This is a genomic window from Acetanaerobacterium sp. MSJ-12 (assembly GCF_018917875.1).
Lineage (GTDB): Bacteria > Bacillota > Clostridia > Oscillospirales > Ruminococcaceae > Bittarella > Bittarella massiliensis.
In genome coordinates, this window is sequence record NZ_JAHLPK010000002.1 from 230,687 (window position 1) to 342,903 (window position 112,217).

Annotated in this window: 116 protein-coding genes (1 of these 116 cut by a window edge); 89 read left to right on the top strand and 27 right to left on the bottom strand. The window is 63.5% G+C overall.

Annotated features, from left to right (window positions below; translation table 11 throughout):
• Window positions 1–109 precede the first annotated feature (109 nt).
• From KQI11_RS03085 to KQI11_RS03105, 5 genes are all read left to right on the top strand, one after another.
• Window positions 110–934 carry a tyrosine-type recombinase/integrase gene (locus tag KQI11_RS03085; protein WP_216401052.1) on the top strand — a complete coding sequence of 275 codons (825 nt, stop codon included), beginning with the start codon at window positions 110–112 and terminating at the stop codon, window positions 932–934.
• Between the two features lie 352 nt (window positions 935–1,286).
• On the top strand, window positions 1,287–3,032 hold the full coding sequence (locus tag KQI11_RS03090; protein WP_216401053.1) for a hypothetical protein: 1,746 nt from the start codon (window positions 1,287–1,289) through the stop codon (window positions 3,030–3,032).
• 251 nt (window positions 3,033–3,283) lie between these two features.
• Window positions 3,284–4,231: a diguanylate cyclase domain-containing protein gene (locus KQI11_RS03095; RefSeq protein ID WP_216401054.1), complete on the top strand. Its 948-nt coding sequence runs from the start codon at window positions 3,284–3,286 to the stop codon at window positions 4,229–4,231.
• A gap of 156 nt (window positions 4,232–4,387) precedes the next feature.
• Window positions 4,388–5,680: a sensor histidine kinase gene (locus KQI11_RS13420; RefSeq protein ID WP_216401055.1), complete on the top strand. Its 1,293-nt coding sequence runs from the start codon at window positions 4,388–4,390 to the stop codon at window positions 5,678–5,680.
• A gap of 90 nt (window positions 5,681–5,770) precedes the next feature.
• Window positions 5,771–6,544 (top strand): LytR/AlgR family response regulator transcription factor, encoded by a 774-nt coding sequence (locus KQI11_RS03105; protein ID WP_216401056.1) that lies wholly within the window; start codon window positions 5,771–5,773, stop codon window positions 6,542–6,544.
• A gap of 115 nt (window positions 6,545–6,659) precedes the next feature.
• Here the strand turns inward: KQI11_RS03105 and KQI11_RS03110 are convergent, their stop codons facing one another.
• On the bottom strand, window positions 6,660–8,021 hold the full coding sequence (locus KQI11_RS03110) for a hypothetical protein (RefSeq protein WP_216401057.1): 1,362 nt from the start codon (window positions 8,019–8,021) through the stop codon (window positions 6,660–6,662).
• Between the two features lie 278 nt (window positions 8,022–8,299).
• Between KQI11_RS03110 and KQI11_RS03115 the strand changes: the two genes are divergently transcribed.
• The 14 genes from KQI11_RS03115 (at window position 8,300) to hflX (ending at window position 24,997) form a co-directional block, all read left to right on the top strand.
• Window positions 8,300–9,679: a glycine--tRNA ligase gene (locus KQI11_RS03115; protein WP_185915827.1), complete on the top strand. Its 1,380-nt coding sequence runs from the start codon at window positions 8,300–8,302 to the stop codon at window positions 9,677–9,679.
• A 417-nt stretch (window positions 9,680–10,096) separates the two neighbouring features.
• Complete coding sequence (locus KQI11_RS03120) at window positions 10,097–12,337, top strand: bifunctional metallophosphatase/5'-nucleotidase (protein ID WP_216401058.1); 2,241 nt, start codon at window positions 10,097–10,099, stop codon at window positions 12,335–12,337.
• A 258-nt stretch (window positions 12,338–12,595) separates the two neighbouring features.
• The gene (locus tag KQI11_RS03125; RefSeq protein ID WP_216401059.1) at window positions 12,596–14,059 is read left to right on the top strand and encodes an amidohydrolase; all 1,464 of its coding nucleotides are present in this window, start codon (window positions 12,596–12,598) and stop codon (window positions 14,057–14,059) included.
• A 388-nt stretch (window positions 14,060–14,447) separates the two neighbouring features.
• Complete coding sequence (rsxC, locus tag KQI11_RS03130) at window positions 14,448–15,797, top strand: electron transport complex subunit RsxC (RefSeq protein ID WP_216401060.1); 1,350 nt, start codon at window positions 14,448–14,450, stop codon at window positions 15,795–15,797.
• A gap of 18 nt (window positions 15,798–15,815) precedes the next feature.
• The gene (locus KQI11_RS03135) at window positions 15,816–16,781 is read left to right on the top strand and encodes an RnfABCDGE type electron transport complex subunit D (RefSeq protein ID WP_207721287.1); all 966 of its coding nucleotides are present in this window, start codon (window positions 15,816–15,818) and stop codon (window positions 16,779–16,781) included.
• Between the two features lie 2 nt (window positions 16,782–16,783).
• Entirely contained in the window at window positions 16,784–17,326 is a 543-nt protein-coding gene (locus KQI11_RS03140; protein ID WP_021658090.1) for an RnfABCDGE type electron transport complex subunit G, read from the top strand.
• The gene (rsxE, locus tag KQI11_RS03145) at window positions 17,326–18,039 is read left to right on the top strand and encodes an electron transport complex subunit RsxE (RefSeq protein WP_185915822.1); all 714 of its coding nucleotides are present in this window, start codon (window positions 17,326–17,328) and stop codon (window positions 18,037–18,039) included. Before KQI11_RS03140 ends, rsxE begins: the two co-directional genes overlap by 1 nt.
• Window positions 18,039–18,629: an electron transport complex subunit RsxA gene (gene rsxA / locus KQI11_RS03150; RefSeq protein ID WP_185915821.1), complete on the top strand. Its 591-nt coding sequence runs from the start codon at window positions 18,039–18,041 to the stop codon at window positions 18,627–18,629. Before rsxE ends, rsxA begins: the two co-directional genes overlap by 1 nt.
• A 14-nt stretch (window positions 18,630–18,643) precedes the next feature.
• Entirely contained in the window at window positions 18,644–19,444 is an 801-nt protein-coding gene (locus tag KQI11_RS03155) for an RnfABCDGE type electron transport complex subunit B (RefSeq protein WP_185915820.1), read from the top strand.
• 156 nt (window positions 19,445–19,600) lie between these two features.
• Window positions 19,601–20,329: a helix-turn-helix domain-containing protein gene (locus KQI11_RS03160; RefSeq protein WP_286172480.1), complete on the top strand. Its 729-nt coding sequence runs from the start codon at window positions 19,601–19,603 to the stop codon at window positions 20,327–20,329.
• A 157-nt stretch (window positions 20,330–20,486) separates the two neighbouring features.
• On the top strand, window positions 20,487–21,134 hold the full coding sequence (locus tag KQI11_RS03165; RefSeq protein WP_216401062.1) for a hypothetical protein: 648 nt from the start codon (window positions 20,487–20,489) through the stop codon (window positions 21,132–21,134).
• Between the two features lie 160 nt (window positions 21,135–21,294).
• Window positions 21,295–22,455, top strand: coding sequence for an alanine racemase (gene alr, locus KQI11_RS03170; protein WP_353653899.1), 1,161 nt, complete (start codon window positions 21,295–21,297; stop codon window positions 22,453–22,455).
• Window positions 22,456–22,506: 51 nt separating this feature from the next.
• A complete protein-coding gene (locus KQI11_RS03175) occupies window positions 22,507–23,700 on the top strand; it encodes a M20 metallopeptidase family protein (protein WP_216401064.1) in 1,194 nt (397 codons plus the stop codon).
• 31 nt (window positions 23,701–23,731) lie between these two features.
• Window positions 23,732–24,997, top strand: a complete 1,266-nt coding sequence (gene hflX, locus KQI11_RS03180) for a GTPase HflX (RefSeq protein ID WP_073261201.1) — start codon at window positions 23,732–23,734, stop codon at window positions 24,995–24,997.
• A gap of 153 nt (window positions 24,998–25,150) precedes the next feature.
• Here hflX and KQI11_RS03185 read toward each other — a convergent pair whose 3' ends face one another.
• Window positions 25,151–25,546, bottom strand: a complete 396-nt coding sequence (locus tag KQI11_RS03185; RefSeq protein ID WP_216401065.1) for a DUF2127 domain-containing protein — start codon at window positions 25,544–25,546, stop codon at window positions 25,151–25,153.
• Between the two features lie 266 nt (window positions 25,547–25,812).
• Between KQI11_RS03185 and KQI11_RS03190 the strand changes: the two genes are divergently transcribed.
• The 4 genes from KQI11_RS03190 (at window position 25,813) to KQI11_RS03205 (ending at window position 33,140) form a co-directional block, all read left to right on the top strand.
• Window positions 25,813–26,958 (top strand): cysteine desulfurase family protein, encoded by a 1,146-nt coding sequence (locus KQI11_RS03190; protein ID WP_216401066.1) that lies wholly within the window; start codon window positions 25,813–25,815, stop codon window positions 26,956–26,958.
• 3 nt (window positions 26,959–26,961) lie between these two features.
• Window positions 26,962–28,134, top strand: a complete 1,173-nt coding sequence (thiI, locus tag KQI11_RS03195) for a tRNA uracil 4-sulfurtransferase ThiI (protein ID WP_216401067.1) — start codon at window positions 26,962–26,964, stop codon at window positions 28,132–28,134.
• Window positions 28,135–28,167: 33 nt separating this feature from the next.
• Window positions 28,168–31,038: a competence/damage-inducible protein A gene (locus tag KQI11_RS03200; RefSeq protein ID WP_216401068.1), complete on the top strand. Its 2,871-nt coding sequence runs from the start codon at window positions 28,168–28,170 to the stop codon at window positions 31,036–31,038.
• 755 nt (window positions 31,039–31,793) lie between these two features.
• Window positions 31,794–33,140: an amidohydrolase family protein gene (locus KQI11_RS03205; RefSeq protein WP_021660259.1), complete on the top strand. Its 1,347-nt coding sequence runs from the start codon at window positions 31,794–31,796 to the stop codon at window positions 33,138–33,140.
• A 71-nt stretch (window positions 33,141–33,211) separates the two neighbouring features.
• On the opposite strand, the gene KQI11_RS03210 is transcribed toward KQI11_RS03205, so the two are convergent.
• Together KQI11_RS03210 and KQI11_RS03215 are read right to left on the bottom strand one after the other, a co-directional pair.
• Entirely contained in the window at window positions 33,212–33,829 is a 618-nt protein-coding gene (locus tag KQI11_RS03210; protein WP_256136048.1) for an HD domain-containing protein, read from the bottom strand.
• Window positions 33,826–34,371, bottom strand: coding sequence for a DUF1836 domain-containing protein (locus tag KQI11_RS03215; RefSeq protein ID WP_216401069.1), 546 nt, complete (start codon window positions 34,369–34,371; stop codon window positions 33,826–33,828). The genes KQI11_RS03210 and KQI11_RS03215 overlap by 4 nt, the downstream gene beginning before the upstream one ends.
• 144 nt (window positions 34,372–34,515) lie before the next feature.
• Here KQI11_RS03215 and trhA point away from each other — a divergent pair, with 144 nt between their 5' ends.
• The 4 genes from trhA (at window position 34,516) to KQI11_RS03235 (ending at window position 38,479) form a co-directional block, all read left to right on the top strand.
• A complete protein-coding gene (trhA, locus tag KQI11_RS03220; protein ID WP_216401070.1) occupies window positions 34,516–35,169 on the top strand; it encodes a PAQR family membrane homeostasis protein TrhA in 654 nt (217 codons plus the stop codon).
• A 225-nt stretch (window positions 35,170–35,394) separates the two neighbouring features.
• The gene (locus KQI11_RS03225) at window positions 35,395–36,222 is read left to right on the top strand and encodes an undecaprenyl-diphosphate phosphatase (RefSeq protein ID WP_216401071.1); all 828 of its coding nucleotides are present in this window, start codon (window positions 35,395–35,397) and stop codon (window positions 36,220–36,222) included.
• A 123-nt stretch (window positions 36,223–36,345) separates the two neighbouring features.
• Window positions 36,346–37,038: an L-2-amino-thiazoline-4-carboxylic acid hydrolase gene (locus KQI11_RS03230; protein WP_216401072.1), complete on the top strand. Its 693-nt coding sequence runs from the start codon at window positions 36,346–36,348 to the stop codon at window positions 37,036–37,038.
• Between the two features lie 103 nt (window positions 37,039–37,141).
• Window positions 37,142–38,479, top strand: coding sequence for an amidohydrolase family protein (locus KQI11_RS03235; RefSeq protein ID WP_216401073.1), 1,338 nt, complete (start codon window positions 37,142–37,144; stop codon window positions 38,477–38,479).
• Between the two features lie 67 nt (window positions 38,480–38,546).
• Here the strand turns inward: KQI11_RS03235 and KQI11_RS03240 are convergent, their stop codons facing one another.
• The 3 genes from KQI11_RS03240 to secA form a co-directional block, all read right to left on the bottom strand.
• Window positions 38,547–38,810 carry a metal-sensing transcriptional repressor gene (locus tag KQI11_RS03240; RefSeq protein ID WP_185915805.1) on the bottom strand — a complete coding sequence of 88 codons (264 nt, stop codon included), beginning with the start codon at window positions 38,808–38,810 and terminating at the stop codon, window positions 38,547–38,549.
• A 4-nt stretch (window positions 38,811–38,814) separates the two neighbouring features.
• Window positions 38,815–41,421 carry a heavy metal translocating P-type ATPase gene (locus KQI11_RS03245; protein ID WP_216401074.1) on the bottom strand — a complete coding sequence of 869 codons (2,607 nt, stop codon included), beginning with the start codon at window positions 41,419–41,421 and terminating at the stop codon, window positions 38,815–38,817.
• Between the two features lie 234 nt (window positions 41,422–41,655).
• On the bottom strand, window positions 41,656–44,391 hold the full coding sequence (gene secA / locus KQI11_RS03250) for a preprotein translocase subunit SecA (RefSeq protein ID WP_185915803.1): 2,736 nt from the start codon (window positions 44,389–44,391) through the stop codon (window positions 41,656–41,658).
• Window positions 44,392–45,451: 1,060 nt separating this feature from the next.
• Here secA and KQI11_RS03255 point away from each other — a divergent pair.
• The 7 genes from KQI11_RS03255 (at window position 45,452) to KQI11_RS03285 (ending at window position 52,253) form a co-directional block, all read left to right on the top strand.
• The gene (locus KQI11_RS03255; RefSeq protein ID WP_021660272.1) at window positions 45,452–46,144 is read left to right on the top strand and encodes an iron-sulfur cluster assembly scaffold protein; all 693 of its coding nucleotides are present in this window, start codon (window positions 45,452–45,454) and stop codon (window positions 46,142–46,144) included.
• Window positions 46,145–46,174: 30 nt separating this feature from the next.
• Window positions 46,175–47,173: a GGGtGRT protein gene (locus KQI11_RS03260; RefSeq protein WP_185915802.1), complete on the top strand. Its 999-nt coding sequence runs from the start codon at window positions 46,175–46,177 to the stop codon at window positions 47,171–47,173.
• 526 nt (window positions 47,174–47,699) lie between these two features.
• Window positions 47,700–48,542, top strand: coding sequence for a hydroxyethylthiazole kinase (gene thiM / locus KQI11_RS03265; RefSeq protein ID WP_216401075.1), 843 nt, complete (start codon window positions 47,700–47,702; stop codon window positions 48,540–48,542).
• A complete protein-coding gene (thiE, locus tag KQI11_RS03270; RefSeq protein WP_286172481.1) occupies window positions 48,517–49,167 on the top strand; it encodes a thiamine phosphate synthase in 651 nt (216 codons plus the stop codon). The genes thiM and thiE overlap by 26 nt, the downstream gene beginning before the upstream one ends.
• Window positions 49,158–49,802, top strand: coding sequence for an HAD family hydrolase (locus tag KQI11_RS03275; protein ID WP_216401076.1), 645 nt, complete (start codon window positions 49,158–49,160; stop codon window positions 49,800–49,802). Before thiE ends, KQI11_RS03275 begins: the two co-directional genes overlap by 10 nt.
• A 446-nt stretch (window positions 49,803–50,248) precedes the next feature.
• Window positions 50,249–51,415, top strand: coding sequence for a P-loop NTPase family protein (locus tag KQI11_RS03280; RefSeq protein WP_216401077.1), 1,167 nt, complete (start codon window positions 50,249–50,251; stop codon window positions 51,413–51,415).
• On the top strand, window positions 51,408–52,253 hold the full coding sequence (locus KQI11_RS03285; protein ID WP_216401078.1) for an ABC transporter substrate-binding protein: 846 nt from the start codon (window positions 51,408–51,410) through the stop codon (window positions 52,251–52,253). Before KQI11_RS03280 ends, KQI11_RS03285 begins: the two co-directional genes overlap by 8 nt.
• A 71-nt stretch (window positions 52,254–52,324) precedes the next feature.
• On the opposite strand, the gene KQI11_RS03290 is transcribed toward KQI11_RS03285, so the two are convergent.
• Window positions 52,325–52,993 (bottom strand): Crp/Fnr family transcriptional regulator, encoded by a 669-nt coding sequence (locus KQI11_RS03290; protein WP_216401079.1) that lies wholly within the window; start codon window positions 52,991–52,993, stop codon window positions 52,325–52,327.
• A gap of 39 nt (window positions 52,994–53,032) precedes the next feature.
• Window positions 53,033–53,470, bottom strand: a complete 438-nt coding sequence (locus KQI11_RS03295; protein ID WP_216401080.1) for a GNAT family N-acetyltransferase — start codon at window positions 53,468–53,470, stop codon at window positions 53,033–53,035.
• 129 nt (window positions 53,471–53,599) lie between these two features.
• Here KQI11_RS03295 and KQI11_RS03300 point away from each other — a divergent pair, with 129 nt between their 5' ends.
• Window positions 53,600–54,781, top strand: coding sequence for an adenosylhomocysteinase (locus tag KQI11_RS03300; protein ID WP_216401081.1), 1,182 nt, complete (start codon window positions 53,600–53,602; stop codon window positions 54,779–54,781).
• A gap of 57 nt (window positions 54,782–54,838) precedes the next feature.
• Here KQI11_RS03300 and KQI11_RS03305 read toward each other — a convergent pair whose 3' ends face one another.
• Together KQI11_RS03305 and KQI11_RS03310 are read right to left on the bottom strand one after the other, a co-directional pair.
• Window positions 54,839–56,362: a phosphohexomutase domain-containing protein gene (locus tag KQI11_RS03305; RefSeq protein WP_216401082.1), complete on the bottom strand. Its 1,524-nt coding sequence runs from the start codon at window positions 56,360–56,362 to the stop codon at window positions 54,839–54,841.
• A 157-nt stretch (window positions 56,363–56,519) separates the two neighbouring features.
• Entirely contained in the window at window positions 56,520–58,889 is a 2,370-nt protein-coding gene (locus KQI11_RS03310) for a YfhO family protein (RefSeq protein ID WP_286172516.1), read from the bottom strand.
• Between the two features lie 256 nt (window positions 58,890–59,145).
• Between KQI11_RS03310 and yfbR the strand changes: the two genes are divergently transcribed.
• The 3 genes from yfbR to KQI11_RS03325 are packed head-to-tail and all read left to right on the top strand — an operon-like array spanning window position 59,146 to window position 61,044.
• Window positions 59,146–59,730 carry a 5'-deoxynucleotidase gene (gene yfbR, locus KQI11_RS03315; RefSeq protein WP_185915791.1) on the top strand — a complete coding sequence of 195 codons (585 nt, stop codon included), beginning with the start codon at window positions 59,146–59,148 and terminating at the stop codon, window positions 59,728–59,730.
• 11 nt (window positions 59,731–59,741) lie between these two features.
• The gene (locus KQI11_RS03320) at window positions 59,742–60,218 is read left to right on the top strand and encodes a VOC family protein (protein ID WP_216401127.1); all 477 of its coding nucleotides are present in this window, start codon (window positions 59,742–59,744) and stop codon (window positions 60,216–60,218) included.
• 31 nt (window positions 60,219–60,249) lie between these two features.
• Window positions 60,250–61,044, top strand: coding sequence for a class I SAM-dependent methyltransferase (locus KQI11_RS03325; protein ID WP_216401084.1), 795 nt, complete (start codon window positions 60,250–60,252; stop codon window positions 61,042–61,044).
• Window positions 61,045–61,389: 345 nt separating this feature from the next.
• On the opposite strand, the gene KQI11_RS13425 is transcribed toward KQI11_RS03325, so the two are convergent.
• A complete protein-coding gene (locus tag KQI11_RS13425) occupies window positions 61,390–61,668 on the bottom strand; it encodes a helix-turn-helix domain-containing protein (protein WP_353653905.1) in 279 nt (92 codons plus the stop codon).
• A 280-nt stretch (window positions 61,669–61,948) separates the two neighbouring features.
• Window positions 61,949–62,929: a tRNA dihydrouridine synthase DusB gene (gene dusB / locus KQI11_RS03335; RefSeq protein ID WP_353653902.1), complete on the bottom strand. Its 981-nt coding sequence runs from the start codon at window positions 62,927–62,929 to the stop codon at window positions 61,949–61,951.
• A 191-nt stretch (window positions 62,930–63,120) separates the two neighbouring features.
• On the opposite strand from dusB, the gene polA reads away from it, so the two are divergent.
• From polA to KQI11_RS03380, 9 genes are all read left to right on the top strand, one after another.
• Window positions 63,121–65,652, top strand: coding sequence for a DNA polymerase I (gene polA / locus KQI11_RS03340; protein WP_216401086.1), 2,532 nt, complete (start codon window positions 63,121–63,123; stop codon window positions 65,650–65,652).
• Window positions 65,653–65,686: 34 nt separating this feature from the next.
• Complete coding sequence (locus KQI11_RS03345; RefSeq protein WP_185915788.1) at window positions 65,687–66,118, top strand: arsenate reductase/protein-tyrosine-phosphatase family protein; 432 nt, start codon at window positions 65,687–65,689, stop codon at window positions 66,116–66,118.
• Complete coding sequence (gene rimI, locus KQI11_RS03350) at window positions 66,108–66,605, top strand: ribosomal protein S18-alanine N-acetyltransferase (protein WP_216401087.1); 498 nt, start codon at window positions 66,108–66,110, stop codon at window positions 66,603–66,605. Before KQI11_RS03345 ends, rimI begins: the two co-directional genes overlap by 11 nt.
• On the top strand, window positions 66,586–67,596 hold the full coding sequence (gene tsaD, locus KQI11_RS03355) for a tRNA (adenosine(37)-N6)-threonylcarbamoyltransferase complex transferase subunit TsaD (protein WP_216401088.1): 1,011 nt from the start codon (window positions 66,586–66,588) through the stop codon (window positions 67,594–67,596). The genes rimI and tsaD overlap by 20 nt, the downstream gene beginning before the upstream one ends.
• A gap of 170 nt (window positions 67,597–67,766) precedes the next feature.
• Window positions 67,767–68,750: a nucleoside hydrolase gene (locus KQI11_RS03360; RefSeq protein ID WP_256136027.1), complete on the top strand. Its 984-nt coding sequence runs from the start codon at window positions 67,767–67,769 to the stop codon at window positions 68,748–68,750.
• 153 nt (window positions 68,751–68,903) lie between these two features.
• Window positions 68,904–69,476, top strand: coding sequence for a TetR/AcrR family transcriptional regulator (locus KQI11_RS03365; protein ID WP_216401089.1), 573 nt, complete (start codon window positions 68,904–68,906; stop codon window positions 69,474–69,476).
• A gap of 75 nt (window positions 69,477–69,551) precedes the next feature.
• The gene (locus KQI11_RS03370) at window positions 69,552–71,051 is read left to right on the top strand and encodes a phytoene desaturase family protein (protein ID WP_216401090.1); all 1,500 of its coding nucleotides are present in this window, start codon (window positions 69,552–69,554) and stop codon (window positions 71,049–71,051) included.
• Between the two features lie 132 nt (window positions 71,052–71,183).
• Window positions 71,184–72,113 carry a nucleoside hydrolase gene (locus KQI11_RS03375; protein ID WP_216401091.1) on the top strand — a complete coding sequence of 310 codons (930 nt, stop codon included), beginning with the start codon at window positions 71,184–71,186 and terminating at the stop codon, window positions 72,111–72,113.
• Between the two features lie 15 nt (window positions 72,114–72,128).
• A complete protein-coding gene (locus KQI11_RS03380) occupies window positions 72,129–73,088 on the top strand; it encodes a nucleoside hydrolase (RefSeq protein ID WP_185915782.1) in 960 nt (319 codons plus the stop codon).
• A 96-nt stretch (window positions 73,089–73,184) separates the two neighbouring features.
• Here the strand turns inward: KQI11_RS03380 and KQI11_RS03385 are convergent, their stop codons facing one another.
• On the bottom strand, window positions 73,185–74,360 hold the full coding sequence (locus KQI11_RS03385; protein ID WP_286172519.1) for an SDR family NAD(P)-dependent oxidoreductase: 1,176 nt from the start codon (window positions 74,358–74,360) through the stop codon (window positions 73,185–73,187).
• The gene (locus KQI11_RS03390) at window positions 74,360–74,812 is read right to left on the bottom strand and encodes a MarR family winged helix-turn-helix transcriptional regulator (protein ID WP_216401093.1); all 453 of its coding nucleotides are present in this window, start codon (window positions 74,810–74,812) and stop codon (window positions 74,360–74,362) included. Before KQI11_RS03390 ends, KQI11_RS03385 begins: the two co-directional genes overlap by 1 nt.
• A 276-nt stretch (window positions 74,813–75,088) precedes the next feature.
• Here KQI11_RS03390 and pepD point away from each other — a divergent pair, with 276 nt between their 5' ends.
• Window positions 75,089–76,540 carry a beta-Ala-His dipeptidase gene (pepD, locus tag KQI11_RS03395; protein WP_216401094.1) on the top strand — a complete coding sequence of 484 codons (1,452 nt, stop codon included), beginning with the start codon at window positions 75,089–75,091 and terminating at the stop codon, window positions 76,538–76,540.
• Between the two features lie 104 nt (window positions 76,541–76,644).
• Here the strand turns inward: pepD and KQI11_RS03400 are convergent, their stop codons facing one another.
• The 4 genes from KQI11_RS03400 to KQI11_RS03415 are packed head-to-tail and all read right to left on the bottom strand — an operon-like array spanning window position 76,645 to window position 79,329.
• Window positions 76,645–77,181 carry a hypothetical protein gene (locus KQI11_RS03400; RefSeq protein ID WP_216401095.1) on the bottom strand — a complete coding sequence of 179 codons (537 nt, stop codon included), beginning with the start codon at window positions 77,179–77,181 and terminating at the stop codon, window positions 76,645–76,647.
• 27 nt (window positions 77,182–77,208) lie between these two features.
• Window positions 77,209–77,979, bottom strand: a complete 771-nt coding sequence (locus KQI11_RS13430) for a class I SAM-dependent methyltransferase (RefSeq protein WP_216401096.1) — start codon at window positions 77,977–77,979, stop codon at window positions 77,209–77,211.
• A 29-nt stretch (window positions 77,980–78,008) separates the two neighbouring features.
• Window positions 78,009–78,512, bottom strand: a complete 504-nt coding sequence (locus KQI11_RS03410) for a shikimate kinase (RefSeq protein WP_216401097.1) — start codon at window positions 78,510–78,512, stop codon at window positions 78,009–78,011.
• Entirely contained in the window at window positions 78,502–79,329 is an 828-nt protein-coding gene (locus KQI11_RS03415; RefSeq protein WP_216401098.1) for a shikimate dehydrogenase family protein, read from the bottom strand. The genes KQI11_RS03410 and KQI11_RS03415 overlap by 11 nt, the downstream gene beginning before the upstream one ends.
• Window positions 79,330–79,681: 352 nt before the next feature.
• On the opposite strand from KQI11_RS03415, the gene acpP reads away from it, so the two are divergent.
• The 39 genes from acpP (at window position 79,682) to KQI11_RS03610 (ending at window position 103,423) form a co-directional block, all read left to right on the top strand.
• Entirely contained in the window at window positions 79,682–79,909 is a 228-nt protein-coding gene (gene acpP / locus KQI11_RS03420; protein WP_021659671.1) for an acyl carrier protein, read from the top strand.
• A 170-nt stretch (window positions 79,910–80,079) separates the two neighbouring features.
• Entirely contained in the window at window positions 80,080–81,210 is a 1,131-nt protein-coding gene (locus KQI11_RS03425) for an RCC1 domain-containing protein (RefSeq protein WP_216401099.1), read from the top strand.
• Window positions 81,211–81,618: 408 nt separating this feature from the next.
• Entirely contained in the window at window positions 81,619–81,957 is a 339-nt protein-coding gene (gene rpsJ, locus KQI11_RS03430) for a 30S ribosomal protein S10 (protein ID WP_021659674.1), read from the top strand.
• A gap of 69 nt (window positions 81,958–82,026) precedes the next feature.
• Window positions 82,027–82,656, top strand: coding sequence for a 50S ribosomal protein L3 (gene rplC / locus KQI11_RS03435; protein WP_021659675.1), 630 nt, complete (start codon window positions 82,027–82,029; stop codon window positions 82,654–82,656).
• Between the two features lie 18 nt (window positions 82,657–82,674).
• Entirely contained in the window at window positions 82,675–83,298 is a 624-nt protein-coding gene (gene rplD, locus KQI11_RS03440) for a 50S ribosomal protein L4 (protein ID WP_185915774.1), read from the top strand.
• The gene (rplW, locus tag KQI11_RS03445) at window positions 83,298–83,591 is read left to right on the top strand and encodes a 50S ribosomal protein L23 (protein ID WP_021659677.1); all 294 of its coding nucleotides are present in this window, start codon (window positions 83,298–83,300) and stop codon (window positions 83,589–83,591) included. Before rplD ends, rplW begins: the two co-directional genes overlap by 1 nt.
• An 87-nt stretch (window positions 83,592–83,678) precedes the next feature.
• The gene (gene rplB / locus KQI11_RS03450) at window positions 83,679–84,512 is read left to right on the top strand and encodes a 50S ribosomal protein L2 (RefSeq protein ID WP_185915773.1); all 834 of its coding nucleotides are present in this window, start codon (window positions 83,679–83,681) and stop codon (window positions 84,510–84,512) included.
• A gap of 31 nt (window positions 84,513–84,543) precedes the next feature.
• The gene (gene rpsS / locus KQI11_RS03455) at window positions 84,544–84,822 is read left to right on the top strand and encodes a 30S ribosomal protein S19 (protein ID WP_021659679.1); all 279 of its coding nucleotides are present in this window, start codon (window positions 84,544–84,546) and stop codon (window positions 84,820–84,822) included.
• A 20-nt stretch (window positions 84,823–84,842) separates the two neighbouring features.
• Window positions 84,843–85,178 (top strand): 50S ribosomal protein L22, encoded by a 336-nt coding sequence (rplV, locus tag KQI11_RS03460; RefSeq protein WP_021659680.1) that lies wholly within the window; start codon window positions 84,843–84,845, stop codon window positions 85,176–85,178.
• 20 nt (window positions 85,179–85,198) lie between these two features.
• On the top strand, window positions 85,199–85,867 hold the full coding sequence (rpsC, locus tag KQI11_RS03465; RefSeq protein WP_021659681.1) for a 30S ribosomal protein S3: 669 nt from the start codon (window positions 85,199–85,201) through the stop codon (window positions 85,865–85,867).
• Entirely contained in the window at window positions 85,867–86,292 is a 426-nt protein-coding gene (gene rplP / locus KQI11_RS03470; RefSeq protein WP_021659682.1) for a 50S ribosomal protein L16, read from the top strand. The genes rpsC and rplP overlap by 1 nt, the downstream gene beginning before the upstream one ends.
• The gene (gene rpmC / locus KQI11_RS03475) at window positions 86,292–86,495 is read left to right on the top strand and encodes a 50S ribosomal protein L29 (RefSeq protein ID WP_021659683.1); all 204 of its coding nucleotides are present in this window, start codon (window positions 86,292–86,294) and stop codon (window positions 86,493–86,495) included. The genes rplP and rpmC overlap by 1 nt, the downstream gene beginning before the upstream one ends.
• 21 nt (window positions 86,496–86,516) lie before the next feature.
• Complete coding sequence (gene rpsQ, locus KQI11_RS03480; RefSeq protein ID WP_059004310.1) at window positions 86,517–86,774, top strand: 30S ribosomal protein S17; 258 nt, start codon at window positions 86,517–86,519, stop codon at window positions 86,772–86,774.
• Window positions 86,775–86,814: 40 nt separating this feature from the next.
• Window positions 86,815–87,174 carry a 50S ribosomal protein L14 gene (gene rplN / locus KQI11_RS03485; RefSeq protein WP_021659685.1) on the top strand — a complete coding sequence of 120 codons (360 nt, stop codon included), beginning with the start codon at window positions 86,815–86,817 and terminating at the stop codon, window positions 87,172–87,174.
• A 15-nt stretch (window positions 87,175–87,189) separates the two neighbouring features.
• Window positions 87,190–87,504 carry a 50S ribosomal protein L24 gene (gene rplX, locus KQI11_RS03490; protein WP_021659686.1) on the top strand — a complete coding sequence of 105 codons (315 nt, stop codon included), beginning with the start codon at window positions 87,190–87,192 and terminating at the stop codon, window positions 87,502–87,504.
• 17 nt (window positions 87,505–87,521) lie between these two features.
• Window positions 87,522–88,061, top strand: a complete 540-nt coding sequence (gene rplE, locus KQI11_RS03495; protein WP_185915772.1) for a 50S ribosomal protein L5 — start codon at window positions 87,522–87,524, stop codon at window positions 88,059–88,061.
• 14 nt (window positions 88,062–88,075) lie between these two features.
• Window positions 88,076–88,261, top strand: coding sequence for a type Z 30S ribosomal protein S14 (locus KQI11_RS03500; RefSeq protein WP_044992686.1), 186 nt, complete (start codon window positions 88,076–88,078; stop codon window positions 88,259–88,261).
• A gap of 25 nt (window positions 88,262–88,286) precedes the next feature.
• The gene (rpsH, locus tag KQI11_RS03505) at window positions 88,287–88,685 is read left to right on the top strand and encodes a 30S ribosomal protein S8 (protein ID WP_021659689.1); all 399 of its coding nucleotides are present in this window, start codon (window positions 88,287–88,289) and stop codon (window positions 88,683–88,685) included.
• Window positions 88,686–88,700: 15 nt separating this feature from the next.
• The gene (gene rplF, locus KQI11_RS03510) at window positions 88,701–89,243 is read left to right on the top strand and encodes a 50S ribosomal protein L6 (RefSeq protein WP_021659690.1); all 543 of its coding nucleotides are present in this window, start codon (window positions 88,701–88,703) and stop codon (window positions 89,241–89,243) included.
• A 20-nt stretch (window positions 89,244–89,263) separates the two neighbouring features.
• A complete protein-coding gene (rplR, locus tag KQI11_RS03515; protein ID WP_021659691.1) occupies window positions 89,264–89,623 on the top strand; it encodes a 50S ribosomal protein L18 in 360 nt (119 codons plus the stop codon).
• Between the two features lie 15 nt (window positions 89,624–89,638).
• Complete coding sequence (rpsE, locus tag KQI11_RS03520; RefSeq protein WP_021659692.1) at window positions 89,639–90,139, top strand: 30S ribosomal protein S5; 501 nt, start codon at window positions 89,639–89,641, stop codon at window positions 90,137–90,139.
• Between the two features lie 15 nt (window positions 90,140–90,154).
• Window positions 90,155–90,334 carry a 50S ribosomal protein L30 gene (gene rpmD / locus KQI11_RS03525; RefSeq protein ID WP_021659693.1) on the top strand — a complete coding sequence of 60 codons (180 nt, stop codon included), beginning with the start codon at window positions 90,155–90,157 and terminating at the stop codon, window positions 90,332–90,334.
• Window positions 90,335–90,353: 19 nt separating this feature from the next.
• Window positions 90,354–90,797 carry a 50S ribosomal protein L15 gene (gene rplO, locus KQI11_RS03530; protein WP_021659694.1) on the top strand — a complete coding sequence of 148 codons (444 nt, stop codon included), beginning with the start codon at window positions 90,354–90,356 and terminating at the stop codon, window positions 90,795–90,797.
• A gap of 1 nt (window position 90,798) precedes the next feature.
• Complete coding sequence (secY, locus tag KQI11_RS03535; protein ID WP_185915771.1) at window positions 90,799–92,097, top strand: preprotein translocase subunit SecY; 1,299 nt, start codon at window positions 90,799–90,801, stop codon at window positions 92,095–92,097.
• 25 nt (window positions 92,098–92,122) lie between these two features.
• A complete protein-coding gene (locus KQI11_RS03540) occupies window positions 92,123–92,755 on the top strand; it encodes an adenylate kinase (protein ID WP_021659696.1) in 633 nt (210 codons plus the stop codon).
• Window positions 92,756–92,758: 3 nt separating this feature from the next.
• Window positions 92,759–93,505, top strand: coding sequence for a type I methionyl aminopeptidase (map, locus tag KQI11_RS03545; RefSeq protein ID WP_185915770.1), 747 nt, complete (start codon window positions 92,759–92,761; stop codon window positions 93,503–93,505).
• A 12-nt stretch (window positions 93,506–93,517) separates the two neighbouring features.
• A complete protein-coding gene (locus KQI11_RS03550) occupies window positions 93,518–93,784 on the top strand; it encodes a KOW domain-containing RNA-binding protein (protein WP_185915769.1) in 267 nt (88 codons plus the stop codon).
• A gap of 12 nt (window positions 93,785–93,796) precedes the next feature.
• On the top strand, window positions 93,797–94,015 hold the full coding sequence (gene infA / locus KQI11_RS03555) for a translation initiation factor IF-1 (protein WP_021659699.1): 219 nt from the start codon (window positions 93,797–93,799) through the stop codon (window positions 94,013–94,015).
• Between the two features lie 37 nt (window positions 94,016–94,052).
• Window positions 94,053–94,166: a 50S ribosomal protein L36 gene (rpmJ, locus tag KQI11_RS03560; protein ID WP_073261210.1), complete on the top strand. Its 114-nt coding sequence runs from the start codon at window positions 94,053–94,055 to the stop codon at window positions 94,164–94,166.
• 39 nt (window positions 94,167–94,205) lie between these two features.
• Window positions 94,206–94,574: a 30S ribosomal protein S13 gene (gene rpsM, locus KQI11_RS03565; RefSeq protein ID WP_021659701.1), complete on the top strand. Its 369-nt coding sequence runs from the start codon at window positions 94,206–94,208 to the stop codon at window positions 94,572–94,574.
• A gap of 16 nt (window positions 94,575–94,590) precedes the next feature.
• Window positions 94,591–94,986 carry a 30S ribosomal protein S11 gene (gene rpsK / locus KQI11_RS03570; RefSeq protein WP_216401100.1) on the top strand — a complete coding sequence of 132 codons (396 nt, stop codon included), beginning with the start codon at window positions 94,591–94,593 and terminating at the stop codon, window positions 94,984–94,986.
• Between the two features lie 22 nt (window positions 94,987–95,008).
• Entirely contained in the window at window positions 95,009–95,638 is a 630-nt protein-coding gene (gene rpsD / locus KQI11_RS03575; protein ID WP_021659703.1) for a 30S ribosomal protein S4, read from the top strand.
• Between the two features lie 71 nt (window positions 95,639–95,709).
• A complete protein-coding gene (locus KQI11_RS03580; RefSeq protein ID WP_021659704.1) occupies window positions 95,710–96,660 on the top strand; it encodes a DNA-directed RNA polymerase subunit alpha in 951 nt (316 codons plus the stop codon).
• Between the two features lie 43 nt (window positions 96,661–96,703).
• Entirely contained in the window at window positions 96,704–97,039 is a 336-nt protein-coding gene (gene rplQ / locus KQI11_RS03585) for a 50S ribosomal protein L17 (RefSeq protein ID WP_185915768.1), read from the top strand.
• 394 nt (window positions 97,040–97,433) lie between these two features.
• Complete coding sequence (locus KQI11_RS03590) at window positions 97,434–97,793, top strand: hypothetical protein (protein WP_216401101.1); 360 nt, start codon at window positions 97,434–97,436, stop codon at window positions 97,791–97,793.
• 79 nt (window positions 97,794–97,872) lie between these two features.
• Complete coding sequence (locus KQI11_RS03595; protein ID WP_216401102.1) at window positions 97,873–99,855, top strand: ABC transporter permease; 1,983 nt, start codon at window positions 97,873–97,875, stop codon at window positions 99,853–99,855.
• Window positions 99,852–100,709, top strand: a complete 858-nt coding sequence (locus tag KQI11_RS03600; protein ID WP_216401103.1) for an ABC transporter ATP-binding protein — start codon at window positions 99,852–99,854, stop codon at window positions 100,707–100,709. Before KQI11_RS03595 ends, KQI11_RS03600 begins: the two co-directional genes overlap by 4 nt.
• Window positions 100,706–102,295 (top strand): hypothetical protein, encoded by a 1,590-nt coding sequence (locus KQI11_RS03605; protein ID WP_216401104.1) that lies wholly within the window; start codon window positions 100,706–100,708, stop codon window positions 102,293–102,295. Before KQI11_RS03600 ends, KQI11_RS03605 begins: the two co-directional genes overlap by 4 nt.
• A gap of 72 nt (window positions 102,296–102,367) precedes the next feature.
• Window positions 102,368–103,423, top strand: a complete 1,056-nt coding sequence (locus KQI11_RS03610; protein WP_216401105.1) for an NADH:flavin oxidoreductase — start codon at window positions 102,368–102,370, stop codon at window positions 103,421–103,423.
• An 89-nt stretch (window positions 103,424–103,512) separates the two neighbouring features.
• Here KQI11_RS03610 and KQI11_RS03615 read toward each other — a convergent pair whose 3' ends face one another.
• Window positions 103,513–104,247, bottom strand: coding sequence for a DeoR/GlpR family DNA-binding transcription regulator (locus KQI11_RS03615; protein WP_216401106.1), 735 nt, complete (start codon window positions 104,245–104,247; stop codon window positions 103,513–103,515).
• 258 nt (window positions 104,248–104,505) lie between these two features.
• Between KQI11_RS03615 and deoD the strand changes: the two genes are divergently transcribed.
• Window positions 104,506–105,222 carry a purine-nucleoside phosphorylase gene (gene deoD, locus KQI11_RS03620; protein ID WP_216401107.1) on the top strand — a complete coding sequence of 239 codons (717 nt, stop codon included), beginning with the start codon at window positions 104,506–104,508 and terminating at the stop codon, window positions 105,220–105,222.
• A 1,188-nt stretch (window positions 105,223–106,410) separates the two neighbouring features.
• Window positions 106,411–106,578: a hypothetical protein gene (locus KQI11_RS03625; RefSeq protein WP_216401108.1), complete on the top strand. Its 168-nt coding sequence runs from the start codon at window positions 106,411–106,413 to the stop codon at window positions 106,576–106,578.
• Between the two features lie 64 nt (window positions 106,579–106,642).
• On the opposite strand, the gene KQI11_RS03630 is transcribed toward KQI11_RS03625, so the two are convergent.
• The 7 genes from KQI11_RS03630 to KQI11_RS03660 all read right to left on the bottom strand — a co-directional run.
• A complete protein-coding gene (locus KQI11_RS03630; protein ID WP_216401109.1) occupies window positions 106,643–107,404 on the bottom strand; it encodes a helix-turn-helix domain-containing protein in 762 nt (253 codons plus the stop codon).
• Between the two features lie 402 nt (window positions 107,405–107,806).
• Entirely contained in the window at window positions 107,807–108,277 is a 471-nt protein-coding gene (locus KQI11_RS03635; RefSeq protein WP_216401110.1) for a hypothetical protein, read from the bottom strand.
• Between the two features lie 31 nt (window positions 108,278–108,308).
• Window positions 108,309–109,070: a hypothetical protein gene (locus KQI11_RS03640; protein ID WP_216401111.1), complete on the bottom strand. Its 762-nt coding sequence runs from the start codon at window positions 109,068–109,070 to the stop codon at window positions 108,309–108,311.
• Window positions 109,070–109,939 carry an ABC transporter ATP-binding protein gene (locus KQI11_RS03645; RefSeq protein ID WP_216401112.1) on the bottom strand — a complete coding sequence of 290 codons (870 nt, stop codon included), beginning with the start codon at window positions 109,937–109,939 and terminating at the stop codon, window positions 109,070–109,072. The genes KQI11_RS03640 and KQI11_RS03645 overlap by 1 nt, the downstream gene beginning before the upstream one ends.
• 23 nt (window positions 109,940–109,962) lie before the next feature.
• Entirely contained in the window at window positions 109,963–110,337 is a 375-nt protein-coding gene (locus KQI11_RS03650) for a GntR family transcriptional regulator (protein ID WP_021658427.1), read from the bottom strand.
• Between the two features lie 161 nt (window positions 110,338–110,498).
• Window positions 110,499–111,134, bottom strand: a complete 636-nt coding sequence (locus KQI11_RS03655) for a flavin reductase (RefSeq protein WP_216401113.1) — start codon at window positions 111,132–111,134, stop codon at window positions 110,499–110,501.
• 213 nt (window positions 111,135–111,347) lie between these two features.
• On the bottom strand, window positions 111,348–112,217 hold the 3' portion of the coding sequence (locus tag KQI11_RS03660; protein WP_216401114.1) for a peptide ABC transporter substrate-binding protein. The gene runs 735 nt beyond the window's last position; the window shows 870 of its 1,605 coding nt (coding positions 736–1,605); its start codon lies off the right edge, out of view; the stop codon is at window positions 111,348–111,350.

The window sequence follows — 112,217 nt, forward strand, 5'->3', positions numbered from 1 at the left end:
ACTTTCCATCATTTACCTGTGCGCAAAATTCGACAAAATCCTCTACAATCAAACAGGTGGCCAGACAGTGAGAGGGAAGGAATTTGCAGAGAGGTAGGGGAAGGTCGATATGGGAAGAACGGTCAAGGAGTATATAGCGCATCTGGAGAGGGAGGAGAGAAGTCCCGCCACCCTCGGTCAGTATCGCCGGGACATCGAGGCGTTTCTCCGCTGGATGTCGGGGCGGGAGCTCACCAAGGAGCGGGTGATCGGCTACAAGGGGCACCTGCAGGAGGTGTATCGGCCGGTCAGCGTCAACGCAAAGCTGGCGGCGCTCAACGGCTTTTTTTCGTTTTTGGGCCGGCACGACCTGCGGGTGAAACAGTTGAAGATCCAGAGGCAGGCGTTCTGTCCCAGGGAGCGGGAGCTGTCCAAAGCCGAATACCTGCGCCTGGTCCGCGCGGCAGAGACCCGGCGCGGCGACAGGCTCTCGCTGCTGATGCAGACGATCTGCGCCACGGGCATTCGCGTGTCGGAACTGCACAGCATCACCGCCGAGGCGGTGGAGAGGGGGGAGGCGGTTCTCCAGCTCAAGGGGAAGACCCGGGTGATCTTGCTGACGGGAAAGCTGCGGAAAAAGCTGCAGCGCTATCTGCGCCGGCAGGGGATCAGCAGCGGCCCGGTGTTCATCACCCGCACCGGGCGGCCGCTGGGCCGCTCGAGCATCTGGCGGATGATGAAGTCGCTCTGTACAGAGGCCGGGGTGGAGCGCAGCAAGGTCTTTCCGCACAACCTGCGGCACCTGTTTGCGCGCTGCTTCTACTCTGCCGACCGGGACCTGGCGAAGCTGGCCGACATTTTGGGCCACTCCAACATCAACACCACCCGCATCTACATCGTCTCTTCCGGCAGGGAACACCGCCAGCGGATGGACGCCTTGAAACTGGTGCTCTAAAAATAAAAAAACTACATAATCTGCATTATGTAGCGGGTGTCAGCTGAAACGATCTTAACTTTTTATCTATATTACCATTCTCTTCCTGTAACCGTCAAGGGCCCCAATGGATGTTTTACAAATACAGGCACTAGAAAGAGACCTCCCGACTCTCTTTTTTCGGGAGGCCTGACTTGCTGTGCGCATTTGTCTGCCCGGCGGCTGCAAATGTCCATTTTGCGGGGCAGGGCGGCTGCTCCTTTTGCCCCTGTTTTGCCCAGGTGTGCACATAATGCAGATTATGTGGCAATTTGGGGGAATTCAAGGGGAACTGCCAACGGGTTCTCTTGAAGAATAAAAAGGAGGCATACATATGGGCAAAGTAAAGATGTCGAAGAAACTCTTGTCCCTGGCGCTGTGCGCGGCAATGGCCATATCCATGGGCAGTGTCACCGCCTTTGCGGCAGAGGCGACGGTTTCCACGGCGGACGAGCTGACCAGCGCTGTCCAGAGCGGCGGCACAGTCAAACTCGGGGCGGATATCGAGCAGAGCGTCGTCGTTCCGGCGGGGGTCGCCGTCACCCTGGACCTCAACGGCAAGACCCTGACCGCCAAGGACAAGGACGCCATCTGCGTGAGCGCCGGCGCCACCCTCGAGGTGATCGACTCGGTGGGCGGCGGCAAGGTGCAGGCAGCGGTGAAGGGCTATGCCGCGGTGTTCAACAGCGGCAAGACCACCCTGTCCGGCGGGTACTACACCCGCAGCGCCAACCAGTGGTACACCATCTGCAACCACGGCGAGATGACCATCAACAAGGGCGTCACCGTAAAGACCACCGTCGACACCGTCTCCAGCTTGATTGAGAACGGCTACTCCTCTTATGCTGCGGCCAGGCCCAACGAGCGCAACAACTACGTGGAGGGCGCCAACAGCGCCAGCCCGACGCTGACCATCAACGGCGGCTCCTTCACCAGCGCCGGCTACAACCCCGTCAAAAACGACGAGGGCGGCGTTCTGAACATCTACGACGGCACCTTCAGCTGCCCGACCTACGAGGGCGCTGTGGTGCAAAACTGGAACATCGCCAACATCTACGGCGGCACCTTCACCGCCAGCGGCGACGTGGCCTGCGTCGTCTCCAACGGCAGCTGGGGCGACCACGCCAAAGGGCAGCTGGCCATTGAGGGCGGCACCTTTGTGGTGGACGACCAGGCCGCCAACGCCAAGCTGTTCTCCAACGGCCAGGGCTCTGGAACGGGGGGCTCGGTCGCCATCAAGGGCGGCGACTACACCGGCGAGTTTGACAGCGCCCTCATGGACGCCTACTACGACACCAGCATCTCCGCCGGCACCTTCACCTCTCCCGACGCGGCGGACTACGCCGTGCAGAGCGCCGTTGCCGCCTCTCTGAACTCCACCGGCAAGACCTATATCGGCACCGCCGCCGAAATCAACGAGACCCTCAACGAAAAGGCCGCCAAGGGCGACAAGGTGACCGTCCTGTGCGGCGATGTGGACCTGACCGGCCTGGACCAGGTCGCCGTCACCAACACCGGCAGCGGCAATGTCACCGTCAACGATGTGCCGGTCGCCGACACCCCTGTCACCACCCACGGGGCCGTCACCGCCGTTGCGGAAAAAGCGCCCACCTGCACCGAGGACGGCAACATCGCCTACTGGTACTGCGCTGACTGCGGGAAGTACTTTGGCGACAAAGAGCTGACCAAAGAGATCGCCCAGGCGGACACTGTGGTGAAGGCCACCGGCCACTCCACCGGCGCCGAGTGGGTCTCCGACGGCAGCCAGCACTGGCATGCGTGCACCGTCTGCGGCGAAAAGGTCGAGGAGGCCGAGCACACCTTCAAATGGGTGATTGAAAAGGAGGCCACCGCCACCGAGAAGGGGAGCAAGTACGAGGCGTGCGCCGTCTGCGGCTTCAAGAAGGCAGCTGTGGAGATCCCGGCCACCGGTGAAGCGGACGCCGACGGCGAAAAGTCCGACACGGCGCAGACCGGCGACTTCGGCGGCATGGGGCTGTGGGTTGCCCTTCTGCTGGTTTCCACCGCGGGGCTGACCGGCGCTGCCCTCTGCGGCAAGAAGAGAAAGTACAACAAATAGCGCCTTTTGAAAGGAGCGCCCTGCGGGCAGACCGCGGGGCGCTCTTTTTGTCTGGACAGGCGCCCTTTGGCGGCAGAGAGGGAAGGGCGGAAGAGGGGGTGGCGGCCGCCCAAAAGGTCTGCCGCTGGGTGGTTTTTCCCCTGAAAAGCGGGCGGCAAATTTGCACGCCCCCTTTTAAACAGAGCGATTTCCTGATAAAATGGAGCAAATGGCGGATGCGTCCGCAGTGGCAGTGGAAAGGAGGGCGGAAGATGAACGGTCCCCAAACGCCGGAGGAGTTTTGTCGGTTCCTCTGGCACCAGTACCTAGTGGAGCGCCGCTACGATTTCTTGGCGGAGGTCGTCGACCCCGCGCTCAGCGTCATCGGCACCGGCGCGCACGAGGTCAGCCGCAATGTCGAGGCATTTGAGGCGGCCATGGCGCGGGAGAGCGGGGAGTGGAACGGCAGCTTCCTCATCAAAGACCAGTGGTATCAGACGACCGCCCTCTCGGACGGGTGCTGCCTGGTGATGGGGGAACTGGTGGTGCGGGAGAGCGCCGCCGACGGCCTTCCCTACGACTTGCACTTTCGCTTTACCGTGGTGCTGCGCAAGGGGGACGGGGGCTGGAAGCTCGTCCACGTCCACCAGTCGGTCCCCGACCCCAACCAGACCCAGGATGAATTTTTTCCCCACCGGATGTTGGAGCAGACCGGCCAGCAGATCATCTACAATCTGCGCCACGACTCGCTGACAGGGCTGCTCAACCGCCTGTATTTGACCGAGACGGCCAGCCGGCTCATCGGCAACGGCCCCCAGGGCTGGCTGCTGGTGCTGGACATCGACCGCTTCAAAGACATCAACGACAACTTTGGTCACCCCTTTGGGGACAAGGTGCTGGTTTCGCTGGCGCAGAGCATCAAGAGCGCCTTTTCACAGGCGGTGGCGGGCCGGGTGGGGGGAGATGAATTTGTCGTCTACCTGCCGGGCGAGATGTCGCAGGCGGCGCTCGAGCGGCTGTTGGCCCGCTTCAAAGGGGATTGGGCAGAGGGCCAGCAGGCGCTGCGGGCGGGCCGCCCCATCACCGTCAGCATCGGCGTCTCCCAGTGCCCGCGAGACGGCGCGGATTACGAGACCCTCTGGCAGCGGGCGGACGAGGCCCTCTATACGGCCAAGAAAGGCGGCCGAGACCAGGTCTGCTTTCGCCGGGGCGGGAAGTGACGCCCCCGCGCACAACGGAACAAACGGCCTGCACGCGGCGCAGGTCGTTTTTTTCGCCGGGCGGGGGAGGGCCGCGGCGGACGGACGCGCAGTCCCTTCCTTCGACCAAGAATCAGTGCCCCACAGCGCCGTGAGCGGGGGAAAAGGAGGTCTTTTGTGAACCAGACAGAACAGCTCTCCAACTGGCTGAACTACCTCATCATCGCCTTTTACATCCATCTGCTCGTGCCCAGCCGCTTTTCGGGAAAGCGGGCGGCGGCGGTGCTGACGGCGGGGAGTTTGGCGACCTTTTTGTTCAGCCTCTTTTGGTTTCTCTACAAGGGGCGCGCCTTTGTCATGACTTTCAGCGCGCTGATCATCGTGTTGCCGGTGCTTCTGCTGTCCCTGTTTTACGCCAAGTACCGGGACGCGCGAACGATTTTTACGGTGGTGACCATCTGCTCGATCATGATGGGGGTGGGCATCGTCGGGGAGATATGGAAGCACTTTTTGAGTCCCTGGGCGGAGATCCCGCTGGAGATGGCCCTGCACCTGGCGCTGCTGACAGCCATCGCCCGGGTGTTTCAGGAGCAGTTTTTCTTGATCCAGGAGCGGTTTCGCCGCCTCTGGCTCCTCCTCACCGCCATCCCCCTTCTCTACTGCGAGATCTTTGACCTGTTGGCGGAGTCGGCGCGCCTCTCCCCCTACCGCGGAGAGGGCACGGCCGTCGTGCTGATGGCGGTCTGCGCCATGATGGCCACCTATGTGCTGCTGCTCCTCTTTTTCCGCCAGCTGCGAATGCAGCTGGAACAGGAGCGGGCCAACCAGATCTTGATGGCTCAAGTCGAGATGATGAAGGCCCAGGAACAGGCCATCTTGCGCAGTGAAGACCGCATCCGCATCTACCGGCACGACCTGCGCCACTACCTGCAGATCGCCGACGAGCACCTGCGCGGCGGGCGCTACCAGGAGGCGCAGAAGGTTGTAAAAGACCTGGACGAGCAGGTGTCAAAGAGCACGGCCGTGCGCTGCTACTGCAAAAACCTCACCGTCAACGCCGCCCTCTCGGGGTACCTGCGGCGGGCCGAGGAGGAGGGGATCGCCGTCCGCTCGGCGCTGGAATTCCCCGACCCCCTGCCCGCGGAGGAGTTGGAGTTGGCGGTGGTGCTGGCCAACGCGGTGGAAAACGCCCTGCACGCCTGCCAGAAGATGCCCGAGGGCGCCCCGCGCAGCATCGTGCTCAGCGGCCAGGTGGTGGGCTCCAGCTTTTTGCTGGAGATCGCCAACACCTACCGGGGGGAGATCGCCATCGACCCCAAGACGGACCTCCCCCTCCCCGAGGGGGAGGAGCACGGCGTCGGCACCAAGAGCATAATCGCCTTTGCCCACAAGTACGGCGTCCTGCTCGACTGCAGCGCCGAGGGGGGCTGGTTTGTGCTGCGGCTGCTCTTTCAGATGGAGGGGCGCTAAAGGGAGACATTTGTGCCGGTGCCCCGGTTGTGGTACAATGGCTGCAACCACCCGCGCGCTGGCGCGGGAGAAAAAGAGGGGGGTGACGGGGTGAAGATCGCCATCTGCGACGACGATAACGAGCAGTTGTGCGCGCTGGAAGAGAGCCTCTCCCAGTACCGATGGGAGCGCGACTGCGAGATGAAGCTGTGCCAGTACAGCTCCTCCGCCCAGCTGCTGGGTGAAATTCAGGGCGGCACGCGCTACGACCTCTACCTCCTGGACGTGTTGATGCCGGAGGTGAACGGCATCCGCCTGGGGGAGGAGATCCGCCGGACCGACTGGGAGGCGGCGCTGGTCTACCTGACCTCCTCCCGCGACTTTGCGCTGGAGGCCTACGGGGTGAGCGCCTTTCAGTACCTGCTCAAGCCGGTGGAGAGGCAGACCCTCTTTGCCCTGCTGGACGCCCTTCGCACCTGGCGGCAGACCGGCAGCGCCCCCCAGTTTGCCTTTAAGAGCAAGGCGGGGCTCACAGTGGTCTACCAGAGCGAGATCCTCTATGTGGAGTACCGCAACCACATCCTCTATTTTCACCTGGAAAGCGGCGAGACGCTGCCCTCTCTGCACATCCGCGTCCCCTTTGAACAGGCGGTGGCCGGCCTCTTGGAAAACGAGGACTTCCTCCACCCCCACAAGTCCTATGTGGTGAATATGAGCTGGGTGCGCCAGCTCACCTCCAACGCCTTTGTGATGGGGGACGGCTCGCTCATCCCCATCCCCAGAAAGAATTTCAGCGCGGTCAAGAGCAGCTATATCCGCTTTCTCGCGCAGAGGGGTCGCCGCCGGGGCCCCTTTGCAGTGCCGCCCAGCGACGGGACGGTGTGAGGAGATGAAAAGGCCCGCGGGCGCAGCTGCGCCCGCGGGCCTTTTTTGCCTTTCGGTGGCGAAGGGGGAGGCGGGGAAGACCAGCTCTCTGCCCGCCGGCTTTGCGGGCCGCCCCTCACCGATAGAGGAGGCGGGCGCCGGTGTTGACGTGGATCATCTCCGGCGCGCTCCAGCCGCTGAAGCAGTAGATCCCCGCCCGGCGGCCGTTGTACCAGCTGCCGCCGAAGATGACCGCCCGCAGCCCTGGCCGCTGCCAGTAGAAGTCGCCGCAGTAGCGCTCCGGGCCGCCGTCTTCCCCCGAGCGGGTGGGGAAGCGGGCAAAGGGGAGGCGGGGGTCCTCCCCCCAGGCGACGATGGGGGACTCGTCGGTGGGGCTGTTGCAGTAGCTCACCATCCGGTAGGCGCCGGTGATGGAGCAGTCGCTGTAGGCGCCCGGGTCGGTGCAGACATAGGGGCGCAGGTCGAGGATATTGATCCCGTCGATCCACTCCCAGGTGTTGCCGTAGGGGTTTTCGATCCCCCGCCAGAGGATGGGGGCTTGCCCCTGCGGGTCGGCAAAGGCCGCGCCAGAGGAGGCGGCTACCCCGTCGGCGCCCCCGTTTACCCAGAGGGAGGAGTAGAGGAGCATCCCCGCCTCCAAGTCGGCGGGCGGGCCGTCAAAGGAGACGGCGGCCCGCCCCCCGCCCAGGGGGGTGACGCCGGTAACCGCGGCGTGGGGGACCACCCGGTTGTCCCCCAGCTCCCAGCCCAGGGCGATCCCCTGGCCGGGGCGAAACTGCCGGGCATACCCCTCCGCCACCACGGCGCGGTTGGTCGCCTGCTCGGACAGGAGCAGGGGGGATTCGGCGCTGTAGGGCAGGTCGGTCAGCCCGGTCATCACCGACTGGGAGTTGAGGGTGGCAAACTCCACGGTGAAGAGCAGTTGCAGCACGTCGCAGAGGAAGACCGCGTCCATCATCCCCCAGCGGGGGCCCAGGTTGCAGCAGAGGCCCCGCCAGGTGGGGCGGTCGGTGCGGATGCGGCCGTACCGGCCCGCGGCGCTGACCACCCCGCCCCGCCCGTCGGGGGCGCAGAGATAGGCGCCGATGTAGATGTGCTCCAGCGGCTGTCCCCGCGCGTCGAGAAAGGCCGGCGAGAGGCGAAACCCCTCCTGCCGGCAGGGGCTGACCAGCCAGTACTCCCAGCCCTCCCTCTCCAGGTGGAGCTGGTAGAAGCGGGGGATCTCCACCATCACCTGGCCCCCCTCGCCGTCGCTTCGGTAGCCGGGCTCGCCGAAATAGGCGCGCACCCGGCCATCGGGCCCCAGGTTGCAGCGGCGAAAGCCGCCCCAGGGGAAGATCTGGTCAAAGTCGTTTTGCACCCGCTGTCCGCCGACGCCCACCCGGGCTGTGAGCCCGGCGCTGTCGCAGACGCGCTCCAGGGCGGGGGAGGGGTCGCCCACCCGCCGCCGAACGCCGTAAATGCCGCTGTTTTTCAAGAGGATCGCCTGCCCTTTCCACTGGGATTTTTCTCTACTCTACCACGGAAACGGCGGCGGCGCAATCGGGGCCTTCAAACTTTGGGGAAAGGGCCTCGGCGGCGGGCTTTCCGCCTTGACTTCTGCGCGGCCAGACTTTACAATAGGAAGCGTACTGCCCCCGCTTCGCCGGGGGCTTTGTCGGATGGGCGCACCGCCGCCTGCGAGACCGACCGCGGCCGCAGGGCCGGCGAAACAAGAAGTCTGGCCCCAGGGGCTGGAAAATGGGAGGATTTGCAATGCTGCAAAACAGTGAAAAGAGCATGGACAAGGTGGTCTCTCTCTGCAAGAGCAGGGGCTTTGTCTACCCCGGGTCGGAGATCTACGGCGGCCTGGCCAACGCCTGGGACTACGGCCCCCTGGGGGTGGAGTTCAAAAACAACCTGAAGCGGGCCTGGTGGAAGAAGTTCGTGCAGGAGAGCCCCTACAACGTGGGGCTGGACTCGGCCATCCTCATGAACCCCGAGACCTGGGTCGCCTCCGGCCATGTGGGGGGCTTTTCTGACCCCCTGATGGACTGCAAGGACTGCAAGAGCCGCCACCGGGCGGACAAGCTCATCGAGGACTTCACCGGCGAGTCGGCCGACGGCTGGTCGGAGGAGAAGATGCTGCAGTTCATCGCCGACAACCACATCAAGTGCCCCAACTGCGGGGGGGAGAACTTCACCGACATCCGCAAGTTCAACCTGATGTACAAGACCTACCAGGGGGTCACCGAGGACTCGAAAAACGAGATCTACCTCCGTCCCGAGACCGCCCAGGGCATCTTCGTCAACTTCGCCAACATCGCCAGGACCACCCGCAAAAAGCTGCCCTTCGGCGTCTGCCAGGTGGGCAAGAGCTTCCGCAACGAGATCACCCCCGGCAACTTCATCTTCCGCATCCGGGAATTCGAGCAGATGGAGTGCGAGTTCTTCTGCAAGCCCGGCACCGATCTGGACTGGTTTTACTACTGGAAAGACTACTGCAAAAACTGGCTGCTGAACCTGGGGATGAAAGAGGAGAACATGCGGCTGCGCGACCACGAGCAGGAGGAGCTGTCCTTCTACTCCAAGGCCACCACCGACATCGAGTACCTCTTCCCCTTTGGCTGGGGCGAGCTGTGGGGGATCGCCGACCGCACCGACTACGACCTGACCCAGCACCAGAACCACAGCGGCAAGGATCTGAGCTACTTCGACCAGGAGGCGAATGAGCGCTACATCCCCTACGTGGTGGAGCCCTCCCTCGGCGCCGACCGGGTGGCCCTGGCCTTCCTCTGCGAGGCCTATGACGAGGAGCAGGTGGGGGAGAAGGACAGCCGGGTGGTCATGCACTTCCACCCCGCCCTGGCCCCCTTCAAGGCGGCCGTTCTGCCCCTGTCCAAAAAGCTGGGCGAACAGGCCGGCAAGGTGCGCGAGCAGTTGGCCGGAAAGTTCATGGTGGACTACGACGACGCCGGCTCCATCGGCAAGCGCTACCGCCGCCAGGACGAGATCGGCACCCCCTTCTGCATCACCTACGACTTTGAGAGCGAGCAGGACGGCTGCGTCACCGTCCGCGACCGGGACACCATGGCCCAGGAGCGGATCGCCATCGACCAGCTGGAGCGCTACATCGAGGAAAAGATCCAATTCTAGATCGCCGTCGCCCCCCGGGCGAAGGGATAGAGGCGGCCCCTCCCTTTTGGGAGAGGGGCCGCCTCTTTTTGGCGGAAGAGGGAGATGGTTTTGGAGAGTCAGAAGGGAAATGTTCTGTCCATTTTGCCAAATATGCGAGAAAATAGGTCTACAAACAGGCAAAAATTATACAGGATGAATAATTTTTTGCGGGAAAGATTGGCGCTTTGATCGCAACAAAAGAACGCTTTACCTCTCACTTTTGTGATAAAATACGTATAGATTTTCTTTCGGCAGATCATTTTGTAATTTGCGCACAAAAAAGCTGGTCTGCCATTGGCAAACCAGCCCAGTTTTTTCAAAAAAAGAGGATATTGTATTGCTGAAAGAAAAATTATAATTTACCATCGCTGCTTGCAGCGAAAAGGGGAGGAAGAAATGAACCGAACGCTCAAACGGGCACTGGCCTCGCTCCTGTCGGGGGCGCTGGTGCTGACCATGGCGGTGGGGGCGCCTGCCCTCGCGGCAGAGCCGGACACCGTCACCATCTACCACACCAACGACATGCACGCCTCGATGATCAGCGACGCCTTCAACCTGGCCCACGTCACGACCATCAAAAAGAGCACCCCCAACAGCCTGCTGCTGGACGCGGGCGACGCCACCCAGGGGCAGCCCTTCTCGATGCTCACCAAGGGCAAAAGCGTCTTTGAGCTGATGAACGCCGCCGGGTACGACGCCATGGTGCTGGGCAACCACGAGTTTGACTACCCCCAGGAGACCCTGTTGGAGAATGTCAAGACCGCCAACTTCCCCGTTCTGGCGGGCAACCTGCAGTTTGGCAACGGCTCCAACCAGGAGCTCAAAAATGAGCTGGTGCGCGACTACATCGTCGAGACGGTGGGGGGCCACAAGATCGCCATCTTCGGGATGATCTCCCCCGAGACCTCCAGTTTGGCCTCTCCCGACAAGCTCAAGGGGTTGGACTTCCTGGACGTCAAGGCCGAGACCACCCGCATTCTAAACCTCATCGACCAAAATGAGACGGACATCGACGCCATCGTCTGCCTGGCCCACTGCGGCTGGTCCACCGAGGAGAAGTACTCCTCCAAGGCCATCGCCGAGGCGGGGGCCGGCAAGATCGACGTCATCATCGACGGCCACACCCACCAGGACATGTTGGAGGGGAAATCGGAGAAGGTCGGCGACACCCTCATCGTCTCTTCCGGCAGCACCCTGGCCAACCTGGGCAAGCTGACCCTGACCTTTAGCGGCCACGACCTCACCGGCGTGAGCACCGGGCGGATCAACAAGGCCACCGTCGAGGCCGAGAACATTCAGCCCGACCCCACCTGCCAGGCGGCCATCGACAAGGTCAAGGCCATGCAGGAGGCCAGCAAGACCCAGAAGGTGGGCAACACCCAGTCCACCCTCTACGCCAGCAAGATCCAGGCCCGCGCCCTGGACGAGCAGGGCAATGTGGTGGACACCGAGTACAGCGTCTCCGGCACCACCGAGGCGAACCTCTACGACCTGGTGGCCGACAGCCGCCGGTGGGAGGCGAAAGAGGCCCTCTCGGCCAACGCCACCTACAAAAACTACGACTACATCGGCTACATTTGCAGCGGCAACGTGCGGGCCACCATCCCCGCCGGGGAGATCACCATGGAGAACGTCTACCAGATCCTCCCCTGGAGCGACTCGCCGGTCATCTATGTGGCCATCAGCCCCAAGACCCTCTACGACATGGTGGAGGTCGGGGTCAGCAGCGTCACCTCGCAGGACGCCGCCACCGGGCAGATCAGCGGCGGCCACGGCCACTTTTTGATCCCCTCGGGCTTCACCTACACCTATGACCTCTCCAAGCCCGCCATCGCCTACCAGGAGTACACCAAGCCCGACGGCACCAAGGCCGGCCGCAAGACCCAGGAGGGCCAGCGGGTCACCGAAATCAAGTTGGAGGACGGCACCGTCCTCGACCGAAACGACGACGTGAAGTCGATCGTGGTCACCAGCGGAACCTACAACCTGGGCGGCGGCGACGGCTTCTGGGGCTTCACCGAGGACGACGCCTACACCAAGATCGGCAGCGGCGACGGGGAGAAGGGGATCTTCGTGCGCTACCTGGAGCACCTGAGCGCCCAGCCGGAAAATAAGGACGGCATCCGGGTGCCGGTCAACGGCGGCCGGATCCGGGCCATCGGCGGCGGCTACACCGCCGAGAGCTACCAGGCGTCCATCACCGCCCTCGGCGCGGGGGAGCGGGCGGCCGACGCCACCTTCCAGGTGCGCGTCGACGGCGGCGAGGCCAAGGCCTACAAGACCGACGACAAGGGCCAGTTCGCCCTCACCCTCTCCAACGGGCCCCACGAGGTGACCGTCTTTAAGGAAGGCGCGGTGGAGGAGACCCTCTTCTACCTGAACAACTACGCGGGCATCCTCTCGGCCGTGGTGGAGAGCGAGAGCGCCATCCCCGCCGACAAGAGCGAACCCTCCGGCGAGGAGGGCAACCAGGGCGAAGAGAACAATCAGGGCCAACAGAACAGCCAGGGCGAGGAAGAGGAGCCCGCCGACGGGTCCAGCGCCAACACCGGCGACGCCTTCCGCCCGGCGGCTGTGGTTGTCGCCCTCTCTGGGGCGGCCCTCACCGCCTTCCTGCTGCGCAAAAAGCGCCGCTAGTTTTTAGAAAAGCCAGGCACACCTTCCAAAGGGGCCGGCGTTTCCCGCCAGCGGGGCGGGAGCGCCGGCCCCGCTGTGCATTTGGGGCGTAGGGCCTTGTGAAAAGCGCTAAAAAACGGCGCAGTTCCTGGTCATCCGTCCAAAGTTGGAGGGAAAGGGCCGCCGCCCCTTCTTCCCGCGCTCCACGGGTGCTACAATGAAGGCAAGAGATCCACCCGTCCCGCCGACCGGGGCCGAATGCGTGAGGAGGTTGCGAAGATGGAAGCGAAGAATATCGTTAAAGAGGCAGTGGCCAAGCGGGCGCCTGCCCTGCGGGAACTGCACCACAAGATTTGGGAGAGCGCCGAGCTGGGCTACGAAGAGGTCCAGTCCGCCCTGGCCCTGCGGGACTTTATGGCGGCCGAGGGCTTTGCGGTGGAGACCGGGGTCGCCGGCATCCCCACCGCCTTTGTGGCCAGCTACGGCAGCGGGAAGCCGATCATCGGCATCCTGGCCGAGTACGACGCCCTCTCCCAGCTCAGCCAGCAGCCCGCCTGCCCCACCAAAGACCCCATCCCCGGACAGGAGGGCGGCCACGGCTGCGGCCACAGCGCCCTGGGCACCGGTTCCGCGGCGGCGGCCGTGGCGATCAAGGACTATCTGGACGCGACCGGGAAGAGCGGCACCGTCCGCCTCTACGGCTGCCCGGCCGAGGAGAACGGCTGGGGCAAGACCTTTATGGCCCGCGCCGGCCTGTACGACGACCTGGACTGCGCTTTTACCTGGCACCCCTTTGACAACAACGCCGCCTGGACCTTCAGCTCCCTGGCCAACGTCAGCGTAAAGTTCAAGTTCTTCGGTCGCACCGCCCACGCGGCGGCCGCCCCCCAGGCGGGGAGAAGCGCCCTGGACAGCTGCGAGATCATGAACGTGGGGGTCAACTACCTGCGCGAGCACGTCATCCCCGAGGCGCGAATGCACTACGCCTACCTGGACGTGGGCGGCACCTCCCCCAACGTGGTGCAGGACCACGCCTGCGTCCACTACTTCCTGCGCGCCCCCAAGAGCGCCCAGGTCCAGGAGATCCTGGCGCGGGTGAAGGATATCGCCAAGGGCGCCGCCCTCATCTGCGGCACCGAGTGCGTCTGCGAGATCCAGTCGGGGATGAGCGACTACATTCCCAACCCCACCATGACCAAGCTCCTCTACGAATCCCTGGTGGAGATGGGCGCCCCTGAATTTGACGAGGCGGACGGGGAGCTGGCGGCCAAGTTCTTCCAGTCCCTTGACGACGAGCTTCGCCAGCAGGTGGTCAACGGCCTGGTCAAGCGCTACGGCGAGGAGCGGGCCAAGGAGATCGTGGCCGCCCCCCTCAACAAAGCCATCGACCCCTTGGACTTTAACATCGTCCCTGTCGCCGGTTCCACCGACGTGGGGGACGTGAGCTACGTGACCCCCACCGCCCAGGCCATGATCGCGGGCTTCTGCATCGGCACCACCCCCCACACCTGGCAGGTCACCGGGCAGACCGGCTCCTCCATCGGCGAGAAGGGGTACCTAAAGGCCGGCGAGGTGCTGGCCCTGGCGGCGGCCAAGGTCATCGACTGCCCCGAGATGGCGGCCAAGGCCAGAGAAGAGCTGGTGGCCGAGACCGGCGGCGTCTACAACTGCCCCGCCCCCGACGACGTGCTGCCCCCCATCCCCGAAGGGGTGGCCCAGCGGGCCAAGGAGGCCGGCCTCTAAACCGCCTGTCCCACAGAACGGAGTTTTGCGCCCCCGCCGGCCGGCGGGGGCGCTTCTCTCTGGGGGGACGCTGCCCGGGTTGGGGGAGGGCGACCACCCATCCCTCTTTTATGGATAGGGAAAAATTATGCACTCCGACAAACTTTTAACAAGAGTTCTGTGCACCTGTTACAAATTGCACAGAAAGCCTTTGCACTTTTCGTGGTTTTCCCAATTCGACAGCAAATTGGTGTACAGCGGCGCGGGGAGATGCTATAATACTCAATTGTAAATAAACCGTGAAACCGGCGGGGAATGGGGCTTTGCCCCCTTTTTGCGCGCAGTCCGCCGGCGCTCTTTGCGCCGGGTCTGCGCGCGCCGACGCGGTCAGTACGGGAGGGTACAATCTGTGTTTTCGTTTGGTAAGAACGCGTTCAAAAAAACCAGGGGCGGCGTTTTGCCGGGGCACTTCAAGAACACCAGCGGGTGCGCCACCGAGGCAATGCCGGTCCCCAAAACCGTCCGCATCCACCTGGCGCAGCACGTGGGCAAGCCCTGTGAGCCCACGGTCAAGCCGGGGCAGGAGGTGTTTGTGGGCACCGTCATCGGGCGGACAGAGGGGGGACTGGCCTCGGTCGTCCACGCCAGCGTCTCGGGCAAGGTGAGCGCCGTTGAGGAGTTCATCCTGCCCAACTCCATCCGCGCCAAGGCGGTGGTGATCCAGGCCGACGGGGCCCAGACCCCGGACCCCGCCATCGCCCCCCCGGAGGTGCATGACCGGGAGAGCTTTTTGGCCGCCGTGCGGGAGTCGGGCCTCATCGGCCTGGGGGGCGCGGGTTTCCCCACCTATGTCAAGCTCGCTCCCCCGAACCCCGAGACCATCGACACCCTGATCGTCAACGGGGCCGAGTGCGAGCCCTTCCTCACCGCCGACTACCGCGAGTGCCTGGAAAATGGCGACGACGTGCTGGAGGGGGTGCGGCTGGTGCAGAAGTACCTGGGCATCCGCACCGCCCTCATTGGCATCGAGAGCAACAAGCCCGAGGCCATCGCCGCCCTGACCCAGAAGGCCGAGGGGGACGAGCGCATCCAGGTGCGCACCCTGGTCACCCGCTACCCCCAGGGGGCGGAGAAGGTGATCGTCAACGAGCTCACCGGCCGGGTCATCCCCAAGGGCAAGCTGCCGGCCGACGTGGGGGTGGTGGTGCTCAACATCTCCACCGTGGCCTTTATCGCCCGCTATTTAAAGACCGGCATGCCCCTGGTAGAGAAGCGGATCACCGTGGACGGCGACTGCATCAAGACCCCCAAAAACGTGCTGGCGCCGGTGGGCGCCTCCATCGCCGACGTGGCGGCCTTCTGCGGCGGCTATGTCGAGGAGCCCAAAAAGATCTTGCTGGGCGGCCCGATGATGGGGATGTGCGTCTACACCGACGCCTACAACGTGGCCAAAAACACCAACGGCCTCCTCTTTTTTGGGGACAAGTACGTCAAGAGCCAGGCGGTGTTGGCCTGCATGAAGTGCGGCCGCTGCGCCGACGCCTGTCCCATGAGATTGATGCCCCCGCAGATCCACGAGGCCAACAAGGTAAACGACATGGAAGAGGTGGCCCGGCTGCAGGTGGACGCCTGCATAGAGTGCGGCTGTTGCTCCTTTGTCTGCCCCTCCAAGCGCCCGGTGACCCAGGCCATGCGGGAGGCCAAGGCCAACCTGCGCGACTACCGCGCCGACAAAAAAGTCGACAAAAAGAAGAAATAGAGAGGGGGAGGAGACAACTTGAACACCCAAACAATCGAAAACAAACTCATCGTTTCCTCATCGCCCCACCTGCGGGACAAGCGCACCACCTCCTCGGTGATGCGGGACGTGGTCATCGCCCTGATCCCGGCAATCGTCGCCTCCGGCATCCTCTTTGGCACCAAGGCGCTGATCCTGATCGCGGTCTGCATCGTCTCCTGCGTGGGCTTTGAGTATCTCTGGAACCTGCTGATGAAAAAACAGCAGACGGTGGGGGACTTCACCGCCGTCATCACCGGCATCCTGCTGGCCTTCAACCTGCCGGCCACCCTCCCCATCTGGATGGCGGTCATCGGCTGCTTTGTGGCCATCGTCGTGGTCAAGCAGCTCTTCGGCGGCCTGGGGCAGAACTTTGTCAACCCGGCCATCGGCGGGCGGATCGTGCTGGCCCTCTCCTTCACCTCGGCCATGACCGCCTACCCCAACGCCTTCTACTTTAAGGCCGGGGTGCAGACCATGGCCAGCGCCACCCCCCTGGTGGCCATCAAGAACATGTTTGCAAACGGCACCTGGGAGAAGCTGCCCAGCAACTGGAACCTCTTTTTGGGCAACCAGCCCGGCGTGCTGGGGGAGACCTGCGCCCTGGCGCTGATCGTCGGCGGGATCTACCTGGTGGTCCGCCGGGTCATCAACCCCATCATCCCCCTGAGCTTCATCGGCACCGTCTTTGCCCTCACCGCTGTGGCCGGGGCCAACCCCCTGCAGCAGATCCTCTCCGGCGGGGTGATGCTGGGGGCCATCTTCATGGCCACCGACTACTCCACCAGCCCCATGACCAACGGGGGCAAGCTGATCTTCGGCATCGGCTGCGGGCTGATCACCGTGCTCATCCGCCTGTTCGGCTCCAGCGCCGAGGGGGTCAGCTACTCCATCATCTTGATGAACATCCTCTCCCCCCAGATCGACCGGCTGACCCGGCACAGAGTGTTTGGAGGTGGCAAGTAGGAATGGAGAAGAAAAACACCTTTCGAGAGATCGTCTGGCCGATCCTCTCCCTGACCATCATCTGCCTGGTGGTCTCCCTGGCCCTGGGCGGGGTCAACATGCTGACGGAAAAGAAGATCCAGGACAACCTGGACGCGGTGGCCAACGCCGGCCGCCGGGAAGTGCTGCCCGACGCGGCCGACTTTGAGAAGATCGAACTCACCCCCGAGATGGAGGCCCTGGGCGTCACCGAGGTGTACAGCGCCGGCGACGCGGGCTTTGTGATCTCCGCCTCCCAGAAGGGCTACGCCGGCCAGGTGCCGGTGATGGTGGGCATCGGCGCGGACGGCGCCATCACCCGCATCAAGGTGATGGACAACGAAGAGACCCCGGGCCTTGGCAAGCGGGTCGAGGAGGAGAGCTTCTGGGGCAAGTTCTCCGGCAAACAGGGGAGCGTGGCCGATGTGGCCACCCTCACCGGGGCCACCTTCTCCTCCACCGCGGTGCGCGACAGCGTGCAAAACGCCCTGAGCGTCTATGAGATGGTGAAAGGAGGGGCAAACTGATGGCAGAACAGAAAAAGGGAGGCCACCTGAAAAACCTCACCAACGGCCTCTTAAAGGAAAACCCGGTGTTGCGGCTGGTGCTGGGCACCTGTCCGACCATGGCCGTCACCACCCTGGCCGTCAACGGCCTGGGGATGGGCATTGCCGCCACCGTGGTCCTCATCGGCTCCAACCTGGTCATCTCCCTGCTGCGCAACTTCATCCCCAAACAGGTGCGCATCCCCGCCTACATCACCGTGATCGCCGGTTTCGTGACCATGGTGCAGCTGATCGTCAAGGCCTTCGCCCCCGATCTGGACAAGGCGCTGGGCATCTTCCTGCCGCTGATCGTGGTCAACTGCATCATCCTCGGCCGGGCCGAGATGTTCGCCTCGAAACACGGGCCGCTGGACTCGGTCCTCGACGGCCTGGGAATGGGCGTCGGCTTTACGGTGGTGCTGGTGATCATGGGCTCCATCCGCGAGATCATCGGCAGCGGCACCTGGTTTGGCATCGCCCTCACCGCCGACCTCATCACCCCCATGGGGATCATGAAGCTGGCCCCGGGCGGCTTCTTCCTCTTCGGCTGCCTGATGGCCCTGGCCAACAAGATCACCGAGAAGAAGACCGGCAAGCCCGCCGTGGGCAAGATGGACGGCTGCGCCGGCTGTGCGGGCTGCGCCAACAAGGAGATTTGCGGTGAGATCGAGAAGAGAGAGGAGGGCGAGAACTGATGAAACAGATCTTTGTCATTTTGGTCAGCGCCATCCTGGTGGACAACTTCGTCCTCTCCAAATTCCTGGGCTGCTGCCCCTTCCTGGGGGTCTCCAAAAAGATGGATTCCGCCCTGGGGATGAGCGGCGCCGTCATCTTCGTCATGGGCCTGGCCTCGGCGGCCACCTGGCCCATCCAGCACTACCTGCTGGAGGAGATGAACCTGGAGTACATGAACACCCTGGTGTTCATCCTGGTCATCGCCGCCCTGGTGCAGCTGGTGGAAATCATCCTCAAGCGCTATATCCCCAGCCTGCACAAGGCCCTGGGCATCTACCTGCCCCTCATCACCACCAACTGCGCGGTGCTGGGGGTGACCATGCTCAACGTGGACAACAAGTACGGCTTTTGGGAGTCGGTGGTCAACGGCATCGGCGCGGGTGTCGGCTTTATGCTGGCCCTGGTGCTCTTCGCCGGGGTCCGCCGCAAACTGGAGAGCTGCGACGTCCCCAAGGCCTTCCGGGGCCTTCCCATCACCCTGGTGGCCGCCTCGCTGGTCTCCCTGTCCTTCATGGGCTTCGCCGGTCTGGCGGAGAACATGTTTAAGTAAGGGGGGCTGAGAGAATGAATATCCTGCTCAACGGGGTCATGGTGGTCACCGGCCTGGGGCTGGCCGCCGCCATCATCCTGGTGGCCTTCTCCAAAATCATGGAGGTCAAGACCGACGAGACGGTGGAGCGCGTCCGCGAGGCCCTGCCGGGGGCCAACTGCGGCGCCTGCGGCTATGCCGGCTGCGACGAGTACGCCAAGGCGGTGGCCGCCGGCCAGGCCGAGGGCAACCTCTGCGTGCCCGGCGGGGCCAAGACCGCCGAGGAGATCGCCGGGATCACCGGCCGCTCCTCCGGCGCGGTGGCCAAGCGGGTGGCGGTTGTCGCCTGCCGGGGCAATTCCCAGCACACCCGCACCAAGATGGCCTATCAGGGCATCTCCACCTGCCACGCGGCCAACCGCTTTTTTGCCGGTGACTGGGTCTGCCCCGACGGCTGCCTGGGCCACGGGGACTGTGTCTCCGCCTGCATGTTCGGCGCCATCTCGGTGCAGGACGGGGTCGCGGTGGTGGACCGGGAGCTCTGCACCGGCTGCGGGGCCTGCGTCAAGCGCTGCCCCAACCACCTGCTCCAGCTGGTGGACGACTCCAAGGCCTCGGCCTACGTCCTCTGCCGCAACCACCAGAAGGGCGGCGTCACCCGCAAGGGCTGTGACGTGGGCTGCATCGGCTGCCAGAAGTGCGCCCGCATCTGCCCGGTGGAGGCCATCCACATGGAGGAGAACCTGGCGGTGGTGGACCCCGCCGTCTGCATCGACTGCGGCAAGTGCATCGGCGAGTGCCCCACCGGGGCCATCACCCGCATCCTGGCCGACTGATTTTTGACTGCCAAAAGAGGCGCTGCCCGCTGGGCGGCGCCTCTTTTTTTGCCCTTTTTGGGCGGCAGGGGGGCTGCCCGACCCCCTCGACTGTCAGTCGATTGCCAGTTTGCCCCTGCCTGTGCTATGGTGGGGGAAAAGAGAGGAGCGGAGAAGATGGACAGTGTGCGCTTTGGTCAGTTTGTGGCGCAGTGCCGCCGAGAGGCAGACCTCACCCAGCGGCAGCTGGGCGAGCGGGTGGGGGTCACCGACAAGGCGGTCTCCAAGTGGGAGCGGGGGCTGAGCCTGCCCGACGTGGCCCTGCTGGAACCCCTGGCGGAGCAGCTGGGGGTGTCGGTGGCCGAACTGCTGCAGGGGGCGCGGCGGGAGTGCCCCGCCCCCGAGGTGGAGGAGGCGGTGGAGAGCGCCCTCGCCCTCTCCCGGCGGGAGCTGGCCCGCCGCCGCCGCCAGCGCCAGGCGCTGCTGCTGGCCAGCGGCCTGCTCTTGCTCGCCGCCCTCTGCCTGGCCGTTTTGTTCTACCGCACCTGTGTGGCCCCCTACCCCCAGGCGCTCCACTACTTCTCCCCGCCGGCAAGTTGGAGTGCGGGGGACACCAGCCAGTGGGAGAAGCGCTTTCCCGCCCACTCGGCCTATGCCATGGGACTTGACGGGCGGGGGCGGCCGGTCTTTCAAAACCCTTCCGCCGCCCTGAAAAAGGTCTCCTCCGACTGCAGCGACGCGGCGGCCTACCTCCGCAAGGAGTACCGCCTGCTCCCCCTCTCCCGCTTCACCCTGCAGAGCTACGGCACCTATGGCTGGCAGATCGACACCGGGGAGGAGCGGGTCGCCGCTCAGGGGCGGTTGCTCACCAGCTTTTGGGACATCTACCAAAACAGCTACGACTGAGAGGGCCTGCCCGCCCTGTGCAAGCTGCCTGTTTTTTGCGCCCCTCTTTGCCCATTTTGACACTAGGCATGCACTGCACAATGCACTATACTATGTATAAAGATGTATAGTGTGCGGCAGTGTATGGCCGCCCTGTCCAGAGGGGAGGAAGACAGCGGTGAAACGGATGCGTTGGCCCATCTTTTTGTTGGCAGTGGGGATGGCGGCCGCCCTGACCGGCTGCAGCGGGGACACAGGGGGAGAGGAGGGGGTGACCCCGGTCTCCTCTGCGCCTCCCTACCTGCGGGTGGAGGAGCCGAGACAGGAGCTGGCCCTGCCGCCCGAGGCCATTTTCCGCCACCAGTCCACCTGCAAGGAGGAGGGGGTCTTTCTCTGGAAGGTGATCGCCGCCCGGGACGTGGCCGACCCCACCTACCTGGCGGTGGAGATGGAGATCCCGGTGCTGGTCCACTCCTGCCGATCGGGCGAACACTTTGTCGTGACCGACGAAAAGCCCAGCTACCGGCTGTCGGGTCAGCTTCGGTTTGAGCAGACGGGGGAGATGACGGTGGATTTTTGGAACAGGGACGGCAGATTGCAGCTCTTTTACGAGCTGCAGGCAGAGGTGGACTACGGCTACCCCAGCAAAAAGTCCTCCACCCGGGCCCAGCGCGACGCCCGGGACGCGGCGGCCGAACGGCTGGGGCTGGGGCAAAACGCCCATGCCTTCCGGCGGCAGTTGCCGCTGGAACTGGAGGGGCTGCACTACTACGACAGCTCGCCCGACATCTACCCCCGCACCCTCTCTGGCGCGCTGGAGGGGTAGCACCAGGTCTTGAACGGGCCGTCCGCCCCCCGCCGCTGTGGGGGCGGACGGCCCTTTTGCCGCGCTTTTTCGCCTTTACGAACCGGGGCAAAGGGGCTATAATAAAAACGGCTTGCAAGCGTTTTGCCTGCTAGACGGCTGTGTGATGGGAGAAGATGCTGTGAAGAGACAGATCAAGCGCACCTGGGCCGAAATCGACCTGGATGCCATCGAAGAAAATTACCGCGCCATCCGGTCCCTACTGGGGCCCCAGACCAAGCTGATGGCGGTGGTCAAGGCCGACGCCTACGGTCACGGCGACGCGGAGACGGCCGTCGCCCTGCAATCCCAGGGGGCCGACTGGTTCGCCGTCTCCACCCTGACCGAGGCCATCTCCCTGCGGGAGGGGGGGATCCACCGCCCCATCCTGATTTTGGGCTTCACCCCGGTGGAGTGCGTGGGCGACCTGGTGCGCCACCGCATCGCCCAGACGGTCTTCTCCCTGGACTACGCCAGGGAGTTGGAGCAGGCCCTGGCCGGCGGGGAGGAGCAGCTGGACATCCACGTAAAGGTGGATTCGGGGATGAGCCGCCTGGGCTTTTTTGGCCCCCAGGCGGTGGAGGAGATCGCCCAGGTCACCACCCTGCCCCACCTGCGGGCGGAGGGGATCTTCACCCACTTTTCGGTGGCGGACGAGGAGGGGGCGGCCCCGGAGGAGCACACCCGGCTGCAGTACCGCCGCTTTATGGAGGTGGTCGAAGCCCTGGAAGGGCGGGGGATCACCTTCCCCCTGCGCCATTGCTGCAACTCGGCGGGCACCCTCAACTGGCCGGCGTTCCACCTGGACATGGTGCGCCCCGGCATCATCCTCTACGGCATCGCCCCCTGCAAAAACGAGCGCATCCCCCTGCGCCCGGCCATGCGCCTGAAAACGGTGGTGACCCTGGTGAAGACGGTGGCCCCGGGGGAGTTTGTCAGCTACGGCAACACCTATGAGACCCAGCGGCCCACCCGCATCGCCACCCTGGCGGTGGGGTACGCCGACGGCTACCAGCGGGCCCTCTCCTCCAAGGGGTCGGTGGTCCTTCACGGCCAGGTCGCGCCGGTGTTGGGCCGGGTCTGCATGGACCAGATGATGGTCGACGTCTCCCACATCCCCGGCGTCTGCCGGGGGGACGAGGCCATTTTGTTTGGCGCCGAGGAGGACGGCCTCACCGCCGCCCAATTGGCCGAGACCTGCGGCACCATCCCCTACGAGCTGACCTGCATCCTGGGCCGCCGGGTCCAGCGCATCTACCTGCGGGGGGGCCAGGTGGTCGACGTGTTGGACTACATCTGCTAAAAAAGTATAATCGAGTTAAAATACAACGGAACGTATAAAAGGAGGCCGCTCATGGAGCTGAAAACCGCTGTCAAGACCCTGGCCGAGGAGAACCTTCCCTTTGTCAAAGAGACCTTTTTGGACCTGCACCGCCACCCGGAGTTGAGCATGAAGACCGAGCGCACCGCGCGCTTTGTCCAGGCCGAGCTGGAGCGGCTGGGCTTTGCCTGGGAGCGGGTGGGGACGCACTCCATCGTCGCCTTTTGGGACACCGGCCGCCCGGGCAAGACCCTGCTGCTGCGGGCCGACATGGACGCCCTGCCCCTGGACGAGGAGCCCCAGAACGACCGCCGGCCCAAGGCGGCGGTGTCGGAAAATCCCGGCGTCTGCCACGCCTGCGGCCACGACGCCCACACCGCCATGCTGCTGGGGGCCTGCCGGGTCCTCAAGGGAATGGAGGAGGAGCTGTCGGGCAAACTCTATATTGTCTTTGAAGAGGCGGAGGAGAACGGCGGCGTCTGCGACGAGATGGAGGCCTACTTCTCCGACATCCACTTAGACGGGGCCTGGGCCATCCACGTCTACGCCAAGCTGGAGACCGGCAAAATCAGCGTCACCCCCGGCCAGCGGATGGCGGGCTTTGGCCAGTTTGCCTTCAAGGTGCACGGCAAGGGGGGACACAGCTCCCGCCCCGACCTCTGCAAAAACCCCATCTTCGTCACCTCCGCCATCCTGCAAAACCTGCAGAGCGCCTGGGTCAACATGCGGGACGTGACCAAGGTGGTGCCCCTGTCCATCGGCATCATCCAGTCGGGCACCAAGCCCAACATCATCCCCGAGACCTGCGAGTTCTGGGGCAGCATCCGCTACTTTGAGGTGGAGACCGGCCGCCGCTGCCAGGAGATCATCAAGCAGGTCACCGAGGACACCGCCAAGGTCTTTGGCTGCGAGGTCGAGCGCTTTGGCTACATCTTCGGCGAGAACATCGCCGAGACCGACCCCGCCTGCTCGGCCCTGGCCACCAGGGCCCTGAGCGACCAGTTGGGGGCCGAGGCCCTGCAGGACACCGACCCCTGGTACGCCTCGGAGACCTTTGCCATCTACACCCGCCACTGCCCTGGGGTCTTTGCCTTTTTGGGCTGCAAAAACGAAGAGGCCGGCTACACCGCCGACCACCACCACCCCCGCTTTGAGGTGGACCCCGACTGCCTGCTCATGGGGGTCGAGGCCACCAGCCGCTACGCCCTCGACTTTCTGCGGGGCTAGGCGGCGGCGACTGCCACAGTAAGGAGAGCACATGTACGAGACCGAAGAAACCCGCCCCCGCGCCCTGGCCGTGGCCCTGGACACCGGCGCCTACGACGCGGAGGCGTCCCTCCACGAACTGGCCCAGCTGGCCGACACCGCCGGCATCGAGGTGATCTGCACCGCGGTGCAGAAGAAGGACACCCCCGACAACGCCACCTTTGTGGGCCCCGGCAAGCTGCGGGAGATCGCCCAGCTCTGCCAGGACGAGGAGATCGACGTCCTCCTCTTTGACGACGAGCTGTCCCCCATGCAAATTCGCAACATCGAGCAGGTGGCGGGGCTGGCCCCGGTGGACCGCACCATGCTGATTTTGGACATCTTCGCCCGCAACGCCCGCACCCGGGAGGGGGCGGTGCAGGTCGAGCTGGCCCAGCAGCGCTACCGGCTGCCCCGGCTGGCGGGGGCCGGCGTCGCCATGAGCCGGCTGGGTGCCGGCATCGGCACCCGCGGCCCCGGTGAGAGCAAGCTGGAGACCGACCGCCGCCACATCATGCGGCGGATCAAGTACCTGCAGCAGGACCTGCGCCAAATCGAGGCCCAGCGCCAGACCACCCACCGCACCCGCCAGAAGAGCGGGATCAAGACGGTGGCCCTGGTGGGCTATACCAACGTGGGCAAGTCCACCCTTCTCAATGCCCTCACCGGCGCCGAGGTGCTGGTGGAGAACAAGCTCTTTGCCACCCTGGATCCCACCGCCCGCAAGCTGCCCCTCCCCGATGGGACCACCGCCCTGCTGGTGGACACGGTGGGCTTTGTCTCCCGGCTGCCCCACCACCTGGTGCAGGCCTTCCGCTCCACCTTAAAGGAGAGCGCCTACGCCGACTTGATTTTGCAGGTCTGCGACCTGCAGGCGGACAACCTGGAACTGCAGTTGGCCACCACCCGCGAGACGCTGGAGAGCCTGGAAATCGGCGAGACGCCAATACTAACTGTATTTAATAAGTGCGACAACACAAAATGTATAGAATCTCTCCCGGCCGGCATCAGCCGGGAGGGGGCGGTCTTTGTCAGCGCCAGGACCGGCTACAACCTGGACGGCCTGCTGCAAAAGATCGCCGAGCTGCTGCTGGCCGACTACCTGCCGGTGGACTGTCTGCTGCCCTTCTCCCAGGCGGTGTTGGAAAACACCCTGCGGGAAAAGGGGCAGCTTCGCCAGAGCGAGTACCTGGCCGACGGCATCCACCTGGTGGGCAGCTGCCCGCAGGAGATCTTCTACCTCTTTGCGCCCTACCAGCGCGAAGGGGCGGGGGAGTAGCGGCCGCCTGTGCGAAAAAGGAGGGCCCGGCGCAGAGAGATCTCTCTGCGCCGGGCCCTCTGTCATCATCCGCCGGTGGGGCCTGCGCCCTCACATCCGGAGGGGTCGTTGTCCGGAGAAAGGCGAGCGCTGTTGGCCCGGCCGGGGAGAAGCCTATTCTTCAACGATTTTTTTGTTCCCGAAATACTGTGTCAACATTAAAATCAAAGCGCTGCAAGCGAGAATCCCGTCCAGTATCCCCGCCGGCAACATGAACATCATCAGAGCCATTGTGACAACGCAGTTTATGACTGACAAAACCAGTCCCCACAGTCGGTTTTTCCACAAACCGACGGCGCCGATAACCCTCACCGCCCCGTAAAGCGCCCCCGCGACAAGCATCAAATGCATATTGTCTTTGAAATACGGGACAACAAACGAGAACGGTTGGCTAATATCCCATTGGCCATTTCCCAGAACAAGAATGGGGATCAGGGAGAGGCATCCCCCGATTTCCATAAAAAGCCCGTGGATCAGCATGAGGAGCGATGCGATTTTATATTTTTTCATAGAATTTCTTTTCTCCTTGCTGCTGATTGCGGGCGTCCCTTTGTGCCGGGGTCGCACAAATGCTTTATTTTCATGCTACCACACAAAAGCGTTTCCCGCAAGGCGGTTTGGCGGACCGGGCGGCGTTTTTTGGCAGCCGCCGGCAGAGGGGAGAGACCGCCCGCCGGGGTTTGCGAAACCGGCGAAAATAGAGTATACTAAAACCATCTGACGGCTGCCGGCAGCGAGCGGCGGCAAAGGGAATTGGTGAGGAGGGCGATGCGGCTGTGCCGAGAGAACACTATTTGGACAACAGCGCCACCACCCAGGTCTGGCCCGAGGTGGCCGACCTGGTGCGGGAGGTGTTGGTGGAGCGGTATGGGAACCCCTCCTCCCTCCACTCCAAGGGGCTGGAGGCGGAGCTGCTCATGAAGTCGGCCGCCGCCGATCTGGCCCACATCCTGAACTGTGCGCCGGAGGAGCTCTACTTCACCTCCGGCGGCACCGAGGCCAACAACTGGGCCATCCTCTCGGGGTACGAGAGCCGCCGCCGGCGGGCGACCGGGGTCATCACCACCGCCTTTGAGCACTCTTCGGTGCTGGAGCCGGTGCAGTACCTGGCCGAGCGCCAGGGGGCCCAGGCGGTCTTTGTCGCCCCCGACGGCGAGGGGCACATCCGCCTGGCCGACGTGCTGGAGCGGGTGGACGAGAACACAGCCCTGGTCAGCCTGATGGCGGTCAACAACGAGATCGGCACCGTCCTGCCCATCCAGGCCCTGACCGCCGCCATCAAAAAGAAGGCCCCCAAGGCCCTGGTCCACTGCGACGGGGTGCAGGCCTTCGGCAAGCTGCCCATCAACCTAAAGGCCTGGGGGGTGGACCTCTTCACCTTCACCGGCCACAAGATCCACGCCCCCAAAGGGGTGGGCGCCCTCTACGTCAAAAAGGGGGTGCACCTGCCCCCCCTGGTGCGGGGCGGCAAACAGCAGCGGGGGCTGCGCCCGGGGACCGAGAACGTGGCCTTTGCCGCCGCCCTGGCCCTGGCGGCAAAGCGCTGTGCGAAGGACCGCCCCCGGAATATGGAGCGGGTCACCGCCCTGCGGGACCGGCTGCTGGCCTGGGCCGCGGCGGACGGCGGGGTGCAGATCAACTCCCCGCAGGACGCCCTACCCTACATCGTCAACCTCTCGGTGCCGGGCTTTCGCAGCGAGACCCTGCTGCACTTCCTGGCCGAGCGGGGGGTCTATGTGTCCAGCGGGTCGGCCTGCGCCAAGGGCGGCCCCAGCCATGTGCTGGCGAGCATCGGCCTCTCGGGTCCCCGGGGGGACAGCGCCCTGCGGGTGAGCATGGATGCGGGGAACACAGAAGAAGACATCGACGCGCTCTGCGCCGGGCTCGAAGCGGCCCGGCAGAGCCTGGTTGGGAGAAGATAGGGTTTGAAAGAGATCATTTTGTTAAAGTACGGGGAGATCGCCCTCAAGGGCCTCAACAAGCAGAGCTTTGAATCGGTCCTCCTGAAAAACGTCCGCCACCGGCTGCGGCTGCTGGGGCGCTTTGAGACCCGGGCCGCCCAGTCCACCATCGTGGTGGAGCCGCTGGAGGAGTGCGACCTGGACCTGGTGGAGGAGCGGCTGAGCCATGTCTTCGGCATCTCCACCATCACCCGGGCCGCCGTCGCCCAAAAGGAGATGGGGGACATCGCCCGGGTGGCGCTGGAATACCTGGCCGACAGCCTGCCCCTGGTCTCCACCTTCAAGGTGGAGGCCAAGCGCTCGGACAAGACCTTCCCCCTCAAGACCCCCCAGATCTGCGAGGAGATCGGCGGCCTGCTGCTGGAGCGCTTTGACAACCTGTCGGTGGACCTGCACGACCCCGAGTACCGGGTGGTGGTGGAGGTGCGCGACTTCGGCGCCTATGTTCACGGGGTGGCCCACAAGGCTGCCGGGGGGATGCCGGTGGGCTCCTCGGGGATGGGGATGCTGATGCTCTCGGGCGGCATCGACTCCCCGGTGGCCGGCTACATGATGGCCAAGCGGGGGGTGCAGCTGTGCTGCATCCACTTCGAGAGCCCCCCCTACACCAGCGAGCGGGCCAAGCTGAAGGTGCTGACCCTGGCCGACAAGATGACCGAGTACTGCAACACCTTCGAGGTGCACGTGGTCCCCTTCACCCGCATTCAGGAGGAGATCAAGCGCGGCTGCAAGGAGGAGTACTTCACCGTCATCATGCGGCGGGTGATGATGATGGTGGCCAACCGGGTGGCAAAGGCCCGGGGCTGCGGGGCCATCATCACCGGGGAGAGCCTGGCCCAGGTGGCCAGCCAGACCATGCAGGCCATCGGCTGCACCGACGCGGCCAGCGAACTGCCGGTCCTGCGCCCCCTCATCGGGATGGACAAGTTGGAGATCGTGGACATCGCCCGCAAGATCGACACCTTCGAGACCTCCATCCTCCCTTATGAGGACTGCTGCACCGTCTTTACCCCCCGGCACCCCAAGACCCGGCCGGTGCTGGAACAGATCGTCCGGGAAGAGGAGAAGCTGGACTTGGAGCCCCTCATCGAGGAGGCCATCTCCGGCACCGAAAAACTGGTGGCCATCCTGCGGTAGGGACACCGAGAGAGAAAAAGGGGGAAACCACACGTGAAAGCGGAAATCATCTGCGTCGGCACCGAGCTGCTGCTGGGCGACATCGTCAACACCAATGCCCGCTACCTCTCCCGCCAGCTGGCCAAGCTGGGCATCGACATGTACTACCAGAGCGTGGTGGGGGACAACGGCGCCCGGCTGCTGGAGGCGCTCAAACAGGCCCTCTCCCGCAGCGAGTTGATCCTCTTCATCGGCGGACTGGGCCCCACCAAAGACGACCTCACCAAGGAGACCATCTGCAGCGCCCTGGGGCTGGAGATGGAGATCCACCAGCCCTCCCTGGACAAGATCAAGGAGTACTACGCCCACCTCTGCGCCCATATGACCGAGAACAACGTCAAACAGGCCCTGGTCCCCAAGGGGGCGGAGATCTTTGAAAACCACCACGGCTCGGCCCCGGGCTGCGCCATCCACAAGGGCAACCAGTACATCGTGATGCTGCCCGGCCCCCCCTCGGAGTTTGAGCCGATGGTGGAGGAGTGGGTGGTCCCCTACCTGCAGTCGGTCACCGGCTGCACCATCTGGTCCACCACCCTGCGGGAGTTCGGCATCGGCGAGTCCCTCTTGGAGACCAAGATCGACGACCTGTTGCAGGGGCAAAACCCCACCGCCGCCGTCTACGCCAAGGAGGGCGAGGTGGAGGTGCGCATCACCGCCAAGGCCGCCAGCGAAGCGGAGGCGAAGTCCCTCTGCGCCGGGGTGGTGGAGGAGATGAAGACCCGCCTGGGCGACGCGGTCTACGGCCAGGACGTGGAGAGCATGCAGGAGGCGGTGGTGGCCGCCCTCAAGGAGAAAAAGCTCACCCTGGCCACCGCCGAGTCCTGCACCGGCGGCCTCATGAGCCAGCGGATCACTGAAATCCCCGGCGCCTCGGCGGTCTTTGGCTTTGGCGCCGCCACCTATGCCGACTTTGCCAAGCAAAACACCCTGGGCATCCGCCGCAGCTACTTCAAAAAGTACGGGGCGGTCAGCGAACAGGTGGCCTGCCGGATGGCCCTGGGGGCCCGCCGGCGGGGGCACAGCGACATCGGGGTGGGGATCACCGGGGTGGCCGGCCCCGACAGCGACGACCGGGGCAACCCGGTGGGCACCGTCTACATAGCCGCCGCCTTTGGCAAACAGCTCTACGTGCGCAAGCTGGAATTGAAAAACGGCAACACCTCCCGCGAGAAGATCCGCCACCTGGCCTGCATGCACGCCCTCGATCTGGTGCGCCGCCTGGCCCTGGGGCTGGACCTGTCGGCCTACACCTCCTACAAAATCGCCAGCTACACCCGGGGCGACCGGGCGGTGCGGGCCCTGGATGGGGTGCGGGTGCTGGCCTTTTACCTGGCCCTCTGCGTCTTTATCGGCTCGCTGACCCTGGTGGGGCAGTACCTCTACGAGGGGTGGCAGAACAAGAACAAAAACAGCGAGCTCACCGACCTCTACACCTCCGGCGCAGACGTGGATGTGGAGCTGCCCGAGGGGTATCTCGACGACTACAAGGCCCTCTACCTGAAAAACAGGGAGGTGGCGGGCTGGATCAAAATCCCCAACACCCAGATCGACTACCCCATCGTCCAGACCACCGACAACAGCTTCTACCTGAAAAACGACTTCTTCAAGGAGTACTCCAAGTACGGCACCCTCTTTTTCGACTACCGCAACGACCTGCAAAACCCCGCCGAAAACCTGGTCATCTACGGCCACAACATGAAGGACAGCCAGATGTTCGGCGACCTGACCAAGTTCCGGGATCTGGAGTTCTACAAGGCCAACCCGGTCTTTGAGATGGACACCGTCTACGAGAAGTCCCAGTACAAGGTGCTGGCCATCTTCACCGCCAACACCGAACCCAGCCAGGGCGAGGTGTTTGACTACTACAACTCCCTGAGCTTCCTCACCGAGGAGGGCTTTGACGAGTTTGTGGGGGAGATCACCAGCCGCTCCCTGATCGAGACCCCGGTGGACGCCCAGTACGGCGATACCCTGGTCACCCTCTCCACCTGCCTCTACGACTACGACGGCCAGCGGCTGGTGCTGGTGGGCCGCAAGGTCAGAGAGGGGGAGGAGGCCACGGTGGACGTGGAGCAGGCCCAGAAAAACCCCAGCCCGGTGCAGCCCAAACTCTACAAAAACGGGGACCTGGCCTCGGTGGATTTGAACACCGACCTCTCCCACCTGACCCAGACCCAGGTGAGCAAACCCACCCCCGGCGGCAGCTCCAGTTCCCCCGCCCATTCCGGCGGACAGGGGAGCACCTCCTCCGAGCCCACCGTCCCGGTGGACGGCAGTTCCTCCAGCGCCTCCTCCGGGGGCGGCAGCTCTTCGTCTTCCAGCACTTCCCAGCCCGAGGCGGAGCCGGAAGAGCAGATCCCCCAGAGCATCTACGGCCTGAGCATCATGGGCGAGAGCTCCCTCACCGCCGACCAGCTGGCCGCCTACGTGCTGGCAAACAACCCCTCCCCCCAGCTCAACTGCTCGGTCAAAGAGCTGGCCAGCTACTTTTTGAGCGAGGGGCGGGCCGAGGGGGTGCGGGGGGACATTGCCTTCTGCCAGGCCATCCACGAGACGGGGTTCTTCCGCTTCACCGGCGACGTGCAGTGGACCCAGAACAACTACGGCGGCCTGGGGGCCACCGGGGGCGGCGCGCCCGGCCTCTCCTTTGACAGCCCCCGCATCGGGGCGCGGGCCAACATTCAGCACCTGAAGGGATACGGCTCCGCCGCCCCCCTCAACCAGGCCTGCGTCGACCCGCGGTACAAGTACATTTCCCCCAAGGGCAAGGCCCCGCTGTGGGAGAACCTGGCCGGCACCTGGGCGGCCGACTCCGGCTACGCCGCCAAGCTCAACAGCCACTACCAGCGGGCGCTGCAGTACTGACCCAGTCAAATGAATGCCGCAAAGGCCGGACAGGCGGGGATGCCTGTCCGGCCTTTTTTCTGCCGATTCGGCCCTGGGGCCTTTGCCGCCCCTCCACTTCCCCTGTAGGAGGGGAGTGCACTGAGTGGGAAAAGAGATGCGCTGGGAGGAGGGAAGGGTGTACTGAAAAGGGGAGAAGGGCTTGAACAAGGGCTGGGTGGGGGGATGCCTTTCTGTCCTCCAGTCTACTTCTGTGAATCTGTTGGGACACCGGGCGAGGGGCGGCTGCCTCCCGTGGGGGGCACAGCCGGTTTGTGGGAGATGCCTCGCCGTCACCTCCGCTCTGCAAAATCATATGGCCGGTGGAGGGGCAGCTGCTCCTTGTAAGGGTGCAGCTGGTTTGTGGCGGTTGGCTGCCCGGGCCGTCTTACATCTCGGCCCGCTGTGAGGGGGGGAGAGAAGTTTGCGTCTGTCCCGGCCATAGTTCCCGGGCAAACGGGTGGAGTGCCCGGCCGCAAAGGGGCTTTGCAACTGGTGCGCCGCTGCGGCCGGTACCGACATTGCCGGACAGACGGGTTTTGCGCTCACTCGAGAGAGGGCTTTCTCCGGAGCGGGCGGAGGGGGCCGCCCCGCCCTTTCAGCGCTCTGTCCATAAACAAATCCGCCCTTTTGTGGCAGATGTATAAACGCGCCCCCCTCTCTTGAAAGGGGGCGCGTTTTGTGCGATACTGGTACAGGATCGAGACAGCAAACGACAAGAAGGGGGATTTTATTCAATGGGCAAAACCGTCATCCAAAACGGCATGATCATCACCGTGGACAGGGATGACCGGGTGCTAGACAAGGGCTACCTGGTCATCGAGGGCAACAAGATCACCGAGATCGGCGCGGGGGACTACCAGGGCGAGGCCGACTGCGTGGTCGACGCAGCCGGCAAGGCCGTTCTCCCCGGCATTGTGGACGCCCACTCCCACGTGGCGGGCAGCCTCTTCAAGGCCCTCACCGAGGACCCGGAAAACGGCTTTTACGGCCTCTCCCTCCCCATGGAGGGCCAGCTGACGCCCGAGACCACCTACCACCTCTCCCTTCTGGGCGCGGTGGAGCAGATGAAGGCGGGCATCACCTGCACCAACGACATCTACCACTACATGGACCGGGTCACCCAGGCCTTTTACGACATCGGCATGCGGGCGGTGGTCAGCCAGAACATCGTCGACGTGGACATTGCCGCCCTGCGCTACGACGACTACACCCGCTACCCCAAGATGGGGCAGGACTTTGTCGAGCAGAACATCCGCCTGATCGAGGACTGGAACGGCAAGGACGACGGCCGCATCACCTGCCGCTTCGGCCCCCACGCCACCGACACCGTCTCGCTGGAGCTGGCCAAACAGATCGTCGAGCTGGGCGAGAAGTACGGGGTGGGCTTTCACACCCACATCTCCCAGTCCCCCCGCGAGGCGAAGTACGTGCAGGAGACCTACGGCTTCAGCTGCCTGGGCTACCTCAAGGAGAGCGGCCTGCTGGGTGAGCACCTGATGGGCGCCCACTGCATCTACATCAGCGACGACGACGTGAAGATGCTGGCCGAGAGCCGCACCCCCATGCTCCACTGCGCCGAGATGCTGGGCAAGCGGGGCCACGTGCCCCCGGTCAAGCGGATGTTTGACGAGGGCGTCCGCCTGATCCTGGGCACCGACTGGGTCACCCAGGACTGCTGGACCAACATGCGCGCCGCCATCTCCATGGACCGGATGGCCGGCTGCACGGTGCACGACATGAACGCCAAAAAGGCGCTGCGCAAGTCCACCATCGAGCCGGCGGAGGCCCTGGGCCTCGACGACAAGATCGGCTCGCTGGAGGCGGGCAAACAGGCCGACATCATCCTCATCGACCTGCAGAGCCCCAACCTGACCCCCATGTTCGACGACCCGGTGGCCACCCTGGTCTACAACGCCAACCGGCACGACGTCTGCGACGTGATGATCGCCGGCCGCTGGACGGTGCGGGATCACCTCCTCAAGACCGCCGAGGAGAAGGAGATCCTCGCCAACGGGCAGAAGATCGCCAACGAGATCTACCAGGCCCACCTGGCCAGCAAGAACGCCGACTGGAACCACTGATTGGCCTTTGAAAAAGAGCGGGCGCACCCACAAAGGGTGCGCCCGCTCTTTTTTTGTCGGGGCGTCCGAAATCAGCGCTCGTACACCGGGCGGACGATGCCGGGGTCCAGGGCCTTTTCGGCCTCGATCTTCGCCACCGTCTCCTCCCGCACCAGTTCCCGCAGGGCCGTGAGGGCGGGGAAGGGGGCGCACTCCTTATCGGCGTAGTGCAGGTTGAGCTGGTATTCCAGGGGGATCCAAGTGGAGATGTCCGAGAAGTTGTGCTGAATGAGGGCCTCGATTTTGTCCAATCCTTTGTAGAGGCGGCTCTCGGGGGTGCACTGCTGCTCCATCTCCCGGTAGAGTTCCCGCCAGCGCGCCCCCAGGGCGGGGGGCAGGGCGTCCACCATGGCGTCCACGGCGCCGTCCTCCACCGCCCGCTGGCCGTCGGTCTTGAGGAAGGTGGGGATGTCGCCGGTAAAGGCCTCCCCCATGTCGTGGAGGATGCACATCTGCAGCACCCGCTCCATCTCCACCCCGGGGCAACTGTCCCAGAGCAGCATGCAGAGGAGCCCCAGCTGAAAGCTGTGCTCGGCCACGCTCTCCTGCCGGCCGCTGGTGGTGAAGCAGTGGCGGGTGGCGCACTTGAGCTTCTCCCCCAGGGAGAGGTAGTCCAGGATCTGGCGGGGAGAAATCGCTTCGCCGCTCATCTCTCCACCCCCTTTTCCGGCCCGAAATGGGCCTCGACCAGCGCCTTGGCCATTTTGTCGGCGTACTGCGCCACCCGGGAGAGCCCCAGCAGGGCCGCCAGCAGGTCGGTGCTGTCGGAGAGGGCGCTCTCCGGCAGGAACTGGTCAAAGCAGTCCTTCACCGCTTCGTCCAGCAGGGGCTTTTGCTCCAAAAACTCGCGGTAGACCCGGGTGAGGGCGTTGTCGTAGCCGGGGGAGACATAGCACTCCTCCATCACCTGGGCGATCTCCCCGATGGAGAGGATCCCCTTCAGGTGGTAGATGAGCAGCATCTGCACGATGTGGTTTTTGGTGTAGCGTTTCCCGTCCAGGGGGCGGATGATGTTTTCCTTGCGGTAGTTGTTGATCATGGTCTTGGTCAGCAGGGGCTCCTCCCCCTGGCGGGAGAAGAGGGTCAGCACCTGGTCCATGTAGAGGTCCAGGTCGGGGAGTTCCTCCAGGGTCAGTTCCCCGGTGTTTGTCAGCTTGCGGTACAGCTCTTCGACAGCGGGCACCAATATCACCTCACAGACTCATTTTGTCACAATTAGTTTACAACAGCAGGGGGCAAAAAGCAATATCTCGACTTGTATCGGCATAGGATACATGGTATATTAAATACATATAAAGTAGTATTTAAAACTATATTATAAAAAGGAAACCATACAATGCCATCTTTTTTCAGCAGAGCGCGGGACCCGGTGGACAGCTACACCCACTTTATCGGCATTGCCCTGGCCGGACTGGGGTCGATCCTCATCGCCGTGGGGGCGCTGGTCAACCGCACCCCCCTGCGCTACGCCCTGCCGGCGCTGGTGTTCTGTCTCTCCATGCTGGCCCTCTACACCGCCTCCACCGTCTATCACTACTCCAACGGCGACCCGGTGCGGGTGCGACGGCTGCGCAAGCTCGACCACTCGATGATCTACGTCCTCATTGCCGGCACCTACACCCCCATCTTTTTCCGCTTTCAGCCCTTTGAGCGGGCGGCCCTCTTTATCGGCATCCTCTGGGGGGTGGCCTTGGCGGGGATCGCCGTCAAGCTGGTCTGGATCACCGCCCCCAACTGGGTGTCCGCCCTGGTCTATTTGGTCATGGGCTGGTCCATCCTCTTCGACCTCTCCATCTTTTCTCGGATGGGCGGGGGGATGATCGCCCTGCTGGCCATCGGCGGGGTCTGCTACACGGTGGGGGCGGTGATGTACGCCCTCAAGCGGCCCAACCCCAGCCCCCAATTCGGCCATCACGAGCTCTTTCACATCTTTGTGCTGCTGGGCACCTTTTTCCACTTCATGGCGGTTTTGTTCTACGTGGTCTTTTAGCGATCATCGTTCCCGGCGCGCCCCCGGATTTTCCGGGGGCGCGCCCTTTGCATCGGCATAACTGCCCGCCCTGCCGCCATAGGGATGGGGGAGGGGAAAATCTGAAGTTTTTCTGATTCTTGCAAAATTGTCACCCGCAGCGGGGCAAAAGGGTGTATACTAAGACTTGCATTGCGCCGGCGGCCAGCCGGCAAAAATACCGACCGAAGAGAGGGATCACCTGCCATGTGGGACATTTTAAAAGCAATCATCTTGGGGATCATCGAGGGACTGACCGAGTGGCTGCCGGTCTCCAGCACCGGCCACATGATACTGGCGGATGAGTTCATCCATATGGACATCACGCCGGCGTTCAAGGAGATGTTCCTGGTGGTCATCCAGCTGGGGGCCATCCTCTCCATCGTGGTGCTGTTCTGGAATAAGCTCTGGCCCTTCTCCTTCAAAAAGGGCCAGCCCCACGTCAAGAAGGACACCTTCCAGCTCTGGTTCAAGGTGCTGGTGGCCAGCATCCCCGCCCTGATCGTGGGCCTGCCCTTCAACGACCAGATCGACGCCCTCTTTTACAACTATATCACCGTCTCCATCACCCTCATCCTCTACGGCGTCCTCTTCATCTGGATGGAAAACCGCAACCGCCGCTACCAGCCCCGGGTGAGGAACCTCGGGCAGCTCACCTACAAGCACGCCTTCATCATGGGCTGCTTTCAGGTGCTGGCGCTGATCCCCGGCACCTCCCGCTCCGGCGCCACCATCCTGGGGGCGGTGCTGGTGGTGGGCTGTGCCCGCCCGGTGGCCGCCGAGTTCTCCTTCTTCATGGCCATCCCCGCCATGGCGGGGGCCAGCCTCCTCAAGCTGGTGAAGTTCGGCTTCTCCTTCACCGGGATGGAGGTGGCCATTCTGGTGGTGGGCTCTCTGGTGGCCTTTGTGGTCTCCATGCTCTCGGTGGGCTTTTTGATGAACTACGTCAAGAAACACGACTTCAAGGTCTTTGGGTGGTACCGCATCGCTCTGGGCGCAGTGGTGCTGGCCTATTTCCTCTTGTTTGCCAAATAGTGCTGAAAAAAGGGCGGGAAACCGCTCTTTTTTTGTCGCCCAAAGGGCGGGGGACGGCCTTGCGAAACCGGCGGCAATCCGCTACACTGGGTTTGTGAGAACAGATGAAAAGGGGAGTTTGCCGTGGAATTTCAAATCGAACATCACGCCGCCCTGTTTGCCTACCTGGCCCGCGAGGCCCTGCAGCGCTGCGGCGCCGCGGGGGAAGAGGCGGTGCGGGAAGGGGTTCGCCGGTACGGCCGCCAGCGCGGCCGGCGGATGGCCCGCCGCGCCCAGCGGGACGGGGAGCCCCTGAACATGACCAGCTACCTGCTCTACGGCGAGTGGGCCGACAGAGAGGGCAAAAACCGGCAGGAGCTGCTGGGCCTTGCCCCCTACGCCACCGCCTGCCTCACCTGTGGCTGGTGCGCCTGCTGGCAGGAGCTGGGGCTGCTGGAATACGGCAAGCTCTACTGCCTCGACGTGGACAAGAGCCTGGTGGAGGGCTTCAACCCCGACCTGGTGCTGGACATCCACAGCACCCTCTCCGCCGGGGCGGAGCGCTGCCACTTTGTCTGGAACGGCGCCTCCTTCGACGGGGAGAGCGCCGCTGCCTTTGCGGCCAAAAAGGCGGCCATGGGGGAGAAGAACCAGCGGGACTTCCTCTACCACACCGCCCACCTGCTGCACGCCATGGGGGAGACCTTTGCCCAGCTGCTGCCGGGCGAGAGCGAAGCCATCTGCCAGGGGGCCCTGGCGGCCTTCGCCGGCCGGTATGGTCAGCCGGCGGCCGATGCGGTGAAAGCTGCCGCCCAGGCCGATTTCGAGGCCATCTAGCGGGGAGAGGAAGAGCCATTTGTGGGAAGTGCGGCCCGCCCCAAGCGGGGGGAGGCCGTCTGTCCGGGCGGGAGACCGCCCGGGGATAAGAAGGAGGAATTTCATGCACTGCGACATCCTGATCACCGGAGCTGAACTGCTGACCCCCGACTACCGGGTGGAGCACGACCGCGCCATCGCCATTGTCGGCCAGCGGATCGCCGAGATTGGCCCCACCGCCGAGATGGCGGCCAAATACCAGCCCGCGCAGCTGGTGTCCGGCAAGGGCAAGCTGGCCATGCCCGGCCTGGTGGACGCCCACACCCACACCTGCCAACAGCTGTTGCGGGCCCGCGCCACCGACGAGTACCCCATGATCTGGACCCGATTCTTGGTCCCCTTTGAGTCAAACCTCACCCCGGACGACGTCTACTGGTCGGCCCAGCTGGCCTGTTTGGAGATGATCAAGTCGGGCACTACCTCCTTTGCCGATTCGGGCGGAGTGCACATGGACCGGGTGGTCCAGGCGGTCCTGGAATCGGGGATGCGGGCGGCCATCGCCCGCTCCACCATGGACCAGGAGGGGGTCATCCCCGACAGCATGAAGGACACCACCCAGAGTGCCATGGAGAAGGGCGAGAAGCTCTTTGCCGGCTACAACGGTGCCGGGGACGACCGGGTGCGCATCTGGTTTGCTATGCGGCAGGTCATGTCCTGCTCGCCCGAACTCATCCGCCAGACCGCGGCCCGGGCCAAGGAGCTGGGCACCGGGGTGCACGCCCACCTCTGCGAGCACAAGGACGAAGTCAGCTTCTGCCTGAAAAACTACCAGAAGCGCCCCGCCGCCTTCCTGGACGAGATGGGGATGGTGGGGGAGAACTTCCTCACCGCCCACAACGTGGTCCTCTCCGAGGGGGACATCACCCTGCTGGTGGAGAAGGGGGTCAAGATCGTCCACTGCCCCCGGGCCAACCTCTCCAACCACGGCTTCCCCAAAACCCCCCGCATCCTCGAGTGCGGCGGCTCGGTGGGGATGGGCAGCGACGGCGCCTGCTCCTCCAGCCTGAGCCTCTTTGACGAGATGAAGGTGATGCGCAACGGCATCATCGCCTACTGGGGCCTGCCCATCTTCGACCCGGTGGTCATCCGGGTCGAGGAGCTGGTGAAGATGGCCACCCAGGGCGGGGCCAACGCCCTGTTGCAGGGGGACGACCTGGGCAGCCTGGAGGCGGGCAAGAAGGCCGACGTCATCCTCATCGACATCGAGCAGCCCCACATCCTCCCCACCCACAACCTGGTCAGCACCCTGGTGGAGGCGGTCACCGCCGGCGATGTCAACGACTCCATCATCGACGGCAAACTGGTGATGAAGGACCGCCAGGTCCTCACCCTGGACGAGGAGAAGATCCTCGCCGAGGCAAAGAAGCGGATGGTGGACATCTCCGTCCGGGCGGGGATCTAACCGGCCAAAAGAAGAAAAAAGGGCCCAGGGAGAACGCGTTCTCCCTGGGCCCTTTCTCTGTGGGCAATCACTTCGCCAGCTTGTCAAAGAGGGTCATCAGCTCCTCCACCTTTTCCCCGGCGTCGGGGCCGCCCACCGCGCCCTTGACGCAGCTCTGCATGTGGGCGTGGACGATTTCCCGGTTGACCTTTTTGAGGATGGATTCGGTGGCCAGGATCTGGTTGGAGATGTCCAGGCAGTACCGGTCCTCCTCCACCATCTTGAGGATCCCGTCCAACTGTCCGCGGGCGGTTTTCAGCAGCCGGGTGACGGGCGCTTTGTCGGCCTTCATCGCCCTAGCGGATTTCGACGACTTCGTAGCCGGCGTCCTCCACGGCGGCCTTCAGGGCGCTGTCGGGCACCTCTTTGGCCAGCTCGATGAAGGCGGTCTTTTTGTCCAGGTCAACGGTGGCGGTGACCCCGTCGATGGCGTTCAGGGCCTTTTCCACCCGGGCGGAGCAGTGTCCGCAGCTCATTCCCTCTACCAGCATCTCTTTTTTCACGGTGTTTCCTCCTGTCTGTCTCGTGTTTGTGGTCGTTTCAGGGGCTTTATCGTCAGCCGCCGGCTGGGCCGGCAGAGCTTTCGCAGCGGGGGCGGCGGGCTGCGCATCGTGCACATCGCCGTGGTATTTGGGCTTAAAGAACCGCAGCCGCAGGGCGTTGGTCACCACGCAGACCGAGGAGAGGCTCATGGCGAAGGCGCCGAACATGGGGTTGAGTTTCCACCCCAGCAGGGGGATGAAGAGCCCCGCCGCCAGGGGGATGCCGATGGAGTTGTAGATCAGCGCCCAGAAGAGGTTCTCCTTGATGTTTTTCAGGGTGGCCTTGGAGAGCTGAATGGCCCCCACCACGTCCAGCAGGTCGCTGCGCATCAGCACGATGTCGGCCGATTCAATGGCCACGTCGGTGCCGGCGCCGATGGCGACCCCCACGTCGGCCCGGGCCAGGGCGGGGGCGTCGTTGATGCCGTCGCCCACCATGGCGACCTTCCGCCCCTGCTCCTGCAGGGCGCGCACCTGGGCCTCCTTGTCCTGGGGCAGCACCTCGGCGATCACCTGGGAGACCCCCACCTGCCGCCCCATGGCGGCGGCGGTCTTGCGGTTGTCCCCGGTGAGCATCACCACGTCCACCCCCATCTGCCGCAGTTCCGAGACGGCGGCGGCGCTGGTGGGTTTGATGACGTCGGCCACGGCGATGGCCCCCAGCAGCTTCCCTGCTTTGGCAAAGTAGAGGGGGGTCTTGCCGTCTTCGGCCAGGGCCTCGCCGGCCTCGGCCAGGGCGCTGTCGTCCACCCCGGCTTCGGCCATCATCGCCCGGTTGCCCGCCAGGCAGCTCTCCCCCCCCAGGGTGGCCCGCAGCCCCCGGCCGGAGACCGCTTCAAACCGCTCGGCGGGGGTGAGCTCCAACTCCTCCTCGGCGGCCCGCTGCACGATGGCGTCGGCCAGCGGGTGCTCCGAGGGCTTTTCCATCGAGGCGGCCAACTGCAACAGCTCCCTCTCGGAGATGCCGGCGGCGGGGAGGATGTCGGTCACCTGGGGCTTGCCCTCGGTGACGGTGCCGGTCTTGTCGAGCACCACCGTGTCGATGGAGTGGGCCGTCTCCAGCGCCTCGGCCGACTTGATGAGAATGCCGTTTTCCGCCCCCTTGCCGGTGCCCACCATGATGGCGGTAGGGGTGGCCAGCCCCAGGGCACAGGGGCAGGAGATGACCAGCACGGCGATGCCAATGGACATGGCGTACTCAAAGGTGTGGCCGGTGAGCAGCCAGACGGCGGTGGCCAGCAGGGCGATGCCGATGACCACCGGCACAAAGACTCCGCTGACCTTGTCGGCCAGCTTGGAGATGGGGGCCTTGGAGGCGCTGGCCTCCTCCACCAGGTGGATGATCTGGGCCAGGGCGGTGTCGTCGCCCACCTTGATGGCGCGGAAGGTAAAGGCGCCGGTCTTGTTGACCGAGGCGCCGGTCACCTTGTCGCCGGGGCCCTTCTCCACCGGGATCGACTCGCCGGTGAGGGCGCTCTCGTCCACGGCGGTGGCGCCGGATTCCACTACCCCGTCCACCGGGATGGAGGCGCCGGGCTTGACGGCGATCAGGTCGCCGATCTGCACCTCCTCCACCGGGATCTCCCGCTCCTCCCCGTCGCGGATGACCAGGGCGGTCTTGGGGGCCAGGTCCATCAGCTTGGTGATGGCCTGGCTGGTCTTCCCCTTGGAGCGGGCCTCCAGGAACTTGCCCAGGGTGATGAGGGCCAGGATCATCCCCGAGGTCTCAAAGTAGAGGTCCATGGAGTACTGGTGCACCAGGTGCATGTCGCCGTGGCCCAGCCCCCAGCCGATCTTGTAGATGGCGAAGATGCCGTAGACGATGGCCGCCGTCGAGCCGATGGCGATCAGGGAGTCCATGTTGGGGGAGCGGCGAAAGAGGGTCTTGAAGCCGTTTGTGAAGTAGTGCTGGTTGACCCAGACGATGGGCAGGGAGAGCAGCAGTTGGGTAAAGGCAAAGGTGATGGCGTTTTCGTTGCCCAGAAAGATGCCCGGCAGGGGCCAGCCCATCATGTGGCCCATGGAGAGGTAGAAGAGGGGGATCATAAAGGCAAAGGAGACGATGAGCCGGCGCTTCATGGCGCGCATCTCCTCCTGCGCCCGGTCCACCGCCGACTTGCCGGCGGCGGCCTTGGCCGAGCGGCCGTTGCTCGCGGCGGGGAAGGCGCCATAGCCGGCGTCGGCCACCGCCTTGGAGATGGTGTCGGGGCCGATCTGTTTTTCGTCGTACTCCACCACCATGCTGTTGGCCAGCAGGTTGACTGCCACCGCGGAGACCCCCTCCACCTTGGCGACGCTCTTCTCCACGTGGGCCGAGCAGGCCGAGCAGGTCATGCCGGTGACATCGAATTTCTGTTTCATGGCAGTCTTCCTTTCTATGGTACCCCACCCCCGGGGGGGTGTCAATTTCCAAGCCCAGCATACACCTTCACCGGGCAAATGTCAACCGATTTGGTGTAGTTTTGTTCTGCACTTTTTCTCTAAGAGGTTCGGCCGTTTGGGGCCCCGCTATGCGGGGAATGGGGCCGGGCGGGGAAAAAGGCGCAAAAAGCGGGCCCGCCCGAAGGGGCGGACCCGCTTTGTCAGCGTATAGGGCTAGTTTTCAAACCGGCCACAGCACTTTTTGTACTTTTTGCCGCTGCCGCAGGGGCAGGGGTCGTTGCGGCCGATCTTCTTTTTGCGCACCGGCTCCTTGGCGGCCGAGCCGTCGCCGGACTGGTTGGTGGCGGGCTTCATCACCGCCTCGCGCTTGGGCTCCTCCTGGGTCTTGATCTGCACGGTGAGGAGCATCTTGACGGTGTCCTCCTTGATGGATTCGACCATGGCGTCGAACATGTCAAAGCCCTCGATCTTGTACTCCACCACCGGGTCTTTCTGGGCGTAGGAGCGCAGGTAGATGCCCTTTTTCAGCTCGTCCATGGCGTCGATGTGGTCCATCCACTTGGTGTCCACCACCCGCAGCAGGACCACCCGCTCCAGTTCCCGCATGATGGGGGAGCCGTACTTCTCTTCCTTCTCGAAGTAGATGTTCTTGGCCTTCTCGATGAGTTGAGCGGCGACGTCCTCGGGGGTCAGGCCCGCCAGCTCCTCGGGGGTGTAGTCCAGGTCGTCCTCCCCGGTGATCCAGCCCAGGTAGTGGTCTTTGAGGCCCTTGAGGTTCCAGTCGGCCGGGTCGCTGTCGGCGGCCAGGTAGGTGGAGACCACGTCCTTGATCCCCTCCTCGAGCATGGTGAGGACGTACTGCTTCAGGTCCTCGCCGTTGAGGACCTTGTCCCGCTGGGCGTAGATGATCTCGCGCTGCTTGTTCATCACGTCGTCGTACTGGAGGACGTTTTTGCGGATGCCGAAGTTGCGCCCCTCCACCTTGCGCTGGGCGCTCTCGATGGCGTTGGTCAACATTTTGGTCTCGATGGGCTGATCCTCCTCGAGGCCGAGGGAGTTCATCAGCGCCTGGACCCGCTCGCCGCCGAAGAGGCGCATCAGGTCGTCTTCCAGCGACATGTAGAAGATGGTCTCGCCCGGGTCGCCCTGGCGGCCGGCGCGGCCCCGCAGCTGGTTGTCGATGCGGCGGGACTCGTGGCGCTCGGTGCCGATGATGAAGAGCCCGCCCGCGGCCTTGACCTCTTCGGCCTCGGCGGCGATCTGCTCTTTGTACTTCTGCTCCAGCTCGGCAAAGGTCTTGCGGCACTCGATGATCTCTTCGTCGTCGGTGTCGGAATAGCCAGTGGCCTCCACCAGCAGCTCCTCGTAGTAGCCCTTTTTGCGCATCTCGTCCTTGGCCATCATCTCGGCGTTGCCGCCGAGGATGATGTCGGTGCCGCGGCCGGCCATGTTGGTGGCGATGGTGACGGCGCCCTTCTTGCCGGCCTGGGCCACGATTTGGGCCTCTTTTTCGTGGTATTTGGCGTTGAGGACCTGGTGGGGGACCCCCCGGTGTTTGAGCATCTTGCTGAGCAGCTCCGACTTTTCGATGGAGATGGTGCCCACCAGCACCGGCTGGCCCTTGGCGTGGCTCTCCACCACCTGGTCGATGACGGCGTTGAATTTGGCCTGCTCGGTCTTGTAGACCTGGTCGTCGTGGTCCTTGCGGACGTTGGGCTTGTTGGTGGGGATCTCGATGACGTCCAGCTTATAGATCTCGTTGAACTCGTTTTGCTCGGTCATGGCGGTACCGGTCATGCCCGAGAGCTTTTGGTAGAGGCGGAAGAAGTTCTGGAAGGTGATGGTGGCCAGGGTCTTGGACTCCCGCATCACCTTGACGCCCTCTTTGGCCTCGATGGCCTGGTGCAGCCCCTCGTTGAAGCGGCGGCCGATCATCAGTCGGCCGGTGAACTCGTCGACGATGATGACCTCGCCGTCCTTGACCACGTAGTCCACGTCCCGCACCATGATGCCGTGGGCGCGGATGGCCTGGTTGATGTGGTGGGCGATGGTCATGTTGTCGGCGTCGTTGAGGTTTTCGAGGCCAAAATAGGCCTCGGCCTTTTTGATGCCGGCCTTGGTGAGGGTGGCGGTCTTGGCCTTCTCGTCGACGATGTAGTCGCCCTCCAGCTCGTCGTTGTCCTCTTTGGCGTTGAGCTCGGTCACCTTGGTGACCTTGAGGGTGCGGGCGAACTTGTCGGCAGTCTGGTAGAGGTCGGTGGACTTGTCGCCCTGGCCGGAGATGATGAGGGGGGTGCGGGCCTCGTCGATGAGGATGGAGTCCACCTCGTCGACAATGGCGAAGTTGAAGCCCCGCTGCACCTTGTTCTCCTTGTAGATGACCATGTTGTCGCGCAGGTAGTCAAACCCCAGCTCGTTGTTGGTGCCGTAGGTGATGTCGCAGTTGTAGGCGCGGCGCCGGGCCTCGTTGTCCATCCCGTTGACGATCAGCCCCACCGAGAGCCCGAGGAAGCGGTAGATCTTGCCCATCCACTCGCTGTCGCGCTTGGCCAGGTAGTCGTTGACAGTGACGATGTGCACCCCCTTGCCCGAGAGGGCGTTGAGATAGGCGGGGAGGGTGGCCACCAGGGTCTTTCCCTCACCGGTCTTCATCTCGGCGATGCGGCCCTGGTGGAGGACGATGCCGCCCACCACCTGCACCGGGAAGTGGCGCATCCCCAGCACCCGGTCGCCCGCCTCGCGGCAGGCGGCGAAGGCGTCGGGGAGGATGTCGTCCAGAGTGGCGCCGCCCGCCAGCTTCTCCCGCAGGGAGACGGTGGTCTGGCGCAGTTCTTCGTCGGTCTTTTTCCTGTACTCGTCCTCCAGCGCGTAGACCTGCTGCGCGATGGGGTCAATGCGCTTGAGCTCCTTTTTGCTGTAAGAGCCAAACAGCAAATCCTTTAATCCCATTTCATCACCTCAAAAGATACAGCCCTGGTGTGACGGGCCGTTTTGCAATTCGACGTTAGACAATAAACCAACCTATATTATAAGGGGCCACGCCGGCAAAGTCAACGCGGCAGGCAGAACTTCCCCTGTCCGGGAGGGGGGAAGTTCTGCCCCTACCGGGTTTGCCCGCGATTTCTGTTGCGGGCAGCCGGACCGCGCGGGGAAATGGGGCGCTCCATTGGGGGCAGAGGAGTTTGCCGTGGCCGGACGGGAGAGGGCGTTGGAGAAGGGGCGCTGCGGCGATGTGGGGTTGACGGCCCGGCGACCCAGGACAGGGGCGGAGGCATGGACAAACGGCTTGGTGTGGGATGCCGACCGCGCAGATTTGGCAGCGGGGCGGGAAAAGGGAGCGAGTTTTGCATAGGCCGCCGGGGGGGCAGGGACAGGTCTCTGCATTGCCCCCTCTTTTTTGCCGATTGCCATAGCCATTGCTCCTTGAAGGACAACTGCGAGGGGAATAGGGCCCGCCTCTTTTTCGGCGGCAATGCGGCTTTACTGGCGGCAACCCGCTTCGCACCCCCAACGCGCAGGCCGATACACTTTTTTGCCCGCCGAGCGCGACCGCCCGGCCCGATGAACCGCGGGAGGACAGACCCTTTTGGTTTGCACGGCGTGGACCGCGCCGGGCGTCGCTGGGGGAATGCGCGGATAGGGGGCGTCGCCATCCCCCAGCCGGGCATCGCCGTTGGCAGCAGTGGAGATAGCGAGGCGGGCCGCAGCAGGCGATATGGCGGGTGCCTGCCGCATGGAACCCCCCTGCCGCGCCGCGTGGAAGAGCGGATGGCGCCCGGTCGGTCCAGCAGTTGGCCGGGCGCGGCGACCAGCTTTTTTGTGGGGTCTACTTGTGGGACAACGCCGCGCCGGGAATGCGGCGGCGGGATGGGGCCATCCGTTGTGAATTTTTTGACACGCCCTTGCGAAACCGGGACAGGCATACTATAATGTATTGTAGATTGGACTGCGCGCAGGGCGCAGCTCTATCTGCGGTTCCTGTCCCCAAAAAACCGAAAGGAGTTTTGATATGAACTATTCTCATGAAGTCGAGAAAATGTGCGTCGTGGCCAAGGGCCCGCACCACGGTCCCGCTCCCATCCCCGAGGAGGGCAAATGGGTAAAGGCCTACCAGATCCCCGACATCTCCGGCCTGACCCACGGCGTGGGCTGGTGCGCCCCCCAGCAGGGCACCTGCAAGCTGACCCTCAACGTGAAAGAGGGGGTCATCCAGGAGGCTCTGGTGGAGACCATCGGCTGCTCGGGCATGACCCACTCCGCCGCCATGGCCGCTGAGATCCTGCCCGGCAAGACCATCCTCGAGGCGCTCAACACCGACCTGGTGTGCGACGCCATCAACGTGGCCATGAGAGAGCTGTTCCTGCAGATCGTCTACGGCCGCACCCAGACCGCCTTCTCGGAGGACGGGCTGCCGGTGGGCGCCGGGCTGGAAGACCTGGGCAAGGGCCTGCGCAGCCAGGTGGGCACCATGTACTCCACCGCCGCCAAGGGCGTTCGCTACCTGGAGATGGCCGAGGGCTACGTCCTCTCCACCGCCCTGGACGAAAACGACGAGGTCATCGGCTACAAGTTCTGCCGCCTGGGCAAGATGATGGAAGATATTCGCCGTGGAGCAGACCCCAAAGAGGCCTTCGAGAAGAACGTCGGCACCTACGGGCGCTACGACGGCGCGGCCAAGTACATCGATCCCCGCGAAGAGTAAGGGAATACGGACAGAAGGAGGTTTGCGAATATGGCACAATTTGAAGGTAAAGAGAGAAGAATGGCGAAGATCGACGCCTGCCTGGCCGAGTACGGCTTCAAGACCCTGGAGGAGGCCGACGAGCTCTGCAAGAGCAAGGGCATCGACGTGGGCGAGATCGTGAAGGGCGTACAGCCCATCGCCTTTGACAACGCCGTGTGGGCCTACACCCTGGGCACCGCCATCGCCATCAAGAAGGGCATCAAAAAAGCCGCCGAGGCCGCCGAGGCCATCGGCATCGGCCTGCAGGCGTTCTGCATCCCCGGCTCGGTCGCCGAGCAGCGGGATGTGGGCCAGGGCCACGGCAACCTGGGCGCCATGCTGCTGAGAGAGGAGACCGACTGCTTCTGCTTCCTGGCTGGGCACGAGTCCTTCGCCGCGGCCGAGGGCGCCATCGGCATTGCCCGCACCGCCAACAAGGCCCGCAAGAAACCCCTGCGGGTCATCCTCAACGGGCTGGGCAAAGACGCCGCCTACATCATCTCCCGCATCAACGGCTTCACCTATGTGGAGACCGAGTACGACTTCAAGACCGGCGATCTGAAGGTCGTGCGGGAAATCCCCTATTCCGAGGGCGAGCGGGCTGCCGTTCGCGTCTACGGCGCCAACGACGTGCTCGAGGGCGTTGCCATCATGAAGTCGGAGAAGGTCGACGTCTCCATCACCGGCAACTCCACCAACCCCGCCCGCTTCCAGCACCTGGTGGCCGGCACCTACAAAAAGTGGGCCATCGAGAACGGCAAGAAGTACTTCTCCGTCGCCTCCGGCGGCGGCACCGGCCGCACCCTGCACCCGGACAACGTGGCTGCCGGCCCGGCCTCTTACGGCCTGACCGACTCCCTGGGCCGGATGCACGGCGACGCCCAGTTCGCCGGTTCCTCCTCTGTGCCGGCGCACGTGGAGATGATGGGTCTGATCGGCATGGGCAACAACCCCATGGTCGGCGCCACCGTCGCCTGCGCGGTTGCCGTGGAAGAGCACAACAACTAAGCGAGAGAGTTCATATCATCAAAAAGGGCCCCTGGCTGGTAAAAGCCGGGGGCCCTTTTGCGCGCTGGGGCGGGGTTGCAATCGCCCCGGGGCTGTGATAGACTTTGAAGAGAAAAAGAGAATAGTCCGGGAGTCCGCAAACGGGCTGAGAGGACACTGGCGAAAAGAGAGCAGTCGCTGCTGTGCTGCCCGGCTTTCAAAAAACTTTTTTGAAAGCCGGATGGATATGTGCTGGCGACTACTCGTCTCACGGAAGCAGAAGCCAAGGTGAGAAGCAGAGACTAGTTGTTACCGTACCATTTGTAGGTTTTGCCCAACGGGCAAAATTGAAAACTTTAGTTTTCAAAAACAAATGGGGACACGATGGCGACTATTCGTCGCCATCGTGTCGACCGGTTTCAACCTGATTTGGATCATGCCAACGTAGGGAAAAGAGCGCCGCCTCAACAGGGGGCGCGGGGGTGCATTCAGTCGGGTGCATCCTCTTTTTTTGTACCCAAAATTGTGCGGAGAGGGAGCGATCTTTTTGCTGGGACAGTACTTAAACGCCCTGCGGGAGCAGGGGCCGCTCATCCACTGCATCACCAACACCGTCACCATGAACGACTGCGCCAACGCCCTGTTGGCGGTGGGGGGCAGTCCCATCATGGCCGACGATCCCGACGAGGTGGCGGAGATCGCCGCCCTGGCCGGGGGGGTGGTGCTCAACATCGGTACCCTGCGCCGGCAGAACTTAAACGCCTTTTACGGGGCGGGGCGGGAGGCGGCCCGCCGGGGCATCCCGGTGGTTTTGGACCCGGTGGGGGCGGGGGCGTCCCGCCTGCGCACCGAGACGGCCCGCGGCCTCTGGAAGGAGCTGCCGCTGGCGGCCATTCGCTGCAACCTGTCAGAACTGCGGGCCCTGCTGGGCGAGGGCGGTGGGGCCCGGGGGGTGGACGCGGCGCCAGAGGACCTGGGCGCCACCGCCTCCCTGCGGGAGCGGGCGGCCCAAATCGGGGCCCTCGCCCGCCGCGCGCAGACGGTGGTGGCGGTCACCGGCGAGGTGGACTTTGTGAGCGACGGGGCGAGGACCTTTGCCATCCGCGGCGGCCACCCCCTGATGGCCCGGGTCACCGGCACCGGCTGCATGCTCACCGCCGTCACCGGCGCCTTTTTGGCGGCTTCGCCCCAGCAGCCGCTGGAGGCTGCGGCGGCCGCCGTCTGTGCCATGGGGCTGTGCGGCGCCCGGGCGCGCCGGCGGCTGCTGGAGGAGACAGGACGGGAGGGCACCGGCAGCTACCGGGTGCTGCTCATGGACGAATTGGCCTGCCTGACCGGCGGGGAACTGGATGGAGGAGAGGACATTGAAATTTTCGAGAGAGCAGATTAGAAGCGCTATGCGGCTGTACGCCGTGACCGACCGGGCCTGGCTGCGGGGGCGCACCCTGGGGCAGATGGTGGAGGACTGCCTTAAGGGCGGCGCCACCTTTGTGCAGCTGCGGGAGAAGGAGGCCGGCGACCGGGAGTTTTTGCAGGTGGCAAGAGAGGTCAAGGCCGTGACCGACCGCTACGGGGTGCCGCTGGTGATCGACGACAACCTGACCATCGCCCAGGCGGTGGACGCCGACGGGGTGCACATTGGCCAGACCGACCTGCCCTGTGACCTGGCGCGCAAGATCCTGGGCCCGGACAAGATCATCGGGGTCTCGACCAAGACCATCGCCCAGGCCCGCGAGGCCGAGGCGCAGGGGGCCGACTACCTGGGCACCGGCGCGGCCTTCTTCACCACCACCAAACAGATCGACGGCACCATGTCCATGGCCGAGATGAAAGCCCTCTGCGAGAGCGTCTCCATCCCGGTGGTGGCCATCGGCGGCATCCACCCGGAAAATCTGCTGGAGCTGGAGGCCAGCGGGGTGGACGGCGCGGCGGTGGTCTCGGCCATCTTCGCCCAGGACGACGTGCTGGCCGCCACCAGAGAGCTCGACGAGCTGACCCGCCGGCTGTGGAAGTGACGCCCAAGGCTGCGGCCTTTGACCTGGACGGCACCCTGCTCTGGACCATGGACGTGTGGTCGGGGGTGGGGGAGCGCTACCTGGTGGAGCAGGGGGTCCCGGTGCCGGTGGATCTGGACGAGCGGCTGACGGCCATGAGCCTGGAGCAGTCGGCCGCCTGGTTTTCCCGGGAGCTGGGGGTGCCCTATCCCCCGGAGGAGATTTTGCGCCAGATCGACGGGATCGTCGCCCGCCGCTACTGGGCGGCGGTGCGCGAGCGGGGCCGCGCGGTGATCCTGCCGGGGGCGGAGGCATACCTGCAGTCCCTGGCTGCGGCAGGGGTGCCCTGCTGCCTGGCCACCGCAGTGGAGCGGGCCACCGCCGAGGCGGTGCTGGACGAGCTGGGCCTGCGCGGCTACTTTGCCTTTGTGCACAGCTGCACCGAGGCCGGCTGCAACAAAGAGAGGCCAGAGTTTTACGCCGTGGCTGCCGCCCGGCTGGGCGCGGCGGTGGGGGAGACCTGGGTCTTTGAGGACGCCCCCCACGCCCTGGCTGCCGCCAGGGCTGCGGGCTGCCGCACGGTGGCGGTGACCGGCGGTGAGGGGACGGCCTGCGCTGCCGACCGGACGATCGCGGACTACCGGGAACTGCTGTAAGCTGTAAATGGAAGAGGCATTGCCCATATAATGTGCAGCGCGCTGCCCCCAACAGGAGGCAGCGCGCTTTTGTCGCGCGGGGTCGGCTGGCAAAGTCATCGGTTGTGGGCGAGAACAGGCGCTGCGCCGCCCCTGACGGGACAGGGGAGGGGGACAGGGAGCACCTGTCGCGCCTTGCCGCAAGAGCTCGCCATCGCAAGCGGCCGTGCGAAAGGGCAGGGAGGGCACGGAAGGATGGCAGACCCCCGCTTGGTCGGCCCTGTCCGGAGGGGTGCGGCAAGGGGTGGAAGCGCTCTCCTCGGGGCGGGGAACGCCATCTCCTCCCCGCTCCCGCGACGAACGGCCCTCTCTCACCGCGCGGGCGGTTGGAATGGGCCCTTTGGTTGACGGTGGGGGGCAAACCCGGTAGAATAAAAGAAAATAAAGACGAAAAGGAAGCCGCCGACATGAGCAAACTCAACCGCTTTGAATCCCTCCACCTCTACATCCAGTCCATCTCCCTCTACCGGGAGACCGCCGAGAGCCCGGCCCTTCGGGAGCTGGAGCGCCTCTGCTCCCTCTTCGGGGGGGACTTTGACCAGGTCTGCCGGGCCTGGTGCGGCTTCTACCGCGCCCTCTGCGAGGGGGACGGCCAGGGCTCGCTGCCCGACTACCTCTTTGGCCGGGCGCTGCGGGACGAAAACCCCTTCTCCGCCCTCTGCGCCAGAGAGGGCTTTTTGGCCACCCCGTCCCACCTGCGGCAGGCGGCCAAGAACGATTTGAGCATGCTCTGCGCCCTCTCTAAAGCCTCCGCTAAGGAGCTGAAGGTGCTCCTCTTCTCGGCCTACGGCGACAGGGAGCGGGTCATCGACGTGCTGCCCGAGTGGACCGAGGGGCACAAGAAATACCGGGCCGAGGGCGACTGGGGGGACGAGCTGGTCCGCCTGGCCGAGCACTACCGGGAAAACGGCTGCGGCTTTGCGGCCCAGTGCCCGGTGTTTTGCTACACCGAGGAGGGGGAGCTGGTGCCCCAGCCCCAGTCGGGCCCCAGCCGCCGGGAGACCCTGGCCGGGTTGGACGGGTGCTATGAAAAGGGGCAGGCCCTCTTCTCCCTGGCGCCCCAGGGGGCGATGCCCCGGCTGCTCATCACCGGGGAGGAGGGCGCGGGCAAGACCACCCTGGCCAAGACCTGCTGGTTTGAGTGCGCCCAGGGCACCCGGCTGGTCTGGTGCCGGGGGGAGGACGTGGAGTCCCTCTTTGCGGCGCTGGGGGAGATGCCCGCCCGGTTTTTGGTGCTCTGCGACGACATCACCGACGCCCAGCTGCGCGCCATCGCCCACTACTTCACTCAGGTGGGGTCGCTGCCGGGGAACGTCTCGCTGGCGGCCACGGCGGTGAGCGCCGAGGGGCTGGCCGATGCGGGCATCGTCTTTGAACGGGTGCTCCCGCTGCAGAAATTGACCCAGTTGGAGTATTTGGAGCTGCTCTACAAGCTGGCCCCCCTGCGGGGGCTGGAGATGCCCCGGGACGAACTCAAGCGCCGGGCGCTGGAGTGGGAGCTCAAGCAGACGGCCTTTACCCCCCAGTCCGCCCAGCGGCTGCTGGGCACCCTGCTGGTGGAGGCGGATGGCTAGGCGGCGAGGGCTGGCCCTGCTGCTGGCGGCCGCCCTGCTGCTGGCCGGCTGCGGCCAAAAGGGGTTCCCGGCGACGGTGCGGGGGGTGACGATCTCCGGCGCACCGAAGCGGGTGGCGGTGCTCTCGGAGCACCTGGCGGAGGCGGCCGTGGGGATGGGCTACGGCGGGCAGATCGCCGGGGTCTGCGACGGCAGCCGGCTGCCCGGGCTGGAGGGCGCCCAGCCGGTGGGGACCGCCCTCCTCCCCGACGGGGCGGCCATTGCCGAGCTGAAGGCCGACCTGGTGCTGAGCAGCCAGCCCCTGCCCGAGGGGGCCGTGGACTGCCCGGTGGTGGTCCTTGCCACCCCCACCACCCTGGAGGGGTTGGCCGGCTTTTACCGGGACATCGCCGCCTGTTTTGCCGGTGAACGGGCGGAGGAGGGCCGCCTCTTCGCCGCGGACGTGGAGAGCTGGGTGGCCGCCCTGGATGAAAAAATCGGCGCTGCGCACCGCCCCAGCTTTGCGGTGCTCTGCGACCCGCGGGGCTACCTGGCGGGGGCGGGGACGCTGGAAGCCGACCTCTTTGGGCGGTTGCTGGGGGAGAACACCGCCGCGGCCGCGGAAGGGTATGCCGCCCTGGAGGGGATGGCCGAGCCGGAGGTGCTCTTTTGCACCGACGCCCTGACGCTGGAGGAGCTGCAGCAGCTGCCGGGCTTTGCCGAGATGGCCTGCGTGCAGGAGGGGCGGGTGACCTTTTTGCAGATGGCCCCCTTTGAGCGGTGCAGTTCAGCCCTGTTTTTGCAGCTGATCCCCGCCGTCACCGCCCAGTACCCCCAGGTGTTTGGCGGGGCGAACTGACCTTGTTTTTTGTGAAGAGAGCGCCGGACAGGTTTCTGTCCGGCGCTCTTTTTGGCGGGTGGGATGGGGGGTCAGGCGTACTCGTAGCCGCCCCCCTCGATGGGGGCAAAGAGGGCGGTGTCCAGCAGGAGGATGCGCCCCCGCTCCCGGCGGAGGGCGCCCGCCTCTTCCAGCTGGCGCAGGCAGCGCTGCAGGTGGCGGTAGCTGGCCCCCAGCAGGGCGGTGGCCGCCGAGAGGTTGACCTGCACCGACAGGCTGCCCTGCTGGCGGGCCTCATACCCCAGATAGGCGCAGACCCGGGCCTTGAGGGGGTAGGAGAGGTTGATGGCGGTGTTCCCCCCGTTGCGGCGGACCATCCGCGCCAGGTCTTGGCCGATGGCGCGGTAGAAGCGGGCGTCCCCCTCGACCGCGCGGAGGACCGCCTCCCGCGGAGCGCCCAGACAGAGGGAGGGGGCGAGGGCCTGCACGCTGGAGAAGTAGGTGTCGCAGAGCAGGATCTCGGCGTCCCCGATCCACCGGGGCCGGGTGTAGTACCCCTGCAGGAGGAGGGAGCCGCTCTCCAGCGGGGTGTAGACCTGGGCGCGGCCCTTCACAAAGTAGTAGAAGGTGGAAAACGGCGCCCCCTTCTGGCAGAGATGGGCCCCCTTGGAAAAGGGGCGGAGGGTGAAGAGGGGGCGCAGGTCGGCGGAAAAATAGCGCTGCAGTCCGCACTCGTCGTAGAGCTGGGCGGCGGTGGACACGGGCAGGTCCCCTTTCTGAAAAATCGGTTTGCGGCAGGGCTAGAGCCGCCGAATAAAAGCGGTCTTCTCCCCGCTGTCAAAGCCCGCCTCGCGGTAGAAGGAGAGGGTGCCCTCGTCCTTGGCGCCGCTCATCAACATGATTTTGTAGCAGCCCGCCCGGCGGGCGATCTCCTCCGCCCGGCGCAGGCAGGCTGTGGCGCAGCCTCGCCGGCGGTGGTCGGGGTGGGTGACCACGTTTTCCACCAGGGCAAAGGGCCGGGCGCCCCGGGTCAGGTTGGGGAGGAGGTAGCAGGTGCAGGAGGCGAGGATACGCCCCTCCTCCTCGGCTACGATCAGGTGGCAGCCGGGGTCGTCCAACAACTGCCGCCAGGCGGCGCGCAGCCCTTCCCCCTCCGGGGGGAGAGAGGTCTCGTGCAGGTGGAGGTAGAGGTGCAACAGCGAATCCAAATCGCCGGCGGCAGCTTCTCGCAGGGTCACGGCAGATCGCCCCTTTCTGTGACCCCATTATACCCCCAAGGGGGAAAAAGAGAAAGTGTGACCTTTGTCCTAACGGCCCGGCGGGGGAGGGGGTATGATAGAGAGAGAAAGGAAAAGGAGGACGAAGAGATGCTGCGATCCAAAATCGACGACCGGGCCCTGGCGCCCCAGGGGGAGGCGGAGGTCGCCTGGCGGCGGGCCAAGATGCCGGTGCTCCGCCAGTTCGGCGAGCGCTACGGGCGGGAGAAGCCCTTTGCGGGGCGCTCCCTCCTCATCTGCATGCACTGTGAGCCCAAGGCCGCGGTGCGCACCGAGGTGCTGCTGCGGGGCGGGGCCGAGCGGATCGTCTTTGTGGGGAACCTGGGCTCCACCAAACCAGGGACGGCCGCCTACCTGGCCGGCCTGCCGGGGGTGACGGTGCTCGCCGGCCGGGGCGACCGGCTGGAGGACCTGCGGCAAAATCTCCGCGCCGCCCTGGCCGAGGGGCCCTATGACCTGCTGATGGACAACGGCGCGGGCATCCTGCAGCAGTTTGCGGGGGAGGCGCCCGCTTGGCGGCCCCTGGGGGGAATCGAGGAGACCCGCTCGGGGCGGCTGATTCTGGAGCGGGAGGGGATCGCCCCCGACTTCCCCCTGCTGGTGATCGACGACTCGCCGGTGAAGCGGCTCATCGAAAACGAGGCCGGGGTCGGCCAGTCGGTGGTGGACGGGATCTTGCGGGCCACCTCGATGCTGCTGGGGGGCAAGCCGGTGCTGGTGGTGGGCTACGGCTACTGCGGCGCGGGGATCACCCAGCGGCTGCGGGCCCTGGGGGCGCAGACCATGGTCTGGGACACCGACCCGGTGCGGCTGCTCAAGGCCCGGGTGGAGGGTCACCGCACCGGCGCGCTGGAGGAGCTGCTGCCCCGGGCGGAACTGGTGGTCACCGTCACCGGCCGCTTTGACGTGCTGGGGCCCCGCCACCTGCCCCTGCTGCGGGACGGGGCGGTCCTCTGCAACGCCGGCCACTACAACATGGAAATCGACGTGGAGGGATTGCGGACCGCCGCCCGGGAGGTCCGGCGGCTGCCCGGCGAGATCGAGGAATTTCGCTTTGCCGACAGGAGCGCCTACCTGCTGCAGAGCGCCAACCCCATCAACCTGGCGGCGGGGGCCGGCAACCCCCTGGAGGTGATGGACCTGGGATACGCCCTGCAGCTGTTGAGCCTGGAGGAGATTTTGGCCGGTCGGGCCCGGCCGGGCATCCAGCCCCTGCCCCCCTCGGTGGACCGGGAGGCCTGCCGCCTCTGCCTGGAGAGCTGGCCCCAGTAGGGCAAAGGAAAAAAGAGAGCCACCGCCCAGTTGGCGGCCGCTCTCTTTTTTTGCGCGTCAGAGGCCCAGATAGGTTTTCAGGGGCTGAATGTCCAGCTGGTCGTAGCGCTGGATGAAGCCGTAGACCTTCTCGGCAATTTTTTTGGCCCCGCCGCAGTCGTCGCTCTCGATGTTCAGGGGGAGGATGGGGTCGTGCAGGGACATCCGCAGCAAGAACCAGCCCCGCTCCCCCTCGTCGGAGAAGCTGACCCGGATGCCCTCGTGGTTCTGGGGGGCCTTCTCCCAGCCGGGCTGGGCGTCGACATAACTTTCCAGGTCGGCCAGCACCTGCTTGCCGTAGGCGGCAAAGTCGGGCACCTTGATTTTGAAGCGGAGCTCGACCGCCTCGGCCGGTTCCTGCAGGTCGGCCAGCAGGGTGTCGATGGTCTTGCCCACCTGCCGCAGGGTGGCGGCCTTGATGAGGATCTTGGCGCAGAGGTAGGCGCCGTCGTCCAGGTAGTAGTTCTCCTTGAGGGCGCCGTGGCCCGAAGTCTCGATGGCCAGGGGGGAGGGGACCCCCTCCTTCGCCAGGCGGATGGACTCGTTGATGACGTTTTTGTAGCCCCGCTTGAAGCGGTGGTGCACCCCGCCCAGCTCCTCGATAAAGGCGCCCAGGTGGCTGGAGGTGACCGAGTCGGTGACGATGGTGCCGCCGGGGCAGTCCTCCAGCACGATGCAGGAGAGCAGGGCGATGAGCCGGTTGCGGTTGATCTCCTTGCCGTTTCGGTCCACCGCGCCGGCCCGGTCCACGTCGGTGTCGAAGATGAGGCCCAGGTCGCAGCCCCCCTCCTTCACCGCCTCGATGATGGACTGCATGGCGGCCGGGTCCTCGGGGTTGGGCACGTGGTTGGGGAAACGGCCGTCCGGGTCGAGGTAGCGGGAGGCGGAGACGTCGGCCCCCAGGGGGCAGAGCACCTTCTGGGCGAAGAAACCGCCCGCGCCGTTGCCCGCGTCCACCGCGATCTTAAAGCCCTGCAGGGGCTGGTTATAGTGGTCGGGGTCGTCGATCCCCTCGCGGATCTTCTTCACCAGGTGCAGGGCGTAGTCGGAGATCAGGTCGGCCTGGCGCACAGGGGCGCTCTGCCCGCTGGGCAGCTCGCCCAGGGCCAGTTCGGTCAGGGCCTCGATGTCCTCGTGCTCCAGTCCGCCCTCTCTGGTGAAAAACTTGAGCCCGTTGCGGTTGTAGGGCAGGTGGCTGGCGGTGATCATGATGGCCCCGTCGTACCCGTGGCCGGGCAGGACGGTGGACATGAACATGGCCGGGGTCGAGGCCATCTGGCAGTCGACCACCGACACCCCGGCGCCCTGCAGCCCCTCGGCGGCGGCCGCCAGCAGGGCCGGGCCGGAGAGGCGGGAGTCCCGCCCCACCGAGACGGTGAGTTGGGGCAGGGGCTTGCCGGTCTTCTGGGACAGCCAGAGGGCGAAGGCGGCCGCCAGCTCCCGGGCGGCCCGCTCGGTGAGGTTCACCGGCTCGCCGGCGACCCCCTCCAATGCAACGCCGCGGATGTCGCTTCCATTTTGCAGTGCTCTGTAATCGCCCATCTGTCAGGCCTCCTCATATCGCATCGCGAATTTGTCTGTGTCCATTGGCGGGGGGGATAGATCCCCTCCCATTTTGTACCTTTCATCATAGCCGGTTTGCCCGGCCTTTTCAATTGCCCTTTCCGCCAAAAAAAGGGGCCATTTTTTGAAGCGCCCTTCAGTGTGCCCGCCGGATGCGGCGGGCGGGGGGGCCGGGGCGGCGGGCCGAGCGCAGGCAGAGGGGGAGGTAGAGCAGGTAGATGCCCGCAAAGCCCACAAAGGCCCATTTCCCCACCGTGAGGCCGGGCGGGTCATAGGAAAAGATGATCTCGCACTCTCCCGCCGGGACCCGCACCGCCATGAAACCGGCGTTGGCCCGGTAGATTTTTACCGGTTTGCCGTTGGCGGTGGCGGTGAACCCCTCGTCGTAGGGAACGCTGTAAAAGACCAGGGATTCCCGCGCCAGGTCGGTGCGGGAGAGAAAGCCGGTCCGGGTCTCCTCAAAGGCGTAGGCGGACTGGGCGCGCAGGGCGTCGCAGTCGGCTTTCAGGTTGTAGCTCTCCAGCTCGGCGTCCAGCATGTCCGGCGCGGGGGAGAGCAGGTCCTGGTTCTCGTTGATCCCCTCCTCGTCCAGCAGGACGGCCTGGAGCATGGCCCGGGAGCGGATGGACTGGGCCAGGGCGTCGCACTGGGACTGGGTCATGTACTGGGAGTAGGCAAAGCCCATGGGCAGGTAGTTTTGGTTTTGGTACACCTCAAAGTCGCCCCGCCGCCCCAGCGAGAGGTAGCCCGGCAGCTGCCCGATGGGGGCGGACTGGGCAAAGCTCTGGTCGTCGTAGAGGTATTTGACCGAGAGGAGGTTTCGCAGGGCGTACTGCTCGATGGGCGGGTTGGAGTGGACGTCCCGGGTGACGCCCAGGTACTCGTAAAACTCGATGAGGGAGACCGGCACCACCGTGTGAAAGCACTGGATGGTGTTGGTCTGCCAGAACATCCCCAAATTGTCCATGGCGCTGTAGTAGTCGCTGCGGTAAAAGTCGCTGTCGTCCTGCTGAACGATGCCCGCCCCGCCGGCGAGGGCGGTGTTTCGCATGTAGTCGCTGCCGTAGGAGTACTTGCGCCCCCAACTGAGATAGACCAGGGAGTAGGCCACGCTCACCGCGCAGAGGCAGGCCAGGGTGGCGCGGAAGAAGAGGGCGTGCTCCCGCCGGCGGCGCAGGAGCAGGCAGAAAAGGGCCAGGCAGGCCGCCGAAAAGGCGATCCAGACCCAGAAGCGCAGGGTGTCCGCCTCGGCCCCGAGGACGATCTTGCCCGACTTCTTGGCCGGCACCAGGCCGATGAGGGCAAAGCAGCCGATGGCCACCCCGGTGGCGACGGCGGGCTTGCGAAAGGAGACCCCCGGCAGTTCCAGCGCCTTGACCGAGCCCAGGCACATCAGGAGGATGGGCATGTAAAACCAGCGGGCGTAGTAGGAGTTGTTGAAGGCGTAAAAGGCGCTGTTGAGGATGGGGACGGCCGCCATCACGGCGCAGACGACGAGGGCCCGCTTGACAAAGCTCTTTTTGACGGTGCGAAAGTAGGCGATGAGGGCGGTGAGGGAAAAAAGGGGCAGCCAGGCCGACATGGAGGACCACTTGGCCCACTCCTGGGGGAAGAAGTTGGGGCGGGAGGGGACTTCCGGCATGAAGAAGAGGGAGGAGAGCAGCCCGCCGTAGCGCTGGGTCTCACCGTAAAACAGCAGGTTTTGGCCGAAGAGGAAGTTGTCCACCCGCGGGTTGCCGAGGACGGCGAGGATGCCCGGCAAAAAGAGGACCAGCCCCCCCATGCAGCCGAGAACGGTCTCAAAGGCGAGGCCGAAGAAGACCCGGGGGGTGACGCGGAATTCCCGGCAGGGCAGGCGGCAGAGGAAGTAGAGGAGCAAAAAGACCGCCTGCCCCACAAAGAAGAAGTAGTTGAGCATCATGTTCAGGGCCACGGCGATGGCGAAGCCGCCCTTTTTGCCGTCGACCACATACCGCTCCAGCCCGATGAGGAGGAGGGGGAAGAGGGCCACCACGTCCACAAAGTGGTTGAAGAAGATGTTGTAGACGGTGAAGCCGGAGAAGGCGTAGAGGACGGCCCCCAGCATGGCGTAGTCGCGGTTTTGCACAAACCGGCGCAGGTAGACGTAGGCGGTGAGGCCGCAGACCCCGAATTTGAGGCAGAACATGGGGGCCATCAGGTAGGGCACCCAGCTGGTGGGGAAGGGGAGCATCAGCCAGAAAAAGAGGCTGCCCAGCATGTAAAAACTGTATGAGCCGATGAAATTGACCCCCAAGTCGGTGCCCAGGTCCCAGAACCAGCGGCCGCTGCGCACCAGCTGGTGGACGTGCTGGTAAAAGGGGATCTCCTGCACGTTGTAGTCGCCAAAGTAGAGGAAGACCCCTCCGTCGGCCACCACAAAGGGCAGCAAAAAAAGGGCCGCCATCAGGCAGCAGAGAAAAAAGACCGCCGCGGTGCGCTCTTTCTGGCCGGCGGCATTGCCGGCGAGGGGGGAGGTTGGCTGCATGCTCACTTCCTGCTTTCTCTCTTTCATGGTATAATAGCCGCAAAACGGCTGTTGTGCGGGGGAGGGCCGGGCAGGTGCAAACGCCGTCTGCTCCCTGCCCTGTGGCCAGATGCCACTGCCAAAGGGCGGCCGCCCGGGATGGGCGACAACCGCTTGCGGCCATTATAGCACATTTTTCCGTCGGATTTGGGCCTTTTGGGCCGCTTTGTGCAACCTGTGAAAAACCGGCGGCCGATTTTGGGGAGGATGGTTTGAGATGGCAGAGTACCACTTTTACGGGATGGTCTCCCGGATGAAATACATTGCCCGCTGGGGGCTGATGCGCAACAACCGCACCGAAAACCTGTCGGAACACGCCCTGGAGGTGGCGATGATCGCCCACGGGCTGGGAGCGGTGCGCAACCGCCTCTACGGCGGCCGGGTGGACCTGGGGCAGTTGGCCCTCTGCGCCATCTACCACGACGCCAGCGAAATCATCACCGGCGACCTGCCCACCCCGGTCAAATACTACAGCGATGAGATCCGGGGGGCCTACAAACAGGTGGAGCGCATTGCCGACGAGCGGCTGCTGGGGATGCTGCCCGAAGAGCTGCGCCCCGACTTTGCCCGCTACTTTGAGCCCTTTGCCGACCCGGAGGTGGAGCAGTTGGTGAAGGCGGCGGACAAGCTGTCGGCCCTGGCCAAGTGCATCGAAGAGGAAAAGAGCGGCAACACCGAGTTCGGGGCGGCCAAGGCCGCCCAGGAGAGGGACCTGCGGCAGATGCGCCTGCCCGAGGTGGACTACTTTTTGGAAAAGCTGATGCCGGGCTACTACCGCAGCCTGGACGAGATGGAGGGATGAGACGGATGGAGATCAAATACCGGCTGCCGCTGTTGGCGGTGCAGGACGTGGAGCGCTCAAAGAGTTTTTATGGGGCCCTCTTCGGGCAGAAGGTGAGCCTGGACCTGGGCAAAAACATCACCTTTGACGGCGGCTTTGCCGTGCAGGAGGACTTTGCCTGGCTGACCGGGCTGGAACCGGCGTCGGTGGTTTCGCGCAGCCACAACATGGAGCTCTACTTCGAGGTGGACGATTTCGACGCCTTCCTCGCCCGGGTGGAGGGGTACGGCGGGGTCGAGCTGGCCGGCCCGCCAAAGGAACAGGAGTGGAAACAGCGGGTGGTGCGCCTCTACGACCCGGACGGCCACCTGGTCGAGGTGGGGGAGGACATGGGGGTGATCGCCCGGCGCTACCTGGCCGCGGGCCACAGCGCACAGGAGGTGGCGGCCCTCATCCAGCACCCGCTGAAATTTGTGGAGGAGGCCGCCGCACAGAAGGCGTTCGAGTAGAGCGCCCCGCACAGGGGAGGGAAGAGAAAAGATGGCGAGGAACGAGGGCCGGATCCGGGAGAAGTACCGGGGCGGCGAGGAGGAGGGCCGTGCCACCCAGTCCCGGTACGCCGGGCTGGAATTTTACTACACCAAGCGCCACCTGGACGGGTATGTCGGCAGGGGCGCGTCGGTGGTTGAACTGGGCTGCGGCACCGGCTACTACGCCCTGCACTTCGCCGACCGGTGCCGGGAGTACCTGGGGGTGGACCTGGTCCCGGAGCACGTCGCGGCGCTCCGGGAAAAGGCGGCCAAGAGGGGGCTTGCAAACGTGCGGGCGCAGCTGGGGGACGCCACCTGTCTGCGGGAGATTTCAGACGGCGCCTTCGACGTCGTCCTCTGCCTCGGCCCCCTGTACCACCTGCCCCCGGACGAGCGGGAACTGGTGTTTTCCGAGTGCAGGCGGATCTGCAGGCGGGGTGGGGTGGCCGCCTTTGCCTATATCAGCCGGGTCGGCGTCTATGCGGGCGGCTGCGTGCACGACCAGCTCAGGGAGCGCTACCCCAACGAGCGGGCAAACGCGTTTTTGCTGGAGCAGAGCAGGGACGACCTGAACCCCGACCTGTTTTTCTACACCATGCCCGAGGAGATCGAGGCGGTCGCCCGGAGATACGGCTTCGAGAAGGTGAAAAACCTCGGCACCGATTTCTTTGTGACCATGAGCGCCGTCGAGGCCATGGACGATGAAAAGTTCGAGCGGATGAGACCGCTGCTGGACAGCATGGCGGACAGCGAGTCCTGCACCGGAATGAGCAACCACGCCCTGCTGGTCTGCAAGAGGGGGTAGCCCCGGCCCAAAGATGGGCGGCACGCACCTTCGCCCCGGGCTCGCTGCCCGGCAAAGAGAGGGACGGCCCGAGGGCTTGGCACCCACCGCCCGCCGCAGGGGGTGGCTCGATACCTGTGGGAATTGGCGGGGGAAGCCGCCGATATGGTCATTTTATCTGTCAAAATAAAAGGAACTGCACCGATTCGGCGCAGTTCCTTTTTGCTTACCAAAGTTGTTCTTTTAAAAAATCTCAAGATGAATTTATACTGTGCCCAAACCCTTCTTCAATAGAACGTCTTTTTGAGTGCAGCGCAGAAAACGGACGCTTAAAAAAGCAAGCGCATTTTGCCCAGAGAAGATGAGCTACTTTTCGTATACAAATAGATCCCCGGGCTCGCAGTCCAGGACATTGCACAAAAGTTCCAGATTGCTGAACTTGATGGATCGGGTTTCGCCGTTCACCATCCTACTAAAGTTTTGATAGCTCATCCCCATCTGTTTGTAGAGCCAATATTTTGTTTTCCCCATCTGATTTAATTTTTCAAGCACGCACAATTTTAACATGACGCTCCCCCCAAATGATTGTCCTGTATGTTTGAATAAAAACAAGTATAAAATATGATAAATAATAGACCATTGCATTGAATAATGCAATGGTCTATGGCCGTTGTAGAATAACCGGCGGGGAAAGGGTGCGGGACGCCGCCGATTTTTCGCCAATCAGCTGCCAAAGAGCTGGCCGCCATAACGGGTTCGCCCCACTGGGGCAATATGCGGAAAACGGCTGCAAACCAAGGAAGAGGTGGGGACCTCGCTCAACTCGTTGATTTTGCAGTGCTGCGAGTGGGCGCTGAAAGAGGCGCGGCCGGGGAGAGAAGAAGGCCCCCTTTAAAAAGAGGCCCTTCTTCTGTGGGTGCAGGCTTTATCCGTTTTCCAGGCAGCCCAAGTCCAGGGCCTCCTTGGTCATCTCCTCCAGGGCTTGATAGGTGGTGAGGGTGCCGGCCTTGGCCCGCAGTTTGGAGGCGCCCCGCCCCCCCTTAAAATACCAGGCGGCGTGTTTGCGCATCTCGGCCATGGCCCGCTTTTCGCCCTTGTGGGCAATGGCCAGTTCGGCCTGGCGCAGCAGGCAGGCCATCTTCTGGCGGGGGGTAGGACGGGTGCGCACCTCGCCGGTCTGCAGATACTCGTTTATCTGGGCGAAGAGCCAGGGGCGGCCCAGGGCGCCCCGCCCCACCATGATGCCGTCGCAGCCGGTCTCGGCAAACATCTGCGCCGCGGCCTCGGGGGAGTCGATCTCGCCGTTGCCGATGACCGGCACCGAGAGGGCCTCCTTCACCTGGCGGATGACGGCGCGGTCTACCGGGGGGGCGTACATCTGCTCCCGGGTCTTGCCGTGCACGGCGACGGCAGCGGCCCCCGCCTCCTGGCAGAGAAGGGCCACCTCCACGGCGTTGACCGAGTGCTCATCCCACCCCTTGCGGATCTTGACGGTCACCGGCACCTCCACCGCGGCCACCACCGCCCGCACGATGGCTGCCGCCAGGGGTGGGTTTTTCATCAGGCTGCTGCCGCTGCCGTTTCCGGCGATCTTGGGGGCGGGGCAGCCCATGTTGATGTCGATGAAATCGGGTTTCCAGGCCATCACCAGTTCGGCGGCCCGGGCCATGATCTCCGGGTCGTCGCCGAAGAGCTGAATGGCGAAGGGGGCCTCGATGGGGGCGCGGCGCAACAGGTCTTTCGTCTTGCGGTCGCTCATGGTGAGGGCCTTGGCGCTGACCATCTCACTGGTGAGGAGGCCGCAGCCAAACTCCTTGCAGAGCTGGCGAAAGGCGCTGTCGGCCACCCCGGCCATGGGGGCCAGGCTCACTGGGCAGGCGATTTCCCTGCCGCCGACTGTCAACACGGCGATCCCTCCTCTTTTCAGGTGCTCGAAATTTGGCCCGGGGCCGGCCGGCCCCGGGGCACACGCTGTATTTTACCAAAAAAGCCGGCGGGATACAACCAATCGGGCGGTTTTTGTGGTATACTAATACCATCTGTTTTTGCGCGCATATCGCCCCGGGCCAGACGGCCGCCGGGGGAGGGGAGACTGGGATGAAATTCGTTTGCATCGACGGCAACAGCATCGTCAACCGGGCCTTTTACGGCATCAAGCTGCTGACCACCAAGGACGGCAGCTACACCAACGCCATCTACGGCTTTCTCAACATCCTTCTGGGCATCCGGCAGGAGGTGGAGCCGGACGGCATCGCCATCGCCTTTGACCTGCGGGCCCCCACCTTCCGCCACCTGCAGTACGACCAGTACAAGGCCGGCCGCAAGGGGATGCCCGACGAGCTGGCCCAGCAGCTGCCCCTGCTCAAGGAGATTTTGCAGAAGATGGGCTACCCCCTGCTGGCGGTGGAGGGGTTTGAGGCCGACGACATCCTGGGCACCTTCGCCCGCCTCTGTCGGGAGGGGGGGGAGGAGTGCGTCCTCTGCACCGGGGACCGGGACAGCTACCAGCTCATCGGCGAGCGGGTGTCGGTGCGCCTCTCCACCACCCAGAAGTCCGAGGTGCTGACCCCCGAGTCGATCCGGGAGCGCTACGGGGTCGACCCCATCCAGATGATCGAGGTCAAGGCCCTGATGGGGGACAGCTCCGACAACATCCCCGGGGTGGCGGGGATCGGGGAGAAGACCGCCCTGAGCCTGATCGCCCAGTTCGGCACCCTGGACGGGGTGTACGAGCACCTGGACGACCCGGCCATCAAACCGGGGGTGCGGGCCAAGCTGGAAAAGGGGCGGGAGACGGCCTACCTCTCCCGCCAGCTGGCGGAGATCCGCACCGACGTCCCCATCGACGGGGACCTGAGCCACTACAAGACCGCCCCGGCGGACGAGGGCTGGCTCTACCAGACCCTCTCCCAGCTGGAGATGCAGTCGCTCATCGGCCGCCTGGGGCTGCACCCCGACGGCGCGGCCCCCGCCCCCGAGGGCGAGAAAGAGGCCGCCCCCCTGCCCCCTGCCCGGGTGGCCGACGCCCTGCCCGCCGGCGAGGGGCCGGTGGGGGTGCTGGCGCTGGAGGACGGCCGCTGGGCGGCGGTGCGGGGGGCGGACGTGGCCCTCTACCCCGGCCTCGCCGAAATCGCCCCCCTGCTGGCAGATGAAACGGTCGCCAAGTGGGTTTTTGACAGCAAGGCCCTCTACCACCTGCTGCCCGAGGCGGCGGGGATCGCCTTTGACGGGATGTTGGCGGCCTACCTGCTCAACCCCACCGCCAGCGCCTACCAGCTGGAGGCGCTCATCGGCGAGTACGGGGCCGCCCCGGCCTTTTCATTGGAGGAGGAGCTGCCCCAGAAGGGGGAGCTCGCCACCCTGATGTCCCTGCTCGCCACCCTGCAAGAGAAGTTGGCGGCAGCGGGGGAGACCGAGCTGTTGGCGCGCATCGAACTGCCCCTGGCCCAGGTCCTCTGCGATATGGAGGAGACCGGCGTCGCGGTGGACTGCGAGGGCATCCGCCAGTACGGGGAGATGCTCGACCTGGACATCGCCCAGGTGCAGCAGCGCATCTTCGACCGGGTGGGGCGGTCGTTCAACATCAACAGCCCCCAGCAGTTGGGCGTCGCCCTGTTTGAGGATCTGGGGCTGCCCCACGGCAAGAAGACCAAGACCGGCTGGTCCACCAACGCCGACGTCCTGAACGGCCTGCTGGGCAAGGACCCGGTGATTCAGGACATCCTGGACTACCGCAGCTACACCAAGCTCAAATCCACCTATGTGGAGGGGCTGTTGAAGGTGGTGCGGGAGGACGGGCGGATCCACTCCCGCTTCAACCAGACCGAGACCCGCACCGGGCGAATCTCCTCCACCGAGCCCAACATGCAAAACATCCCGGTGCGCACCCCCCTGGGCAGCGAGCTGCGCAAGTTCTTCGTGGCCCGGCCGGGATACACCCTGGTGGACGCCGACTACTCCCAGATCGAGCTGCGGGTGCTGGCCCACATGGCAGATGACGAGCGGATGATCGAGGCCTTTCGCAGCGGGCAGGACATCCACACCATCACCGCCTCCCAGGTGTTCGGGATGCCGCTGGACTTCGTGACCCCCCAGATGCGCCGCCGGGCCAAGGCGGTCAACTTTGGCATCGTCTACGGCATCGGCGCCTACTCCCTGGCGCAGGACATCGAGGTATCGGTGGCCGAGGCGGACGCTTACATCAAGGGCTACCTGGAGACCTACCAGGGGGTGCGCGCCTTTATGGAGAGAACGGTGGAGGACGCCCGGGACTCCGGGTACGTCACCACCCTCTACGGCCGCCGCCGGTACATCCGGGAGCTGGCCAGCAAGAACAAGGTATTGCAGGCGCTGGGCAAGCGGATGGCCATGAACTCCCCCATCCAGGGGACGGCGGCGGACATCATCAAGATCGCCATGTGCCGGGTCTGGGAGCGGCTGCGCGACGAGGGGCTGGACGCCAAACTGATTTTGCAGGTGCACGACGAGCTGATCGTGGAGGCGCGGGAGGAAGACGCCCAGCGGGTGGCCGACCTGGTGACCGAGGAGATGCAGGGCGCGGCCGCGCTGGCGGTGCCCCTGGTGGTGGACGCCCACACCGGCGTCAACTGGTACCTGGCCAAGGGATGACAGAGACAACGAGAGTGACGGAGGGAAGTGCGAAATGAAAATCCTGTTCGCCTGTACCGGCAACACCTGCCGCAGCCCCATGGCGGAGCTGGTGTTTCGCGCCCGGTGCAGGGATGAGAGCATCACCTGCGCAAGCTGCGGGTTCTCCGCCTTTCCGGGGGACACCATCACCCCCGAGGCGGCCGCCGCCCTGGCGGAGATCGGGATCGACAGCGGGGCCTTTCGCTCGAGCACCCTGACCATGCGGGCGGTGGAGGACGCCGACGAGATCTACGTGATGACCGAGCAGCACCGGGAGATCTTGGAGGCGGTGCTCGACAGCGGCAGCATGAAGAAGGTGCACCTGCTGGGGGGCGGCGTCTCCGACCCCTACGGCCAGGGGATCGAGGCCTACCGGGCCTGCCTGTCGCAGATCTCGGCGGCGGTCAACGGCATCTTGCAGGAGCTGGGCGCCGATGGCCGCTAGCTGGACGGTGCTCCCCGCCCAGGGGGCGCTGCTGGAAGAGGTGGCGGCCATCGAGGCGGCGACCTTCGGCCCCAGCGCCTGGGGCCGGGGCGACGTGCTGGCCGCGCCGGGGGCGCCGGGGGCCCTCTGCCTCTGCGCCCTGGACCGGGGGCGGCGGGTGGCGGGCTACCTCTTTGCCACCTTGGTGGCCGACGACCTGCACATCAACACCCTGGCGGTGCGGCCCGACTGCCGCCGCCGCGGGGTGGCCGAGACCCTGGCGCTCGCCCTGCTGGAGCGGGGCCGGGCGGCGGGGGCCGCCCTCTGCTCGCTGGAGGTGCGGGCCTCCAACCGGGGGGCGGTGGCCCTCTACCGCAAGCTGGGGTTTGCGGCGGCGGGGCGGCGGCCCCGGTTTTACCGGGCGCCGGACGAGGACGCCCTGATTTTGAACCTGCGACTAGAGAGTGACGGAAGGAGCGCGGCAGAGGATGCTGGTACTGGGAATTGAGTCGTCCTGCGACGAGACCGCCTGCGCGGTGGTGAGAGACGGGAGAGAGGTGCTCTCCAACGTGGTGGCCTCGCAGATCGAGGAGCACCGCCTCTACGGCGGGGTGGTGCCGGAAATCGCCTCCCGCCGGCACGCCGAGGCCATCTCGCAGATTTACCGCCAGGCCCTGGAAGAGGCGGGGGTCCCCCTGGAGGAGATCGGCGCGGTGGCGGTGACCTATGCCCCGGGGCTGATCGGCTGTCTGCTGGTGGGGCTCAACTTCGCCAAGGGGCTGGCCTATTCGGCGGGGAAACCCCTGGTGCCGGTGCACCACCTGCGGGGGCACATCGCCGCCAACTACATCGCCCACCCCGACTTGCAGCCGCCCTTTCTCTGCCTGGTGGTGTCGGGGGGACACAGCCACATCATCGAGGTGCTCTCCTACACCGCGTTTCGGGTGGTGGGCCGCACCCTGGACGACGCCGCAGGCGAGGCCTTTGACAAGGCCGCCCGCACCCTGGGCTTCCCCTACCCGGGGGGGATCGCCCTGGACAGGGCCGCCCAGCGGGGGGACAAGGGGACCTTCTCCTTCCCCACCCCCAAGGTGGCGGGGAAGTACGACTTCAGCTTTTCCGGCCTCAAGACAGCGGTCATCAACACCGCCCACAACGCCGCCCAGCGGGGCGCGGCGCTGCCGGTGGACGACATCTGCGCCAGCTTTCAGGAAAAGGTGGCCGACATCCTCTGCCACAACCTGCTGGCGGCGGCCCGGGACCTGGGCTACAAGACCCTGGCGGTGGCCGGGGGGGTCAGCGCCAACTCGGGGCTGCGGGGGAAGTTGAGCGAGCGCTGTCGGGAGGAGGGGTTGGCCCTCTACCTGCCGCCTCTCTCCCTCTGCGGGGACAACGGGGCGATGATCGCCTCCCAGGGGTACTATGAGTACTGCGCCGGCAACCTGGCCGGGCTGGGCTGGAACGCGGTGGCCAGCCTGCCCATCGACCTGGTGGGGTAAAAAAGAGAGAGAAAAGGCGGTCTGCCCCCTGCGGGGGCGGATCGCCTTTTTGGCCCGAAAGGAAATTTTTTCTGCCGGGTGCAGACAGCCGGCGGCGGATGTGGTAGAGTGAGGGCAGTGAGGGATCCCACTGGGGCAGGCGAGCCCTGCCGGAGAAAGGAAGGCTTTTCATGCGCTATCACAGTTTGCTGGAAGAGTTTATGGACATCCACTACGACCACCCGGCCCCGGCCCACGACATCCCGCCGGAATTCATCGTGAGCCGGCTCAAAAAGCCCGCCGGGCGGGTGAGCGCGGTGCTGGACACCGACCCCTTCAACGAGGTGGACGACCAGTTCGCCCTGGCCTACATCCTCCGCTCTCCCGAGCGGATCGACCTGCAGGCCATCTACGCGGCCCCCTTTCACAACGAGAAGGTGGCCAGCGCCGCCGAGGGGATGGAGCGCAGCTATCAGGAGACCCACCGCATCCTGGCGCTGATGGGGCGGGAGGGGGATTGTGGGCAGACGGTCTACCGCGGCTCCGACCGCTTTTTGGCCGACGAGGAGACCCCGGTGGACTCGCCGGCCGCCCGCGACCTGGTGGCCCGGGCCATGGCCCGCCCCGACGGCGACCCCCTCTACGTCATCGCCATCGGCGCCATCACCAACGTGGCCTCGGCCCTGCTGATGGAGCCGGCCATCGCCCGCAAGGTGGTGGTGCTCTGGCTGGGGGGCCACGCGCTGGAGTGGTTCAACACCAAGGAGTTCAACATGCTGCAGGACGTGGCCGCCGCCCGCGTCCTTCTGGGGTGCGGGGTGCCGGTGGTGCTCTTTCCCTGCAACGGGGTGGTCTCGGCCCTGACCACCACCGGCCCCGAAATCGAGCACTGGCTGCGGGGGAAAAACCAGCTCTGCGACTATCTCTGCGACATCACCAGGGAGGAGGCGGAGCGAAATCGCCAGGGCCCCTTCTGGAGCCGCACCATCTGGGACGTGGCCCCGGTGGCCTGGCTGCTGGAGATGGACTGCACCGAGACCCGGCTGGAACCCGCCCCCATCCCCTCCTACGACGGGTATTACAGCATCTGCCCCTGCAACCACCCCATCCTCTACGTCTACAGCGTCCGCCGCGACCGCATCATCGGCGACCTGTACACCAAGCTGGCCCGGTAGAGACCCAAACGCCGAGAGCGGCCCGCCCCAGGGAGGGCGGGCCGCCTTTTTGCGCCCACTTTGCCCCGGCGCAAAAAGGGAGTTGACAGGGCGGGGGAGAAGGGGTACACTGAATTTATTAAATAAATATTCAATGAATGGAGATTCAATAAAATGAACAAGCGAGAGGAACAGCGGGCGCGCCGCCGCCGGGAGATTTTGGAGGTGAGTTTGGACCTCTTTGTCCGCCGGGGATATGCGGCCACCAAGGTGGGGGACATTGCCGCCGCCGCGGGGATGAGCGCGGGGCTCCTCTTTCACTACTTCCCCTCCAAAGAGGCGGTGCTCGAGGAGCTCATCGACCTGGGGCGGCGGGGCCCGGCGCAGATGATGGAGCTGCCCCAGGCCGACCCGGAGCAGTTTTTCCTGCGGGCGGCGGAGGGCATCTTCGGGGCCATCGCCCAAAACCCGGCGGTGGCCAAGGTCTTTGTGCTGATGGGCCGCGCCCAGTACAGCGAGGAGTTTCCCCCCCCTGTGCGGGAGCGGGCCCAGGGGGTGGACAACATCCGCCGTTCGGCGCCGCTGGTGGCGGCAGGGCAGGCCATGGGGGTGTTTAAAGAGGGGGACCCCTTGGCCCTGTCGCTGGCCTTCTGGACGGCGGTGCAGGGGGCGGCGGAGGAGCTGGCCCGCTGCCCGGAGGAGCCCTGCCCCGAACCGGGGTGGCTGGTGGACATCCTGCGGCGGTAGCGGGGAAGAGAGGGGCGTCCTGCCTTTGGCGGGCCTGTGGGCGGCCGGATGGCCGCCGAGAGAGGAGCGCAAGCGGTGAAAAAGATTGCCATCGTCGGGGCGGGGGTGGCCGGAATGGCCGCCGGCATCTACGCCCAAAAGAGCGGGTTTCAGACGATCATCTGCGAGAAAAATCCCCTGCCGGGGGGCGAGTGCACCGGCTGGGATCGGCAGGGCTACCACATCGACGGCTGTATCCACTGGCTGACCGGCACCCGGGAGGGCACCCCTCTGCGGCGGATGTGGGAGGAGGTGGGGGCCCTGGACGGGGTGGCGGTTCACCAGCCCGATTCCTTCTGGCGGTTTTATCACCCGGACGGCGACCTGACCTTCTGGCGGGATTTGGAGCGGACCGAGGAAGAGCTCTGCCGCGCCGCCCCCGAGGACGAAGCCCGCGTCCGCGAGATGTGCGCGGCCATCCGCACCCTGGAGGGGATGGAGATCCCCTCCGGCAAGCCCATGGACATGATGAACCCCCTGGAACTCTGCCGGATGATGGCCTCGATGGCGGGGTCGGCGGCGCCGATGCAGAAATACGGCAAGCTGTCGGTGGCGGCGTTTGCCGGGCGGTTTCAAAACCCGGCCCTGCGGGCGATGATGGGGCACTTTCTGCCGCCCGGATACGCCACCAGCGCCCTGCTCTTCTCCCTGGCGACCTTCACCGGCGGCAATGGGGACGTGCCCGCCGGGGGCTCGCGGGCCCTGGCCCTGCGGATGGCGGAGCGCTACCGGGCGCTGGGGGGCGAACTGCGCCTTTCCTGCCCGGTGGAAGAGGTCTGGGAGGAGGGCGGCCGGGCCCGGGGGCTGGTGCTCGCCGGCGGCGAGCGGCTGGCGGCGGACTGGACGGTGGCGGCCTGCGACGCTCACTTTGCCCTGCACCGGCTGCTGGGGGGCAGGCACCCGGCCCCTGCCTGGGACAGGCGGTTTGCCGCCGAGGGGAAGAGCCCCCGCCCCACCTCGGTGCGGGCGGCGTTTGGGGTGGCGGCGGACCTGCGGGGCTGGCCCCGCACCCTGGGCTTTTTGGTGGAGCCCCTTTCGGTGGGGACCCAGCGGGTAGAGCACCTGGGCATCACCCAGTACAGCGACGAGCCGACCTTCGCCCCCGCGGGGCAGACGGTGATGGTCTGCAACCTGGACCAGTCGGCGGCCGAGGACTACCCCTACTGGCAGTCCCTTGCCCGGGACCGGACGGCCTATCGGGCCGAGAAGGCGCGGCTGCTGGAGGGGGTGCGCCGCCGCGTCGAGGGGCAATTCCCGGAATTGGCGGGGAAGCTTTTGCCCCTGGACATGGCGACCCCGGTGACCTACCACCGGTGGTGCAGCGCCTATCAGGGGGCCTGGATGTCCTTTGTGCTGACGCCGGGCGCGGGGCAGATGGCGGCCGACGGCCGGGTCAAGGGGCTGAAAAACGCCCTGCTCGCCAGCCAGTGGTGCCAGACCACCGGCGGGCTGCCCATCGCCCTCATCTGCGGCAGCCAGGCGGTGCGCCGCATCTGTCGGGCCGAAAGGGTGCCCTTTGCCGGCGGGGCGAAGTGAGGGCAAACTAGCCAAAAAAAGAGAGCGATTCCCGTGGGAACGCTGAAAAAAAGGGGCCGTATTGTCTGTGCGGCCCCTTTGCTGATACAATAAAACAGTACGAAAAAAGGTTAGGCAAAGGGAGGATGAAAGATGAACCGAATTCCGCTTTTGATGGACTGCGACCCCGGGCACGACGACGCGGCCGCCCTCTTCATGGCGCTGGGCAGCGGGGTGTTTGACCTGCAGGGGATCACCACCGTCCCCGGCAACGGGCTGCTGCCAAATGTCACCGAAAACGCCCTGCGGCTGGTGGCCTTTCTGGGGGAGGAGATCCCGGTGGTCCCCGGCTGTGTCAAACCCCTGGCGGGGGAGTGCCGGCCGGCCCTCTCCTACCACGGCGCCACGGCGCTGGACGGGGTGATCCTGCCCCTGTCGGAGCGGGGGCCCCTGCGGGAAAACGCCGTTGACTTCATGGCGGCCAAGATCAGGGAGGCCGAGGGGGAGATGGTGATCGCCGCCCTGGGCCCCCTGACCAACATCGCCGCCCTGCTCCTCTCCTACCCCGAGCTGAAGGGGAAGATCAAGCGGCTGTGCCTGATGGGGGGCTCCACCTCGGGCGGGAACATCACCCCGGCGGCGGAGTTCAACATCTGGCACGACCCGGAGGCGGCGGCCATCGTCTTTGGCAGCGGGCTGCCCATCACCATGTGCGGGCTGGACGTGACCGAGAAGATGGCCCTGCGCCCCGAGGAGATCGAAGAGGTCCGCCACAGCGGGCGGGTGGGGGCTCTCTGTGCCCAGCTCTTTGACTACTGCCAGGACACCTTTGGCGGCAACGGCCGCGACCTGGTGGTGCACGACGCGGTGGCCAGCGCCTGGCTGATCAAAGAGGGACTCTTCGACACCCGCCGGTTTTACGTGGAGGTGGACACCGGCAAGTCCTTGAGCCGGGGCTGCACCGCCACCTACATCCGCCCCTTTGGGGTGGGCTGCAAAGAGGCCAACATCGACGTGGTGGTGGGCGGCGACCGGGACGGATTTGCCCGGCTGTTCATCGACTGCATTGCCAAATTGGGTTAGAGGAGGGGACTAGAGATGGAAAAGCGCCCATTTATCATTGACTGCGACCCGGGGATCGACGATGCCGTCGCCCTGTTTCTGGCCGCCAGCCGGGAGGAGTTCGACATTCGCGCCGTCACCTCGGTGGCGGGGAATGTGAACATCGACCTGACCACCCAGAACGCCCTCGACCTCTGCCGGGAGGCGGGGCTGTCCACCATCGTCGCCCGGGGGGCGGCGGCGCCGATGCTCTACCCCGCGTCGGACGCCTCCTTTGCCCACGGGGTGCGGGGGCTGGGGACGGTGACCCTTCCCGCCTCCCCCCAGCAGGAGGACCCCCGCCACGCCTGGGACGTGATCTACGACGAGGCGGTCAAGGCCGGCGGCCGGCTGGAGATCATCGCCCTGGGGCCCCTGACCAACCTGGGCATCCTGCTGACCAAGTACCCCGACGCCGCCCGGCTGATCGCCAACCTGACCATCATGGGGGGCTCGCGCATCTACGGCAACCAGAACGCCTACGGCGAGTACAACCTCTGGGCCGACCCCACGGCGGCGGACATCGTCTTTCGCAGCGGGGTGCCGGTGGACATGGTGGAGCTGGAGACCATCTTCCGCGCCAAGCTCACCAGCGGCGACTGGGGCGACCTGCTGGCCTGCGACCACCGCATCGCCCGGCTCACCGGGGAGATCATGCGCTATAAGACCGAGCGGGGCGAGGGGATGCAGGACCTGATCACCGCCAAGTCCGACGACCCGTCCCCCTTCCTCTGCGACTGCATGACGGTGGCCTGCGTGGCCGACCCCTCCATCGTCACCTGGAAGCGGTGCCACGTGGACATCGAGACCGAGGACGGCCCCAGCCGGGGCCGCACCCTGGTGGACTTCTCCCCCCGGCCCAGCGGCTTTCGCAGCTGCCGGGTCTCGATGGAGGTCTCCCGCGAGGGCTTCAAGCGGGTGATGGAGGAGATGTTCCGCTTTTACGAGGGCAAATAAGAGGGCAAAATCAGAGCGCGCCGGCTGTCATAGCCGGCGCGCTCTTGTCTGTGCCGAGATGCTTTTTTGGGGGACAGGGTCTGCCCGCCACCCTTCCTAGGGCAGCAGGGCGAGGAGGGCGGCCACCTCCTCCACCCAGCCCTGCACGATGCGGCTGTTTTCCGCCCGGCGGGCAGGGTCGCGCTCGTAGCCCTGCAAAAGGGTGTACTGCCGCTCCCAGTAGCCCTGCAGCCGCTGGAGAAACGCCCGCTGGGCGCCCAGGGCGGCCGGCCCCGCCCGCAGCAGCTCCCGCAGGGTTTCGGCCGCTCCGTCGGCGGGCAGCCCCACCGACTTTTTAAAGTCCCGCAGCACCCACTGGCGCTCAAAGACGTTCATCCCCTTCCAGCCCCGATACTGGGCAAAAAAGGTGTCGGCCACCCGCTGTAAGGCCAGGGCGGCCGCCTGCCCGTCCACCGGGGCTTTGGCGGGCGGCTCCGGCGCCTCCTCGGGGGAGAGGCCGCAGTCCCCCAGCACCTGGATGGAGGCGATCTCCTGCCCCCGGTAGCGCTGGGCGAAGAGGGCCGAGAGGGCAAAGCCCCAGCCCGCCGCCTCGGCGCTGAGGAGGTGGCTTTCGTTTTGGCGGTAGAAGGCGGGCAGGCTCATCCCCATCCGCCCAGCCACGATTTCGATGGCCGCCTCGGCGGTGGCGGTGCGCACCAGCCCGGGGCCGATGGTGTAGGCGTGGATGCCGGTCTCCTCCAGTTCCATTGCGAGGGTGGAGCCCAGCTCCGCCTGGGCGGTCTTAAAGACCTCGTAGGCCCCCATGTGGGGGGCCGCCCCGGAGGAGGAGACAAAGGCGATCACCCCGCTGTCCCGCTCCCGCATGGCGGGGAGGAAGGCCCGGGTCAATTGCACCGGGGCGAGGAGGTTGACGGCGTAACTCCGGTTCCAGGCGTCGAGGGGCAGTTCCTCCACCGCCCCCATCTGCGCCAGGGTGGCGTTGTGAAAGAGGACGTCGGGGCAGCCGAAACGGGCCGCCACCTCCTCGCAGAGGACCTCCACATCCCCCTCGTCGGCCAGATCGACGGGCAGAAAGACGCCGCTACCCGGCCGCCGGTCGCACAGCCGCCGCTGGGCGGCAAGGCCCCGCTCCCGGTCGCACTCGGCGAGGAGGACGGTGGCCCCCATCTCGACAAAGGCCAGGCCGGCCTCGACGCCGATCCCCCCGCCGCCCCCGGTGAGGAGGACGAGCTTCCCCGCCATCCGGCCGGCAAATTGCTTGCCGCCCCGCATCACCTCGCCCCCTCCTGGCGGGGGAGCATGTAGGAGGCGACCTTTTGCAGCAGCGCCGCCAACTGCCGCTGCTCCTCCGGGGCGAGGCCGCCGAGGATCCGCTCCCCCATCCCCCGCTGGTAGTTCAGGTAGCTGCGCAAAAAGGCCTGCCCCCGCTCCCCCAGTTCCAGTTGAAAGGAGCGCCGGTCCCGGGGGCTGATGACCCGGCGGAGATAGCCCTGCCCCTCGAGCCGGTTGAGGGCGCTGGTGAGGGTGCTCTTGGGGATGTGGAGGGCCGCCAGGTAGTCCCGCAGCAGCAGGTGGGGGGCCGCGCCGGCCATCAGCAGCAGGCGCATTTCGAGGGGGGAGCGGCCCATCAGTTCGGGGTAGCGGGCCACCTCTTCGGGGGTGGAGCTGTACATGAGCACCTCGTGCCAGAGCTGCGCCACCTGGAGGGGATCGGGGTTTGCCATATTTATAACCTTCTTTCGTATTATACGATAATCGTATAAATAGAGTGTAAGGCAGGCCGCCCTTCCTGTCAAGGGGAAATTGACCGCTGGGGAAAAAGGGGCAAAGTAGACAGATGCGGCGGCGGAGCGGGGCGAAATTTCTCCCGACGATTTGCCGCTTTCCACTGGAAAAATGGCGGGGGAAAGAGTATACTGTTGGCAAATGCCATCGGACAGGCCGGGCGGTCTTCCCCCCGGCGCGGTGGCGCAATTTCAGAGAGAAAGAGGCGAATCCCCATGGAGTATGTGACCAAAGGATATGAGCCGGCCGACGCGCTGCGCTATTTTGAAGAGCTTTCTGCCATTCCTCGGGGCAGCCGCAACGAAAAAGCTGCCGCCGAGTTTGTGATGCAATTTGCCAAGGATCTGGGCCTCTGGTGCCGGATGGACGACGCCTACAACGTGGTGGTGAAGAAGCCCGCCTCCCCCGGCTGCGAGGGGCTGCCCACCGTCATGCTGCAGGGCCACCTGGACATGGTCTGCGAGAAAAACCAGGCCACCGAACACGACTTTGAAAAAGACCCCCTGAAGCTGCAGGTGAAAGACGGCATCCTCCGCGCCTCGGGCACCACCTTGGGGGCCGACAACGGGGTGGCGGTGGCCTACATGATGGCCGCCCTCGCCCGGGACGACTACCGCCACCCGGCGCTGGAGTGCGTCTTTACCTCGATGGAGGAGATCGGCCTGCTGGGGGCCATTGCCCTGGACTGCTCCGACTTGGAGGCCAAGTACCTGCTGAACATGGACTGCGGCCCCGAGGGGACGATGATCGTCTCCTCCGCCGGCGGGCTGCTCATCGACTTTGAGAAGTCGGCCGAGCTGGTTCCCTTTGCCGGAGAGGCCGTCTCCCTGGCGGTGCGGGGGCTGCTGGGCGGCCACTCGGCCATGATGATCGACCAGGAGATGGGCAACTCCATCAAGCTGATGGGGCGGGTGCTGCACAACATCAAAAAGGCGATGCCGGTGAACCTGGTGAGCCTCTCGGGCGGCTCGAAGATGAACGCCATCCCCCGGGAGTCCGACGCCCTGATCGCCGTGCCCGCCGGCAGGGCCGACGAGGCCATTGCCATCGCCCAGCGGGTGGCGGCGGAGATCTCCTCCGAGCTGGCGGCCAGCGACCCCGGCTTTGCGCTGCAGGCAGCCGCCGCCGAGCCCGCCGCCCAGATGATGGACAGCGCCTCCAGCGACGAGCTGATCCGCTTTGTCTACCTGCTCCCCAACGCCGTCTACACCATGAGCATGGAGATCCCCGGCCTGGTGGTCACCTCTGGCAACCTGGGGGTGGCGGTGAGCGAGGGGAACACCGTGAAGATGACCGAGTTCATCCGCTCCAGCGACCCCACCGTCCGCGACCACATGGCCGACGAGATGGCGACCCTGGCCGAGATGTGCCGGGTGAAGGCCGACATCAACGAGCCCATGGCCGGCTGGAAGTACGAGGCCAACTCCCCCCTGCGGGAACTCTGCATGAAGATCTACAGGGAGCAGACCGGCAAGGAGATGGAGATGAAGGCCGTTCACGGCGGCCTGGAGTGCGGCATTTTGAAGGACAAACTGCCCGCGCTGGACATCATCGCCTTCGGCCCCACCGCCGACGGGGCCCACACCCCCGACGAGTGCCTGGACCTGGCCTCCTTCCAGCGGACCTTTGAGATGGTGATGGCCGTGTTGGAAGCCCTGGCCAAGTAGCCCTTCCCCCGACTGATCGAACAAAAAAAGAGAGCGGCCCGACCGGCGGCAGATCGGTCGGGCTGCTCTTTTGTATTGGGAGGGGGCGCCTGATGTTCGCCCCTTTACAGGAGCTCGTTTCCCGCGGCGTCGAAAAACTGGTATCGCGACGGCAGCGTCTCGCTGTACAGGATGTAGGGGTACTCCCCCTCCCCGATGGAAAAGAGGCGGGTCCCCTCCCCGTCGGAGAGGCGGACCGCAGTGCAGTGCGGGTCGTTGATCAAAAGGGCGAGCCCCCGCTTCCACTGCAGGGCGACGATGTCCCTGCCGCCGCGGGGGAGGGGGCGGTAGCTCCGCACAAAGACATACTCCTCCTCCCCGACCACGGTGCACTCCATGGGCAGGTAGTTGTGCGCCTGGTACTCGTTGCCCGAGATGAACCAGAGGAGGGCGTCATCCCCCTGCGCGCACTGCCCGGCGTACCGGATCTCGGTGTGTTCCGCATCGGCAATGGGGATTTCCGCCCGCGCCTTTTCAACCAGCGCGTCGGTCCCTTTGAGGGTCTTTTGGCAACCGGCGAGGGAGAGGGAAGAGGCGAGGGCCAAGACGAGGGCCAGGAGACGGACGGGGGAGAAAAAGGCGGCGGACAGGTGCTTGCTCATCGGCGGCACTCCCTTCTCTGCGGCCCCTTAGAGGGCTTTGCAGAAGGTCAGACAGTAGAGGCTGCCCCGGCGGACATCGGCCAGGGCCACATCGGTGACGTTGGGGGGAAGGAGGTCCACCGGGGGGACGATCTCCTCCCGCCCCCGGAAGGGGGTGCCGAAGAAGGGCAGGCGCTGGTAGCGGCGGGCCACCCGCTCGGTCTCGTCGGCGATGAGGAGGGGGGCGCCGGGCCGGGCGACCCGCACCATCTCCCGGATGGCGGCCTCCCGGTCGGAGAAGAGGTTGATGCCCCCCACGTGAAAGACCGCGTCGAAGCTCTCGTCCCGAAAGGGGAGGGCCTCGGCGTTTGCCTGGCAGAGGTGGAGGGGGAGCCGGCGCCTCCGCTTTTGCAGAAAGCACTGTTCGAGCTGCCCGGCCGACAGGTCGATGCCGTAGTAGTCGGCCTCCGGGGGAAGGCAGCGGATGTTGGCCCCGGTGCCCACCGAAACCTCCAGCACCCGGTCGCCGGGGCGGATGTGCAGGTATTGCAGGTAGTCGTTTCGGGCCTTCCGCTCGCCGCCGTAGAGGCTGTAATAGAGCTTCTGCCCCCCCTCGTAAAAGGGGGCGAACCGATCGTAAAAGCGGGTGCTGGCGGCGTCGGGGCCGACGGCATCCTCCGCCCCGCAGAAGTGGAGGATGCCCCGGCTGTCGGCGGGGTAGAGCCGGCCGGTGCGGGGGTTTTCAAAGCCGCGGCGGGCGCGGTTGAAGGAGAGGGGTTCCCCCGTCTCGGGGTCCTGCCAGATGGAAAAGTCGATCACGTCTTGAAGTGCCTCCTTTCTCGGCTGTCCTAGCGGTGGCGGCGGCGCTGCTTGAGGATCTCCTGCACCACCATAAAGGGGGAGTGGGCCGCGTTTACCTGCAGGTCGCAGCAGGCCTGGTAGATGGGATAGCGGCTCTCAAAGAGAGCCCGCACCTCGGCCTCGCTCTTGTCCTGCACCAGGGGGCGGGAGGAGGCGCGGATGCGCTGGTAGCAGGTCTCAAAATCGCAGTCCAGAAAGACGGTGGTGAAGTGGCGGCTGAGCACCTCCCGGTTGCGGGGAAAGAGGGCCAGCCCCCCGCCGCAGGAGAGGACCCCCCGCCGCCCGGCGGCCCGTTTTAGATAGGCGTGTTCCAGCTCCCGAAAACCCGCTTCCCCCTGCTGGGCGAAGATCTCGGGGATGGTCCGGCGCTCCCCCAGGGCGATGGCGGCGTCCAGGTCCCAGAAGGGGCACTGCAGCCGCTTGGCCAGTTCCCGCCCCACGGTGGTCTTGCCGCAGCCCATAAAGCCCACCAGGGCGTAGTTATCCCGCATGGCTCGTCCCCTCCAGCGACCGGATCAGCTCGCCGGTCAGATCGCCGTCCACCGGCCGGCCCAGCCAGATCTCCTGGGCGGCGGCGGCCTGGAGCACCAGCATCCCCATCCCCCCCAGGGCGGGGATGCCCAGGGCGCGGGCGGCCTGCAGCAGCCGGGTCTCGGCGGGGTTGTAGATGGCGTCAAAGACAAAGCCGCAGCGGGCGATGACCGGCTCGTCCACCGGGCAGCCCTCCACCTGGGGCCACATCCCCACCGGGGTGGCGTTGAGCAGGGCGTCGTATGCCCCCTCGATCTGTCCCAGGGGGACAAACCGCACCGCCGCCCCCGCCAGCTCCTGGCGCAGGGAGGCGGCATTTTCGCTGCCGGGGTCGCGCACTGCCACCGTCAGGGAGCGGCAGCGCCGCAGGGCCTCTTTGGCCATCATCCGCGCCGCGCCGCCGGCCCCCAGCAGCAGCACGTCGCCGGAGAGGGCCTCGACCCGCTCTCCCAGGGAGCGGAGGAAGCCGGTCACGTCGGTGTTGTGCCCGGTGCGGGCGGCGCAGTCGACGGTGTTGACCGCGCCGTAGTCGGCCGCCTCGGGGGAGAGGGCCTCCAGGTAGGGGAGGACCGCCCGCTTGTAGGGGATGGTGACGTTGAGACCGTCGTACTCGGCCAGCAGCCGGGGAAAGGTGTCGGCAAACCCCTCCCGGGGGATCTCGATGAGGTCGTAGCGGGCCTCCGCGCCCAGTGCGGCGAAGAGGCGGCTGTGGATCTGGCCGGAGAGGGAGTGGCCCAGCTTCTCCCCGATCAGGCCGAAGGTCTTGCCCTGTTTCATAAGTTCCTCCAAATGTCAGTCGTGTGCGGCGGGATGGGGCGGGAAGCGGGGGCACAGCGCCCTGACCGGCATCTCGACACAATGGCCGCGTTGCGGCCATTATACCACAAATTGAGCGGCGAGGAGGGCAGGGGAAGATGAAATTTTTTTGAATTCTGGGCCAAAGGGGGCGGCCTGGAGAGCAGTTGGCCGGCGGGGTGGGGAAAAGCAACGATTTTTCATCCTTTTTCCAAATACCCATTGACAGCCGCTGCCAAAACGTGTATACAAGTATGTAGGCAATCGCCACCCGCTTTGGCGGCGATGTTTTGCAATCTTGCAGACTGGTATTTTCTTATAGGAGGAAAATGATATGGTATTCGAGAAAGTCAAAGAGATCCTGTGCGATCAGCTGGACGTGGAGGAAGAGAAGGTCACCATGGAGGCCAACATCATGGAGGATCTGGAGGCCGACTCCCTGGACGTGGTCGACCTGGTGATGAGCCTGGAAGAGGAATTTGACATCGAGATCCCCGACGAAGAGGTGGAGAACATCAAGGAAGTCGGCGACATCGTGAAATACATCGAGTCCCACATCTAAGGACTCGCCGGAAACAGGGGGGCGCCTGCCGCGGGATGCGGCGGGCGCCCCCCTGTTTTTTCAGGCAGAGGGCCGCCCCCGATTTGACGGCAGGGCCGCAGCACACTATAATGGGGACAGCGAAAAAGGGCAGCCGGGCCGCGGGGCCCGGCAGAGAGGGGGCGAGGGAGATGGCAATGGCGCGAACCGGCAAAAAGGGGCCGCTCTGGCGGCGGACCCTCTCCCTTCTCATGGCCCTCTCCCTCTCTCTCTGCCTCCCCGCCCCGGCCCGGGCGGCGGACAAGGTGCAGGTCACCCCCTACACCTCCCCCGTCAACGGCGGGCGGGACTACCTGGTGGTGTTGGGGAGCGACAACACCCTCGCGGTCTCCTCCGGCTGTCCGGAGGAGCTGGCCGCCGCCCTCAAACGGCAGAAAAATGTCACCCAGTTCGACCAGTTCCGCGACCGGGTGGGCCTCCTCTATGCCGACGGCTCGGTGGCCCTCTTCACCCTCGGCGGGGAGACCGCCTTCACCCCCCGGGGAAGGGTGGAGCAGATCGCCGTGGGGGGTACCTTTGTGGCGGCCCTCCTCAAGGACGGGACGGTGCAGCTGCTGCAGGTGAGCGAGGGGCTCTACGAGGACCAGCTCCTGCGGGCGGAGCAGTGGCAGGGGGTGGAGACCCTCTCGGCCGGGCGGGGCCACCTGCTGGCGGTCACCGGCGGCGGCAAGGTGCTGGCGGCCGGGGCCAACGAGTTTGGCCAGCGCAGCATCAGCGGGGAGACAGGGGTGGTGGCTGTCTCGGCGGCCTACAACCACTCCATCGCCCTGCGCAGGGACGGCACTCTGGTCAGCGCCGGGGACAACACCTTCGGCCAGTGCGAGGTGGGTTCCCTGCGCCAGATCATCTACGTGGCCACCGGGATGAAGAACACGGTGGCGGTGGACAGCGCCGGGAACGTCCACCTGCTGGGGGAGGAGTCCGCCGGGATGGAGGCCGCCGCCAGCTGGGAGAAAACGACCTTCTTATATATAGGAAGCAACTTTCTCTGCGGGATCGGGGCCGAGGGCGAGGTGCGGGGCGCCGGCGAGCAGGGACAGGCCATCGCCGCGGAGCTGAGCGGGGCCCGGGCCAGCTACCGCTATGTGGGCGAGTTCATCCGCCGGGCCAAGCGGGATCGGCAGCGGGTGCTGGCCGGCGGGGTGCAGCCGGGGGGCTTTTGGCGCACGGTGATGAAGGCCTGGCACATCCTGGCCCTCTTTGGCCTGTTTTGGGCAGTGGTCTTCATCGACATCCGCTGGAAGCGCCGCCACGGCGGCTGAAGGGCGCCAAAGAGGACGCGCCGGACGAAGGTTGGAGAAAATTCTCCAACCGGGGCAAAAGGGAGGGTGAAAAATCTCTTTTTTGCCCAAAAAACTTTGAAAAAAGCCTTGCAATGGGCCCGGCGCTGGTGTATTATAATAAAGCGTGACTGCACAAGATATGCGTTGAAGCGGGAGGTTGCCACACATCTGTGTGGGTTTTTCCGTGGAGTATGTCCGATTTTAAACCGGGCGACAGTAAATACTGAACACAGCGAGAAGGGGACAGCTATGCCCATTCCCCGTCGCTGAAAGGGCGTTTCATGCCCATTCCCGGATATGCTTGCACACGTCAAGTGTATTCGTTTTTTTATGGCCCAACATGAAACACCCGGGTCAGTGTTTAGTTTTTGAAACCGCCCCAAAAACATGTATTCTAATAGGAGGCGATTTAAAGTGGCAGTCAAGGAGAAAATTCGCATCAGACTCAAGGGGTACGATCACAATTTGGTCGACAAATCGGCGGAGAAGATCATTGAGACCGCAAAGCGCACCGGCGCTCGGGTCTCCGGTCCCATCCCCCTGCCCACCAAAAAAGAGGTCGTGACCATCCTGCGGGCCGTCCACAAGTACAAGGACAGCCGCGAGCAGTTTGAGCGGAGGACCCACAAGCGGCTCATCGACATCCTGCGGCCTTCCAACAAGACCGTCGACAGCCTGATGAACCTGCAACTCCCTGCTGGTGTGGACATCGAGATCAAGCTGTAAGCGCGATTTCCTGCCCAGCAAGCAGGTCATGTCGGCGCAAGCCGACCAATAACCGAAGGAGGGAAAAACATGAACAAAGCGATTCTCGGAAAAAAAGTTGGCATGACACAGCTTTTCGACGAAGCGGGAAAGGTCATCCCGGTGACTGTTGTCGAGGCGGGCCCCTGTGTGGTCGTGCAGAAGAAGACCGCCGAAAACGACGGCTACTGCGCCCTGCAGATCGGGTTTGGCGACGCCTCTGTCAAGAGCACGAACAAGCCGATGAAGGGCCATTTTGACAAAACTGACGTGGCTCCCAAAAAGCACCTGAGAGAGTTTGCCCTGGAGGGCAGCGATCTGGAGGTCGGCGCCATCATCAAGGCCGACGTCTTCCAGGTGGGCGACCACGTAGACGTAAAGGGGACAAGCAAGGGCAAAGGGTACGCCGGCACCATCAAGCGCTACGGCCACCACCGCCTGAAGGAGTCCCACGGCTCCGGCCCTGTGGTCCGCCACGCCGGTTCCAACGGTTCCACCTCCACCCCCTCGCGGGTGTTCAAGGGCAAAAAGCTGCCCGGGCACATGGGCGCCGAGACGGTCACTGTGCAGAACCTGGAGATTGTCAAGATCGATACAGAGAATAACCTCATTGCGCTCAAAGGTGCGATCCCCGGCCCCCGCGGCGGCCTGGTCGCCATCACCGACAGCGTCAAAGCCTAGTGGAAGGAGGAGAAGCACATGCCTAAAGTCAAAGTTTTGAATATGGCCGGCAAAGAGGTCTCCGAGATCACTCTGAGCGACGCCGTATTTGGTATTACCCCCAACGAAGCGGTCATGCACGCGGCTGTGGTCAACTACCTGGCCAACCAGCGCCAGGGCACCCACTCCACCCTGACTCGCACCGAGGTCAGCGGCGGCGGCCGCAAGCCCTGGAGACAGAAGGGCACCGGCCGGGCCCGCCAGGGCTCTACCCGGGCTCCCCAGTGGACCCATGGCGGCATCGTCTTTGGGCCCAAGCCCCGCGACTACAGCTACTCCCTGAACAAGAAGGTCAAGAGACTGGCCCTCAAGTCCGCCCTGTCGGCCAAGGCCGCCAGCGAGAGCGTCGTGGTCGTTGACAAGATCGAGCTGGAGGGCTTTAAGACCAAGGCCGTCAGCGAGATGCTGGGCGCCCTGGGCGCCGGCAAGAAGGCCATGATCGTCATGCCCGAGAAGTGCGACAAGCTCGTCAAGAGCGCCGCCAACATCCCCGGCGTGAAGACCGCCCTCATCAACACCCTGAATACCTACGACATCCTGAACTGCGATACCTTCATCATCGCGCAGGACGCCGTCTCCAAACTCGAGGAGGTGTACGCATAATGCGCCTGGCACAGGACATCGTCATCAAACCCGTCATCACCGAGGCCAGCATGGCCAATATGCAGCTGAAGAAATACACCTTCAAAGTTGCCAAAGACGCCGAGAAGGTGGAGATCGCCAGAGCGGTGGAAGAGCTCTTCGGCGTGAAGGTTGCGAAGGTCAACACCATCAGTGTGCGCGGCCGCGAAAAGAGAATGGGCCGCAACTCCGGTTACACCCCTTCCTGGAAAAAGGCCATCGTCACCCTGGCTGAGGATTCCAAGGGGATCGAGTTCTTCGACAACATGATGTAACCGCCCGCCCGGCCCGCCGAGGCCGGGGGCAACGTATGGGAGGGCAAACCCCTTCCGCTAAGCCTGATAATAGGAGAGTGAAACCCAATGGCGATTAAGAAATACAAACCGACTACGCCGGGCCGCCGCGGGATGACCGTCACCGATTATTCCGAGCTGTCCAAAGTAGAGCCGGAGAAGAGCCTGCTGGCCCCCCTGAAAAACCATTCGGGCCGCAACAGCTACGGCCGCATCACCGTCCGCCACCGCGGCGGGAAGCAGAGAAGAAAGTACCGCATCATCGACTTTAAGCGCAACAACTTCGGCGTGGAGGGGACCGTCAAGACCCTGGAGTACGACCCCAACCGCTCCGCCCACATCGCCCTCGTCGAGTTTGTCGACGGCGACAAGCGCTACATTCTGGCCCCGGTCGGTCTGAAAGTCGGCGACAAGGTGATCGCCGGCCCCGACGCCGACATCAAGCCGGGCAATGCTCTGCCCCTGCAGAACATCCCCGACGGCACCGTCATCCACAACATCGAGCTCTACCCCGGCAAAGGCGCCCAGCTGGTGCGCTCCGCCGGCAACTCCGCCCAGCTGATGGCCAAAGAGGGCAAATACGCCCTGATCCGCCTCCCCTCCGGAGAGCTGCGCAACGTGCCCGCCAGCTGCATGGCCACCATCGGCCAGGTCGGCAACGTGGATCACGAGAACGTGAACCTGGGCAAGGCCGGCCGCAAGCGCCACATGGGCATCCGCCCCGCTGTCCGCGGCTCGGTCATGAACCCCTGCGACCACCCCCACGGCGGCGGCGAGGGCAAATCCCCCATCGGCCGTCCTTCTCCTGTGACTCCTTGGGGCAAACCCACCATGGGCCACAAGACCCGCAAGAAGCACAAGCAGTCCGACAAGTTCATCGTCAAGCGCGCCAACTCCAAGTAGGCGTCTGTAATCGAAAGGAGGCAAATAGAAAATGGGCAGAAGCGTTAAAAAAGGACCTTTCGTACAGGCTTCCCTGCTGAAGAAGGTTTTGGCCATGAACGAGGCCGGCGAGAAGAAAGTCCTGAAGACCTGGAGCAGATCCTCCACCATCTTCCCTGATTTCGTTGGACATACCTTCGCCGTCTACGACGGCCGCAAGCACGTACCGGTCTATGTGACTGAGGACATGGTTGGGCACAAACTCGGTGAGTTTGCCCCCACCCGGACCTACAAAGGCCACGCCGGTTCCAAAACATCCAACAGAGGTTAAGGTCGAAAGGAGGATTCCAAATGGAAGCAAGAGCTTATCTTCGCCATTTGCGCATTGCGCCGAGAAAAGTGCAGATCGTTTTGGACCTGATTCGGAACCAGCCCGCCGACAAGGCGATGGCCATTCTGAAGCACACCCCGAAGTCTGCCAGCGAGCCCTTACAGAAGCTCCTCAAATCGGCCATGGCTAACGCTGAGAACAACCACAACATGGACAAAAACAGCCTCTACGTCGCAGAGTGCTTCGTTTGTCCTGGCCCCACGCTCAAGCGCATTCGCCCGAGAGCACAGGGCAGAGCATTCCACGTCCTGAAGAGGACCTCGCACGTGACGATGGTTCTCAAGGAAAAGGAATAAGCTGAAAGAGGAGGTAAACTATGGGCCAGAAAGTAAATCCCCACGGTCTTCGGGTGGGCATTATCAAAGACTGGGACTCCCGCTGGTTTGCTAAGGATAACGCTTTCGGCGATATCCTGGTAGAGGACTACAAACTCCGTAAATTCATCAAAAAAGAGATTTACGGCGCCGGCGTCCCCCGCATCGAGATCGAGAGAACTGCCAACAAGATCCGCATCCACATCCACTGCGCCAAGCCGGGCATGGTCATCGGCAAGGGCGGCAGCGAGATCGACAAGCTGCGCAAGAACATCGAGAAATTCATCGGCAAACCGGTGAACATCAATATCGTTGAGGTCAAGCAGCCCGACGTCAACGCCCAGCTGGTGGCCGAGAGTGTCGCCAAACAGCTGGAGAAGCGCACCTCGTTCCGCCGGGCCATGAAGATGGCCATCGGCCGGGCCATGCGCCTGGGCGCCAAGGGCATCAAGATCCAGGTCTCCGGCCGTCTGGGCGGCGCGGACATCGCCCGCACCGAGCAGTACCACGAGGGGACCATCCCCCTGCAGACCCTGCGCGCCGACATCGACTACGGCTTTGCCGAGGCGGACACCACCTACGGCAAGATCGGCGTCAAGACCTGGATTTACAGAGGCGAAGTGCTGCACGACGCCAAGAGAACCACCCGGAGGGAAGGAGGCAAACGGTAATGCTTTTGCCAAAGAGAGTCAAGTATCGCCGCGTGCACAGAGGTCGTCTGACCGGTAAAGCGTACCGCGGAAACAAGGTGACCTACGGCGAGTATGGCCTGGTTGCCCTGGAGCCTGCCTGGATCACTGCCAACCAGATCGAGGCCGCTCGTATCGCCATGACCCGTTACACCAAGCGCGGTGGTCAGGTCTGGATCAAGATTTTCCCCGACAAGCCCATCACCGAGAAACCCGCCGAGACCCGCATGGGCTCCGGTAAAGGGTCCCCTGAGTACTGGGCTGCCGTCGTGAAACCCGGCCGGGTCATGTTTGAGATCGCCGGTGTTTCCGAGGAGATCGCCCGCGAGGCCCTTCGCCTTGCCAGCCACAAACTGCCCATCAAGTGCAAGTTTGTCAAAAAAGAAGAATTGGAGGGTGAAGAGTAATGAAAGCGTCTGAGATCCGTGAGATGAGCGCCGACGAACTGAACGCGAAGTTGATTGACCTCAAAGCCGAGCTCTTCAACCTGCGCTTCCAGCACGCTGTGAACCAGCTTGAGAATCCCATGCGGATCAAGGCTGTGAAAAAGGACATCGCCCGCGTCAACACCCTGCTGCGCGAGCGGGAACTGAAAGACAGCGCGAACTAACGAGAAAGGGAGGCAAGAGCTGTGAGCGAAAGAAACCTGAGAAAATCGAGGGTCGGCAAGGTCGTCAGCGACAAGATGGATAAGACCATCGTCGTCGCCATCGAGGACAATGTCCAGCACCCCCTGTACAAAAAGATCATCAAGCGCACCAGCAAGTTCAAGGCCCACGACGAGAAGAACGAGTGCGGCATTGGCGACACTGTTGAGATTATGGAAACACGCCCCCTCTCGAAGGACAAACGGTGGAGGCTCGTCAGAATCATCAACAAGGCGAAATAGAACCTGTTAAAACCGAAAGGAGGAACGCACTGTGGTACAGATGCAAACTTACCTCAAGGTGGCCGACAACACCGGCGCCAAAGAGATTATGTGTATCCGCGTGCTGGGCGGTTCCCGCAGAAGATATGCCAACATCGGCGATGTGATCGTCGCTTCTGTGAAGAAGGCCGCCCCCGGCAGCGCCGTGAAAAAAGGCGACGTTGTCAAAGCTGTGATCGTTCGTTCTGCCAAGGGTGTTCGCCGCGAGGACGGCACCTACATCCGGTTCGATGAGAACGCGGCAGTTCTGATAAAGGAAGACCAGAACCCCAGAGGCACCCGTATTTTTGGGCCCGTGGCCAGAGAGCTGCGCGAGAAGAACTACCTGAAAATACTCAGCCTCGCACCCGAAGTTCTGTAAGGAGGAGGAAATCTCATGGAAAAATTGCATGTCAAGACCGGCGATACCGTGGTGATCCTCTCCGGCAAGGACAAGGGCAAGCAGGGCAAAGTCCTGCAGGTCAGCCCCAAAGAGGGCAAAGTCATCGTGGAAGGCTGCAACATGGTCACCAAGCACGTCAAACCCCGCCAGATGGGCGAGGCCGGCGGCATTGTGAAGGCCGAGGGCGCCCTGTACGCCAGCAAGGTGATGCTGGTCTGCCCCAAGTGCGGCAAGCCCACCCGGCTGGCCCACAAGGTGCTGGAAGACGGCAAAATGCGGCTGTGCAAACACTGCGGCGAGACTTTCTAGAGTAAGGAGGAAACAACATGGCTAGAATTAAAGACCTTTACGAAAAAGAAGTCGCGCCGGCTCTGATGAACAAATTCTCCTACAAGAGCGTCATGCAGATCCCCAAGCTGGACAAAGTCGTCATCAACGTGGGCTGCGGGGAAGCGCGCGACAACCCGAAGGTCATCGACTCCATCATCAGCGATTTGATGCAGATCACCGGCCAGCGGCCCATCGTCTGCAAGGCCAAGAAATCGGTGGCCAACTTCAAACTGCGCGAGGGGATGAACATCGGCGTGAAGGTGACCCTGCGGGGCGACCGGATGTACGAGTTCGTCGACCGCCTCTTCAATGTGGCGCTGCCCCGCGTGCGCGACTTCCGCGGAATCAACCCCAACTCCTTTGACGGCCACGGCAACTACTCCCTGGGCATCACCGAGCAGCTGATTTTCCCGGAGATCGACTACGACAAGATCGACGCGATCCGCGGCATGGACATTGCGTTCGTGACCACTGCGAAGACCGATGAGGAGGCCCGCGAGCTGTTGAGCGCACTGGGCGCTCCCTATGCGAAGTAAAGGAGGAATCTGTTGTGGCAAAGAAATCGATGATCAATAAACAGCAAGGGCCCCAGAAGTATTCCAGCAGAGAATACAACCGGTGCAAGATCTGCGGCAGACCTCATTCATATCTTCGCAAATTCGGCATCTGCCGCATCTGCTTCCGGGAGCTGGCCTACAAAGGCGAGATCCCCGGTGTGAAGAAGGCCAGCTGGTAAAAAACAGCCAAAGGAGGTTCACGGTATGCAAATCACCGACGCGATTGCAGATTTCCTGACCCGGATCCGGAACGCGAACTCTGCAAAACACGACACGGTCGACATCCCCGCTTCCAACATCAAAAAGGCCATGGCCCAGATTTTGGTGGACGAGGGATATATCAAGAAATTCACCGTCATCGATGACAACAAGCAGGGGGTCATCCGCATCACCCTGAAGTACGGTGAGAACAAATCGCAAGTCATCACAGGGCTGCGCAGGGTCTCGAAACCCGGCCTGCGCATCTACGCCAACTGCGAGGAGATGCCGAAGGTCATGGGTGGCCTGGGCATTGCCATCGTCTCCACTTCCAAGGGCATCATGACCGACAAGGCCGCCCGGAAGGCAAACGTGGGCGGCGAAGTCCTGGCATTTGTCTGGTAAGGGGGTGCAGTAGAGATGTCTCGTATTGGTAGAAAACCCATCGCAGTCCCCGCCGGCGTGGAGGTCAAGATCGAGGGCAACACCGTGACGGTGAAGGGCCCCAAGGGCACCCTGACCAAGTCCTTCCACCCCGACATGAAGATTGCCATGGAGAACGGTGAGATCACCGTGACCCGCCCCTCTGACAACAAGGAGCACCGCTCCCTCCACGGCCTGACCCGCACGCTGGTCAGCAACATGGTCGTGGGTGTCACCGAGGGCTTCCAGAAAGAGCTGGAAATCAACGGCGTCGGTTACCGCGCCGCCAAACAGGGCACCAGTGCCAACCTGACCCTGGGCTTTTCCCACCCGGTCATCATCGAGGAGACCGAGGACATCAAGATCGACGTCCCCGCCCCCAACAAGATCGTGATCTCCGGCCCCGACAAGCAGAAGGTCGGCCAGTTCGCCGCCGAAGTGCGGGAGAAACGCCCGCCCGAGCCCTATAAAGGCAAAGGCATCAAGTATGTGGACGAAGTGATCATCCGCAAAGAGGGCAAGGCCGGTAAGGGCAAATAGAGGAAAGGAGTGACCAAATAATGGTGAAGAAGCCAGACAGCAACAAAGCTCGGCTTAGAAGACATCGCCGGGTGCGCGGCCAGATTGCCGGCACTCCCGAGCGTCCCCGCCTGAATGTGTTTCGCTCCGCAAAGCACATTTACGCGCAGATCATTGACGACAAGAACGGCGTGACGTTAGCCGCTGCCTCTTCCATGGACAAGGACTTCGAGGGCCAGGGTGGCAACAGAGAAGCCGCACAGAAGGTCGGCGCTGCCATCGCTAAGAAGGCCATCGAAAAGGGCATCACCGAAGTGGTGTTCGACCGCGGTGGTTACATCTACCACGGCCGCGTCCAGGCGCTGGCCGAAGGTGCCCGCGAGGGCGGCCTGAAATTTTAGTGAGGGGGTATACTTTTGGCTAAAATCGACGCAACAGCTCTTGATTTGCAGGAGAAAGTTGTTTCCATCAACCGCGTGTCCAAGACCGTAAAGGGCGGCCGGATCTTCAAGTTCTCCGCTCTGGTCGTCGTGGGCGACGGCAAAGGTTCCGTCGGCTACGGGCTGGGCAAAGCTTCTGAGGTTCCCGACGCCATCCGCAAGGGCATCGAAGAGGCCAAGAAAAACATGATCAAGGTCTCCCTGTACGGCACCACCATCCCCCACGAGGTCGTGGGCGAGTTCGGCGCCGGCAGAGTGCTGCTCAAGCCCGCTGGAAAAGGTACCGGCGTTATTGCCGGCGGCGCTGTCCGCGCAGTCGTGGAAGCGGCTGGCATCAAAGACATCCGCACCAAATGCCTGCGCTCGAACAACCCGTGCAACGTGGTGACCGCCACCATCAACGGGCTGAAGTCCCTGCGGGATGCCAAGCAGGTCGCCGCCATCCGCGGCAAGAGCGTCCGGGAAGTATTGGATTAAGGAGGGTCACGCTCCATGGCTGATTACAGAATCAAGTTGATCAAAGGCTTCCAGGGCCGGAAAGACGACCAAATTGCCACCGCTCACTCGCTGGGCCTGCGCAAGATCGGCGACGTCACCATTCAGCCCGACAATGAGGCCACCAAGGGAAAAATCGCCAAGATCGCACATCTGATCGAGGTTACCGAAGCGTAAAAAAGGAGGTGCAAGCAAAATGAAACTGCATGAACTGTCTCCGGCTCCCGGCAGCACCAAAGAGCCCAAGCGCAAGGGCAGAGGCGCCGGTTCCGGCAACGGCAAGACCGCAGGCAAGGGCCACAAGGGCCAGAAGGCCCGCTCCGGCGGCGGTGTCCGCCCCGGGTTTGAAGGCGGCCAGATGCCCCTGCAGCGCCGACTGCCCAAGCGCGGCTTCCACAACCACTTCGCCACCGTTTACGCCAACGTGAACGTTGCCGACCTGGAAAAGAAGTTTGAAGACGGCGCGGTCGTCGACACCGAAGCCATTCTGGCTGCCGGCCTGGTCAAGAAAGAACTGGACGGCATCAAGGTCCTGGGCGACGGCGAACTCACCAAGAAACTGACCGTGAAAGCGGCCAAATTCTCCTCCTCCGCGAAGGAAAAAATTGAAAAGGCAGGCGGGAAGGCTGAGGTGATGTAAGGTGTTTGAAACCTTTAAGAATGCGTGGAAGATCGCGGATTTAAGGAAGAAAATCCTTTACACCATCATGATCATCGCCGTGGTCCGTCTGGGCTCTGTGGCTCTGCCCGTGCCCTTCCTGGACCCCTCCTCCCTGCAGTCGATGGTCAGCCAGACCGGCAGCATGCTGGGCTACATCGACATCCTGACCGGCGGCGCCTTTGCCAACGCCACCATCTTTGCCCTCTCCATCACCCCCTACATCAACGCCTCCATCATCATCAACCTGCTCACCGTGGCGATCCCGCCGCTGGAGCGGTTGTCCAAGGAGGGGGAAGAGGGGAGACGCAAGCTTAACAGGATCACCCGCTACACTGCCCTGGGGTTGGCGGTGGCCCTCTCCGTGGCCTACTACTTCCTCCTCAAGCGGCAGGGCGCTCTGCTCTACACCGGCGGCTTCGCCGGCATCTTCTCGGCCATCGTCATCATCACCGCCTTTACGGCTGGCGCCATGCTGATCATCTGGCTGGGTGAGCAGATCGACAAAAAGGGCATCGGCAACGGCATCTCCCTCATCATCTTCGCCGGCATCGTCTCCCGCGGCAAGCAGCTGGTCTCCGCCATCATCGCCTACTTCAAGCTGGCGGCACAGGGCGAGTGGAAGTTCTACATCTACATCCCCTTGATCCTGGTGCTGGCCGTCGTCATCATCGGCTTTGTGGTCATGATGACCGAGGCGGAGCGGCGGGTCCCCGTCCAGTACGCCAAGCGCGTGGTCGGGCGGAAGATGTACGGCGGGCAGAGCTCGTTCATCCCCATCAAGGTGAACATGTCCGGCGTGCTGCCCATCATCTTCGCCAGCTCGATCATCTCGATCCCTGGCACCATCAAGGCGTTTTTCGACACCGACGCCTCCACCTGGTGGGGCAAGTTCCTGTCGATCTTCGACTACAACTCCCTGGCGTATGCCATCATCTATTTCTTGCTCATCATGGCATTTAACTACTTCTACGTGGCGGTCCAGTACAATCCCCTCGAGATCGCCAACAATCTCAGAAAGAACAACGGCACCATCCCCGGCATTCGCGCGGGCAAACCGACTGTGGATTTCATCACCCGGATCCTGTCCAAGGTGACCCTCATCGGCGCCCTCTTCCTGGCGGTCATCGCTGTCTGCCCCATCGGCATCAGCGCGGCCACCGGAATGAACATCGCCCTGGGCGGCACCTCGATCCTCATCGTGGTGGGCGTTTCGCTGGAAGTGGTCCGGTCGCTGGAGGCGCAGATGATGATGCGCCATCACAAGGGCTTTTTAGAGTAAACGGGCAAGAGTAGAGGAGGCAGCTATGAATCTCATCTTTTTGGGCGCTCCCGGCGCGGGCAAAGGCACCCAGGCCGAAAAGGTCTGCGACCTGCTGAAGATCCCCGCCATCAGCACCGGCAACATCCTCCGCGAGGCTGTGAAGAACGGCACCGAGATGGGCCAGAAGGCCAAGTCCTACATGGACGCGGGCAACCTGGTCCCCGACGACGTGATCATCGGCATCGTGAAGGAGCGGCTCGCACAGAGCGATTGTGAAAACGGATTCGTTCTAGACGGCGTCCCCCGCACAGTGGCGCAGGCCGAGGCCCTGGACGAGGCGGGCGTGAGAATCGACCGGGTGGTCAACATCCAGGTCGAGGATGACGCCATCGTCCGGCGGATGTCCGGCCGGCGCGTCTGCAGCGACTGCGGCGCGTCCTACCACACCGACTACAAGCCGTCCAAAATCGACGGCGTCTGTGACAAGTGTGGCGGAAAATTGGTGATCCGGAAGGATGACCAGGAAAGCATCGTGAAGGACCGCCTGCAGGTCTATCACGATTTGACCGAGCCCCTCATCGCCTACTACGAGAAGAAGGGTGTTTTGAAAACAGTCATCGGTCAGGAGCGCGTAGAGGATACCAGCGAGCTGGTCCGCCGCGCCCTGGGGGTCTAGGGAATGATCATTCTCAAGAACTCCCGGGAACTCACCGCCATGCAGAAGGCCTGCCGCCTCTCGGCGCAGGTGCTGAAGCTGGCCGGCGAGATGGTCGAACCCGGTGTGAGCACCGGTGAAATCGACCGGGCGGTGAAGAAATTCATCCTCTCCCATGGGGCCAAGCCGTCCTTTTTGGGGTACGGCGGGTTCCCCGGCAGCGCTTGCATCTCGATCAACGACCAAGTCATTCACGGCATTCCCGGCGGGCGGGTCATCCAGGCGGGCGACATCGTCAGCGTGGATGTGGGGGCCTTCATTGGGGGCTTTCACGGCGACAACGCCGCCACCTTTGCCGCGGGGGAGGTCTCCCCAGAGGCCCAGCGCCTGATGGACGCCACCCGGCGTTCGCTGGAACTGGGCATCGAGGCCGCCGTGCCGGGCAACCGGATCGGCGACATCGGCTTTGCGGTGCAGTCGTATATCGAGAGTCAGGGCTTTTCGGTGGTGCGGGAATTTGTGGGTCACGGCGTCGGCCGGGACCTGCACGAGGAACCGGAGGTGCCCAACTACGGCCGCCCGGGCCACGGGGCCCGGCTGGTTCCCGGCATGACCATCGCCATCGAGCCCATGGTCAACCAGAAGGGCTATCAGGTGGAAGTTCTGGGGGACGGATGGACCACCGTCACCAAAGACGGCGGGCTGTCTGCCCACTTTGAAAACACGATTGCGATCACCGAGAGCGGTCCGGTGATTCTGACTCGCCCTTAGGAGGTGCACCAGATGGTGACGATCCGAGAGGGAAGTGTGGTCAAGAGCATTGCCGGCCGCGACAAAGAGCGGTACTACGTGGTCGTGTCCCCTGCGAACGGATACGTTTTTATAGCCGACGGAAAAGTGCGAAAGCTCGAACACCCAAAGAAGAAGAATATACGACACGTCTGGCCGACAGAGGGGGTCATCCCCCTCGGCCCGGAGACGACCAACCGGCAGATCCGGACCATACTGTCCGGGTACAACGATGGAACATCCATCTGTCACGAAGATTAGGGAGGTATTCGCTTGTCCAAGGAAGACGTCATTGAAGTCGAAGGCATTGTCGTGGACGCACTGCCCAACGCCACCTTTCAGGTGGAACTGGAAAACGGGCATAAGATACTGGCTCACATCTCCGGAAAGCTGCGGATGAACTTTATCCGCATTCTGCCTGGGGACAAGGTGACGGTGGAGATGTCTCCGTACGACCTCACCAAAGGGCGCATTACCTGGCGCTCGAAATAAGCAACCGAAACGTCTAGGGTACTAGGAGGTAATAATCGTGAAAGTAAGACCTTCCGTAAAACCCATTTGCGAGAAATGCAAAGTCATTAAACGCAAGGGCCGCGTAATGGTAATCTGCAAGAACCCGAAGCACAAACAGCGTCAGGGCTAAGTGCTTGGCATACCGAGATAATGGAGGTGCAACGAACACATGGCGCGTATAGCTGGTGTTGACTTGCCGAAAGAGAAGCGAGTCGAAATTGGTCTGACCTATATCTACGGCATCGGCCGTAAATCCGCAGAGAAGATTCTCGCCGCCACGGGCATCAGCCCGGACACCCGTGTCAAGGACTTGACCGAGGACGACGAGATCAAGCTGCGCGAATACATCGACAAGAACTTTGACGTGGAGGGCGATCTGCGCCGCGACGTGGCGCTCAACGTCAAGAGACTGGTGGAGATCGGCTGCTACCGCGGCGTCCGCCACAGAAAAGGGCTGCCCTGCAGAGGGCAGAGAACCAAGACGAACGCCCGGACCTGCAAGGGCCCCAAGAAGACGATCGCCAACAAGAAGAAATAAGGGAGGGGTGTAACAGATGGCACAGAAGAAACCCGTCATTCGCAAGCGCCGTGAGCGCAAGAACATCGAGCGCGGCGCTGCACATATCCAGTCCACCTTCAACAACACCATTATCACCATCACCGACGTTCAGGGCAACGCGATCTCCTGGGCTTCCGCCGGCGGACTGGGCTTTAAGGGCTCTCGTAAGTCCACCCCCTTCGCCGCGCAGATGGCCGCTGAAACCGCTGCCAAAGCCGCTATGGAGCATGGCCTGAAGACCGCCGTTGAGGTCTTCGTCAAAGGCCCCGGCTCCGGCCGTGAAGCCGCGATCCGGGCCCTGCAGTCCGCCGGGCTGGAGGTCAACATGATCAAAGACGTGACCCCCATCCCCCACAACGGCTGCCGCCCGCCCAAACGCCGTCGGGTCTAATCAAACATCAGGAGGTGTCATAATGGCTAGATATACTGGTGCGGTGTGCCGTCAGTGCCGCCGTGAAGGTCAGAAGCTGTTCCTGAAAGGGGAACGCTGCTATTCCGATAAATGCGCCATCTCCCGTCGGGCTTACGCCCCGGGCGAGCACGGCCAGAACAGCAGAAGAAAGGTGTCCGAGTACGGCCTGCAGATGCGCGAGAAGCAGAAGGCCCGCCGCTACTACGGCGTTCTGGAGAAGCAGTTCGCCGGCTACTACGAGGAGGCCGCCCGCAAAGAGGGCGTGACCGGCAGCATCCTGCTGCAGATCCTCGAGAGCCGTCTGGACAACGTGGCCTACCGCTGCGGTTTCGCCTCTTCCCGCAAAGAGGCCCGTCAGCTGGTGCTGCACAACCACTTCACCATCAACGGCAAGAAGGTCAACATCCCCTCTTACCGGGTAAAGGCCGGCGACGTCATCGCTGTGAGAGATTCCAGCAAGGACAGCGTCAAGGTCAAAGAGCTGGCGGAGGCCAACGCCTCCCGCCCGACCCCCATCTGGCTGGATGTGGACAGAGAGAACCTGAAAGCCACCGTCACAAAGCTGCCCGCCCGCGAGGACATCGACTTTGAAGTCGACGAGCAGCTGATCGTCGAGTACTACTCCAAATAAGTGAGGGTTCGGCGAGAAACGGCGATGGCCCATGGGCACATCGACACAATCTGTCTGAAGGAGGGTCATAAATGATTGAGATCGAAAAGCCGAGAATCGAGACGGAAGAACTGGCTTCTGACGGTTCTTATGGAAGATTCGTGGTAGAACCCCTCGAGCGCGGCTATGGGATCACCCTGGGCAACAGCCTGCGGCGGGTCCTGCTCTCCTCGCTGCCCGGAGTTGCCGTCACCTCTGTCAAGATTGACGGCATTCAGCACGAGTTCTCAACCATTCCCGGTGTGAAGGAAGATGTCACCGAAATCATCCTGAACATCAAAGGCCTCACTGCCAAACTGCACTGCGACGAGCCGAAAGTGGTCTACATTGAGGCCAGCGGCGAGTGCGAGGTGACTGCCGGCAGCATCCAGGCCGACAGCGAAGTGGAGATCCTGGACCCCGACATGCACATTGCATGGCTGGGCGCAGGCGCCACCCTGAGCATGGAACTGGTGCTAGAGAAGGGCCGCGGTTATGTGCCGGCTGACAAGAACAAGCAGAGCCAGCATGTGACCATCGGCGTCATCCCGGTGGACAGCATCTACACCCCGGTGTTGAAGGTCAACTACAAGGTGGAGAACACCCGCGTAGGCCAGATCACCGACTACGACAAGCTGACCCTCGAGGTCTGGACCGACGGCACCATCTCCGCCAAGGAGGCCGTCTCTCTGGGCGCCAAGGTGATCATTGAGCACCTGAACCTGTTCGTCGACCTGTCGGGCGAGGCCTACAGCGCGGAGATCATGGTGGAGAAGGACGACAAGGGCAAAGAGAAGGTCCTGGAGATGACCATCGAGGAACTGGATCTGTCTGTCCGCTCGTCCAACTGCCTGCGCCGCGCGGGGATCAACACCGTTGAGGACCTCACCAACAAGACCGAGGATGAGCTGCTGAAGGTCCGCAACCTGGGCCGCAAGTCCTTTGAAGAAGTTATCAACAAGCTGGACTCGCTGGGAGTCAGCCTGAAGGAGAGCGAGGAGTAAACCTCCCTCCTCCTTTCAAATCCCGCAAAAGGAGTGAATTTCTATGCCTAGAAAATTGGGCAGGGCAAGCGACCACAGAAAGGCGATGCTGCGTGCCATGGTCACCTATCTGCTGGAAAACGGCAAGATCGAGACCACCGTCACCCGCGCCAAAGAGGTCCGCTCGGCTGCTGAGAAGATCATCACCACCGGCAAGGAGAACACCCTTCACGCCAAGCGCCAGGTCTACTCTTACGTGACCAAAGAGGGCGTTGCCAAGAAGGTGTTCGACGAGATCGCCCCCAAGTACGCCGAGACCAAGGGCGGCTACACCCGCATCGTCAAGATCGGCCCCCGCCGCGGCGACGCCGCCGAGATGGCCATCATCGAGCTGGTCTAAGAAGCGAGCTTTTTACAGATGCGCAGTCCTGTGAGCAGGACTTTAAAAGAGGGACAGGCAGAGATGCCGGTCCCTCTTTTTTTGTGTCTATATCAACGACAGGGAAGGACACACTGTCAAACTATAAGATACAAATGGAATCAGCGGAGAGACTGGAGCGCTCTCTGCTATTGAAAGAGGCTCATTTCGACAAGCATGGACGCCTTTTCGCCAAATTTAAATTTTATCGAATATAGAAGGTCATTGTCGAAAAATCTGCACTTTATATGATAAAATTTAAAGAAATAAAACGAAATAGAGAAAAAATAATACACATATTTACAAAAACTAAAAAATATGCTATTTTACAACTAAGGAAAGGCCTTTCCCAAAAAATAAACGGGAAAGTATGATGATGAAAAAAGTGTTGGCAGGTATTGCCGCGATTTGTTGTCTGCTTGCTGTAGCTTTACCAGTGGGCGCGCAAACGGTGACGGCAAATATCACAGGCACGGCGAAGTGTTATTCCAGCAGAACATCTTCTACGGCGACCTATGCATCTGGAAAGTTGGAAACCTATTTCAATACAGGTACGGTTATTGGTGAGGGAGCCTATCAGAATGGCACCTATCGCGTTGTTATCTCGCTTAAGTGTGGTGGTGGCGATGTCCGTGAGGGTGGCAGCAATTGCGATGGCAGTAATCGCTATTGGCGGGCACAAGGCCAATCGGCTTACGGCCACCCGGTAACCGCTGCCATGCATGTGACCATCTAGGCTTTTTCAGAATACGGGAAAAGAAAGGGGAGAGCGTTTGCTTTCCCTTTTCTTCTCTATCGGACAGGCGGGGTGTACAGTGAACCTTTTTAAGAGCAGTTGGAAAGTTTTCTGGAGAAATCCCATTACCATGGTGGCCGCCATTGCCCTGTTTGTCGTGTGCAACGGCATTGGAATCTACCTCGCTTTGCAGTTTGACCACGTCCTGGTGTTTACGAGCTGTTTGCTTCGCTGCCAGCTCATCTGGTTCATTGGCTTTGGCATTCTCGGCCAGATTTTTATCGGCAGCGCCAAAGACAAACGGCTGTGGGAGGCCCTGGGGGTGATTCACGGGGGGAGAGGAAAACAGCTGTTTTCGCAGGGGTTGGTGCTGGGCGCGATCTCCCTCATTTTATTTGTCAACCTGTTTTTGTACGCCTGCGTCATCATGGCGCGACAGGGGGATGGCAGTATTGCGGTATTTTTTCATTTCTTCAAGGTCTATCTCCTCGATGTGTGGCTTTTGTCGATGATGGGGATTGCCCTGGGCGGGGCAATTGCCGTGGCCTTTGGCAGAGGGATCGTGTCGTATGGAGTGCTGATTGGCGCATTTTTGCTCTTCAGCCCCTTGTTTCAGCAGTTTCTTGTTCAGGTCGGCTATCAAAACAGCGTTGTGCAGTACGGGTCTGTTCTGGATCTCTTTCCCTACCGAGCAGGCAGCAGTTTTGTTATTGACAATTTTTATGGCTACCCCAATGAGGCAGTTCGCTGGAACCGGATTTTGTTCTGGGTGTTTTTCTTTACGGCCGTGCTGTGCTGGCTGTTAAAGGGAAAAAGAAAGACCGGGTGGGCGGTTACGGCCCTGTGCACCGTCGTTGCGGTTGGGCAGTTGGCTGGCTTTTTTCTCGGTGGAAGTCAGCACTACTGGGGATACGACTCGAGCAAAGATATATGGCTGGCAGATCAGGACTACTTTCAAAGGCGGTCGGACAAAAAGCGGCCGGGAAATGTTTCGATCGTGGGATATGACATGGAACTGTCCATCAAGCGAGAGCTGAAAGCTGCTGTCACGGTGGAGCTGGCGGACGTGCAGGAGACAGAGCTGCCCTTCACCCTTTACCACGGCTATCGACTGCACGCCATCAAGGACAATCGCGGAAAAGAGGTCCCCTTTGAGCGGGATGGAGACTACGTTTTGGTCTCTGTTGCCGCCGCCGATCCATCGGCGCTGACCTTTCTCTACGAGGGAAACGGTGCGGGGTATTACAGCAACTCTCAGGGAATCCTGCTGTTGGCCAACTTCCCCTACTACCCCATGGCCGGTTATCTGCCGATGGCTCAATTTCAAAAAAGGGCGAACGGATTGGGGGACACCTCTTTTCTGACGACGGAAAAAGAGTTTCAAGTTGACATTGAGAGCGATGTCCACTCTCTCTTTTGCAATCTGCCGGGGGAAAACGGCCACTATGAGGGGCGTGCGGAGGGGCTTACTCTGGTCGGTGGATTGGGGAAAGCTGTGCGCCTCGGTGAAACGGAAATCTATATGCCGCTTATGAACGAGGACGAAAGTCAGAGTTGGATGAATGTGGAAGAGGCGTTTCGTCTTTCCGAAGAAGAGAGGGAGCAGCTTTGCCAAAAACTTGGCCTATCCGCTGAACAGCTACACAGCCCCAAAATCATTGTTGGCGGCGGAACCCTGCCCGTCAGCCCCTTTACCCAATTGCCGGACCACATCTACACATCCCTAAATATGCGCGGCCTGAACCAACTTGCCCTGGAAAGCAGCTTGCCGGATTACATTCCCCAAGAATCTTATTCGGCGCTGGAGGTGCTCCAGGGGAAGGCCGACGATCCAATGATCCGCGAAAAAAGAGAGGTGCTGGAAGCGTTTTTAAGCTTCTCGCTCTACGGAAAGCGGGCGGTAGTAGAGACATTGGGAAGAGAGCGCGACGGGATCGCCTATCAAATTGGCCGGTCGATCCTAAAAGACGGAGAGGCAGCCGTCCTGCAAAAGCTCTATCCATATTTAATGGACGAAGAAGATATGCGGCCTCTGCAAGAGGTGTTGGAGGTGCAGGGATGATTCGGGTAGACCACCTGGAGAAGCGCTTTGGCAAAAAAGTTGCCATACAAGACATTACCCTGTCGCTGGAGCAGGGGGTATACGGCCTGTTGGGCCCCAACGGGGCGGGAAAGACGACCCTGATGCGGACGATTTTAGGCCTCTACAAGCCGGACGGAGGCCAGGTGCAGTGGGACGAGGCAAATGCTCGCGGCAGTGGCTTTTCTTTCGGTTACCTGCCGCAGCAATTCATGTCCTTTGAAGAGCTTACGGTACAGGAGACGCTCGCCTATTTTGCCACCCTGAAAAAAATCCCCAAATTGGAGCGGGACGACGAGATTGCCCGCTGTCTAAAGCTCGTGAGGCTGACGGGGGAGGCAAAAAAGAAGATGGGCGCCCTTTCGGGGGGGATGATCCGGCGCATTGGGATTGCCCAGGCCCTTCTGGGCAATCCATCCGTTGTTTTTTTTGACGAGCCCACTGCCGGTCTGGACCCAGAGGAGAGAATGAACTTTAAAATGTGCATTGCGGAGATCAAAAAGCGAGCGACGGTGTTGATCTCCACGCACATTGTATCCGATGTGGAGGGAATCTGCGATCACATCCTCATCCTCAATAGCGGCCGGCTGGTGGCCGCAGGCACCAGAAAAGAGATTGAAGAGATCGCCCGTGGAAAGGTGTGGGTGGTGCCGGCGGAGGCCAGGGGGAAAAACGAAGACGGACACTGGCACCTGATCAACGTTTACGAGCAAGACGGACAGGAGTGGATGCGGGTGTTGTCCGACGAAAAATTGGTTGAAAGTGAGCCGGCGCAACCCCATGTGGAGGACGGATACTTTTGCTGTATCAAGGGGATCGGAGGGGAGAGAAAATGAGAGACCGGCTGCGGATTCTCTATTCGGGGTTTCGCAATATGGGAAAGGTGTACTGGGCCCCGTATTTGCTGCTGTTTCTTTTTCTCCCCTATATTGCCTATCAACCGGTGGCGGTGGCGCAATTCAGCGACAAATTTATTCCGCTCATTTCAAAAGACATGCTGCACTCATTTTCTGCCTACATTCCCCTGATCCCCATCTGGTATTTGACATTTTACTTTAGGGGGCAGTTTGAGCCGGGGGCGGCAGAATTGTTGCTGGCCTACCGTCGAATACCCTATGCCAAGTCATTTGACGTGCTGTTGATCTGGGGGCATGCGGTCTTTTTGCTGCTCCCCTTTACCCTTCTTTTAAAGATATGGCTGCACTTTACGGATCTGTTGCTCTATTCGCTGCAATATGCGACGATCATGTTTGTCTACTGCACGGCATTTTTTGCCACTATGACGTTTTTTCGCTCAGTCCTGTTGGCGGCGGTGGTTCCAGTCATTTTCCATCTGCTGACTTCCATTGGGGGAGAAGAAAATCTTTTGTTTCTCGGAAATCAACCTTTGGACAGCAAAATCCTGCTCACCAAATATCTGCCGCTTTTTTTCCTGTCGTTGGCGGTGGGCATTGGCGTTGCGCAGCTTGACCAAAACAGGAAAACCTTGGATCGAACAGTTGCCCCACAGGTAAAAAAGTTGAGATATGGAAAGTACAAAGCGTTCTTTTTCGCTGGGATGGCAGTACTGGCAGTTGGCGGGGGGGTGTTGGTTTACCAGACATTCAAGCCCGATAAAACGGGGCACAAAGTCTATGAGGGCGAAGCGTTGGTTGCCTCCCTGCTAAAACATTTTCAGGCTGAAATCCCCGCGGGAACGACGCCCTATCTTTATTTTGCCGAACGGTGCGCCGCGGGACTTGCTCCTATGATGGAGAAGGACGATTCTGTTGAGAGCTCCGCCGAAGCCGGATCGGCAGATTCCTATCTCTGCTTCTACTATTTTGACCAGATGTGGCAGCGATTTGCTCCGCAGCAAGAGGCGGAAAGTCTGCTGGAACAGAATCGTCAGGTGCTGTGTGTCGGAGCGCCCAGTATTTTGGAAAAGCAACCCTATGCAGATTATACGGTTGCAAGCTACCACTGGATGTACCGACAGCGTTTCTGCAGGGAGATGGTGGAGGAGGGCTATCAGGAACAGGGCGAATACTATCAAAACGAAATTCAAGAATTGGGCTGGGAAAGTGTAGAGGCAGATGTCCGATCCCTCCTTCAGCAATCGAACCTAGGGGATGATACACCAGCATTTTGGGAACGGGCAACACTGGATCGGGACTGGGTCTACACCCAACTGTCCCTTTCGGCAAAAGACCAGACGAAGGTTCTATCCTATGCCAGATTGGCCTATATCCGCCATCGCGCATCAGAGTTGGGGCTGGACTGCCCTGACTACTGGGGAAAGACAATTGGAAATTTAGAGGTGCAGACCTCTGAGTTGGTCGGCGAGATCAACCGGGCCCCCTCGCAGACACAGAAAAATGAAAAATACGATTCCCCCTATTCACACTGCGGGATATGGCCCAAAGAGTGGATGAATTTTTGACCAAATGGGGCATCTGCGGGGAAGAAACTGTGCTATACTGGTCAGAGAGTACGAGAAAAAGGAGCTGTGACCATGCACCCCGTTTTTACCCCGGTGACCCTGCGGACCATGACGGTGAAAAACCGGATCGTCCGTTCCGCCACCCACGACTATGTCGGCAACGAGACCGGCTATGTGAACGACTTGCAGGCCGACATCTGGGAGGAGCTGGCCCAAAACGACCTGGGCCTCTTCATCACCGGCCACCTCTATGTGGATGCCCTGGGTCAGGCGTCGGCCAGCCAGAACGCCCTGGACCACGACCGCTACATCCCAGCGCTGGCGAGCGCGGTCAAACGGGTGCAGCGCCACGGCTGTAAAGTGGTGGCCCAGCTCAGCCATGCCGGGGCCAAGGCCACGCCGGAGGTGCCGCTGGCCCCCTCCGCCCTCACCCTGGAGCCGGGGGCGCCGGCCCGCGCCATGACCAAAGAGGAGATCGACCGGGCGGTCGCGGCCTTTGCCGCTGCCGCAGGGCGGGCCCAGGCGGCCGGCTGCGACGGGGTGCAGATCCACTGCGCCCATCTCTACCTGCTCAGCCAGTTCATCACCCCCTGCTGCAACCACCGCAGTGACGAGTACGGCGGCAGCCCGGAGAACCGCTTTCGCATCGTGGAGGAGGTATTGGCTGCCGTGCGGGCCCGCTGCGGAGAGGACTACCCGGTCTTTGTCAAGATCAACAGCAATGCCCCCGAGGGGGACGAGGAGTACGCCGCCGACCTGCCCTACATGATGGAGCGGTTTGCCGCCTGGAAGGTGGAGGCGGTGGAGTTCAGCGGCTGTGATTTCTACCAGCGCAAGGGGCAGCACAACTACTACCTGGAGCGGGCTGCCCGGCTGCGAAAAGCCGCCGATCAGCCGGTGATGCTGGTGGGGGGCGTGCGCACCCTGGAGGACATGGCGGCGGTACTTGACCGGGGCATTGAGATGGTCTCCCTCTGCCGCCCCTTTATCCGCCAGGCCGACCTGATCCCCCGCCTGCAGGCCGGGGAGGGGGCTGCCTGCGTCAGCTGTGGCCAGTGCAGCAGCAAGGGCAGTAAGCCCGGTCAGGCCCGCTGTATCTTCAACCGCAAGGTTCCCGGGGCGGTTTGAAAAATGAGGCCCTGAAAAGGCCAAAAATCGCTCCCAGCCGGAAGTTCGGCGGGGAGCGATTTTCTTGTAGTGGGAGCAAAAAGAGGGTGTCAGGCCAGACGGAGGGAGACCCCCGCCTCCACCAAGTCGGCTTGCCACTGGGGGGAGAGCTGGGTGTCGGTGACGATAGTGTCCAGCTGGGAGAGGTCACAGAAGTGGGAGGAGCGCACCTGGCCGAACTTGCCCGAGTCCGCCACCAGGATTTTTTGGGAGGAGGACTGGAGGACCGCCTCCTTCACCGCCACCTCATAGGGGTTGGCGCAGGTGACCCCCAGGGTCTGGTGGATCCCGGCAGCTGAGAGAAAGGCCTTGTTGACCCGGATACGGCGGATGAAGGACACCCCTTCGGCGGACTCCAGCATCTCGGTGTTGGGGTGGTAGACCCCACCGCACATCAACAGGCGGATGCCCGGCCGGTTGCGCAGGGCGAAGAGGACGTTGGCGTTGTAGCAGAGGACGGTCAGGTCGTAGTTGGTGGGGATGTGGGGCAGGATCTTGGCGGTGGTGCTGCCGGTGTCGATGGCGATGACGTCCCGCGGCTCAATGAGGGCGGCGGCGGCCCGGCCGATCTGCTCCTTCTGGGCGTTGGCCTTTTCCAGTTCCTGCAGCAGGGAGTAGCCCCCCTCCTCCCCGTCGGAGGGGTGGCCCAGCTCCAGCTCGGCCAAATCTCGGCGCACCGTCATCTCCGATACCGCCAGCCGGGAGGCCAGGGTGCGAATGGGCAGCATCCCCTGGGCGGATATCATCTGCAGCAGAAGACTCTGCCGCTGTTCCTTTTTTGTCATAAAAACACCCCATTTGTTTCCGATCTTCTCTCAATTTATCATGTCTGCCGCGCTATGTAAATAGAAAGTGGGTCAGCTTTTTGTGTGGCTTTCACAACTCTTTGTCAAACCGTTTCCCTTTTGTTGACGATTGTATTTTACCATGTTATGTTGTAAATAACAAATGTTATATATAAAATATCATTTGTTTTTAATGTGGTCACGCCGGCCGGGTGGTAGCCCGCTTTGCCGGCGGCAGAACAGAGGAGGATATGAATCATGTCAACGCCACACAACACAGCTGAAAAGGGGCAGATCGCCAGCACTGTTCTCATGCCGGGGGACCCCCTGCGCGCCAAGTACATTGCGGAGACCTACCTGGACAATGTGAGCGAGTTCAACCACGTGCGGGGGATGCTGGGCTTTACCGGCACCTACCAGGGCAAGCCGGTCTCGGTGATGGGCAGCGGAATGGGGATCCCCTCCATCGGCATCTACTCCTACGAGCTGTTTCACCACTACGGGGTGGACAATATCATCCGCCTGGGCTCTTCCGGCTCCTATGTGGAGGGGCTCAACCTCTTCGACGTGGTGATGGCCACCGCCGCCTGGAGCGCCTCCACCTATGCCCTGGCGCAGAGTGAGTACGACAAGGACCTCACCTATCCCAGCACCCAGCTCAACGCCCAGCTCAAAGAGAGCGCCCAGCGCCTGGGGAAGGAGCTGGTGGAGGGGGTCGTTCACTCCAGCGACGTCTTCTACTACCACGGCGTCGACAAGGCCGCCTACATTGAAAAACTCAACCGAGAGCACGGCTGCATCTGCATCGATATGGAGAGCTTTGCCCTCTTTCACAACGCCGCCCTCAACGGCAAGAGGGCAGCGACCCTGCTGACCATCTCCGATACCCTAAAGGGGGAGAAACAGTCCATCTCCTCGGCTGACCGGGAGCTGGCCCTCACCAACATGATGGAGATCGCCCTGGGCATTCTGTAGGGGATTGCCCCCGTTAAAGCGCTGCTGAGAGCCCTTTCCCCAAATGGGGCGAGGGCTCTCGGCGCATAAAAAAGGTCGCCGTCAGGGCCCTTTGCGGGGGCGGAGGAGTCTCTGGGGGGAAAGTCCCGAGCCGGGGGAAGACAGTCGCCGGGGCCTTTTTGTGGAGCGGTCCAGTGCGAGCGCCGGTCCATCTGCCCTGTTGGCGCAGGAGCCTTTCTTTAAGGATATGCCGCCCTGCCGTGCGGCGGGGATGGGGGAGTTCCTCCGTGAGGGGTAGAGGGGCTCAAGACAGGGGAATACTTTAAGTCGGGCGGGGGGCTGTCGCCGGGGCCTTTTGTGGGGCTGGCCGCCCGCTCATCTGCCCTGTCGGGACGAGAGGGGGGAGGCCTGTCTCTCTCGACGAGAAATCCCCTTTGGGGGCGCGCTGTCCTCCTCTTGTGATGGAGATAGAGGAGTCCCAGAGAGAGAAGTCCTTAAGTGGGGGCAACAGCTGCCGGGACCTTTTGCGAGGCTGCTCGGTTCGCGTGCGATTGCCCGCCTATCCGCCCTGTTGAGGTGAGAGGGAGCGGGTCTCCTTCTTCCAGCACAGGATATCCCTTTTGTGGGCACACTGCCTTCCCATGCGGCGGGAGCGGAAGAATCCCAGAGAGGGGGAAGACTCCCATCAGGGACGAAGGCAGCTGCCGAAGGCTTTTGCGGGACTGCCCGATGCAGGTGTGACTGCCCACCCATCTGTCTTGCTGGTGCGAGAAGAGGCGGGCCTATTTCTTCTGGTGCAAAATCCCCTTTTGAGGGCGTGCCGTCCTCCTCTTGCAGTGTAGATAGAGGGCCTCAGAGGATGAAAAGCTCCAAGAGAGGAGAAAGTCCCCAAGCCGAGGTAGAGGCCACCGCCGGGGCCTATTTGCGGGGCTGCTCGCTCATCTGTCTTGTTGGTGCGAGAAGAGGCGAGCCCACTTCTCCCCGGCACAAAATCCCATTTTTAAGGGCGCGTCGCCCTCCTATGCGGCGGGAGAAAAGGGGCCTGTGATAAATGCACATCTGCCCAGCGAGAAATGGGGGCACAGGCTGTATGCCCTTTGCCTGTCATCCCCCCTCCTCTGTTTAGCAGCGGGGGTCTTCCGCCTGCGGCGAGCGGATTTGCACACAGAGAGAAGGGAGAGAAACAGCGTGAAAAAAGGAGAAAGAGCAATGGCTCTGGCCGCTGTGGCGGCCGGGCTCTGCTGCCTGATCGGCGGGTCGCTTCTGGCGTCGCCCGGGAGTTTTGCCAAGGGCTTTTGGGAGGGGGCCGGCGGCACCCTGGCCATCGCCGGTGCGGGTGCGCTGGTCTGGCAATTTTTCAGGGCGCGAGGGAAATAGTGCAAAAAGGGGCAGCACCCCGGCGGATCGTTTTCCGTCGGGGCGCTGCTTTTCTCAATAGACGCTATTCCAAAAAGAGGGCGAGAAAGTCGACGAGGGGCTTCCAGGTGTGAGGGTACTCGTCTATAATCATTCGGCGCAGCAAATCAGGGGTACAGGTCGCGCGGCAGTACGCCAAGCTTCCCCGCGCCCGTTCACCGAGGGCGATGTGGCCGGAGGCAAACCCGCCGATGGCCACCCGGTCGGCCAGGGCTGCGCCTCCCACCGCGTAGACGCCGATGGAGAGGCCGCCCAGGGAGACCACCCCCATCGCCAGTCCGCCGATGGCCAGCAGCCCTATCGCGACGCCGCCCAGGGCCACCCCGCCCAGAGCGAGCCCACCGAGGGCCAACAGCCCCAGAGAGAGCCCGCCGAGGGAGAAGAGACCCGCCGAGAGGGCACCTAAGGTGAAGAGGCCGGTGGCCAGATTGCCGATGGCCAGTATCCCCTTGGCCCGACAGAGCCCCCACCCCAGGTGGATGTGCACCAGGGGCAACCCGAAGAGGGTCCGCTTGCTCTTGTACTCCCACTGGAAGCGGCGGGGGAAGGGGTCCACATCGTCGGCCGGAGGGGGCGACGGCTGGGGCTGTTTTCCCCCCTTGACCAGTTCGTCCAGGCTGACGCCGAAGTAGTCGCTTAAGGCGACCAGATTGCCCACGTCGGGAGTGGAAGCGCCGGACTCCCACTTCTGCACCGCCTGGCGGGAGACCCCCAGGATCTCGGCCAGCTCCTCCTGGGAGAGCTGGCGGGCCCTGCGCAGGGCGTACAGCTTTTCAGATATGTCCATCGATTTCATCCACCTTGTTCATTGGTTTGCCGGGCGCTGTCGCCGCGGCTGTCTCCACCATAGGGGAAAACCCCCTCTCCTTCCACCAACTGGGGGAGACAATTTTGACAACCGCTGGTTGCAACCGCATGGCGGCGCGGTTTTTTAGGAGGAGGTCCAGCCATTTCAGTATACCCCATCTGCGCGGGGAATCAAAGGGGGGAGGGGGGAGGCCCTCTTTTTTTGACAGGGGGAAGGCTGGGCTGCCCCTTGGCGGGAAGTCACCTGTGGAGGGGGCGGCAGCCGGACTGCCAAGGGGGGCGCCCTTGCCGGCAGCGCTTTAACGGCAAGGGGCGCCCAAAGGAGGGAGAAAAAAGCCGCCCCTTTTTAGAGGCGGCCTTTTGAAAAGTCGGGGAGGGGGATTCACCCCTCGATCTCCCGGCGGTGTTGCAGGTGGATGCCGATGTGCCCCACCCCCAAGACCAGGGCGGCCAGCACCATCCAGATCACCCGGCCGTAGATGCCCAGGGCGAGGAAGGCCAGCACCGGCAGGGTCGCCCCGGCCACCGGGACGCCCAGCAGCGGGCGGTAGAAGTCCCGCAGGGTGCGCTCGCTGCGAAAGTAGCGCACCCACCAGCACTCGTAGGCCATCATCAGGGCGAGGGAGAGGGCCAGCCAGAGGCTGCGGGGGGAGAGAGGGCGCAGGTCAAAGTCGGAAAAGACCAGGGCGCAGCAGGTGACGCCGGCTTCCCCTATCCGCTCCAAGGCCGCCAGCAGCCGGCTCTCCCCGGCGGCGGTGTAGCCGGTGGGCTGGCGCTTGACCCAGTACAGGTTGGGGACAAAGAGCATTGCCAGCCAGAGCAGGCCGATGTAGGAAAAGCCCAGGTGCCCCATGACGATCCCCCCCTTTCTGCCGCCCAGGCGGCTATTTCTTGAGGACGGCCCGCCGGGTCAACAGCCAGCCGCAGAGGGTGAGGAGCAGCGCCACCGCCATGGCGGTGCCCATGGGGGGCCAGGCGCTGTGGGAGGTGATCCCCAGAATGGCGGCAAAGAAGCGGGTCAGGCCGCCAGTAAAGGACTGGGGCAGGGTCGGCCACAGAAGGGTGATGAGGACCACCAGTAGCCAGGGGATGATCCAGAGGGTCATCCGCAGGAGTTTGTTCATCCGGTAGAAGAGGGTGCTGATGAAAAAGCCGACCAGGTAGATGGAGAAGCCCAGCACCGCCAGGAAGAGGAAACTCATCAACAGGGTGAGGGCCTCTTTGCCCGCGCTCTGGGCGACGATGGCGACGCCATCCGGGCCAAACACCAGCCGCTCCCGTTCAAAGCAGAGGGTGTACAGGGTGGGCATGGGGTAGAAGAAGCTGATGAGGCGGTTGATGACGATCATCACCGCCGCCGAGAGGAAGGACGGCAGCACCCCGCTGAGGGCGGTGCCCAGGAAGAAATCCCGGCGGGAGATGTTGTTGGCCATGGCGAAGAAGAAGTTGTAGCGAAAGCCCACCACCCCGCAGACAAAGAGGAAGATGAGGATGGCCATGTCGCTGCCGACAGTGTTCCCCCCGGGGATCAGGTAGGAGAGCAGGGCGTTGAGGAGGACGAAGGCGGTGTAGATACAGAAGAAGATGGTCGTGGGCCGCAGGGAGTCGGACAGATTGTACCGCATGACGGTGAGGGTGTGTTTCATTACAGTGTACCTCCTTTGCCCTGGGTCAGGCGGATGAAGAGATCTTGCAGTTTGGGCCGCATCAGGGTCAGGTTCAGCCGGTCGGCCTGTTCCCGGTCGGCCGGGCCGGCCACCGTGGCCGAGAGGTAGGGACCCATCCGCTCGGTGTGGACGACTTCTCGCCCGGAGAGGTAGCCCAGCACCTCGCCCTCGGCGCCGGAAACGCAGTGGTAGCGCTCCAGCAGCCCGTCCACGCTCTCGCTTGCCAGCACCCGGCAGTCCTCCAGAATGATCACCGACTCCAACAGGTCGGAGATCTCCTCGATGATGTGGGTGGAGAGGACCACCGTGCAGCCCTTCTCCCCGTAGAGGGAGAGCACCTCTTTGTAAAACAGGCTGCGGTGTCCCGCGTCCAGCCCCAGCACCGGCTCGTCGAAGATGAGCACCTCGGCGCCGGAGGAGAGGGTGACGATCAGCTTGACGATGGAGGCGTAGCCGGTGGAGAGGGACTTGATCCGCTTTTTGGGGTCGAGGCCGAAGGCGACGGTGAGCCGGTCGGCCCGGGCCCGGTCGAAGTGGGGGTAGAAGTCGGCCGTCCAGCGGTAGAGTTCGGCCACCCGCATGTTCTCGGGGTAGAGGGCGGCCTCGCTCATGCAGTAGATTTTGCGCAGGGGGTCCCCGGGTCCGCCCACGGGGACCCCGTCCACCGCGATCTCCCCCCGGTCGGGGAAGATGCGCCGGGTGATCAGGTTGAGCAGGGTGGATTTGCCCACCCCGTTGCGCCCCAGCAGGCCGTAGATGCGGCCCTCCTCAAAGGTCAGGTCGATGTCTCTGAGCACCTCGGTCTTGCCGTAGCTCTTGCAGAGGCCGCGAATTGCAATGGTTGCCATAATCAGACTCTCTCCTCTCTCTTTCAGCCGCGGTCGGCTTTGGCGCGCTGCAACAGGGCGATGACGTCGTCCACGCTGATTTGCAGCTTTTCGGCCTCTTTGAGCAGGGCGCTCACATAGGTGCCGTAAAAGTCCTCTCTCCTCTTGGCCAGGAGGATCTCCCTGGCCCCCTCTTTGACAAACATTCCTACGCCTCTTCTCTTGTACAAAATTCCCTGTTCCACAAGGAGGTTATACCCCTTGGCCACGGTGGCGGGATTGACCTTGTAGCCCACCGAAATCTCGGTGGTGGAGGGGATCTGTCCCTCTTCCGGCAACACCCCCAGGACGATGTCGTCCTCGATGGAGCGGGTGATCTGCTGATAGATGGGCAGGTCGCTGCCAAAGTCCAGGTGCACGGCGATCCCTCCCTCTTGTTATTTGGTTAATTACTTGTGTAACTAACTATATAACTTTGTGCTCTCTTTGTCAACCGTTTTCTTCCTGAAATTTTGGTCGGGGGGGTGGCAGACAAAAAAATCCCCCGCCCGGAAGGGCGGGGGAGAGGGGGCGAAAGGGGTCACAGCTTGACGAACTTGTCGGCCCCCTGGTGGCAGATGGGGCAGACAAAGTCGGGGGGGAGGGTCTCCGACTCGAGGATGTAGCCGCAGACGGTGCAGCGCCAGCCCTTGACGGCGGGCTGGGCGGCCGCCTCTCCCTTGTAGGAGGGGGCGTTTTTGGGGGTGCCACCCTTTTTGACGGTCTGGTAGTAGGTGTAGGTGAGCACCTCGTCCTGGCTTAAGGTCTCGGCCTCCTCCGCCTCGCCGATGAAGAGGATGTGGGTGCCCAGGTCCAGCTGGTCGATGACCTTGCAGCTGACAAAGGCGGCGGCGCTCTCGGTCACATAGGGGATGCCCGCCCTGTCCCGGGCGTGGGGGGTGGCGGCAAACTTGTCCTCGTCGGCGCTGGAGCGAAAGCCAAAGCGCCCGATGAGATCCATGCTGGCCTCCTGCAACAGCGAGGTGGCGGCAAACCGCCCCGACTTGGCGATGATCTGGGTGGTGAAGTTGTCCTTGCTCACCGCCACCGCCACCTTGACAGGCTCGGCCGTCACCTGGGTGAGGGTGTTGACGACGCAGCCGGCCGCCTTTCCCTCAAACTCGCTGGAGAGGATGTAGAGCCCATAGGTGAGTTTGTAAAATGCTTTTAAGTCCATACCTGCGCCTCCATATTTTTAATAATAGGAATCATTCCTGTTTCTGGTATTAACTATACTATGTTTATCCAGGAAATGCAAGGGGTTTTGCAAAAAAGAGGGGAGAGACAGACATCCCCCCTTCCAGGATAGGCCGTCGGGCGGCGATTTATGAGGGGGGCGGGCCGATCGGCGCAAAAAAACCGCCCGGCAGGTGCGGGCGGTCTTGGGAAATCAGCTCTTGCGGGCCTCTTTGAATTTGACGTAGCCGAAGAAGGGGTTGTACTCGATGTGCTCGGCCTTTTCCCCCTGCACGAAGAACTGCGCCTGGTAGTAGAGGGGGATGATGCAGCCGGTGTGGAGGACGACCTCTTCCAGCTGCTTGCAGAGGGCCTCCTTCTCGGCGGTGGAGGTGGCGTTGTTGATCTGCTCCAACAGGCCGTCCACCGCTGGGTCGGAGAGGCGGGGCAGGTTCCACTCGCTGCCGGTGGCAAAGTCGCCCAGGTAGGCCTCGACGCTGTTCTGGGTGGAGGTCACCGGCATCAGGGCGATGTCGAAGTTGCCGGCGTCCACCAGGTCCTCCACCTCCGACAGGGGCTGGGTGGCGGCCTGGACGGGGAAGAAGTTCAAATCCCGCTGCCAGAGCTGCATCAGCTCGCTGAGATAGCCCTCGCTCCCCTCGGGGCAGAGGACGGTGAGGGACTCGGGGCGGTCTTTCCCCAGGGCAGCCAGCCCCTGGGAGAAGAGCTGCTTGGCCGTCGCCGCGTTGGGGGCCTCGATGACGGTGGCCCCGGCGTACTCCCGGAAGGACTGGCCCATCATGGTGACGCTGGGGGGTACCAGGCCGCCGGCGACCTTCAGGTAGTCGGGCAGCAGGTCCTTGATGGCGCTGGTGTCGGTGGCCAGCATCAGCCCGCGGCGGATGGACTGGTTTTGCAGCATCCCCCGCTGGGTGTTGAGCACCAGACACCAGGTGGTGTTGTCGTAGGTGAGGGCCCGCTCGGCCAGCTTGCCGCCCGGGTGTTCCCGGTACAGGAAGCAGTCGCTCTTGCCGCTCTCAAAGCGGGCCTTGCGCTCGCTGTAGCCCCCCTCCACCGAGAGCAA

What these genes read in the sequence shown, in the direction of transcription:
- rpsM (WP_021659701.1), top strand. Translation starts at nt 94,206, where the DNA reads ATGGCGCGTATAGCTGGTGTTGACTTGCCGAAAGAGAAGCGAGTCGAA.
- KQI11_RS03390 (WP_216401093.1), bottom strand. Translation starts at nt 74,812, where the DNA reads ATGGCAAACCCCGATCCCCTCCAGGTGGCGCAGCTCTGGCACGAGGTG.
- KQI11_RS03245 (WP_216401074.1), bottom strand. Translation starts at nt 41,421, where the DNA reads ATGAAACAGAAATTCGATGTCACCGGCATGACCTGCTCGGCCTGCTCG.
- acpP (WP_021659671.1), top strand. Translation starts at nt 79,682, where the DNA reads ATGGTATTCGAGAAAGTCAAAGAGATCCTGTGCGATCAGCTGGACGTG.
- tsaD (WP_216401088.1), top strand. Translation starts at nt 66,586, where the DNA reads ATGCTGGTACTGGGAATTGAGTCGTCCTGCGACGAGACCGCCTGCGCG.
- KQI11_RS03205 (WP_021660259.1), top strand. Translation starts at nt 31,794, where the DNA reads ATGGGCAAAACCGTCATCCAAAACGGCATGATCATCACCGTGGACAGG.
- hflX (WP_073261201.1), top strand. Translation starts at nt 23,732, where the DNA reads ATGTACGAGACCGAAGAAACCCGCCCCCGCGCCCTGGCCGTGGCCCTG.
- rpsJ (WP_021659674.1), top strand. Translation starts at nt 81,619, where the DNA reads ATGTATTCTAATAGGAGGCGATTTAAAGTGGCAGTCAAGGAGAAAATT.
- KQI11_RS03550 (WP_185915769.1), top strand. Translation starts at nt 93,518, where the DNA reads ATGGTGACGATCCGAGAGGGAAGTGTGGTCAAGAGCATTGCCGGCCGC.
- KQI11_RS03280 (WP_216401077.1), top strand. Translation starts at nt 50,249, where the DNA reads ATGAGCAAACTCAACCGCTTTGAATCCCTCCACCTCTACATCCAGTCC.
- map (WP_185915770.1), top strand. Translation starts at nt 92,759, where the DNA reads ATGATCATTCTCAAGAACTCCCGGGAACTCACCGCCATGCAGAAGGCC.
- rsxA (WP_185915821.1), top strand. Translation starts at nt 18,039, where the DNA reads ATGAAACAGATCTTTGTCATTTTGGTCAGCGCCATCCTGGTGGACAAC.
- secA (WP_185915803.1), bottom strand. Translation starts at nt 44,391, where the DNA reads ATGGGATTAAAGGATTTGCTGTTTGGCTCTTACAGCAAAAAGGAGCTC.
- rplC (WP_021659675.1), top strand. Translation starts at nt 82,027, where the DNA reads ATGAACAAAGCGATTCTCGGAAAAAAAGTTGGCATGACACAGCTTTTC.
- rplO (WP_021659694.1), top strand. Translation starts at nt 90,354, where the DNA reads ATGAAACTGCATGAACTGTCTCCGGCTCCCGGCAGCACCAAAGAGCCC.
- KQI11_RS03605 (WP_216401104.1), top strand. Translation starts at nt 100,706, where the DNA reads ATGAGAGACCGGCTGCGGATTCTCTATTCGGGGTTTCGCAATATGGGA.
- KQI11_RS03160 (WP_286172480.1), top strand. Translation starts at nt 19,601, where the DNA reads ATGGACAGTGTGCGCTTTGGTCAGTTTGTGGCGCAGTGCCGCCGAGAG.
- rplP (WP_021659682.1), top strand. Translation starts at nt 85,867, where the DNA reads ATGCTTTTGCCAAAGAGAGTCAAGTATCGCCGCGTGCACAGAGGTCGT.
- rimI (WP_216401087.1), top strand. Translation starts at nt 66,108, where the DNA reads ATGGCCGCTAGCTGGACGGTGCTCCCCGCCCAGGGGGCGCTGCTGGAA.
- KQI11_RS03300 (WP_216401081.1), top strand. Translation starts at nt 53,600, where the DNA reads ATGCTGCGATCCAAAATCGACGACCGGGCCCTGGCGCCCCAGGGGGAG.
- KQI11_RS03310 (WP_286172516.1), bottom strand. Translation starts at nt 58,889, where the DNA reads ATGCAGCCAACCTCCCCCCTCGCCGGCAATGCCGCCGGCCAGAAAGAG.
- rplD (WP_185915774.1), top strand. Translation starts at nt 82,675, where the DNA reads ATGCCTAAAGTCAAAGTTTTGAATATGGCCGGCAAAGAGGTCTCCGAG.
- KQI11_RS03630 (WP_216401109.1), bottom strand. Translation starts at nt 107,404, where the DNA reads ATGGACATATCTGAAAAGCTGTACGCCCTGCGCAGGGCCCGCCAGCTC.
- KQI11_RS03645 (WP_216401112.1), bottom strand. Translation starts at nt 109,939, where the DNA reads ATGGCAACCATTGCAATTCGCGGCCTCTGCAAGAGCTACGGCAAGACC.
- KQI11_RS03590 (WP_216401101.1), top strand. Translation starts at nt 97,434, where the DNA reads ATGAAAAAAGTGTTGGCAGGTATTGCCGCGATTTGTTGTCTGCTTGCT.
- KQI11_RS03090 (WP_216401053.1), top strand. Translation starts at nt 1,287, where the DNA reads ATGGGCAAAGTAAAGATGTCGAAGAAACTCTTGTCCCTGGCGCTGTGC.
- rplV (WP_021659680.1), top strand. Translation starts at nt 84,843, where the DNA reads ATGGAAGCAAGAGCTTATCTTCGCCATTTGCGCATTGCGCCGAGAAAA.
- KQI11_RS03140 (WP_021658090.1), top strand. Translation starts at nt 16,784, where the DNA reads ATGGAGAAGAAAAACACCTTTCGAGAGATCGTCTGGCCGATCCTCTCC.
- rplQ (WP_185915768.1), top strand. Translation starts at nt 96,704, where the DNA reads ATGCCTAGAAAATTGGGCAGGGCAAGCGACCACAGAAAGGCGATGCTG.
- KQI11_RS03385 (WP_286172519.1), bottom strand. Translation starts at nt 74,360, where the DNA reads ATGCGGGGCGGCAAGCAATTTGCCGGCCGGATGGCGGGGAAGCTCGTC.
- rplX (WP_021659686.1), top strand. Translation starts at nt 87,190, where the DNA reads ATGGAAAAATTGCATGTCAAGACCGGCGATACCGTGGTGATCCTCTCC.
- KQI11_RS13425 (WP_353653905.1), bottom strand. Translation starts at nt 61,668, where the DNA reads ATGCAATGGTCTATTATTTATCATATTTTATACTTGTTTTTATTCAAA.
- KQI11_RS03095 (WP_216401054.1), top strand. Translation starts at nt 3,284, where the DNA reads ATGAACGGTCCCCAAACGCCGGAGGAGTTTTGTCGGTTCCTCTGGCAC.
- KQI11_RS03260 (WP_185915802.1), top strand. Translation starts at nt 46,175, where the DNA reads ATGGCACAATTTGAAGGTAAAGAGAGAAGAATGGCGAAGATCGACGCC.
- KQI11_RS03240 (WP_185915805.1), bottom strand. Translation starts at nt 38,810, where the DNA reads ATGAAGGCCGACAAAGCGCCCGTCACCCGGCTGCTGAAAACCGCCCGC.
- KQI11_RS03600 (WP_216401103.1), top strand. Translation starts at nt 99,852, where the DNA reads ATGATTCGGGTAGACCACCTGGAGAAGCGCTTTGGCAAAAAAGTTGCC.
- KQI11_RS03325 (WP_216401084.1), top strand. Translation starts at nt 60,250, where the DNA reads ATGGCGAGGAACGAGGGCCGGATCCGGGAGAAGTACCGGGGCGGCGAG.
- KQI11_RS03225 (WP_216401071.1), top strand. Translation starts at nt 35,395, where the DNA reads ATGTGGGACATTTTAAAAGCAATCATCTTGGGGATCATCGAGGGACTG.
- KQI11_RS03400 (WP_216401095.1), bottom strand. Translation starts at nt 77,181, where the DNA reads ATGAGCAAGCACCTGTCCGCCGCCTTTTTCTCCCCCGTCCGTCTCCTG.
- rpmD (WP_021659693.1), top strand. Translation starts at nt 90,155, where the DNA reads ATGGCTGATTACAGAATCAAGTTGATCAAAGGCTTCCAGGGCCGGAAA.
- rplB (WP_185915773.1), top strand. Translation starts at nt 83,679, where the DNA reads ATGGCGATTAAGAAATACAAACCGACTACGCCGGGCCGCCGCGGGATG.
- KQI11_RS03655 (WP_216401113.1), bottom strand. Translation starts at nt 111,134, where the DNA reads ATGGACTTAAAAGCATTTTACAAACTCACCTATGGGCTCTACATCCTC.
- trhA (WP_216401070.1), top strand. Translation starts at nt 34,516, where the DNA reads ATGCCATCTTTTTTCAGCAGAGCGCGGGACCCGGTGGACAGCTACACC.
- KQI11_RS03085 (WP_216401052.1), top strand. Translation starts at nt 110, where the DNA reads ATGGGAAGAACGGTCAAGGAGTATATAGCGCATCTGGAGAGGGAGGAG.
- KQI11_RS03610 (WP_216401105.1), top strand. Translation starts at nt 102,368, where the DNA reads ATGCACCCCGTTTTTACCCCGGTGACCCTGCGGACCATGACGGTGAAA.
- rpsS (WP_021659679.1), top strand. Translation starts at nt 84,544, where the DNA reads ATGGGCAGAAGCGTTAAAAAAGGACCTTTCGTACAGGCTTCCCTGCTG.
- rpsH (WP_021659689.1), top strand. Translation starts at nt 88,287, where the DNA reads ATGCAAATCACCGACGCGATTGCAGATTTCCTGACCCGGATCCGGAAC.
- rpsK (WP_216401100.1), top strand. Translation starts at nt 94,591, where the DNA reads ATGGCACAGAAGAAACCCGTCATTCGCAAGCGCCGTGAGCGCAAGAAC.
- KQI11_RS03185 (WP_216401065.1), bottom strand. Translation starts at nt 25,546, where the DNA reads ATGAAAAAATATAAAATCGCATCGCTCCTCATGCTGATCCACGGGCTT.
- KQI11_RS03380 (WP_185915782.1), top strand. Translation starts at nt 72,129, where the DNA reads ATGGAAAAGCGCCCATTTATCATTGACTGCGACCCGGGGATCGACGAT.
- KQI11_RS03365 (WP_216401089.1), top strand. Translation starts at nt 68,904, where the DNA reads ATGAACAAGCGAGAGGAACAGCGGGCGCGCCGCCGCCGGGAGATTTTG.
- KQI11_RS03635 (WP_216401110.1), bottom strand. Translation starts at nt 108,277, where the DNA reads ATGGGGCACCTGGGCTTTTCCTACATCGGCCTGCTCTGGCTGGCAATG.
- pepD (WP_216401094.1), top strand. Translation starts at nt 75,089, where the DNA reads ATGGAGTATGTGACCAAAGGATATGAGCCGGCCGACGCGCTGCGCTAT.
- KQI11_RS03410 (WP_216401097.1), bottom strand. Translation starts at nt 78,512, where the DNA reads ATGCGGGATAACTACGCCCTGGTGGGCTTTATGGGCTGCGGCAAGACC.
- KQI11_RS03235 (WP_216401073.1), top strand. Translation starts at nt 37,142, where the DNA reads ATGCACTGCGACATCCTGATCACCGGAGCTGAACTGCTGACCCCCGAC.
- KQI11_RS03305 (WP_216401082.1), bottom strand. Translation starts at nt 56,362, where the DNA reads ATGGGCGATTACAGAGCACTGCAAAATGGAAGCGACATCCGCGGCGTT.
- KQI11_RS03255 (WP_021660272.1), top strand. Translation starts at nt 45,452, where the DNA reads ATGAACTATTCTCATGAAGTCGAGAAAATGTGCGTCGTGGCCAAGGGC.
- KQI11_RS03120 (WP_216401058.1), top strand. Translation starts at nt 10,097, where the DNA reads ATGAACCGAACGCTCAAACGGGCACTGGCCTCGCTCCTGTCGGGGGCG.
- KQI11_RS03155 (WP_185915820.1), top strand. Translation starts at nt 18,644, where the DNA reads ATGAATATCCTGCTCAACGGGGTCATGGTGGTCACCGGCCTGGGGCTG.
- KQI11_RS03625 (WP_216401108.1), top strand. Translation starts at nt 106,411, where the DNA reads ATGGCTCTGGCCGCTGTGGCGGCCGGGCTCTGCTGCCTGATCGGCGGG.
- KQI11_RS03175 (WP_216401064.1), top strand. Translation starts at nt 22,507, where the DNA reads ATGGAGCTGAAAACCGCTGTCAAGACCCTGGCCGAGGAGAACCTTCCC.
- rplE (WP_185915772.1), top strand. Translation starts at nt 87,522, where the DNA reads ATGGCTAGAATTAAAGACCTTTACGAAAAAGAAGTCGCGCCGGCTCTG.
- KQI11_RS03615 (WP_216401106.1), bottom strand. Translation starts at nt 104,247, where the DNA reads ATGACAAAAAAGGAACAGCGGCAGAGTCTTCTGCTGCAGATGATATCC.
- rplN (WP_021659685.1), top strand. Translation starts at nt 86,815, where the DNA reads ATGCAAACTTACCTCAAGGTGGCCGACAACACCGGCGCCAAAGAGATT.
- KQI11_RS03375 (WP_216401091.1), top strand. Translation starts at nt 71,184, where the DNA reads ATGAACCGAATTCCGCTTTTGATGGACTGCGACCCCGGGCACGACGAC.
- KQI11_RS03415 (WP_216401098.1), bottom strand. Translation starts at nt 79,329, where the DNA reads ATGAAACAGGGCAAGACCTTCGGCCTGATCGGGGAGAAGCTGGGCCAC.
- KQI11_RS03640 (WP_216401111.1), bottom strand. Translation starts at nt 109,070, where the DNA reads ATGAAACACACCCTCACCGTCATGCGGTACAATCTGTCCGACTCCCTG.
- rpmC (WP_021659683.1), top strand. Translation starts at nt 86,292, where the DNA reads ATGAAAGCGTCTGAGATCCGTGAGATGAGCGCCGACGAACTGAACGCG.
- rplW (WP_021659677.1), top strand. Translation starts at nt 83,298, where the DNA reads ATGCGCCTGGCACAGGACATCGTCATCAAACCCGTCATCACCGAGGCC.
- rplF (WP_021659690.1), top strand. Translation starts at nt 88,701, where the DNA reads ATGTCTCGTATTGGTAGAAAACCCATCGCAGTCCCCGCCGGCGTGGAG.
- KQI11_RS03360 (WP_256136027.1), top strand. Translation starts at nt 67,767, where the DNA reads ATGCGCTATCACAGTTTGCTGGAAGAGTTTATGGACATCCACTACGAC.
- KQI11_RS03285 (WP_216401078.1), top strand. Translation starts at nt 51,408, where the DNA reads ATGGCTAGGCGGCGAGGGCTGGCCCTGCTGCTGGCGGCCGCCCTGCTG.
- KQI11_RS03345 (WP_185915788.1), top strand. Translation starts at nt 65,687, where the DNA reads ATGAAAATCCTGTTCGCCTGTACCGGCAACACCTGCCGCAGCCCCATG.
- rplR (WP_021659691.1), top strand. Translation starts at nt 89,264, where the DNA reads ATGGTGAAGAAGCCAGACAGCAACAAAGCTCGGCTTAGAAGACATCGC.
- KQI11_RS03115 (WP_185915827.1), top strand. Translation starts at nt 8,300, where the DNA reads ATGCTGCAAAACAGTGAAAAGAGCATGGACAAGGTGGTCTCTCTCTGC.
- rpsD (WP_021659703.1), top strand. Translation starts at nt 95,009, where the DNA reads ATGGCTAGATATACTGGTGCGGTGTGCCGTCAGTGCCGCCGTGAAGGT.
- rpsC (WP_021659681.1), top strand. Translation starts at nt 85,199, where the DNA reads ATGGGCCAGAAAGTAAATCCCCACGGTCTTCGGGTGGGCATTATCAAA.
- polA (WP_216401086.1), top strand. Translation starts at nt 63,121, where the DNA reads ATGAAATTCGTTTGCATCGACGGCAACAGCATCGTCAACCGGGCCTTT.
- yfbR (WP_185915791.1), top strand. Translation starts at nt 59,146, where the DNA reads ATGGCAGAGTACCACTTTTACGGGATGGTCTCCCGGATGAAATACATT.
- KQI11_RS03580 (WP_021659704.1), top strand. Translation starts at nt 95,710, where the DNA reads ATGATTGAGATCGAAAAGCCGAGAATCGAGACGGAAGAACTGGCTTCT.
- KQI11_RS03125 (WP_216401059.1), top strand. Translation starts at nt 12,596, where the DNA reads ATGGAAGCGAAGAATATCGTTAAAGAGGCAGTGGCCAAGCGGGCGCCT.
- deoD (WP_216401107.1), top strand. Translation starts at nt 104,506, where the DNA reads ATGTCAACGCCACACAACACAGCTGAAAAGGGGCAGATCGCCAGCACT.
- KQI11_RS03540 (WP_021659696.1), top strand. Translation starts at nt 92,123, where the DNA reads ATGAATCTCATCTTTTTGGGCGCTCCCGGCGCGGGCAAAGGCACCCAG.
- rsxE (WP_185915822.1), top strand. Translation starts at nt 17,326, where the DNA reads ATGGCAGAACAGAAAAAGGGAGGCCACCTGAAAAACCTCACCAACGGC.
- KQI11_RS03425 (WP_216401099.1), top strand. Translation starts at nt 80,080, where the DNA reads ATGGCAATGGCGCGAACCGGCAAAAAGGGGCCGCTCTGGCGGCGGACC.
- KQI11_RS03210 (WP_256136048.1), bottom strand. Translation starts at nt 33,829, where the DNA reads ATGAGCGGCGAAGCGATTTCTCCCCGCCAGATCCTGGACTACCTCTCC.